109 protein-coding genes, 2 tRNA genes and 2 pseudogenes (1 of these 113 running past the window's edge) are annotated in these 115,343 nt (G+C 49.5%); 51 read left to right on the top strand and 62 right to left on the bottom strand.

All coding sequences use genetic code 11. From position 1 onward, the window contains the following. Nucleotides 1-397: 397 nt before the first annotated feature. From JQX58_RS12910 to JQX58_RS12925, 4 genes are all read right to left on the bottom strand, one after another. On the bottom strand, nt 398-1,060 hold the full coding sequence (locus tag JQX58_RS12910; RefSeq protein ID WP_204147285.1) for an anthranilate synthase component II: 663 nt from the start codon (nt 1,058-1,060) through the stop codon (nt 398-400). Between the two features lie 11 nt (nt 1,061-1,071). Continuing rightward, nucleotides 1,072-2,466 (bottom strand): anthranilate synthase component I family protein, encoded by a 1,395-nt coding sequence (locus JQX58_RS12915; protein WP_204147286.1) that lies wholly within the window; start codon nt 2,464-2,466, stop codon nt 1,072-1,074. Beyond that, nucleotides 2,453-2,692, bottom strand: coding sequence for a Trp family transcriptional regulator (locus JQX58_RS12920; protein WP_204147287.1), 240 nt, complete (start codon nt 2,690-2,692; stop codon nt 2,453-2,455). Before JQX58_RS12920 ends, JQX58_RS12915 begins: the two co-directional genes overlap by 14 nt. Nucleotides 2,693-2,771: 79 nt before the next feature. Then, nucleotides 2,772-3,158, bottom strand: coding sequence for a septal ring lytic transglycosylase RlpA family protein (locus JQX58_RS12925; RefSeq protein WP_204147288.1), 387 nt, complete (start codon nt 3,156-3,158; stop codon nt 2,772-2,774). 164 nt (nt 3,159-3,322) lie between these two features. On the opposite strand from JQX58_RS12925, the gene JQX58_RS12930 reads away from it, so the two are divergent. After that, nucleotides 3,323-3,742: an SRPBCC domain-containing protein gene (locus tag JQX58_RS12930; protein WP_204147289.1), complete on the top strand. Its 420-nt coding sequence runs from the start codon at nt 3,323-3,325 to the stop codon at nt 3,740-3,742. A gap of 46 nt (nt 3,743-3,788) precedes the next feature. On the opposite strand, the gene JQX58_RS12935 is transcribed toward JQX58_RS12930, so the two are convergent. Genes JQX58_RS12935 through dctP form a run of 3 tightly spaced genes read right to left on the bottom strand, consistent with a single transcriptional unit; the run spans nt 3,789 to nt 6,627 of the window. After that, on the bottom strand, nt 3,789-5,066 hold the full coding sequence (locus JQX58_RS12935) for a TRAP transporter large permease (protein ID WP_204147290.1): 1,278 nt from the start codon (nt 5,064-5,066) through the stop codon (nt 3,789-3,791). Then, nucleotides 5,066-5,578 (bottom strand): TRAP transporter small permease subunit, encoded by a 513-nt coding sequence (locus JQX58_RS12940; protein ID WP_204147291.1) that lies wholly within the window; start codon nt 5,576-5,578, stop codon nt 5,066-5,068. Before JQX58_RS12940 ends, JQX58_RS12935 begins: the two co-directional genes overlap by 1 nt. 59 nt (nt 5,579-5,637) lie before the next feature. Next, entirely contained in the window at nt 5,638-6,627 is a 990-nt protein-coding gene (gene dctP, locus JQX58_RS12945) for a TRAP transporter substrate-binding protein DctP (RefSeq protein WP_204147292.1), read from the bottom strand. A 342-nt stretch (nt 6,628-6,969) separates the two neighbouring features. Between dctP and cysP the strand changes: the two genes are divergently transcribed. The 6 genes and pseudogenes from cysP (at nt 6,970) to JQX58_RS12975 (ending at nt 14,350) form a co-directional block, all read left to right on the top strand. Next, entirely contained in the window at nt 6,970-7,983 is a 1,014-nt protein-coding gene (gene cysP, locus JQX58_RS12950; protein WP_204147293.1) for a thiosulfate ABC transporter substrate-binding protein CysP, read from the top strand. Between the two features lie 101 nt (nt 7,984-8,084). Then, nucleotides 8,085-8,942, top strand: coding sequence for a sulfate/thiosulfate ABC transporter permease CysT (gene cysT / locus JQX58_RS12955; protein ID WP_204147294.1), 858 nt, complete (start codon nt 8,085-8,087; stop codon nt 8,940-8,942). 15 nt (nt 8,943-8,957) lie between these two features. Next, a complete protein-coding gene (cysW, locus tag JQX58_RS12960) occupies nt 8,958-9,815 on the top strand; it encodes a sulfate ABC transporter permease subunit CysW (protein ID WP_204147295.1) in 858 nt (285 codons plus the stop codon). Between the two features lie 12 nt (nt 9,816-9,827). Further along, nucleotides 9,828-10,925 (top strand): sulfate/molybdate ABC transporter ATP-binding protein, encoded by a 1,098-nt coding sequence (locus JQX58_RS12965; RefSeq protein WP_204147296.1) that lies wholly within the window; start codon nt 9,828-9,830, stop codon nt 10,923-10,925. Nucleotides 10,926-11,088: 163 nt separating this feature from the next. Further along, nucleotides 11,089-12,119: pseudogene (locus tag JQX58_RS12970) on the top strand (TAXI family TRAP transporter solute-binding subunit). Between the two features lie 104 nt (nt 12,120-12,223). After that, nucleotides 12,224-14,350, top strand: a complete 2,127-nt coding sequence (locus tag JQX58_RS12975) for a TRAP transporter permease (protein WP_204147297.1) — start codon at nt 12,224-12,226, stop codon at nt 14,348-14,350. A gap of 57 nt (nt 14,351-14,407) precedes the next feature. On the opposite strand, the gene JQX58_RS12980 is transcribed toward JQX58_RS12975, so the two are convergent. Next, a complete protein-coding gene (locus JQX58_RS12980; protein ID WP_204147298.1) occupies nt 14,408-15,331 on the bottom strand; it encodes a histone deacetylase family protein in 924 nt (307 codons plus the stop codon). Nucleotides 15,332-15,571: 240 nt separating this feature from the next. On the opposite strand from JQX58_RS12980, the gene JQX58_RS12985 reads away from it, so the two are divergent. Continuing rightward, nucleotides 15,572-17,992 carry a bifunctional acetate--CoA ligase family protein/GNAT family N-acetyltransferase gene (locus JQX58_RS12985; protein WP_204147299.1) on the top strand — a complete coding sequence of 807 codons (2,421 nt, stop codon included), beginning with the start codon at nt 15,572-15,574 and terminating at the stop codon, nt 17,990-17,992. A gap of 67 nt (nt 17,993-18,059) precedes the next feature. On the opposite strand, the gene JQX58_RS12990 is transcribed toward JQX58_RS12985, so the two are convergent. The 12 genes from JQX58_RS12990 to radC all read right to left on the bottom strand — a co-directional run bounded on the left by JQX58_RS12990 (nt 18,060) and on the right by radC (nt 28,348). Next, on the bottom strand, nt 18,060-18,278 hold the full coding sequence (locus JQX58_RS12990) for a hypothetical protein (RefSeq protein WP_204147300.1): 219 nt from the start codon (nt 18,276-18,278) through the stop codon (nt 18,060-18,062). Nucleotides 18,279-18,298: 20 nt separating this feature from the next. After that, nucleotides 18,299-19,453: a Na/Pi symporter gene (locus JQX58_RS12995; protein ID WP_204147301.1), complete on the bottom strand. Its 1,155-nt coding sequence runs from the start codon at nt 19,451-19,453 to the stop codon at nt 18,299-18,301. 136 nt (nt 19,454-19,589) lie between these two features. Then, nucleotides 19,590-20,330, bottom strand: a complete 741-nt coding sequence (locus JQX58_RS13000; protein WP_204147302.1) for an SDR family NAD(P)-dependent oxidoreductase — start codon at nt 20,328-20,330, stop codon at nt 19,590-19,592. Nucleotides 20,331-20,341: 11 nt separating this feature from the next. After that, the gene (locus tag JQX58_RS13005; protein WP_204147303.1) at nt 20,342-20,812 is read right to left on the bottom strand and encodes a MarR family transcriptional regulator; all 471 of its coding nucleotides are present in this window, start codon (nt 20,810-20,812) and stop codon (nt 20,342-20,344) included. Nucleotides 20,813-21,094: 282 nt separating this feature from the next. Next, entirely contained in the window at nt 21,095-22,063 is a 969-nt protein-coding gene (locus tag JQX58_RS13010) for an ABC transporter permease (RefSeq protein WP_204147304.1), read from the bottom strand. Between the two features lie 9 nt (nt 22,064-22,072). Next, nucleotides 22,073-23,170, bottom strand: a complete 1,098-nt coding sequence (locus tag JQX58_RS13015) for an ABC transporter permease (RefSeq protein ID WP_204147305.1) — start codon at nt 23,168-23,170, stop codon at nt 22,073-22,075. Beyond that, nucleotides 23,167-24,720: an ABC transporter ATP-binding protein gene (locus JQX58_RS13020; RefSeq protein ID WP_204147306.1), complete on the bottom strand. Its 1,554-nt coding sequence runs from the start codon at nt 24,718-24,720 to the stop codon at nt 23,167-23,169. Before JQX58_RS13020 ends, JQX58_RS13015 begins: the two co-directional genes overlap by 4 nt. A gap of 87 nt (nt 24,721-24,807) precedes the next feature. Then, complete coding sequence (locus tag JQX58_RS13025) at nt 24,808-25,803, bottom strand: BMP family lipoprotein (protein WP_204147307.1); 996 nt, start codon at nt 25,801-25,803, stop codon at nt 24,808-24,810. A gap of 229 nt (nt 25,804-26,032) precedes the next feature. Next, complete coding sequence (mutM, locus tag JQX58_RS13030; RefSeq protein WP_204147308.1) at nt 26,033-26,851, bottom strand: bifunctional DNA-formamidopyrimidine glycosylase/DNA-(apurinic or apyrimidinic site) lyase; 819 nt, start codon at nt 26,849-26,851, stop codon at nt 26,033-26,035. Nucleotides 26,852-26,939: 88 nt separating this feature from the next. Then, entirely contained in the window at nt 26,940-27,110 is a 171-nt protein-coding gene (gene rpmG / locus JQX58_RS13035; RefSeq protein ID WP_067033005.1) for a 50S ribosomal protein L33, read from the bottom strand. 12 nt (nt 27,111-27,122) lie between these two features. Continuing rightward, a complete protein-coding gene (gene rpmB / locus JQX58_RS13040; RefSeq protein WP_055463997.1) occupies nt 27,123-27,359 on the bottom strand; it encodes a 50S ribosomal protein L28 in 237 nt (78 codons plus the stop codon). A gap of 314 nt (nt 27,360-27,673) precedes the next feature. Continuing rightward, nucleotides 27,674-28,348 carry a RadC family protein gene (gene radC / locus JQX58_RS13045; protein ID WP_204147309.1) on the bottom strand — a complete coding sequence of 225 codons (675 nt, stop codon included), beginning with the start codon at nt 28,346-28,348 and terminating at the stop codon, nt 27,674-27,676. Between the two features lie 109 nt (nt 28,349-28,457). Between radC and coaBC the strand changes: the two genes are divergently transcribed. The 4 genes from coaBC (at nt 28,458) to slmA (ending at nt 32,012) form a co-directional block, all read left to right on the top strand. Further along, nucleotides 28,458-29,675, top strand: coding sequence for a bifunctional phosphopantothenoylcysteine decarboxylase/phosphopantothenate--cysteine ligase CoaBC (gene coaBC / locus JQX58_RS13050; protein WP_204147310.1), 1,218 nt, complete (start codon nt 28,458-28,460; stop codon nt 29,673-29,675). An 8-nt stretch (nt 29,676-29,683) separates the two neighbouring features. Beyond that, entirely contained in the window at nt 29,684-30,142 is a 459-nt protein-coding gene (dut, locus tag JQX58_RS13055) for a dUTP diphosphatase (RefSeq protein ID WP_204147311.1), read from the top strand. A 326-nt stretch (nt 30,143-30,468) separates the two neighbouring features. Continuing rightward, a complete protein-coding gene (gene argB / locus JQX58_RS13060) occupies nt 30,469-31,374 on the top strand; it encodes an acetylglutamate kinase (RefSeq protein ID WP_204147312.1) in 906 nt (301 codons plus the stop codon). Nucleotides 31,375-31,415: 41 nt separating this feature from the next. Beyond that, a complete protein-coding gene (slmA, locus tag JQX58_RS13065) occupies nt 31,416-32,012 on the top strand; it encodes a nucleoid occlusion factor SlmA (RefSeq protein WP_204147313.1) in 597 nt (198 codons plus the stop codon). Between the two features lie 15 nt (nt 32,013-32,027). On the opposite strand, the gene pyrE is transcribed toward slmA, so the two are convergent. Beyond that, nucleotides 32,028-32,675, bottom strand: a complete 648-nt coding sequence (pyrE, locus tag JQX58_RS13070) for an orotate phosphoribosyltransferase (protein WP_204147314.1) — start codon at nt 32,673-32,675, stop codon at nt 32,028-32,030. Between the two features lie 117 nt (nt 32,676-32,792). On the opposite strand from pyrE, the gene JQX58_RS13075 reads away from it, so the two are divergent. Continuing rightward, nucleotides 32,793-33,569, top strand: a complete 777-nt coding sequence (locus JQX58_RS13075; protein WP_204147315.1) for an exodeoxyribonuclease III — start codon at nt 32,793-32,795, stop codon at nt 33,567-33,569. A gap of 50 nt (nt 33,570-33,619) precedes the next feature. Here the strand turns inward: JQX58_RS13075 and JQX58_RS13080 are convergent, their stop codons facing one another. Then, nucleotides 33,620-34,531 (bottom strand): D-hexose-6-phosphate mutarotase, encoded by a 912-nt coding sequence (locus JQX58_RS13080; protein WP_204147316.1) that lies wholly within the window; start codon nt 34,529-34,531, stop codon nt 33,620-33,622. Between the two features lie 251 nt (nt 34,532-34,782). On the opposite strand from JQX58_RS13080, the pseudogene JQX58_RS15375 reads away from it, so the two are divergent. Then, nucleotides 34,783-35,190, top strand: a pseudogene (locus tag JQX58_RS15375) (ATP-dependent zinc protease family protein); the annotation flags it as partial. Nucleotides 35,191-35,262: 72 nt separating this feature from the next. Continuing rightward, on the top strand, nt 35,263-36,165 hold the full coding sequence (gene rimK / locus JQX58_RS13085; RefSeq protein ID WP_338040741.1) for a 30S ribosomal protein S6--L-glutamate ligase: 903 nt from the start codon (nt 35,263-35,265) through the stop codon (nt 36,163-36,165). Between the two features lie 56 nt (nt 36,166-36,221). On the opposite strand, the gene JQX58_RS13090 is transcribed toward rimK, so the two are convergent. The 8 genes from JQX58_RS13090 to JQX58_RS13125 form a co-directional block, all read right to left on the bottom strand. After that, the gene (locus JQX58_RS13090; protein WP_204147317.1) at nt 36,222-37,175 is read right to left on the bottom strand and encodes a sensor domain-containing diguanylate cyclase; all 954 of its coding nucleotides are present in this window, start codon (nt 37,173-37,175) and stop codon (nt 36,222-36,224) included. Between the two features lies 1 nt (nt 37,176). Beyond that, a complete protein-coding gene (locus JQX58_RS13095; RefSeq protein ID WP_204147318.1) occupies nt 37,177-38,187 on the bottom strand; it encodes a response regulator in 1,011 nt (336 codons plus the stop codon). Nucleotides 38,188-38,281: 94 nt separating this feature from the next. Beyond that, complete coding sequence (locus JQX58_RS13100) at nt 38,282-39,457, bottom strand: GAK system CofD-like protein (protein WP_204147319.1); 1,176 nt, start codon at nt 39,455-39,457, stop codon at nt 38,282-38,284. A gap of 37 nt (nt 39,458-39,494) precedes the next feature. Continuing rightward, nucleotides 39,495-41,432: a GGDEF domain-containing protein gene (locus tag JQX58_RS13105; protein ID WP_204147320.1), complete on the bottom strand. Its 1,938-nt coding sequence runs from the start codon at nt 41,430-41,432 to the stop codon at nt 39,495-39,497. Beyond that, the gene (locus tag JQX58_RS13110; protein WP_204147321.1) at nt 41,429-42,904 is read right to left on the bottom strand and encodes a bifunctional metallophosphatase/5'-nucleotidase; all 1,476 of its coding nucleotides are present in this window, start codon (nt 42,902-42,904) and stop codon (nt 41,429-41,431) included. The genes JQX58_RS13105 and JQX58_RS13110 overlap by 4 nt, the downstream gene beginning before the upstream one ends. 46 nt (nt 42,905-42,950) lie before the next feature. Beyond that, entirely contained in the window at nt 42,951-46,076 is a 3,126-nt protein-coding gene (locus tag JQX58_RS13115) for an ATP-binding protein (RefSeq protein WP_204147322.1), read from the bottom strand. Between the two features lie 219 nt (nt 46,077-46,295). Next, nucleotides 46,296-46,371, bottom strand: a tRNA-Phe gene (locus JQX58_RS13120). Nucleotides 46,372-46,440: 69 nt separating this feature from the next. Then, nucleotides 46,441-46,516: transfer RNA gene (locus tag JQX58_RS13125), tRNA-Phe, on the bottom strand. Between the two features lie 120 nt (nt 46,517-46,636). Here JQX58_RS13125 and trmL point away from each other — a divergent pair. Both trmL and JQX58_RS13135 read left to right on the top strand, forming a co-directional pair. Next, nucleotides 46,637-47,116, top strand: a complete 480-nt coding sequence (gene trmL / locus JQX58_RS13130) for a tRNA (uridine(34)/cytosine(34)/5-carboxymethylaminomethyluridine(34)-2'-O)-methyltransferase TrmL (protein WP_204147323.1) — start codon at nt 46,637-46,639, stop codon at nt 47,114-47,116. Between the two features lie 7 nt (nt 47,117-47,123). After that, entirely contained in the window at nt 47,124-48,227 is a 1,104-nt protein-coding gene (locus JQX58_RS13135) for a potassium channel family protein (RefSeq protein ID WP_204147324.1), read from the top strand. A gap of 61 nt (nt 48,228-48,288) precedes the next feature. On the opposite strand, the gene JQX58_RS13140 is transcribed toward JQX58_RS13135, so the two are convergent. The 11 genes from JQX58_RS13140 to JQX58_RS13190 form a co-directional block, all read right to left on the bottom strand. Beyond that, nucleotides 48,289-48,540: a YfhL family 4Fe-4S dicluster ferredoxin gene (locus tag JQX58_RS13140; RefSeq protein ID WP_204147325.1), complete on the bottom strand. Its 252-nt coding sequence runs from the start codon at nt 48,538-48,540 to the stop codon at nt 48,289-48,291. Nucleotides 48,541-48,584: 44 nt separating this feature from the next. After that, nucleotides 48,585-49,088, bottom strand: a complete 504-nt coding sequence (coaD, locus tag JQX58_RS13145; protein ID WP_204147326.1) for a pantetheine-phosphate adenylyltransferase — start codon at nt 49,086-49,088, stop codon at nt 48,585-48,587. A 128-nt stretch (nt 49,089-49,216) separates the two neighbouring features. Further along, the gene (locus JQX58_RS13150) at nt 49,217-49,759 is read right to left on the bottom strand and encodes a YggT family protein (protein ID WP_204147327.1); all 543 of its coding nucleotides are present in this window, start codon (nt 49,757-49,759) and stop codon (nt 49,217-49,219) included. Nucleotides 49,760-49,776: 17 nt separating this feature from the next. Next, the gene (proC, locus tag JQX58_RS13155; RefSeq protein WP_204147328.1) at nt 49,777-50,598 is read right to left on the bottom strand and encodes a pyrroline-5-carboxylate reductase; all 822 of its coding nucleotides are present in this window, start codon (nt 50,596-50,598) and stop codon (nt 49,777-49,779) included. A gap of 40 nt (nt 50,599-50,638) precedes the next feature. Next, nucleotides 50,639-51,331 carry a YggS family pyridoxal phosphate-dependent enzyme gene (locus JQX58_RS13160; RefSeq protein WP_204147329.1) on the bottom strand — a complete coding sequence of 231 codons (693 nt, stop codon included), beginning with the start codon at nt 51,329-51,331 and terminating at the stop codon, nt 50,639-50,641. A 30-nt stretch (nt 51,332-51,361) separates the two neighbouring features. Then, nucleotides 51,362-52,468: a GGDEF domain-containing protein gene (locus tag JQX58_RS13165; protein ID WP_204147330.1), complete on the bottom strand. Its 1,107-nt coding sequence runs from the start codon at nt 52,466-52,468 to the stop codon at nt 51,362-51,364. Between the two features lie 112 nt (nt 52,469-52,580). Then, nucleotides 52,581-53,858 (bottom strand): dihydroorotase, encoded by a 1,278-nt coding sequence (locus tag JQX58_RS13170; RefSeq protein WP_204147331.1) that lies wholly within the window; start codon nt 53,856-53,858, stop codon nt 52,581-52,583. 1 nt (nt 53,859) lies between these two features. Continuing rightward, the gene (locus JQX58_RS13175) at nt 53,860-54,861 is read right to left on the bottom strand and encodes an aspartate carbamoyltransferase catalytic subunit (RefSeq protein WP_204147332.1); all 1,002 of its coding nucleotides are present in this window, start codon (nt 54,859-54,861) and stop codon (nt 53,860-53,862) included. 188 nt (nt 54,862-55,049) lie between these two features. Beyond that, nucleotides 55,050-55,547 carry a bifunctional pyr operon transcriptional regulator/uracil phosphoribosyltransferase PyrR gene (pyrR, locus tag JQX58_RS13180; protein ID WP_204147333.1) on the bottom strand — a complete coding sequence of 166 codons (498 nt, stop codon included), beginning with the start codon at nt 55,545-55,547 and terminating at the stop codon, nt 55,050-55,052. Nucleotides 55,548-55,564: 17 nt separating this feature from the next. Further along, nucleotides 55,565-56,029: a Holliday junction resolvase RuvX gene (gene ruvX, locus JQX58_RS13185; protein ID WP_204147334.1), complete on the bottom strand. Its 465-nt coding sequence runs from the start codon at nt 56,027-56,029 to the stop codon at nt 55,565-55,567. Continuing rightward, entirely contained in the window at nt 56,029-56,595 is a 567-nt protein-coding gene (locus JQX58_RS13190) for a YqgE/AlgH family protein (RefSeq protein ID WP_204147335.1), read from the bottom strand. The genes ruvX and JQX58_RS13190 overlap by 1 nt, the downstream gene beginning before the upstream one ends. 349 nt (nt 56,596-56,944) lie before the next feature. Here JQX58_RS13190 and JQX58_RS13195 point away from each other — a divergent pair, with 349 nt between their 5' ends. From JQX58_RS13195 to JQX58_RS13210, 4 genes are all read left to right on the top strand, one after another. Continuing rightward, nucleotides 56,945-57,787 (top strand): isopenicillin N synthase family dioxygenase, encoded by an 843-nt coding sequence (locus JQX58_RS13195; RefSeq protein WP_204147336.1) that lies wholly within the window; start codon nt 56,945-56,947, stop codon nt 57,785-57,787. Between the two features lie 178 nt (nt 57,788-57,965). After that, nucleotides 57,966-58,976 carry an alcohol dehydrogenase AdhP gene (gene adhP / locus JQX58_RS13200; protein WP_204147337.1) on the top strand — a complete coding sequence of 337 codons (1,011 nt, stop codon included), beginning with the start codon at nt 57,966-57,968 and terminating at the stop codon, nt 58,974-58,976. 51 nt (nt 58,977-59,027) lie between these two features. Continuing rightward, nucleotides 59,028-59,474 carry a GNAT family N-acetyltransferase gene (locus JQX58_RS13205; RefSeq protein ID WP_204147338.1) on the top strand — a complete coding sequence of 149 codons (447 nt, stop codon included), beginning with the start codon at nt 59,028-59,030 and terminating at the stop codon, nt 59,472-59,474. A 98-nt stretch (nt 59,475-59,572) separates the two neighbouring features. Continuing rightward, nucleotides 59,573-60,358, top strand: coding sequence for a transporter substrate-binding domain-containing protein (locus JQX58_RS13210; RefSeq protein WP_204147339.1), 786 nt, complete (start codon nt 59,573-59,575; stop codon nt 60,356-60,358). 19 nt (nt 60,359-60,377) lie between these two features. Here JQX58_RS13210 and JQX58_RS13215 read toward each other — a convergent pair whose 3' ends face one another. Together JQX58_RS13215 and JQX58_RS13220 are read right to left on the bottom strand one after the other, a co-directional pair. Continuing rightward, a complete protein-coding gene (locus JQX58_RS13215) occupies nt 60,378-62,852 on the bottom strand; it encodes a glycogen/starch/alpha-glucan phosphorylase (RefSeq protein WP_204147340.1) in 2,475 nt (824 codons plus the stop codon). A gap of 174 nt (nt 62,853-63,026) precedes the next feature. Next, nucleotides 63,027-63,815, bottom strand: coding sequence for a DODA-type extradiol aromatic ring-opening family dioxygenase (locus JQX58_RS13220; RefSeq protein ID WP_204147341.1), 789 nt, complete (start codon nt 63,813-63,815; stop codon nt 63,027-63,029). Between the two features lie 416 nt (nt 63,816-64,231). Between JQX58_RS13220 and JQX58_RS13225 the strand changes: the two genes are divergently transcribed. Next, nucleotides 64,232-65,734 carry an alanine/glycine:cation symporter family protein gene (locus JQX58_RS13225; RefSeq protein WP_204147342.1) on the top strand — a complete coding sequence of 501 codons (1,503 nt, stop codon included), beginning with the start codon at nt 64,232-64,234 and terminating at the stop codon, nt 65,732-65,734. Between the two features lie 84 nt (nt 65,735-65,818). Here JQX58_RS13225 and JQX58_RS13230 read toward each other — a convergent pair whose 3' ends face one another. Together JQX58_RS13230 and JQX58_RS13235 are read right to left on the bottom strand one after the other, a co-directional pair. Further along, nucleotides 65,819-66,385, bottom strand: coding sequence for an MSMEG_1061 family FMN-dependent PPOX-type flavoprotein (locus JQX58_RS13230; protein ID WP_204147343.1), 567 nt, complete (start codon nt 66,383-66,385; stop codon nt 65,819-65,821). A 92-nt stretch (nt 66,386-66,477) separates the two neighbouring features. Next, nucleotides 66,478-67,449, bottom strand: a complete 972-nt coding sequence (locus JQX58_RS13235; RefSeq protein ID WP_204147344.1) for a helix-turn-helix domain-containing protein — start codon at nt 67,447-67,449, stop codon at nt 66,478-66,480. Between the two features lie 220 nt (nt 67,450-67,669). Between JQX58_RS13235 and JQX58_RS13240 the strand changes: the two genes are divergently transcribed. From JQX58_RS13240 to eat, 3 genes are all read left to right on the top strand, one after another. Then, nucleotides 67,670-69,085 carry an ethanolamine ammonia-lyase subunit EutB gene (locus JQX58_RS13240; RefSeq protein WP_204147345.1) on the top strand — a complete coding sequence of 472 codons (1,416 nt, stop codon included), beginning with the start codon at nt 67,670-67,672 and terminating at the stop codon, nt 69,083-69,085. 1 nt (nt 69,086) lies between these two features. Next, a complete protein-coding gene (eutC, locus tag JQX58_RS13245; protein WP_204147346.1) occupies nt 69,087-69,935 on the top strand; it encodes an ethanolamine ammonia-lyase subunit EutC in 849 nt (282 codons plus the stop codon). A gap of 67 nt (nt 69,936-70,002) precedes the next feature. Beyond that, nucleotides 70,003-71,409, top strand: coding sequence for an ethanolamine permease (eat, locus tag JQX58_RS13250; protein ID WP_204147347.1), 1,407 nt, complete (start codon nt 70,003-70,005; stop codon nt 71,407-71,409). Between the two features lie 37 nt (nt 71,410-71,446). On the opposite strand, the gene JQX58_RS13255 is transcribed toward eat, so the two are convergent. Both JQX58_RS13255 and JQX58_RS13260 read right to left on the bottom strand, forming a co-directional pair. Then, nucleotides 71,447-72,484, bottom strand: a complete 1,038-nt coding sequence (locus tag JQX58_RS13255) for a sterol desaturase family protein (RefSeq protein WP_204147348.1) — start codon at nt 72,482-72,484, stop codon at nt 71,447-71,449. Between the two features lie 32 nt (nt 72,485-72,516). Continuing rightward, complete coding sequence (locus JQX58_RS13260) at nt 72,517-73,887, bottom strand: DUF4856 domain-containing protein (RefSeq protein ID WP_204147349.1); 1,371 nt, start codon at nt 73,885-73,887, stop codon at nt 72,517-72,519. A 249-nt stretch (nt 73,888-74,136) separates the two neighbouring features. Between JQX58_RS13260 and JQX58_RS13265 the strand changes: the two genes are divergently transcribed. From JQX58_RS13265 to JQX58_RS13280, 4 genes are all read left to right on the top strand, one after another. Continuing rightward, nucleotides 74,137-75,126: a tripartite tricarboxylate transporter substrate binding protein gene (locus tag JQX58_RS13265; RefSeq protein ID WP_204147350.1), complete on the top strand. Its 990-nt coding sequence runs from the start codon at nt 74,137-74,139 to the stop codon at nt 75,124-75,126. Between the two features lie 68 nt (nt 75,127-75,194). Then, nucleotides 75,195-75,704 (top strand): tripartite tricarboxylate transporter TctB family protein, encoded by a 510-nt coding sequence (locus JQX58_RS13270; protein WP_204147351.1) that lies wholly within the window; start codon nt 75,195-75,197, stop codon nt 75,702-75,704. Continuing rightward, nucleotides 75,704-77,206, top strand: coding sequence for a tripartite tricarboxylate transporter permease (locus JQX58_RS13275; RefSeq protein ID WP_204147352.1), 1,503 nt, complete (start codon nt 75,704-75,706; stop codon nt 77,204-77,206). The genes JQX58_RS13270 and JQX58_RS13275 overlap by 1 nt, the downstream gene beginning before the upstream one ends. A gap of 428 nt (nt 77,207-77,634) precedes the next feature. Beyond that, nucleotides 77,635-78,639 (top strand): OmpA family protein, encoded by a 1,005-nt coding sequence (locus tag JQX58_RS13280; RefSeq protein ID WP_204147353.1) that lies wholly within the window; start codon nt 77,635-77,637, stop codon nt 78,637-78,639. Nucleotides 78,640-78,707: 68 nt separating this feature from the next. On the opposite strand, the gene JQX58_RS13285 is transcribed toward JQX58_RS13280, so the two are convergent. From JQX58_RS13285 to rpmE, 4 genes are all read right to left on the bottom strand, one after another. Beyond that, complete coding sequence (locus tag JQX58_RS13285; protein ID WP_204147354.1) at nt 78,708-78,893, bottom strand: hypothetical protein; 186 nt, start codon at nt 78,891-78,893, stop codon at nt 78,708-78,710. Between the two features lie 179 nt (nt 78,894-79,072). Then, on the bottom strand, nt 79,073-80,341 hold the full coding sequence (locus JQX58_RS13290) for a malic enzyme-like NAD(P)-binding protein (protein ID WP_204147355.1): 1,269 nt from the start codon (nt 80,339-80,341) through the stop codon (nt 79,073-79,075). Nucleotides 80,342-80,475: 134 nt separating this feature from the next. After that, nucleotides 80,476-81,249, bottom strand: coding sequence for a thermonuclease family protein (locus JQX58_RS13295; protein ID WP_204147356.1), 774 nt, complete (start codon nt 81,247-81,249; stop codon nt 80,476-80,478). A gap of 16 nt (nt 81,250-81,265) precedes the next feature. Next, complete coding sequence (gene rpmE, locus JQX58_RS13300; protein WP_204147357.1) at nt 81,266-81,481, bottom strand: 50S ribosomal protein L31; 216 nt, start codon at nt 81,479-81,481, stop codon at nt 81,266-81,268. A 264-nt stretch (nt 81,482-81,745) separates the two neighbouring features. Between rpmE and JQX58_RS13305 the strand changes: the two genes are divergently transcribed. The 6 genes from JQX58_RS13305 to JQX58_RS13330 all read left to right on the top strand — a co-directional run bounded on the left by JQX58_RS13305 (nt 81,746) and on the right by JQX58_RS13330 (nt 87,685). After that, nucleotides 81,746-83,986: a primosomal protein N' gene (locus JQX58_RS13305; RefSeq protein WP_204147358.1), complete on the top strand. Its 2,241-nt coding sequence runs from the start codon at nt 81,746-81,748 to the stop codon at nt 83,984-83,986. 45 nt (nt 83,987-84,031) lie between these two features. Beyond that, nucleotides 84,032-84,643: an SPOR domain-containing protein gene (locus JQX58_RS13310; RefSeq protein WP_204147359.1), complete on the top strand. Its 612-nt coding sequence runs from the start codon at nt 84,032-84,034 to the stop codon at nt 84,641-84,643. A 104-nt stretch (nt 84,644-84,747) separates the two neighbouring features. Then, entirely contained in the window at nt 84,748-85,299 is a 552-nt protein-coding gene (gene hslV, locus JQX58_RS13315; RefSeq protein WP_204147360.1) for an ATP-dependent protease subunit HslV, read from the top strand. A 21-nt stretch (nt 85,300-85,320) separates the two neighbouring features. Then, nucleotides 85,321-86,643 (top strand): ATP-dependent protease ATPase subunit HslU, encoded by a 1,323-nt coding sequence (hslU, locus tag JQX58_RS13320; protein ID WP_204147361.1) that lies wholly within the window; start codon nt 85,321-85,323, stop codon nt 86,641-86,643. Nucleotides 86,644-86,663: 20 nt separating this feature from the next. Beyond that, entirely contained in the window at nt 86,664-87,050 is a 387-nt protein-coding gene (locus JQX58_RS13325; protein ID WP_204147362.1) for a gamma-butyrobetaine hydroxylase family protein, read from the top strand. Between the two features lie 14 nt (nt 87,051-87,064). Further along, the gene (locus tag JQX58_RS13330) at nt 87,065-87,685 is read left to right on the top strand and encodes a ubiquinone biosynthesis accessory factor UbiJ (protein ID WP_204147363.1); all 621 of its coding nucleotides are present in this window, start codon (nt 87,065-87,067) and stop codon (nt 87,683-87,685) included. A 10-nt stretch (nt 87,686-87,695) separates the two neighbouring features. On the opposite strand, the gene JQX58_RS13335 is transcribed toward JQX58_RS13330, so the two are convergent. From JQX58_RS13335 to ilvA, 3 genes are all read right to left on the bottom strand, one after another. Beyond that, nucleotides 87,696-90,254 (bottom strand): putative bifunctional diguanylate cyclase/phosphodiesterase, encoded by a 2,559-nt coding sequence (locus tag JQX58_RS13335; RefSeq protein WP_204147364.1) that lies wholly within the window; start codon nt 90,252-90,254, stop codon nt 87,696-87,698. A 273-nt stretch (nt 90,255-90,527) separates the two neighbouring features. After that, a complete protein-coding gene (gene argS, locus JQX58_RS13340; RefSeq protein WP_204147365.1) occupies nt 90,528-92,261 on the bottom strand; it encodes an arginine--tRNA ligase in 1,734 nt (577 codons plus the stop codon). Nucleotides 92,262-92,521: 260 nt separating this feature from the next. Then, nucleotides 92,522-94,027, bottom strand: a complete 1,506-nt coding sequence (ilvA, locus tag JQX58_RS13345) for a threonine ammonia-lyase, biosynthetic (protein WP_204147366.1) — start codon at nt 94,025-94,027, stop codon at nt 92,522-92,524. A gap of 254 nt (nt 94,028-94,281) precedes the next feature. Here ilvA and rpiA point away from each other — a divergent pair, with 254 nt between their 5' ends. Beyond that, nucleotides 94,282-94,953 carry a ribose-5-phosphate isomerase RpiA gene (rpiA, locus tag JQX58_RS13350; RefSeq protein WP_204147367.1) on the top strand — a complete coding sequence of 224 codons (672 nt, stop codon included), beginning with the start codon at nt 94,282-94,284 and terminating at the stop codon, nt 94,951-94,953. 112 nt (nt 94,954-95,065) lie between these two features. Here the strand turns inward: rpiA and JQX58_RS13355 are convergent, their stop codons facing one another. Further along, entirely contained in the window at nt 95,066-96,025 is a 960-nt protein-coding gene (locus JQX58_RS13355) for a zinc transporter ZntB (RefSeq protein WP_204147368.1), read from the bottom strand. Between the two features lie 127 nt (nt 96,026-96,152). Between JQX58_RS13355 and JQX58_RS13360 the strand changes: the two genes are divergently transcribed. Further along, the gene (locus tag JQX58_RS13360) at nt 96,153-97,112 is read left to right on the top strand and encodes a class 1 fructose-bisphosphatase (RefSeq protein ID WP_204147369.1); all 960 of its coding nucleotides are present in this window, start codon (nt 96,153-96,155) and stop codon (nt 97,110-97,112) included. Nucleotides 97,113-97,323: 211 nt separating this feature from the next. On the opposite strand, the gene JQX58_RS13365 is transcribed toward JQX58_RS13360, so the two are convergent. Then, nucleotides 97,324-97,641, bottom strand: a complete 318-nt coding sequence (locus tag JQX58_RS13365; RefSeq protein ID WP_204147370.1) for a hypothetical protein — start codon at nt 97,639-97,641, stop codon at nt 97,324-97,326. 266 nt (nt 97,642-97,907) lie between these two features. Between JQX58_RS13365 and fucP the strand changes: the two genes are divergently transcribed. The 3 genes from fucP (at nt 97,908) to JQX58_RS13380 (ending at nt 100,319) form a co-directional block, all read left to right on the top strand. After that, the gene (gene fucP, locus JQX58_RS13370; protein WP_204147371.1) at nt 97,908-99,194 is read left to right on the top strand and encodes an L-fucose:H+ symporter permease; all 1,287 of its coding nucleotides are present in this window, start codon (nt 97,908-97,910) and stop codon (nt 99,192-99,194) included. A 240-nt stretch (nt 99,195-99,434) separates the two neighbouring features. Further along, on the top strand, nt 99,435-99,821 hold the full coding sequence (locus JQX58_RS13375) for a SpoIIAA family protein (protein ID WP_204147372.1): 387 nt from the start codon (nt 99,435-99,437) through the stop codon (nt 99,819-99,821). Between the two features lie 78 nt (nt 99,822-99,899). Continuing rightward, nucleotides 99,900-100,319, top strand: coding sequence for a hypothetical protein (locus tag JQX58_RS13380; protein ID WP_204147373.1), 420 nt, complete (start codon nt 99,900-99,902; stop codon nt 100,317-100,319). Between the two features lie 6 nt (nt 100,320-100,325). Here JQX58_RS13380 and JQX58_RS13385 read toward each other — a convergent pair whose 3' ends face one another. The 3 genes from JQX58_RS13385 to JQX58_RS13395 all read right to left on the bottom strand — a co-directional run bounded on the left by JQX58_RS13385 (nt 100,326) and on the right by JQX58_RS13395 (nt 103,886). After that, nucleotides 100,326-100,577 carry a hypothetical protein gene (locus JQX58_RS13385; RefSeq protein ID WP_204147374.1) on the bottom strand — a complete coding sequence of 84 codons (252 nt, stop codon included), beginning with the start codon at nt 100,575-100,577 and terminating at the stop codon, nt 100,326-100,328. 87 nt (nt 100,578-100,664) lie between these two features. Next, nucleotides 100,665-101,915 carry a DEAD/DEAH box helicase gene (locus tag JQX58_RS13390; RefSeq protein WP_204147375.1) on the bottom strand — a complete coding sequence of 417 codons (1,251 nt, stop codon included), beginning with the start codon at nt 101,913-101,915 and terminating at the stop codon, nt 100,665-100,667. Between the two features lie 48 nt (nt 101,916-101,963). Then, a complete protein-coding gene (locus JQX58_RS13395) occupies nt 101,964-103,886 on the bottom strand; it encodes a RecQ family ATP-dependent DNA helicase (RefSeq protein WP_204147376.1) in 1,923 nt (640 codons plus the stop codon). 140 nt (nt 103,887-104,026) lie between these two features. On the opposite strand from JQX58_RS13395, the gene JQX58_RS13400 reads away from it, so the two are divergent. The 7 genes from JQX58_RS13400 (at nt 104,027) to JQX58_RS13430 (ending at nt 109,266) form a co-directional block, all read left to right on the top strand. Continuing rightward, the gene (locus tag JQX58_RS13400) at nt 104,027-104,428 is read left to right on the top strand and encodes a SpoIIAA family protein (RefSeq protein WP_204147377.1); all 402 of its coding nucleotides are present in this window, start codon (nt 104,027-104,029) and stop codon (nt 104,426-104,428) included. 52 nt (nt 104,429-104,480) lie between these two features. Further along, nucleotides 104,481-105,134 (top strand): TIGR02466 family protein, encoded by a 654-nt coding sequence (locus JQX58_RS13405; protein ID WP_204147378.1) that lies wholly within the window; start codon nt 104,481-104,483, stop codon nt 105,132-105,134. A gap of 23 nt (nt 105,135-105,157) precedes the next feature. Continuing rightward, nucleotides 105,158-105,505, top strand: coding sequence for a DUF4870 family protein (locus JQX58_RS13410; RefSeq protein WP_204147379.1), 348 nt, complete (start codon nt 105,158-105,160; stop codon nt 105,503-105,505). A gap of 175 nt (nt 105,506-105,680) precedes the next feature. Next, nucleotides 105,681-106,700: a diguanylate cyclase gene (locus tag JQX58_RS15540; protein ID WP_204147380.1), complete on the top strand. Its 1,020-nt coding sequence runs from the start codon at nt 105,681-105,683 to the stop codon at nt 106,698-106,700. A gap of 62 nt (nt 106,701-106,762) precedes the next feature. Then, nucleotides 106,763-107,659, top strand: coding sequence for an aldo/keto reductase (locus JQX58_RS13420; protein WP_204147381.1), 897 nt, complete (start codon nt 106,763-106,765; stop codon nt 107,657-107,659). Between the two features lie 40 nt (nt 107,660-107,699). Then, nucleotides 107,700-108,185 (top strand): HPP family protein, encoded by a 486-nt coding sequence (locus JQX58_RS13425; RefSeq protein WP_204147382.1) that lies wholly within the window; start codon nt 107,700-107,702, stop codon nt 108,183-108,185. Between the two features lie 73 nt (nt 108,186-108,258). Beyond that, nucleotides 108,259-109,266 (top strand): LLM class flavin-dependent oxidoreductase, encoded by a 1,008-nt coding sequence (locus tag JQX58_RS13430; protein WP_204147383.1) that lies wholly within the window; start codon nt 108,259-108,261, stop codon nt 109,264-109,266. 30 nt (nt 109,267-109,296) lie between these two features. Here the strand turns inward: JQX58_RS13430 and JQX58_RS13435 are convergent, their stop codons facing one another. Further along, complete coding sequence (locus JQX58_RS13435) at nt 109,297-110,691, bottom strand: sensor histidine kinase (protein WP_204147384.1); 1,395 nt, start codon at nt 110,689-110,691, stop codon at nt 109,297-109,299. Between the two features lie 20 nt (nt 110,692-110,711). Then, entirely contained in the window at nt 110,712-112,268 is a 1,557-nt protein-coding gene (locus JQX58_RS13440) for an HD domain-containing phosphohydrolase (protein WP_204147385.1), read from the bottom strand. Between the two features lie 308 nt (nt 112,269-112,576). On the opposite strand from JQX58_RS13440, the gene JQX58_RS13445 reads away from it, so the two are divergent. The 4 genes from JQX58_RS13445 (at nt 112,577) to JQX58_RS13460 (ending at nt 115,129) form a co-directional block, all read left to right on the top strand. After that, entirely contained in the window at nt 112,577-112,984 is a 408-nt protein-coding gene (locus tag JQX58_RS13445) for a ketosteroid isomerase-related protein (RefSeq protein WP_204147386.1), read from the top strand. Nucleotides 112,985-113,026: 42 nt separating this feature from the next. Next, on the top strand, nt 113,027-113,617 hold the full coding sequence (locus tag JQX58_RS13450; protein WP_204147387.1) for a GNAT family N-acetyltransferase: 591 nt from the start codon (nt 113,027-113,029) through the stop codon (nt 113,615-113,617). Continuing rightward, a complete protein-coding gene (locus JQX58_RS13455) occupies nt 113,614-114,492 on the top strand; it encodes a carbon-nitrogen hydrolase family protein (protein WP_204147388.1) in 879 nt (292 codons plus the stop codon). The genes JQX58_RS13450 and JQX58_RS13455 overlap by 4 nt, the downstream gene beginning before the upstream one ends. Before the next feature lie 91 nt (nt 114,493-114,583). Next, nucleotides 114,584-115,129, top strand: coding sequence for a YaeQ family protein (locus JQX58_RS13460; RefSeq protein ID WP_204147389.1), 546 nt, complete (start codon nt 114,584-114,586; stop codon nt 115,127-115,129). Between the two features lie 2 nt (nt 115,130-115,131). Here JQX58_RS13460 and JQX58_RS13465 read toward each other — a convergent pair whose 3' ends face one another. After that, nucleotides 115,132-115,343 carry the 3' portion of a hypothetical protein gene (locus JQX58_RS13465; protein ID WP_204147390.1) on the bottom strand. It continues 61 nt past the right edge of the window, so 212 of the gene's 273 nt are visible here — the last part of the coding sequence; the start codon falls outside the window, past its right edge; the stop codon is at nt 115,132-115,134.

Raw genomic sequence — 115,343 nt, forward strand, 5'->3', positions numbered from 1 at the left:
ACACAAATTATCTGATTATCTATTTTAAAGAGCGTCTGACTCGTTGTTCGCTTCGTTGTTGTGAAGCGTTGTCCGTGTCAGTGGGTGCGTATAATACGCATCAGAATTTTTGACGCAAGCACTTTTTGAATTAATTTTAAAAAAACGCCATTAAAGCGCCTCAACCCGCCAAACTGATTATTTATTGTTCAAAAACAAGCTTTTGACGTTTATTATTTAACCATCTCTATGAGTTTTCTGGCGTAAGTCACCCTCCCAACAATTTTCAAGCGACTATTCGCGCCTGCGCGTGGAGCAGAAAATTAGTTGGGTGGGTGACGCAACGCCAAGGTATAAGCCTAAAAACGAAAAAGCCCGCTACTGAAATCAGCAGCGGGCTTTTAAAGAGTCGGCTTTACTAAGCTTGTAGTAAGAAGTTACGGATTAAGTCGCGACCACCTTCTGTGGCAAACGACTCTGGGTGGAACTGAATCCCTTGAATAGGGAACTGTTTGTGACGCACACCCATAATCTCGTAATCACCACCCTGATGAATGACGGCGTGGTTATCAAAGTCTTGTACCGCCAAATCACCCACTACGGCAGTCACTTCGAGTACTTCAGGCAAACTTTCTGGCTCTGCCATTAACGAGTGATAGCGCATAATCTCCAATTGATCCGGTACGTCGTAAAACACACCTTCACCAATATGGGTAATCGGGCTGACTTTACCGTGCATTGGCACATGCGCTTTGACTACCTTACCGCCAAACACATGACAGATACCTTGCATACCTAGACAAACCCCCAACAGTGGAATGCTCTGCCCAAGCTCACGGATCACCTCCGCACAGACACCAAAGTACTGCTCATCGTCTGGACTACCTGGCCCTGGTGATATAATGATGCGATCAGGCGCTTCCGCTTTAATATCTTCAAGCGTCACTTGGTCATTACGCTTCACCACTACATCAAACTGACCGATGCCGCCTTTACTTTGCTCCGCCATCAGTACCTCGCCAATATATTGGTACAGGTTGTAGGTGAAGGAGTCATAGTTATCAATAATGTACACTTTCATCGCAATCACCCTTACTGCTTTGGTGCAAACTGATCTAACACGCGTTTGGTGCCAGCAAATTTACGTTGAATCTCTTCGTACTCGCCTTCGGCATTGGAATCGTAGACGTTACCGCCGCAGGTTTGCACATAAGCCTTGTTGCCGTTGACAAACACGGTACGAATCGGGATAGCGAAGTTACAATCACCATTAAAGGAGAACTGCCCCACCGCGCCGCCATATGGGCCGCGACCATCGTTTTCCATATCGTCGATGATTTTCATTGCTTCGATCTTTGGTGCACCCGTTAGCGTGCCGGCTGGGAAGTTACTGGCCAAGGCCGAAAACATATCTTGGTCATCTGCAATAATGCCGACGATTTCACTGGAAATATGCTGAACGTGGCTAAAGCGCTTTATATCCATTAGTGAGCGTACTTTTACCGTACCGAAACGCGCCACACGACCGATGTCGTTGCGGTGCAGATCGACGATCATATTGTGCTCAGCGATTTCTTTAGGATCGTTTAACAAAGCACGAGCGAGCGCCACATCTTCTTTCTCATCAACACCACGTTTTGCAGTTCCTGCTAACGGGAACGTTTCCATCTCGCCTTGGCGTAAGCGGAACAATAACTCTGGGCTGGCGCCAATCAGCTTTTGCTCACCAAATTTGAAGTAGTACATTTGTGGTGATGGGTTCACTTCTCGCATCTGCTCGTAAATAGCGATGGTGTCACCGTCTAGGTCAAACCACTTTTTAAAGCCGACTTCGGTTTGGAAAATCTTACCGTCGACAATATCTTGCTTTACTTTGGCTACCGCCTTGGCGTGATCTTCACGAGTCATCGACTCGCCCGCTGGCGTGACCGTCAACGGGCCATTATCCGGTGTCGGTGCATCTAATAAGGCTTGCACCTGCTCGACACGGTTGTCATCGTAATAGAAGTAAAAGACCTGGCCGGTCATTTTATCGAGGATCAAACCATCTTTATAAAGTCCGAAACGAAATGCATCAAACATATCACTGCGCTGTAACGATAAAGTTGGCTCGAAGTAATTCATCGCATCATAGCCAATGTAGCCAGTCAGCCCGCCCGCGTAACCGCGAGAAATAATGTTTTGCGGCACGATGCTGCGTAGCAGATAGTACGGATTGTCTGACTCGTAAGCCGCCTTACTGCCATCACGCTCTTCTATCCATAACGTATTGCCTTCCGCCCAAAGCAATTTCTCTGGATCAAATCCAATAATAGAGTGACGTGAGATATAACTCTCTTCACCCAGAGACTCCAACATGAAGCAGTTATCAAACTGCTTCTCTACTTTTTTAAACATGCCAAAAAAGTCACAGTCAGAGCTGATGTTCACGTATTTAGGTTTACGTGGTAGCTCGATGCGAGGCGGCACTTTATTACTTGGGCTCATTCTCTTTTAATTCCTTCAATGCGCGAGAACCGCGTGTGACGGTCGCAATTCCCACACCTAGTTGTTTGGCAATTTCGCGTTGTGAAACCCCAGCTTCTAACAGCGCAAAAATCTGCAAGCGACGCTGCATTTCAGCGATTTCATTCGGCGTCAGCAAGGCATTCAGCTTGCTTTCCAGCGCCGCTGGGTCATGGGTTTCTAATAAATAGTGAATCAAACTCTGCACAGAAGCGCACCTTGATGTATCAACGTACTAGTACAGTATAGATTTTGCTGTTTTATTGCAAGCACCACTACGCTCTGCGCTAGTCGTTAATGACTTCAATACGCACATCAATCACGCCTTCACTGGTGTCGGCAATACGCTGAAACGCCGACTTACTTAGATCAATCACACGCCCTTTTACAAAGGGTCCACGATCATTAATGCGCACCACCGTGGTTTTTTGATTGGCAAGGTTGGTTACTCGCACTTTTGCACCAAACGGCAGACGCTTATGTGCTGCAGTCAACGCACGCTGATTAAAACGCTCACCATTAGCAGTCGTACGCCCTTGAAACTTATCCGCATAAAAACTGGCACCACCTTGCTGAGCAAAGTCATTGGCATCCGCTCGGCTAATCGGACCCGATGAGCAAGCACTCAACATGCCCGCCATCAATAAAAATATGAAAGAGATAACACGCGTCATAAAGACATCCTTTTTGCGTAAACCGTAACCCCATCTCAATAAGCTCGCATTGGCTTTACATGCTTTTAACACAATCGTTGCAGTATCCTGCCGGAGCAAAACTCGACACGGCGGGTCTACTTAATTATAAAAACTGTGTGGATGGGAAAGCGAAAGGAAGCATTATGCGCATTACTGTTGAAATCACAATCAAAGCGCCACTTGAAGCGGTATGGGAAGCTTGGACCAAGCCCAGCATCATCCAACAATGGAACGGCGCTTCCCAAGCTTGGTATTGCCCACACGCCGCCATCGACCTTCACGAAGGTGGGCGCTTTGATTATCAGCTTGAGCATCAAGCAGGTGAACACAGCTTTCGCGCCAGCGGCACCTTCACTCGACTCAAGTTACTGCGCCTGATTCACTACAAATTGGACGATGGGCGCCAAGTAGAAATCGATTTTGAAGAGCATGACCAACATATTCGCATACGCCAAACCTTTGATATTGCGCCCCACACATCAATCGAGGCTCAGCGCGCAAAATGGCAGGACATTCTGAGCTATTTCAAAAAGGTTGTAGAAACCAATGCCCTACTCAGCTAGCCAGCAACAAAAAAGCCAGCATGAACTTCATACTGGCTTTTGCCTATTAACGCGCTAACTGATACGGCACATACAAGGCCAAATCAGGCCAGAACCACAATAAGATCGCGGTCAGTATCATAATGATGGCAAACGGCAACGCTCCTTTTGAGACATCTTGCAATGACGCCTTGGCCACTCCCTGAATAATAAACAAGTTCATCCCCACTGGCGGCGTAATCAACGCGGTCTCGATCAGCACTACAAAGAAAATACCAAACCAAATCGGATCAATGCCCATATTCAAAACCGCTGGTAGCAACACAGGTACCATAATCAGCAGCATCGACAGGCTCTCTAAGAAGAAGCCAATCAAGAACAACACCAACCCTACCGCCAAGATAAACAAGCCCGGCGTTGAGATGTTTTGCGTCAGAATCATACTGATGGTTTGCGGCAGCATGTACAGGGTAATCGCGTAAGAGAAAACCTTGGCTCCGGCGACGATCAACATCACCAACACTGTGGTTTTCAACGTATGCTCAACACTTTCTTTAAGCAACGACCAATTCATACGCCCCATAGCAAAAGTGATCAGCAGCGCAATGACAAAGCCAAGGCCAGCACTTTCAGACGGCGTTGCAATCCCCGCATAAATAGAGCCGATAATGCACATCGCCAACAACACTGTTGGCAACGCTTTTAACGACGCCTGCATGCGCTCAGACCACTCTACCTTCGGCATTGCCTGATATTGGCTGGAGAAACGAGAGAACAGCACACCGTAAATAATAAACGCCAGCGCCAAGAACAAACCTGGGCCCACACCTGCCAAGAACAAGGTCTTAATCGAAGACTCCGACACAATGCCGTAAATGATTAACGGAATCGATGGCGGGATCAAAATACCCAAGGTACCGCCTGCCGCCAGCATACCGAATACGAACTTGCGATCGTAGCCACGCTTGATCATCTCAGGAATCGCGATGGTACCAATCGTTGCAGCAGTCGCGACGGATGAGCCAGAAATGGCCGAAAACAGTGTGCACGATAAAATCGTCGCCACGCCCAAACCGCCAGGTAGATGCCCAACCCAAGCCTGCACCCCAGAATAAAGGTCCTTGCCAACACCGCCGCGTAGTAACACATTCGACATCAACAAAAACATGGGTACAGCTAACAGCTCAAAACTATCCATCGCACCGTAAAGACGCTGCGGCACACCCACCATTGGCAGCCCTTGTAGGGCCAACAAAATAATACCCAAGCCACCCAGCGCAAACGCCACAGGTGTGCGCAGAACTAATAACGCCAACAGCGCCACTAAAATAAATAATGCTTCCATTAGTGCGCCGCTCCTGTGTTAGAAGATGCTGCTTCAGGCACTTGGGTCCAAACGCGTACCAATTCTGCGATCCCTTGTAAGGTCAACAACCCAGAGCCCAACCATACGGGCGCATGAGTAAACCATTTGGGCAATGCCAAGTAAGTATCCGTGGTGTGCCCCGCCAGTGTCGATTTAAGCCACAACTCAAAGCCGAAGTAACAAGCCACCGTAGCGAAGACAAACATAAATACGATGGCAAAACTGTCACTCAGCTTACGCCCCAAGGTACCAGGCGTGCGAAAAGCGATTTCAATCACCACCATCTCTTTGTGCTTTAATGCAAACGCCGCCGCCAAATACACCGACCACACCATGATCACGCGGCTCACCTCATCGACCCAAATAGTGGGTGCGTTAAACACATAGCGCATCACGACTTCATAGGTAATAAAGCAGCCGACGGCAAACAAACTCCATGCGCACAGTTTCCCAGTCCATTCAGAAACCGCGTCAATTAAGCGCAACAACATTGTGTTACTCCTACCAAAACAAAAGAAGCTGCCTCTTTGCAAGGCAGCTTCTATCAAGATTACTGGACTGAACGAATAGCAGAGACAGCTTCAGCGCCCGTCTCACCGGTTTCTTTCACAAAACGATCAACAACCGTTTGTGTCGCTTGCTGCCACGCCGCGCGCTGGGCATCTGTCAGCTCAACCACATTCATGTATTGCTTCATTTCTTCAACGGTTTGCGCTTCTTCGGCGTACACACGGTTACGCAGTTGCTGCTCCACCACACGTGCAGCATCCATTACCGCCGCCTGCTCTTGCTCAGATAACCCTTCGTAGACATCATTGTTGATCACGGCCAAAAACTCGATCGCGCTATCAAAGGTCAGCGTCATGTTGTCCATTACTTCAAACAACTTACGTGACTTCACCGCCGAGGCACCCGTCATCCCCACATCTACCGCACCTTGCTGGTACGCCAAAAACTGCTTCGAGCCAGACAATAAGGTCGGCGCGCCATTTAATGCTTCAGCCGTCCAGCCGTGAACCTTGCCGTAGGTACGAATCTTTTTACCTTCGATGTCTGAAGGCTCCACGATCGCATCACCGTTACTTAGGTAAACGTTACGACCGTATGCCTGCCACCACAACACGCGAGCATTGGTTTCTTCTAGGATTTTACTGTCGATGGCCTTACGTAGATCAGAGCCCGGTGCTACCGAGGCACGAATGTGTGCTTCGTCATTGAAAATAAACGGTACCGCAATCACATCTACCGCAGGGACTGAGCCAGCAAAACGGCCAATAAAGGTAGAGCCGGCATCGATGGCACCCGAGCCCACAGCTTCAGGTACTTCTTTGTCTTTAAAAAGCTGCGCCGATGGGAACAGCTGAACACTTAACTCGCCGCCAGTTTTCTCTTTGACTAGCTTGCCGAACTCCAACCAGTTTTGGCTCACCGGATGCGTCTCTGGTAGCTGTGATGTCACACGAATCGTGTCTGCTAAAGCGTGAGCAGAAAGCCCCGCCACGGAAAGCGCTAAAATAGAACTGCTAATTAGTTTTTTCATGGATGCCTCATTAATATAAAACTGCCCGACTTCATTGCTGTGCTGCGAGCGCTACTTCTTGCGAGTATTTTCAATGCGCACCACCGCTCGGTGTCGCAGGCTGGAGGGTTTGTTAACTTAATCACCGATAAATTGCAAAAACCGTACAGGACAGCTTAACAATATCCTTTGTTTGTACACATTAGAGAAATTTGAGTGTAATCAAGACTTTCTTAAAGCAAATCTAATTGTAACGCGCCATATTCCAAAATTGTTGTTTTTTATGGATTGTAATAACCAAATCTTTTAAATAAGCTATCTCTAAACGAATAACTCTTGTCATACTCCAATTACGAGGCAGCTATGAAAACAACATCGAAACTTCTCAAATCCGTCGCCGGTGCACTGCTTTTAGGCTCTGCTGTAAACGCTTCTGCTGCGGATCAAACCATCTTAAATACGTCTTACGATATCGCCCGCGAACTGTTTGCCTCTTACAACCCTGTGTTCCAAAAACACTGGCAAGAAGAAACTGGCCAAACCGTCGAAATCAAGCAGTCACACGCTGGCTCTTCAAAGCAAGCACGTGCCATCTTGCAAGGCCTGCCTGCAGACGTGGTGACCTTTAACCAAGTAACCGACGTACAAATCCTAGCGGATCGTGGCAACATGGTAGCCGAAGACTGGAAAGACAAACTGCCGAACAACAGCTCGCCTTACTACTCAACGACCGCTTTCTTGGTACGTAAAGGCAACCCTAAAAACATCCAAGATTGGGGCGATCTAGTTGAAGACGATGTGGCACTGGTATTCCCAAATCCTAAAACATCCGGTAACGGTCGTTACACCTACTTGGCAGCGCTTGGTTACGCACAAGACCAGTTCGGTAAAGACGCGACGGAACAACAAAATGGCTTCCTAAAAACCTTCCTAGGCAATGTATCTGTATTTGATACCGGTGGTCGTGGTGCGACAACGACATTCGTCGAGCGCGGCATCGGTGATGTACTGATCACTTTCGAATCTGAAGTCAACAACATCCGTGATCAATACGGCGCGGATAACTACGAAGTCGTGGTACCAAAAACCTCAATCTTGGCGGAATTCCCAGTTGCTGTGGTTGAGCGCAATGCTAAGAAAAACGGTACGTTAGACGTCTCAACAGAATACTTAAACTACCTATACAGCGAAGAGTCACAACGCTTATTGGCAGGCTTTAACTACCGTGTTCACAACGAAACAGTGAAAGCGGAAAACGCCGAGCGCTTCCCTGAGGTCAAACTGCTAACGGTAGAAGAAATTGCCGGCGGCTGGCCACAAGCGATGCAAGATATCTTTGCCAACGGCAAGCAGCTAGATCAACTGCAGCGCCGCTAATTCACGTCTTATCGTGGGTGATCGCCGGGTGCTTAGCGCCCGGCGTTTGCGTTTTTATTGCTAAGCAAACTGATCCCTTTCGCTAAAGGAGCGAACCCATCATGTCGACGTCCTTAAACGCGACTCAGCGCAAACCGCGCCATAAACGAGTCTTACCAGGCCTTGGCTTAAGCCTGGGCAGCTCGTTGTTTTTTATAAGTTTAATTTTATTACTGCCGATGACTGGCTTGGTCATGCAAACCGCGCAAATGAGCTGGGCAGACTACTGGTACGTGATTACCGATGAGCGTGTCGTCGCTAGTTATCAAGTCACAGTTTGGGCTGCGCTGCTGGCCTCGATTTTCAATGGCGTGTTTGGCTTACTGCTGGCATGGGTGTTGGTGCGTTATGAATTCCCAGGCAAACGCTTACTGGATGCCCTAGTCGACTTACCTTTTGCCCTACCCACTGCTGTCGCGGGTATCACTCTGGCCACACTGTACGCCGAAAATGGCTGGTATGGCTCCTTGCTAGCGGAGCTTGGTATCAAAGTCGCTTATACGCCACTTGGCATCATTGTCGCCATGTCCTTTACCAGTATTCCGTTTGTTGTGCGTACCGTACAGCCCGTACTAGAAGAACTGTCTCCCGAGGAGGAAGAAGCGGGCATTACCCTTGGCGCATCTGATTGGTCGGTGTTTCGTCGCATCATCATGCCATCGTTATGGCCTGCACTAGTGACCGGCGTGGCGCTTTCGTTTACCCGCAGTTTGGGCGAATTTGGCGCGGTCATTTTCATCGCCGGCAACATGCCGTACGTCAGTGAAATCACTTCATTGATGATCTTCGTACGCCTACAAGAATTTGATTTCCCCGCTGCAAGCGCGATCGCTTCGGTGGTGTTAATCGTTTCCTTGGTGCTGTTGTTTGCCATCAACATCTGGCAAGCGCGTTATTTAAAACGTCTGCACGGACGTTAATCGGAGGATCGATTTATGGCCCCTAAACAAAGCCATCAACAACGCATTGGTGATCGACCTGCGGTGAAATACACCCTGATCACTCTGACATTGGTACTGACCGCTGTACTCCTGGTCGTGCCGTTGGTCAGTATTTTTCAAAAAGCCTTTATCGACGGTTTAGCCGTTTACTGGCAAAGCTTAGCGGACCCAGATACCTTGCATGCCATCTGGTTAACGCTGTTTGTCGCCTTATTAACTGTGCCGATTAACTTGGTCTTTGGTGTGATGCTGGCTTGGTCGGTGACACGCTTTGAGTTTCCCGGTCGTAAGCTATTAATGACCTTAATGGATATTCCATTTGCCGTGTCGCCAGTGGTCGCTGGCCTGCTGTATTTACTGCTCTATGGTAACAATGGCTGGATCGGCGCTTGGCTGTACGAGCATGATCTACAGCTTATGTTTGCTTGGCCTGGGATTGTCATGGTGACGGTATTTGTGACGTGCCCGTTTGTCGCCCGTGAGCTGATTCCACTGATGCAACAACAAGGCCGCGAAGACGAAGAAGCGGCGGTCATCCTCGGCGCATCCGGTTGGCAGCTGTTCCGTCGAGTGACCTTACCCAATATTAAATGGGCGCTGCTGTATGGCGTGATTTTGACCAACGCTCGCGCCGTCGGTGAATTTGGCGCCGTCTCGGTGGTATCAGGCAACATTCGTGGCGAGACCAACACTTTACCGCTGCATGTACAGCTGCTGTATGAGGATTACCAAGCCACAGCCGCTTTCGCCAGTGCTTCGTTACTGGCCGCTATCGCGTTACTGACCCTGATATTTAAAGCATTCGTTGAGTGGCGCCAAGAGCGTGCCCACCGCGCTGAGACCGATCATTAATAGGTGAACATCATGAGTATTCGCTTAGACAATATTTCTAAAACATTCGACAAATTCCAAGCCCTGTCACCTATGTCTTTAAACATCGAAGACGGTGAAATGATCGGCTTACTGGGCCCTTCAGGCTCAGGTAAAACAACCTTACTGCGTATCATTGCAGGTCTTGAAGGGGCTGATTCAGGGCGCATCCAATTCGGCCAACGTGACGTGACCAACCTGCACGTACGTGATCGTAACGTCGGGTTTGTATTTCAAAACTATGCCCTGTTTCGCCATATGACCGTGGCAGACAATGTGGCATTTGGTCTAGAAGTCATGGACGCCAAGCAGCGTCCTAACAAAGCCGAAATACAAAAACGCGTGCAACACTTGCTCGACATGGTACAACTGGGTCACCTTGCCAAACGTTATCCGTCGCAACTGTCGGGCGGTCAAAAGCAACGTATTGCCTTGGCCCGTGCACTGGCTACTAAGCCCGATGTACTACTGCTGGACGAGCCGTTTGGCGCACTGGACGCTAAAGTTCGTAAAGAGTTGCGCCGTTGGTTGCGCAACCTGCACGATGAGATTGGCTTTACCAGCGTGTTTGTCACCCACGACCAAGAAGAAGCCTTGGAGCTGTCGGATCGCGTGGTAGTGATGAGCAATGGCCACATTGAACAAGTGGATGCCCCAGCACAGCTATACGCTCAGCCAAACAGCCGCTTTGTATTTGATTTCTTGGGCAACGTTAACGTTTTTGATGCCGCCGCACAGGGCTCACGTCTAACGCATCAGGACGCTTGGCTTGAAACGCCTCATCAAGATGGCAAAACACAAGCAGGCCAACTCTACATTCGCTCCCACGAATTAGCGTTACACCCAGCGCCAACCACCCAAGCCCATTTGCCGCTGCGTGTCATCGCCGTCAATCCAATCGGCCCTGAAGTACGCGTTGAGCTAGCGCCAGATGGCTGGCAAACCGAGCAAGTCTGGGAAGCCGATCTAAGTCATGCCGACTATGAGCGCCACCCTGTACAGCGTGGTGATCAAGTTTTTGCCGCGCCTACCTCAGGTTATTTCTTCACCGCTGATTCACAAGGTAGTCCAGAGCGCCTGCACTGGTCCTAACACCGCCTCAGATATAACCCACAACGGTGTGGGTTATATCTCTCCTCAATCTACTACCATCTTCTTATGGGTTTTTAGCTACTTTGCCTATACTCTGTTAACTAGAGCGAGGATGCTCACCTAGAGTCCTCTGAATAACAACAAAGATAGATAGGAACTTTTCATGAAGATGACCAAACGTACGCTCGTTAAAGCCATTAGTGCCACCTTAGTATTAAGTGCTGCCGCTGGTACCACGAGCTTGGTTCACGCTGACGATCACAAACGCTCTTATGTGCTCGCAACGGCCTCCACTGGTGGCACGTTTTACCCTGTTGGGGTGGCACTGGCGACACTTACCAAAGTTAAATTAGAACCCACTCAAGGCATTTCCATCTCTGCGATTAACTCCGCAGGCTCAGGGGAAAACATCAAACTGATGCGCGAAGACGAAGCCCAACTGGCCATCTTACAAGGGCTTTATGGTGCGTGGGCGTGGGAAGGTGAAGGACGCCTCGCTAACGATGGTCCGCAAAAAACCTGCGTTCGGTCACCATGTTGTGGCAAAACGTTGAGCAGTTTGTCGTCAATGCCGAGTACGTCGACTCGGGCACCATTTCGGACATGAGCAACTTAGCGGGCGAAAAGTTCTCTATCGGTAAGAAAAACTCAGGCACAGAAGGCTCAGGCCTAACGATCCTCAACAACATGGACGTGCCAGTGGCCGATATCAACATGGCCTACATGGGCTATGCAGCATCTGCCGATGCCATGCAAAACGGCACCGTCGATGGTATGAATATCCCTTCGGGCGTACCGACCAGCGCTATTACTCGTGCTTACGCAGCCTTAGGCGATGACATTACCATTCTTAACTTCACCGATGAGCAGATGAAACAAGCCAATGGTAATTATCAGCTATGGACACGCTTTGAAATTCCGGCCAACACCTACCCTGGCCAAACCGAAGCGATCCAAACTATTGCTCAGCCAAACTTCTTAGCGATTCGTGATGATGTGTCTGAAGAAGACGTGTATCAGCTGACCAAAACCATTTATGAAAACCTACCTTTCCTAAACGGCATCCACAAAGCGACCAAAGCCATGGCGCTGGATAAAGCGATCGCAGGCTTACCTGTGCCATTGCATCCAGGTGCAGTGCGCTACTACCAAGAAGCCGGCATTACTATTCCCGATCACTTGATCGCCGAGTAATGCCCATCAAAGGGTGGCTGATCAGCCACCCTTTATTATATTGCTTAATGTCATTTTCTCGCGCCATGCCCGTGCGCGTCAGTACTGTATAAAAGGTCGTGCTTATGTCAGAGACGCAGGTTAGCCAAGACCAAGAGCTACAACAAAGCCTTAAAAGCTTGGAGCTTGAACAACGGGAGGAAAATAGCCCTGTTGGTCGTATTATTTATTGGGTCGGTGTGGTGTTTGCCTTGGCCCATATTTACTTCAACACCTTAGGCACCTTGCCCGAACTGTGGGTATCAGCGATCCACTTCAGTGGCTTTGCCTTTATCTGTGCCTTAATGGTGCCACTTCGTCACAGCGTTAGCTCATCAGGACAACGCTGGACACTGATCGCCGATATCGCCTTAGGACTGGTTGCCATCGCGTGTGCCGTTTATTTAATCCTATTTGAGGACGCGCTCTACGATCGAGGCGTCACCTTTATCACCAGCGACTGGGTGGTTTCACTCGTTGCCATCGGTATTGCACTGGAACTTGCGCGCCGTACCACGGGCTGGTTTATTCCGAGTTTGATTGTCGTCGCCTTGACCTATGTTTTTTGGTGGGGGCCCTACATCGACGGGATCTTTGGCTTTGCAGGGCTTAGCTTAGAAACCGTATTGTTTCGCTCATTCTTTTCTTCCGAGGGTATGTTTGGCTCCATCGCCCGCATTTCATGGACTTATGTGTTCATGTTTATTCTGTTTGGCGCCTTCCTAGTGAAGTCCGGTGCCGGTGATTTTATTATCGAACTGTCACGCTGCGCCGCCGGGCGCTTTGTTGGTGGCCCAGGCTTTGTCGCGGTCTTAGGCTCTGGCTTAATGGGCTCAGTGTCTGGCTCTTCGGTAGCCAACACCGTTTCTACTGGCGTGATCACCATCCCGATGATGCGTAAAGCGGGGTTCCCGGCGCGTTTCTCGGCTGGTGTCGAAGCCGCGGCCTCGACAGGTGGTCAGTTAATGCCTCCTGTGATGGGGGCTGGCGCTTTCATTATGGCTTCCTACACACAGATCCCTTATGTGGAAATCATCGCCGTCTCGACCCTACCAGCGTTGCTGTACTTCTTATCGGTGGGCTTTTATGTGCGCGTGGAAGCGATGCGTTCTCATGCTGATGCGGTGGAGCTCGAGTCACGTAGCGTTACAGAAGTCCTCAAGGAAGGCTGGCACTTTTTATTGCCGTTAGCCGTTTTGGTCGCGTTACTCATTTACGGTTTCACACCGACGTATGCGGCAGGCATTGCCATTATTTCTGTGGTCGCGGCGTCTTGGTTATCGAAAAATCCAATGAAGCCAAGAGACATCTTAGACGCGCTCGCACAAGGCTCACGCAATATGGCGACCACGGCGATTTTGCTGATTGCGGTCGGGCTAGTGGTCAATGTCGTCGCGATGACAGGGATCGGTAATACGTTTTCCTTGATGATTGCCGAGTGGTCCAACGGCAGTCTGCTGATCATGCTCGCATTGGTCGCTTTAGCCTCGCTTATTTTAGGCATGGGCTTACCAGTAACAGCCGCCTATATTGTGCTTGCGACACTCTCAGCGCCAGCACTGTATGGCCTGATCGCCGAGTCACAATTACTCGACTTGATCATGGCAGGCAATTTACCAGAGCAAGCCAAAACCATTTTTATGCTGATTGATCCGGACAAATACGCCTTACTCTCAGCACCTATGAGCCAAGCTGAGGCACAAGCACTGATCGCCCAAGTACCCCCAGACTTTAAGAGTCAACTACTTGAGCAGGCGTTAAATCCGATGACGCTTAGTGCTGCTCTGTTGTCCGCACATATGATTATCTTTTGGCTATCACAAGACTCAAATGTCACGCCTCCGGTATGTTTGACCGCGTTTGCGGCTGCCGCCATTGCGAAAACACCGCCTATGGCGACGGGCTTCACCGCGTGGAAAATTGCCAAAGGACTGTACATTGTGCCCTTACTCTTGGCCTATACCGACTTCATTGGTGGCGAGCCACAGGATGTAGCACGCATCTTTGTGTTTGCGCTGTTTGGCATTTATGCTTTTGTCGGCTTGATGGAGGGCTATCTAGAAGGACCGCTACCACTGCTGCTAAGGCTGCTTTGTGGCGTGGCCGCTGGCTTAATGCTGTGGCCGCATACTAGTATCCTAATAGATAGTGCTGGATTGGTGCTGTTCTTAGGTCTGTTTATTTACAGCCGCAAACGCCGCCAAGCGCTTTAAACAGTAACACCTGAGCGCCCAGCGCGCTCAAGGTGTTTATTGCTGAGGTCTTTGAGACTATAGCCCTGTCATGACTTTTAAATGGCTAAACACCGCACGGCCTGTGGCATCTGTGTTGTAGCCACCTTCTAATACCGACACCATGCGACCCTCACAATAACGCTCGGCAATGTCCAGCAAGTGTTGTGTCACCCAGACAATATCTTCTTCTTTTAGCCGCAGCTGACCCATCGGATCTTCAGCCAGCGCATCAAAGCCCGCCGAAATCATAATTAATTGTGGTTTAAATGCTTCCAATGCAGGAAACAAATCACGCTTATAGGCTGCGCGAAACTCTTCTCCCTTAGCGCCTTTTTCAAGTGGCATGTGCACAATATTGTCGTGCGATGCGCCTGGATCGGGGTAAGGGAACAATGGGTATTGGTAACTGGAGGCGTACAGCACGCGCGCATCGCTTTCGAAAATGCTCTCTGTGCCATTGCCGTGATGACAGTCAATATCAATGATCGCGATACGCTCCAGTCCATACGCATCCAACGCATGACGCGCGCCCACCGCGATATTATTAAACACACAAAAGCCCATTGCTTTATCGTATTCGGCGTGATGCCCAGGTGGGCGCACGGCACAAAACGCATTGTTGACTTCGTCTTGCAGCACCATGTCGACTGCTTTGACCACTGCACCACTGGCACGTAAGGCGGCTTCTAAAGTATTGGGCATCATCAGTGTTTCATCATCCAACGCCACATGACCTTCCTCTGGCGCTCGAGCAAAAATCGAAGCAACGTACTCTGGGCAATGGGTCGCATTAAGCTGCGCCAGCGTTGCGCTATCGGCTTCTCGCCAGCGTAAAAAGTCCATGAGTTGGCCGGCGATCAGACGATTTTGGATCGCCTCTAAGCGCTGCGGTGATTCGGGATGATCGTCTGCCAGCTTGTGTTCTTCACAGGCAGGGTGAGTAAGATAGGCCGTGGTCATGAGATATCCATCGCAAGTTGTCACCCAAATCAAAGGGCGCTGTTATTGTTATTCAGTCTGTGCCGAAGTCAGGCTACTATAGTAAACAGACTTAGCATCTGCCCTATATCAAGCCATAGCCAATACTGGGCAGCCAATCCGACATTGGTCTAGACTGCTATAACCATAATGCATTCTCTGTCGTTGAGCGAGGGCCGTGCGCCAAGACGTTCGCTACAGATTTTTCAGGGAGAACGTTGCATGCCAAATCACGCCCTTAAGTCCTTACTGATGCCTAACTCAGTATTGGTTTATACCGGTCAAGACAGCCAGAGTCCTCTGCTTCACGCTATTTTACGAGCTCTGTCTTATAGCGGCCGACGCGGCAGTGTATTTCTCTATGGTGCCGTTCCTGATGACAGTCTAGGTGTGTTGCCCTTTACCCAGATACAAGACTTTAGCGAACTGAGCAAAACCCCAGATCTTGCTATCGTCGCGGGCGATGAGCAGCGCTTTTTAAGCGAGCTAATCGCCGAGTGTGGCACGCTAGGCATTCCGGCATTACTGGATTTCACCGGTAGCCGTGAAGACAGCCATACGCTGTTTAAAGCCACGCGCACCCACAATGTGCGTCTACTCGGCCCCAATAGCTTTGGCTTATGTCGCCCCAAATTGGGCTTTTCTGCGTGGCTTGGGCTTACCCAACCCTTACCTGGGCGCTTAGCTCTGATCTCTCAATCCGGCACGGTCGCGAGTGCACTCGTCGACTGGGCCACTTGGCAAGGCATTGGCTTTTCCCAAATCGTGTCCATGGGCAGTCCGGTCGATGTGATGCCATCACAGATTTTGGAGTTTTTATCCAACGACTACGAAAGTCAGTCGGTGTTGATGTATCTGCAAAAAATTGGCTCAACCACACGCTTCTTAAGTAGCTTGCGCGCCACCAGTCGCACCAAACCCGTGGCGGTGGTGGCAGAGCATAATATGGGCGCCGACCCTCGAGTGCTGGATGCAGCACTGAGCCGTACCGGTGCGGTACGCGGACGTCGTCTCAATGACTTGGTCGCCGCCGCTTCTGTGATGACCAATGCCCGCCGAGTTAAAGATGGTTCGCTAATGGTCATCGGCAATGGGGCAGGTCCTGGGGAATTGGCTGCTGAACGCGCCAAAGAACTCAACGTCAGCCTGCTGACACCAGAGGAGGATCTGCGTCATACCCTTGAAGACATTATGGCGGGACGCGGTAGCGTCGGCAGTATTACCACCGCGTGGGCCAGCTGTGAAGCCAACTTGTTTGTCGATTTAGCCGAAGCCGCCCTAAGCGATAAGCACTGTGGTGCCGTATTACTGATGCTAAGCCCGACGGCACTGATCAATATCGCGTCTTTGTACGATCAAGTGTTAGAGCTGCACAAGAAGCAGAAGAAGCTGGTGATGGTCTGTTTGCTGGGCGGCGGCCATATGGTGGCGATGCGCACTCGCATCAATGAAGCAGGCATTCCGACTTTTCGTACGCCTGAAGCGGCGATCGAAGGCTTCCAGTTTTTGGTGCAATTCCAGCGTAACCAGTTACTGGCGAAACAAACCCCAGACAGCCACGCCTTTCGCTTTAATATAGATGTCGCCGCCGCACGAGAGCAGCTAAAAGCGATGATTAAAGCGGGCAACAAATCACCGTCGGCAGATGATCTTAAAGGCGTATTTGAACTGTTTAATTTCCGCCTCACCTCGCGTCGCCAAGCCAACTTCTTGCTGCAAGCGCCGATTCATTTACGCGCCTTCCAAGACCCAGTATTTGGCCCAACCATAGGCTTATCCTTAGAAGGCGCCAATCAATGGCATCACCAAACCGAAGCCGTCGCCTTACCGCCGCTGAATACTATTTTGGCCAAAGACCTTATTCATCGCGCATTTCCCAACGTAGAATCATTTGAACTAGAAGACCTTTTGCGCAGCTTCTCAACTATGATTTGTGAGCTACCAGAGTTTGAATACTTGGAGCTTGCTGATGTGCGAATCCACGAAAGTGGCAGTATCTTTGCCGACGTCAAAGCGACGCTAAAAGGCTGCGGCAAACTCAAGCGCTACGAGCATTTAGCCATCCAACCTTATCCGCGCCAGTGGGTCAAAGAGGTCACCCTACGCGATGGTCAACAGATTACCATTCGCCCTATCTTGCCACGCGATGCCTACATGATGGCTGACTTCGTTAAAAATCTGTCCCACGAAAGCCGCTACTTCCGCTTCATCGCCAACATTTCCGAGCTCACACCGCGCATGATCGCCAGCTTGTCCCATATTGATTATGATCGCGAAATGGCACTCATCGCGGTCGGTGATAAAGATGGCGAGCCAGTAATGATGGGCGCAGCGCGCTTTAGCGATAACTTCGACGCGCAAAGCTGTGAGTTTGCTGTGGTCATCGGCGACGAATACCAAGGACACGGGTTAGCGGCTTTGCTGATGCGTCGCTTATTTTTGGTGGCGTACTCGAAGGGGCTTAAAGAAATGCAAGGCACCGTCTTGTCAGAAAACAAACGTATGATCGAATTCTGCCGCCGTATTGGCTTTAGTATCAAGCGCGACCCTGATGACATCAGCTTAGTCACCGCCTATATACGCCTTACACCTAAATTCATCGACGAGGTCAAACATAAACTCGCGCCACAACCCGTATCTTAAGCCCTTCAAACAACAACGCCGCCCCTTATAAGGAGCGGCGTTAGTGGTATCGGGATAGCAGGCTTTATTACTTACGTAACTCCGCCAACACCATCTGAAAAAACGAACGCACCTGATCCCATTTTACGGGCGTCCAATCTTCCCCTAACTCAATGCTTTCCACTTTTTCGTGCTGCTGGTCCGCCTCACGCAGGGCAAGCTCAGCACGAATGTCATGGATCTGTTGCTCAGTTTCGTTCAGGATTGCCTTAAGCTCATCCTTCGACATACGCTCTAAATTCGACATCGTATTTCCCTTTGCAATGATTAAAACATCAAGCTCGCCGCAATCAGTAACAGCGGCACGACAATAAACACACCTAAGACCCAAGCTGCGGCCACTGCTTTGCGCTCAGAAGCTACCTGCGCCAACCACTCCGCACCTTTGATCGGCAGATTGCGCACCACTGGCACACTGAAAATCAGTAACACCGCAAACACGTTAAACAAACAATGTACTAACGCGATTTCCAGAGCCGACACCGCTAATGCGCCAGAAATAGCCGTCGCCGCCAACAACGCCGTCACCGTGGTGCCGATATTGGCTCCCAGCATAAAAGGGTAAATCTGCTTAAGACTAAACGTACCGGAACCTGCCAATGGCACCATCAAACTGGTGGTTGTGGAAGAAGACTGCACAAAGGTTGTCACTAAGGCACCGGATGCGATCCCAGAGACAGGGCCACGACCAATGGCCGAGTGCATCACTTCTTTTGCCTTGCCAACCATCAAAACCTTCAGCAACTTACCAATGTAGGTAATCGCCACAAAGATAAACACCAAGCCGACGACAATCAGAGCAATGCCTGCGAACGCTCCAGGCAACATGCTCGTCACGCTATCTACTGCACCAACAAACGGTTTGGTGGCAGACTTAATGATGTTGATATCTTTGATCGAATAACTGTCGCCGCCCACCAAAAACGTCGACAACCAAAGCGCAACATGCTCCAAAAAGCCAAACATGATTTCTAGTGGCAAAAAGATCGCAACTGCCATGAGGTTAAAAAAGTCATGCACCGTCGCCGCTGAAAACGCACGGCGAAACTCCTCTTTATCACGCACATGCCCTAGGCTTACAAGAGTGTTGGTGACCGTGGTACCGACGTTGGAGCCCATAATCATAGGTATCGCGATACTCACCGGCAAGCCACCCGCCACCATGCCAACGATCAAAGAGGTCACAGTAGACGATGACTGAATTAATGCCGTAGCCACAATCCCGATCACTAACCCCACATAAGGATTGGACGCAAACTCAAATAACTCCTGTGCGTGACCACCTGTGGCCGCTTTAAAGCCAGAGCCAATCATGCCCACCGCACTGATCAACAGATACACTAACGCAATCACTGCCAGCCACTGAGGCCAACGACTTCCGCTTGAAACCTGGGGCGCATGCAGCGCTTCAGAGTTATTCATGGCAACACCTCCATTAGAAAAATGTCATGCTAAAGAACACAAATGACAGAACCATGACGGCGCGCACGCTAGCAGGCGATAGGCATAAAAAAGGGAAGTCAACTGGCTTCCCTTTTGATACGTGGTATTTAATTCTCTAGGGCAAGTAAGCACCACCACAGACGGGATTATAGGTTCCCGTGATATGACCGCTGTTCTCGCTGGCTAAGTAACGTACCGTATTGGCGACGTCCTCAGGCTGGGCAATTTTCTGTGTCGGAGTGAATTGGCGAATCATTTCTTTAAACTCGTCTGGCGCGTCTTTGGTCGCATCCGTTTCAACTAATCCTGGTGCGACCACATTGGCAGTAATTCCAAATGGGCCTAACTCTTGTGCTAGGTATTTGTTGAAACTATCCAACGCACCTTTAGCGGTACCGTGTGCAATAAAGTTTGGCGCCGGCGCTTCAGATAAAGTACTAGAGATAAAAATCAGGCGGCCAAACTGTTTCGCCTTCATGCTCTTGGCGGCTAATTGTGCGGTCTGATACGCCGCGTGCATTTCATCGTTTAGCTTTTGTGAGAACTCATCCCACGTCTGCTCCATAAAAGGCTTCGGCACAAAATTCATATTGGCGTTTGAGACTAGAGCATCGACCCCACCATGCTCATCAATTTGAGCAAACATGGCGGCTAACTGAGCGTCATCACGCACATCGGCTTTAATGGTAAAGGCTTCGCCGCCCGCCGCTTCAATCTCCCGTGCCAACTGCTCTGCTACCCCCGTACTGTTCACATAGTTAATGAAGACACGATAACCTTCTGCAGCAAGCGCTTTAGCTGATGCGGCGCCGATACCACGTGCGCCCCCAGTGATTAATGCATTACGTTTTGACATACAGACCTCCTCTAATGATTGGATTCACTCTGGCTCTCGTCCGCTAAGGCACGCAAGTTAGTCACCACTTGAGACAAGCTTAATTTGCTCTGTTCAAGGGAAGTACTGGGCACATCGTGTTGTGCATCCTCCAGCACTTGCGTGGCAATGGCAGCGCATTGAGCCACTACCTCTAACGACTTAGGCGTCAGACTAACCAGCTTACTGCGTCGGTCTTCAGGTGCTGCTTGGCGCTCAATCCAGCCACGACGTTCTAAGCCATCGATCGAACGACTGACACTGGATTTTTCCAAATATAACCATTCGCTAAGTTGGCGCTGAGTAATCGGTTGATGTTGCTGCAAAAGCACAATGACTCCCCACTGCTCCGCCGTCATATCAATCCCTGCTTGCTTAAACCGCAACGTCAATAAACGGTTAAACAAGCGGCTGGCTAGACCCGTTAAATGGCCTAATGATTGTTGATGATTATAAGGTTGCACAAAACTCACCTTCGCTTAGGTCGTTTAAGTTGTATATACAACAATATACCTTGATTAAGCGCGAAGCAATAGTTAATGAAAATCGATTTCATTTAAAAAACTGATAATCGCAGCGAGAAGAGAAAAGATGAAAGCGGATAAGAGAAAGCAGGATAGAATGATAGAATGATAGAATGATAGAATGATAGAATGATAGAATGATAGAATGATAGAATGATAGAATGCCAGCACCTACACTGGGCAAGAGTGACTGGCAGAGCGCACGCCCTGCCAGTCGCATGATTACGCACGCTCTTTGACGTACGGCTTACCGATCGCTTTTGGACCCACGGCTTTGCCAATAAAGCCTGCCAACAGCAATACCGTCAGCACATACGGCAAGACCTCGATCGCCTGCACAGGAACCTCGCCAATCACTGGTAAAGATACGCCCTGCAAACGCACCGCGACCGCATCCAAGAAGCCAAACAACAAACACGCCAACAACACCGGCACAGGGCGCCATTTGCCAAAGATCAGCGCCGCCAAGGCCATATAGCCTTTACCTGCGCTCATATCTTTTAAGAAGCCTGCATTGTGGGCGGTGGATAAATACGCGCCCGCGATACCACACAGCACGCCACAAAGAATCACCGCTCGATAGCGCACCCACGCTACCGAGATCCCGGCGGTATCGACCGCGTGCGGGTTTTCACCCACAGCTCGCAGACGTAGACCAAAGCGTGTCTTAAAGACCACCCAATAGGTCAATGGCACCATCAAAAAGGCCACATACACCAAAATATTATGACCGCTTAGAAGCTCAGAATAGATCAGCCCCAACACTGGCACCTCCGCCACTTGATCAGCAAACGGTAAGGTAATCGGTGTGAAGCGCGCTGCACCAGTCAGTGCTGGGGTTTGGCCACCTTGGCTAAACCAGTCCAGACCTAAGGTAACAGTAAGGCCAGCGACAATCGTGTTGATCGCCACACCCGAGACAATATGATCGCCTCGATGTGTAATACAGGCAAAGCCGTGTATCAACGCCAAACTAACCGATGCTGCAATGGCAAACAGCAGACCAATCCACGCCGAGCCAAACACCGCTGCCGCTGCTGCGGCCGCAAACGCACCGCCGAGCAACTTGCCCTCAAGACCAATGTCGACGATCCCCGAACGCTCGGAAAACAAGCCTGCCAAGGCGGCCAAAATCAGTGGGGTGGAAACTCGCAGGGTCGCGTCCAGAATCAATATCAATGTTTCAAACATCATTGGCTCCTATGCCGCGGCTCGGCGTAAAAAGAATGCTTCAATCTTGCCCTTGAACATATTTTCCAATGCTCCCGAGAACAAGATCACCAAACCCTGAATCACCACCACAATCTCTGGGGTAATAGTCGGAATCTCAAACGCCAGCTCGCCACCACCTTGGTACAAAGCACCAAACAGCATGGCTGCCAAAATGATACCGACCGGATGATTACGCCCCATCAGTGCCACGGCAATACCAGCAAAGCCGTAGCCCGCAGTGAAGTTCAGCAACAAGCTATGATTGACGCCCATGATTTCATTCACACCAACCAGCCCCGCTAGAGCGCCAGAAATCAACATCACCCAGATCGTCACCTTAGCGTTATCAATACCCGCGTATTGGGCCGCCGTTGGATTTGTCCCTACGGTACGAAGCTGGTACCCCCAGCGGGTATGCCACACCAGAGCCCAATAAAAGACACAGCACAACAAGGCCAAAATAAACGCAAGATTAAGCGGTGAATCGCCCATATCAATGCCAAGCGGTGCCAGCAAATCATGTAGATACGGTAACCAAGCACTCTCTTCGAAAGTGCGACTGATGGGCGACATCAAGCCTTCTTGCTTAAGCCAGTTCACCATCAAATACACCATCAGCGAGGAGGCAATGAAGTTAAACATGATGGTGGTAATGACGATATGACTGCCGCGACGCGCTTGCAGATACGCAGGGATATACGCCCAGGCCGCGCCAAACAAAGCGCCACCGATAATCGCTAAGGGCGCAATCAACAACAACGGTAATGAACTGTCAAACCACAAACACACCAAGCCGACGCCCAAACCACCGATATAGGCTTGGCCTTCACCACCGATGTTAAAAAGCCCGGCTTTGAACGCTACGGACACCGCTAACCCGGTAAAAATCAGGTTGGTCGCGTAGTACAAGGTATAGCCAATGCCTTCGTCATAGCCAAACGCGCCATAGAGCAAATAGCCCGCCGCTTCGATTGGGTTTTCACCGATCGCTAAAAACACCAACGCCGACGCCAACAAGGCCAGCATAATATTAAACAGTGGGATCAAGCCCACATTCACCCAAACTGGGACTTTTGCCTGACTCATGCTGAGGCTCCTTGCGGTTCTTGCCATGCATTGGCCATCATCAAACCAAGGGTGCGCTCATCGGCCTCCTCAGCACTGACATGCCCCACCACAGCCCCATCAAACATCACTAAAATTCGATCACTCAGTGCCATAATTTCATCAAGTTCCACCGACACCAGCAAAATCGCTTTGCCTGCGTCGCGTAATTTCACAATCTGTTCGTGGATATTTTCAATCGCTCCGATATCAACACCACGGGTCGGCTGACCAATCAGCAGTACTTCAGGGTTTTGCTCCACTTCTCGAGCAATCACAATCTTTTGTTGGTTACCGCCAGAGAAATTGGCCGTCTTTAAATGCGGATTCAGTGGGCGCACATCCCATGCCGCCATACGGGCTTGGCACTCTTCGACCATCGCTTGGCGCTTCATCAAGATTTTGCCGTTGTAAGTATCGGCATCGTGATAGCCTAATACCGCCGCTTCATAGGCTTCAAAGCCTGTCACCAAGCCCATCTTATGGCGATCTTCTGGCACGTGCGCCATATGTAGCGCGCGCATCTGGGCAGCCGTTTTTGGCTGCTCAGCAGTAATCCTCTGTCCGGCAAAGGCAATACTGCCAGAGCTCATCGGCGTAATGCCCGACAACACATTGAGTAGCTCACTTTGACCATTGCCTGATACTCCAGCGATGCCTAGAATTTCGCCCGCTTTAAGCTCTAGAGACACCTTTTTAAGACGCTCTACCCCTTGGCTGTCGCTCACACAAAGCTGCTCTGCTGACAACACGGTTTGTTTAGGCTGGGCGGCCTCTTTATCCACTTTAAGGCGAACTTTTTTACCCACCATCAGCTCGGCTAATTCGTCTTTATCTGTCTCGGCGGTGACACGGTGTGCCACCATTTCGCCTTGGCGCATGACCGAGACATTATTGGTTGAGGCCAAGATCTCACGCAGCTTATGGGTGATCAGTAAAACGGTAACCCCTTGCTCGGTCAGCGAGCTAAGAATACGAAACAGATGATCAGCCTCTTGCGGTGTCAGCACACCGGTCGGCTCATCCAGTATTAGGACTTTGGCGCCACGGTATAACGCTTTAAGAATTTCAACCCGCTGCTGCAAACCGACCGGTAGGTCTTCAACTTTTGCGTCGATGTCGACGTCTAAGCTGTACTCTTGCTCGAGGCGCTTAAGCTCTTTACGTGCGGCATTTAAGCCTTGCTTGAGTAGCGCACCGCCTTCGGCTCCCAAGACGATGTTTTCTAGCACAGTGAAGTTGTCCACCAACATAAAATGCTGGTGCACCATACCAATGCCGGCTTTAATCGCATCTTGGGAATTGTGAATATCGACCGCTTGGCCATCGACTTTGATCACCCCAGCATCGGCTTCATAAAAGCCATAAATAATGCTCATCAGAGTGGATTTGCCAGCACCATTTTCACCGATAATCCCGTGAATGGTGCCCGCAGGGACGCGCAGTGCAATGTCTTTATTGGCTTGCACCGCCCCAAATCGTTTCGAGATCCCTTCTAACTCAATCGCGTAGGACTGTGTGTCTTGATTCATAGCTCGTTCTGCGTCTGAGGTTTACATACAAAAAAAGCAGCGGCCAACTGGATGCTCCTGTCAGCCACTGCTTCTAGAGTGAGATAATTAGTATTGGCAGCTGCTGTCTGACATGTAGTCGTGCACTGAGATCTCACCACTGATGATCTTGGCCTTGATGTCTGCCATAGAAGCTTTCATCTCGTCGCTAATCAGCGCCTGGTTGTGTTCATCCAACGCCCAATCTACACCACCATCGGCTAAGCCCAGTACTTCAATACCTGGCTGCCAAGTGTCGTTTTGCGCTTCTTCAAATACTTTGTACGCAGCCGCATCGACGCGTTTCACCATCGAGGTCAGCATAGTACCTGGCTGCACATGGTTCTGGTTAGAATCCACGCCAATGGCAAGCTTGCCTTCGTCTTTGGCCGCTTGGTAAACACCGATACCGGTACCACCCGCAGCAGCAAACACAACGTCTGCCCCTTGTGAGAACTGGCTTTTCGCCAACTCAGAACCCTTAGTCGGGTCATTAAACGCAGCCCCCGTCGAGCCGGTCATATTTTGAATCACGGTAGCATTAGGCGTGACGTATTTCACACCTTGCTCATAACCACAACCAAACTTACGGATCAGCGGGATATCCATACCGCCGATAAAGCCAACCGTATCCGTTTCAGAGGCCATCGCCGCCAACGCACCGACTAAAAATGAACCTTGGTGCTCTTTAAAGACGATCGACTGCACGTTATCAAGCTCAACCACTGAGTCGATGATGGTGAAATGCACATCAGGAAAATCTTGCGCGACTTTTTGTACCGCTGAGGTCATAGTGAAACCCACCGCCACAATCGGCGAGTAACCACGCTTAGCCAAGCGACGTAGATTTTGCTCTACCTGCGCTTCGTTCTTTGGCTCCGACTCACGAATTTTAATGCCGGTGTCTTCTGTGTACTGGGTAATACCGTTGTACACGCCTTCGTTAAATGACTTATCAAACTTACCGGCTTGGTCGTATACCACGGCAGGTTTGATGTCTGCAGCGTAAGCAGAACTCATGGCCACAGTCAGCGCTGTCGCCGAGGCAAGTAAGGCACCTTTCATTCTATTCCCCTTGATACTGATCAGGCTGCGGGCTTGACCCGGCAGCAAAAACTGGCTAATCGGTCAAAAATAAACTGATTAGTGTTTGAGCGCAATGGCGACGTGCACAATTGCCCCATAATTGACGTTTGTTACGTTTAAATAGAAATACGCTAATGGTTAAAAGTAGACGTTTGTGCAACATTTTGTCGGCACTAACCGACAAAATGTTGACTTAGAAAGGAGAGTGCTATTTTTGACAATGTGCACAGTAGACCGTACTGCGCTGGCCTTGGCGGATTTCGGTAAGCGGTTTGGCACACACGCGACAGGGCTGTTCGGCGCGGCCGTAGACCTTAAGCTCTTGTTTGAAGTAACCTGGCTTGCCTTCACCGCTGATAAAGTCTCGTAGCGTCGTGCCGCCTTGCTCGATGGCTGCCACCAATACTTGTTTGATGCAATCTACCAATAGCGCTAACCGAGCTTGGCTGATATTGCCTGCGGCTCGGGTTGGGCGAATCCCCGCCATAAACAAGGCTTCATTGGCGTAGATATTCCCCACACCCACGACCACTTTGCTGTCCATAATAAATTGCTTAATCGCCTGCTTGCGCCCTTTGGCTTTGGCGTGCAGATAGGCGGCATTAAATGCCTCAGTCAGCGGCTCTGGGCCCAAGTGCGCAATCAGGTCATGAGTTTGCCAGTCGCCTTCTTGCCATAACATCGCCCCGAAACGACGCGGGTCGGTGTAACGCAATACCTTGTCATAGCCTGCAAAATGCAAATCCACATGATCGTGAAACATAGGCGGCGTATCAGGATCGACAAAATACAAACTGCCCGACATACCAAGGTGGATAATGAGCGTACCGGCTTGGGTGTGCACACCGATGTATTTGCCACGACGGGTAACACTTTCGACCTTTTGCCCAGGCAGCTTGCGCACGACCTCATCGGGGATCGGCCAACGTAGCTTGGGCTGGCGAATCTCAATGCGTGCCACGGTTTGCTGCACAATATGCGGCGCAATGCCATTTTTGGTGGTTTCAACTTCGGGTAATTCCGGCATATAGACCTCAAATAATCAGTGGTTAGCATGTTATAGAGACAAAAAAGCCGGCACAAGGCCGGCTTCTTTGTTTACAAAACAAGCGAAATTATTTGATTTTCGCTTCTTTGTACATCACATGCTTACGTACAACTGGATCAAACTTTTTCATCTCCAATTTTTCTGGAGTGTTACGCTTGTTCTTGTCAGTTGTGTAGAAGTGACCAGTACCTGCAGAAGATACCATGCGGATTAGATCGCGAGCGCCTTTAGAAGCCATGATTCAGATTCCTTATACTTTTTCGCCACGGGCACGCATTTCAGTAAGAACTGAATCGATGCCTTTTTTATCGATGATACGCATACCTTTAGAAGATACACGTAGACGAACGTAACGGCTTTCACTTTCTACCCAAAAACGGTGCCAGTGAAGGTTAGGAAGAAAGCGACGCTTAGTGTGACGCTTTGAGTGAGAAACGTTGTTACCTGTAATAGGACGCTTCCCAGTAACTTGACATACGCGAGACATAATTAAATACCTTATGCTATCCGAAGATTATTGGAAGTTTGCACTTCCTCAGGCGGAGCGTGGGTCACTCTGGAACGCTTTAAGCCAAAACTCAAAGAGAACGCGGGGGCCACAAAATCCCGTACCGAGGATATAGCGGCGCGAATTCTCCCACACTCCCCTGTAAACAGCAAACGATTTGTTAAAAAATTGATCAATTATATCCTCACGCGAAGCTTTCCAGCATTCAATTTACTTGCGCCTGTCTCGTCTCGTCCCTCGACACCGACGCGTCTGCGTAAATCAAATATCTGGAAAACTTTTCATCAAGGAATTTAGACTAAACCTCGCTCTGCTAAAGACAAGGGACGACTATCGCCGACAATAAAATGATCTAGTAAGCGTACATCTATAAGATCTAACGCTTTGCGGATGCGTTCGGTGATATTGATATCCGCTTGGCTCGGTTCAGACACGCCCGAGGGATGGTTATGTGCCAAGATCACGGCAGCGGCATTATGGGTTAGCGCAGCTTTAACCACTTCCCGTGGATACACGGCGGCACTGTCGATGGTGCCCATAAAGAGCTCTTGATAGCGGATCAATCGATGTTGTGAATCGAGAAAGAGTACGGCGAAGATTTCCCGTTGCGAGTGTCGCAGTTGGGTGGATAAATAGGTGCGTACCGCTTCAGCGCTGTTAAAAATGGTATCGCGGGTGAGTTGCTCTTGTAGATGGCGTTTGGACATTTCCAACACCGCTTGCAACTGAGTGTATTTGGCATCACCTAAGCCAAAACCTTGGCAAAATTCCTCCCGCGATGCGGATAATAATGCCCGCAAACCACCAAACTCATGCAACACTTGGCGCGCCAACTCGACGGCACTGATGCCCTGCACGCCGGTGCGCAAAAAAATCGCCAACAACTCCGCATCGCTTAAAGCGTGAGCGCCTTGCTGCATTAGTTTCTCGCGTGGACGCTCGGCTTCGGGCCACTGTTTAATACTCATCACCACCTCCTTGTGGTAGGCTTTGCCCTATGATCAACCAAGCTTGAGCGACTTCCTGTCGCAGCCCATTGCTTGGCCCATTTGGCGAACATGTAACCAGAAGCTTATTATGTCCAGTCTTGTAAATAAACAGATTTTGGTGGGGATTACCGGTGGTATCGCTGCTTATAAAACCATTGAACTGATTCGCCTGCTCAGCAAAGCCGGTGCGGACGTACAGGTCGTGTTAACCGACGGCGCCAAAGCCTTCGTTACCGAAATGACACTACAAGCCGTATCAGGCCACCCTGTGCGCAGCAGCTTACTCGATCCGGCCGCAGAGCTGGGCATGGGCCATATCGAGCTAGCGAAATGGGCCGATCTAATCGTGATTGCGCCAGCCTCAGCAGATTTTATGGCGCGCTACGCCCAAGGCATGGCCAATGATTTGCTGACTACTTTATGTCTGGCGACCGACGCGCCCGTGGCATTGGCGCCCGCCATGAACCAAGCCATGTGGCAACATCCAGCGACGCAAGCCAATCTCACCACATTAATAAGTCGTGGCGTGCATATGATTGGCCCAGCGGCGGGCGCGCAAGCCTGTGGCGATGTGGGCCCAGGTCGCATGGAAGAACCTCAGGACATATACGCTGCCATAGACACATTGCTTAGCCCCGTTGCGCAAGACCTAGCTGGGCAACATTGGGTCATCACCGCAGGCCCTACCATGGAGGCGATTGATCCAGTGCGCTACATCAGCAATCACAGCTCCGGCAAAATGGGCTATGCTCTTGCCGCGGCAGCCCAAGCTCGCGGCGCCCGAGTGACGCTCATCAGTGGCCCGACACAGCTAGCAGCGCCTCAAGGCGTACAACGTGTAGACATCAAGAGTGCAGAAGATATGTTAAGCGCCTGCCGCACAGCCATGCTAGAGCAAGCCGATGTCTTTATCGGTGCCGCAGCGGTAGCAGATTTTCGGATGAAAGACGTCGCTTCGCAAAAAATGAAGAAGAGCGGCGACAGTAATGAAATGCAACTAACACTGGTGAAAAACCCTGATGTGATTGCCACTTTAAGCCAAGAGCAAGCCGCCAAATGTATGGTTGGCTTTGCCGCAGAAACCCAAGATGTGATCGCCTATGCGCAAAGCAAATTAGAACGCAAAGGCCTCGACCTGATCATTGCCAACGATGTCTCACGCACCGATATTGGTTTTAACAATGACGAAAACCAAGTCACCGTGCTATCCAAAGACCAGCAATGGACACCGCCAAAAGAATCCAAAGCCGCCCTAGCCGTCGAGCTAGTGGGGCTGATTACCCAATATCAAACCCAACCGTCATGAGTTAACTGATGAAACAACCTATTCAACTTAAAATCCTTAACCCTAAAATTGGCACCGAGCTACCGTTACCAAGCTACGCCACTGAAGGCTCAGCAGGATTAGATCTGCGTGCCTGTCTTGATGAAGCAATCGTGCTAGAGCCAGGTCAGACGACCTTGCTACCAACAGGCCTTGCGATCTACATCGAAGACCCAAGCCTTGCCGCAACGATTTTACCGCGCTCTGGTCTAGGTCATAAGCACGGCATCGTACTGGGTAACTTAGTGGGCCTGATTGACTCGGATTACCAAGGTGAACTGATGGTCTCTTGCTGGAACCGTGGTCAAACCACTTTTACCATCGAGCCTGGCGAGCGTGTTGCACAGCTTGTATTACTGCCTGTCGTACAAGCAGAATTTGATATCGTCGAAGATTTCACAGCCACCGAGCGCGGCATAGGCGGCTTCGGTTCTACTGGCACTAAGTAAACACTTACACTCTTAATAGGTGAGCCCAACTCACCTATTAAGCCTCTCTTTTATAAATATCTCATCCTTGCAGACTTGTGTTAATAAAGAACACATCGATTGGTCAAGTTTGCGTCAATTAATTCATTTTTTAACTAGAGTGAAAGCACAGATCACGTTATTATTTTCCACCATAAGTGGTCGCTTACCCTCACCGCATGGATAGCCCTGTCATCATTTTGCTACACCTGTAGCGTATTCTAGCGGCACCATCAGACGGACCCGATCACCCGCCCCTAACATCTGGATTAGGGCTATCAGTGAACAACAATAGGAGTGTTTCCACCGTGGCTTTTACACGTGAATCTGCTTTAGACGTCGCTCAGGTATTGAGTGAATCGCTACCTTACATCCAGCGCTTTGCTGGCAAGACATTAGTCATCAAATACGGCGGCAACGCCATGACCGATGAAACCCTACAAGCAGGCTTCGCACGTGACATCGTTCTTATGAAAGCCATCGGTATTAACCCTATCGTGGTACACGGTGGTGGCCCACAAATCGGTGATATGTTGGCAAAACTGAACATCGAATCTAAGTTCATCAATGGTATGCGCGTTACTGATACCGCGACCATGGACGTAGTGGAAATGGTTCTCGGCGGCCAGGTCAATAAAGACATCGTCAACATGATCAGCCGCGCTGGTGGTAAAGCGATCGGTCTAACCGGTAAAGACTCCGGCTTTATCAAAGCCAAGAAGCTATTTGTGAAGCAACAAGTAGAAGGTGGCGCGCCAGAGCAAGTCGACATCGGCCATGTGGGCGAAGTCGCAAGCATCGACACTAGCGTCTTGAAAGTTCTGGAAAACAGCGACCTTATTCCTGTGATCGCGCCGATTGGCATCGATGACGAAGGTAATGCTTACAACATCAACGCTGACTTAGTCGCAGGCAAAGTCGCTGAAGCAGTGAATGCTGAGAAGCTGATGCTGTTGACCAACATCTCTGGCGTACAAGACAAAGAAGGTAAAGTACTGACTGGCCTGAGCACCGCGCAAGTCGACAACCTAATTGCCGACGGCACTATCTATGGTGGCATGCTGCCTAAAATCAGCTGTGCCCTATCTGCCGTTAACGCCGGTGTAACCAGCGCGCACATCATTGATGGCCGTGTACCGCACGCCACCTTGCTTGAGATCTTTACCGATACCGGTGTAGGCACGTTAATTACTAACCAAAATAAAGACGCTTAATTCGCGCAGATAATGACGAACCAGCGATAGGCAGTGGTGACATGAGTACAAAGAAAAGCGATCGACGCACGGAAATTTTACAAGCCCTAGCAGGCATGCTGGAAAACAGTCATGGAGCGCGCATCACAACCGCGGCCTTGGCGAAAGAAGTGGGTGTCTCAGAAGCTGCGCTGTATCGACACTTCCCAAGCAAAGCGAAGATGTTTGAAGGGCTGATCGAATTTATCGAAGAGACCCTATTCACTCGTATCCATCGCATTGTGCAGGAAGAAGAGGACGTCAATACACGCCTAGAAATGATTCTCAAGCTGACACTGGGATTCGCTGAAGCCAACCCAGGCATGTGTCGCTTGTTGACTGCGGACGCCCTCGCAGGTGAGACCGAACGCTTGCGTGTGCGCATTGCACAATTGTTTGATCGAATCGAGACGCAACTGCGTCAGGTCATTCGTGAAGCAGAACTCAAGCAGGCGATGCGCTCGACCATGGGCACTACCGCTTGCGCAAACTTTTTGCTGACACTGCTAGAAGGTAAGATTCGTCAATACGTACGCACCGAGTATAAAGCCAAGCCACTGCAAGCTTGGCCTGAGCAATGGCAAACCATTGCCCCAATACTCATGCAAAGCCACGCCTAAGAGCGTGGCACACAATTAAACGCCAAATTGATCGCGGTACGCTTTGACCGCTTCAAGATGCTCAGCGAACTCTGGAGAATCCTGCTCGGCTAAGTAGGTCATGATATCGTTTAAGGATACGATGCTGACCACAGGCATGTTGAAGTCACGCTCAACTTCCTGAATAGCAGACAGCTCACCTTTGCCACGCTCTTGACGGTTCAACGCAATCAATACGCCGGCAGGTTTGGCACCAGCGTTATCAATGATGTCCATCACTTCGCGAATCGCTGTGCCAGCGGTGATGACATCATCGATGATCATGATGTCGCCGACTAAGGGAGCACCCACAAGCGTGCCACCTTCGCCGTGATCTTTTGCTTCTTTGCGATTAAACACGTACGGTGTATCTATAGCGTGCTCATCGTAAAGCGCAACAGCGGTAGTTGTTGCCAATGGAATACCCTTGTAAGCTGGTCCGAAAAGAACATCAAATGACACGCCAGCTTCAACCAAGGCAGCAGCATAAAAGCGACCCAATTTAGCCAACGCTTGGCCTGTACTGAAAAGGCCTGCGTTGAAAAAGTAAGGGCTCACACGACCCGATTTAAGTGTGAACTCGCCAAAACGCAAAACATTTTGCTCAATGGCGAACTCAATAAATTCTCTTTGGTAAGGTTTCATGCCGACTCCAGAAAGATGAAATAACTACAAATAGATTGCCGCTCGCAACAGGATAACCATTTCCTAACGAGCAATGGCGCTAATATAACACACGCCTAGGAATTGTAGGGACCAGAAATGAAGGTCATCAGCCTTAATGTAAACGGTATAAAGCAAGCAGCAGAGCGCGGCTTCTTCGAGTGGATGGTACGTCAGAACCCAGATGTAGTGTGTCTGCAGGATATTCAGGCAGATGAACGCAGCTTAAATGACAGTGTCTTTTTCCCACCCGGATACAACGCATATTTTTTTGATTCGATGGACAACCCTGATGAAGCAGGCGTTGCGATTTATTGTAAAGCCATGCCTAAAGCCATCATGACGGGGATGGGCTTCCCTGAATGCGACTTTGAAGGACGCTATATCCAAGCCGACTTTGATAAAGTCAGCATCGGCTCGTTCCTGACACCGCACGGCTCCAACCATGAAGAAGCGCTACAAGAGCATAAGTATCGCTTCATGGAAGGCTTCAAGAATCACATGATCAAAACGCGTCGTAAGCGTCGTGAATTTATTTTTTGCGGCACCACCAACGTGGCACGCTCACCGATCGATGTCAGTAGCTGGTTTGTGAATCAGCGCAACTCAGGCTTTCTGCCAGAAGAACGCAAATGGATTAATGAAATTTTCAACGATCACGAGTACATCGATGCGTTTCGTCAGGTTAACAAGCAAGACAAGCAATACACTTGGTGGCCAGATTACGAACGTGCTTGGAAACTCGACGAAGGCGGACGTTTGGATTACCAAATCGCCACCCCGGGCCTCAAGCATGTGATCCAAGGCGGCAGTGTCTACAAAGGCCAACGCTTCTCAGATCACGCGCCACTGATCATGGAATACAATCTTGACTGATAAAAAAGCCCAGCATTGCTGGGCTTTTTTATGTGTGGTCGTGTAAACACTCAGTCGAGTGACTCGGCGCGCACGGTGAGGCGCAGCTGATGCATATCACCCGCAGCGATCTGGTATTGATTGGCTAAGGCGTTGGCGGTTTCGACACAGACAAAGTGGCTCTGATCGCCCTCTTCCATATCGGCACGCAATTTAGCCAAGGCTTCGCCAGGATTCCACAGCACAGTTGAGCGTGCCCCTTGTGATTCGATCAGCAAGGTACGACCCAGTTTAGGGTCATGCAGACGCACTTGCTCAGGTGAATTGATATAAACGCGATCTAGCTCTTCACAAGGCGTCACATCGCCCTCTTGGGTGCTCTGTTTGCCTTCATTGAACTTATCGATGTAGGTCACACCGTCTAAACCACTGACACGCGCCGCTTGGTTATCCCCCACACGGAAATACGTGTGCAGTGCCTCGGACACAGGCATGGCTTGATCGGATAGATTGGCTGCTGAGAAATTGATGCTAAAGCCTTCGCCCAAACGAAAGACTTGGCGCAACTCAAACGCATAGGGCCACATTTCTTCTAGCAACGGATGATCTTCAGACGCCAGACGGATAACCAGTTTCACATCGCCATTTTTGAAACGCCCAACTTCGACCAGCTGCCAGCGAAAATAGCGCGCTAAACCATGTGCAGGCAAATCATCATCGTCTTGATTGGCACCAAACCAAGGCCAGCAAACCGGCACACCAAAATGACGGCGGCCAAAACGGGTTTCCACGCCTTCATTGTCAGACTGAAATAACCAATCGGTTTGCTCTGCTGGTACAAAACTTACTAAGTGGCCGCCCCATAAAGCGATACGCGCCGAAAAGCCCGGTTGATCAATGATAATTTCATCACAGTCTCGCAAGCTTGCTGGACGAATTTCGCCACCAAGCTCCTCCAGCTCGCGCATTAGCTGAGCATCCATCAATCACTCCAAATATTACCGTTATTAGACGTCATATTAGCCCTTCAGGCGGGTATTACAATAGTTTGACGTAATGCTGGACATTCAGATTAAAAAATAGCATTTGATCTGCAAAATATTACTTACTAAATCGCTAACTTTGGTCTATAAACAATCTCAGAGCGAACCTTTAATTAGACCGTTTTACTACGCTCTTTTTCTTCTTTTTCTGATGCCAGACAAGCGCTGGATGCTATGAGATTACCCCGATTATGAGTGATTTTTTTGAACACAAAACCGTCATTGGCAATGCTGAATGGTGTGCGTTCCCATCGCTAAACATTCCTGCGATTAAGGCGCGTGTCGATTCCGGCGCCAAGACGTCGTCGTTGCACGCTGTGAATATTCAGACTTTCCAACGTGCCGGACATTTGTGGGCAACGTTTGAGGTACACCCACTGCAAGACAGCCGCAAAGTTGTGGTCCACTGTGAAGCCGAAGTGGTGGATCAGCGCGTGATCAAAAGCTCCAGTGGTGATCGAGAAAAGCGCTACGTGATCCAAGTGCCACTGCAATTAGGTGATCAAGTTTGGCCTGTTGAGCTCACACTAACGGACCGCGACAGCATGGGTTATCGCATGCTACTTGGTCGAGAAGCCATGAATGGCCGACTTTTAGTCGACCCTGAAATCAGCTGTATTTTGGGCGACCGCTTACAGGATAACTTAGCCACGCTGTACCAAGTGCCTGAAATCAAATCAGGCGGTTTAAAAATTGGCGTATTGGCGAGTAATCCAGATCTATACAGCAACCGCCGCATCATTGAGGCAGGTGAAGCACTGGGCCATGAAATGCAGTTTCTGAATGTACGCCATTGCTATATGAAGCTCGACGCTACGACCCCCGAAATTCATTATCGCGGCGGCCGTATTTTGAACGACTTAGACGCTGTGATTCCACGCATTCGTCCTAGCATGACATTTTATGCTTGTACGTTATTGCGCCAGTTTGAGTCGCTCGGCATCTTTTGTTTAAACGACTCGGTATCGATCACTCAGTCGCGGGATAAATTGCGCTCACTGCAGTTGCTGCTCGAGCATGGCTTAGCGATTCCGACCACAGGCTTCGCTAATTCACCGTTAGACACTACGGATTTGATTAACATGGTTGGCGGTGCGCCGCTGATCATCAAGCTGCTAGAAGGCACTCAAGGCAAGGGCGTGGTCTTGGCGGAAACCAAAAAAGCCGCCGAATCGGTGATTAATGCGTTCAAGAGCTTAAACGCCAATATTTTGGTGCAAGAGTTTATCAAAGAAGCCAGCGGCAAAGACCTACGCTGCTTTGTCATTGATGGCAAAGTCGTGGCGTCGATCCAGCGCGTCGCGGCGCCTGGCGAGTTCCGCGCTAATATCCACCAAGGTGGGCGCGCGGAGCTGGTGAAGATTACCGCCGAAGAAAAACGTATTGCCATTAAGGCTGCTAAAGCGATGAATCTTAAAGTCGCCGGCGTGGATTTGATCCGCTCTAATAATGGCCCGCTACTACTTGAGGTCAACTCGTCTCCAGGACTTCAAGGCATTGAAACAGCGACCAACGAAGACATAGCCTCAATGATGATCAAAGCGGTCGAAAAACGCTTACTGAACCGTTCTTAATGCAAAAAGCCCCACCTAGTCACTAGATGGGGCTTTTTGTTGTCTGAACACTGGCGTTACTGCGACACAACCGTCTGGTTACGGCCATTTTCTTTGGCTTGATAAAGCGCTTTATCGGCGCTCTCAATCCAGTTCGCCAAGCTTGAATATTTATCGCTCAATTCGCTACAGCCCATACTGATGGTGATATTGATATCCCCTTTGGCCGTGGTGATGACCGCTGCTTCGATTTGCTGACGGATTTTTTCGGCATAGACCCGCGCTCCTTCGGCGTTGGTATTGAGCAACAAGACACAGAACTCTTCGCCACCATAACGGCCCACAAAGTCCCCTCGGCGCGAGCCTCCAGACAGAATTTTAGCGACCTCTTGCAGCACTTGGTCGCCGATCAAATGACCATAGTTATCGTTTACTTTCTTGAAGAAATCGATATCGGCCATAACCAGCGAATGTGGGCCACTGTTGCCAGAAATATAGGATTCGTAAGTCAGCTTCAATGCTCGATCCAAACTGGCTCGATTATTAAGATCCGTCAGACCATCGGTTTTGCTCATCTGATCAAGCTTACGATTGGCTGCAGATAAAGCGGCTTTATTGACCGCTACATCGGTCACGTCGTACACCACCAAACATAAGTGCGTCACAGTACCGTTGGCGTTATTGATCGGTCGAATCACCAAGTTTTGGAACATCTTCTCAGAGATACTGGTGATGGAACGATAGGATTTGAATGGAAAAATATGCGGGCGCTGTTCCCACGATACATAGATCGGGGTACGCAGCGCCAAGACATTGTCCAGTTTGCTTTGTAGCCACTGCTGGTTCAAGGTTGGGAAGAGATCAAACAAAGATTGCTCTTTGGCACTGGTGGAGCTGATACCAGAGTGATTCTCCATAAAACCGTTCCACAGTTGCACTTGGTACTGATCATTGATGACGACTAAGCCCACATCAATATGCTGCAGCATATCAAACAGCCAGTGCAGTTCGGTCATATCGTTTTGTGACATCTCAGTCTTCCTCCACCAAGTACGACAACAAATTCTGTAAGACGGGTAAAGAGTCTTCGGTAAAGAGCAACATTAAGTCACAGTTGATCTGATAATTATCCACTTCGTAGACGATTTCCACGGCGAGCGTACGCTTCCATTTGGCCCGCTTAACATTGATCAGATCAGACACTTTTATATGCTGTCCAAGCACCACAGGATGACTGTAGCTAAAGTCGATATTGAGCTGATCACCTAGAGCTTTTATAAACGGACCGATCAAGACCGATGAAATGTCCATCTGTAGCTCTACTTCTAAACCACTATCGATGTCTTCGGTCACATTGAGGAGTTTCGCCATGTCTGGGAAGCTCGAATCCGAAAAGATCAGTAGCGCTTCCATTGCAATGCCTGCGCCAACAAAACCTTGCGATACGGCTGAACAACGATCGTTATTCATGGCACCGTAGGTGAGCGCCATCTGTAATTCGCTCACTTCAAGAATGTTCACCTTTGGCACTGGCAACTTCACAAACACGTTCAACATGTCCGCCAGCACACTGGCAGCACGCCCCATGGCCACGTTGGATACTTCTTGTAAGCATTGATTAAGACTGAAGTCTTCGGCGGCGTCTTTTTCTACTACAAGGCCGGAATCGCCATCTTTGCTTAACAGCTGATGTTGTGCGAGCACCTGTGCTAACTGTTCGCCGTCTACTGGCTTCTTAAGGAACTCCACCGCACCAAGGGCTTTCACTCGTGCGATGGCTTGTGCTTGCACGTCGCCCGACACCACGATGACCTGTGGCACATCTGTTAATGATTGCAATGCTTCTAAGGTCTGATAGCCGTCCATGACCGGCATATTAAGATCCAAAAACAGCACATCCACTGTACCTGCTTTGATGAACTCAACTGCCTCTTGGCCATTCGTCGCAAACTCGACCTGAGCATCCCATTCGCTAGGAAGAACTCGCGCCAGCTGCTTGCGGGCAATACCGGAGTCATCACATATTAGAATTTTCTTACTCATTTGGATCTCGTTAAAAAGGAATGGCGGAAATACCATTTAATAATGAAGAAGAAAATAGTAGCGTTTTTGATCAATGAATGACAACACTTAGACGCTAAGCAAAGGATAATAGCGCCTCGGTGACACGCTGCTCATCGTATCGATCTGGCTTTTCTTCACGCAGTGGCGCACGCACCACTTGTACTCCCCACTGCTGTAGCTGAGCTTCGTCTACAGGCCCATAGTCATAACCGTCATCCAACAACACCCAATTAAGTACCGCAGAGGTTTTATTGCGCTCAGGGTGTTGCAGCATCAGTGTTAGCAGATAGCGAATTCGCGCCATCAAAGGCCAGCCCAACTGCTCTGGATCAGTGCCTAAGTTGGGCAAATAGACTTTTGGATTAGGATTCGCCTGCACCGCTTGGGCCACACCATCGACCAGCAAGTTGGCGACGATACTGGTAAAAAAACTACCTGGAGCATAGCAGATTAAATCTGCCTGACCGATCTGCTGGCGTCGATCTTCTGGCAAGGCCACCTTCACCGGCCGGTAACGATCTAAGCCATCATTTAGCCAAATAGCCTCGATCGGCACCGTAAGTTCGGCGTTTTCCTTACCGGTAATTAAGTGCTGCCCCAGCACTTGTTCGCCACTCTCTAAGCGCACGCCCAAGTGATAATCGCCGTTGGCGATGGTGGTTACTTGGCCCAAGGTTTTAACCAAGCGTGAGAACAAAAACGTAATGGGGTCGAGCAAATGCTGATGACTGAGATACCCTCCCGCAATAATCAGATTGCCAATGCTGGCACCGCGCAAGTCGAATTGCACTGGCAATTGCTGCTGCAACAGTGCAAGCGGCGTCTGAATAAGCGTTTTCATCGGCGCCACAATGGGCTGCATCAGCGGATGGCTACCTGCGGCCAAAGCGGCTAACTCATCTGCTAAGGCTTCTGGCGAACCATCGTGACTGAGTCGATAACTAAATAAATCGTAGATATTAGGTTGGCCTAACACGGTTTCATCCGCTAGCGCCATGATGCGACTGCGCAAGTCGCCTACCGCAGGCATATCAAACGCCGAACGCAGTTTCGCTGAACTGCCACCGGAGTCAAACGGCGTCACCATGTGAATAGAGTGATGGGTATAACCTTTCAGACAGCGGGCAATCTTATTCAGCGCCGAGCCGCCACTGAAGAATAAAATAGAGGGCGCCAGTTCCGGCAAACTCTTATAACGGTGTACCCGCACCATATCTGGCACAACCAACCGTCTTGAAACATTAGACATGGTTAGACTTCTACTTTTATCCCTAAGATCTTAGATACTAGGCCGCCTGCTTGTTTAACAACACACAGTTACGCCCACAATGCTTAGCTTTATATAGACTTTTATCGGCTTGATCAAATATGTTCAGCAGCGCTTCACTGCTGTCACAAGAGACACTCACACCACAACTTAAGCTTAAGAACTGATGTGGTGAAGTCGGATGTGGCACTTCTTGTGCGTACACATCTTCAATGATGGTCTGGGCAATATTCACCGCTAATTCCGCTTCCGTCGCGGGCAAAAGCACCACAAACTCTTCGCCACCATAGCGAATGGCTAAGCCATTTGTCGGCGTATTACGCTGGATCACATTAGCCACCATCTGTAACACCTTATCTCCTTGTAGATGCCCCAAGCGGTCGTTATAGCCTTTGAAGTGATCAACATCAAACAGCAACACAGCCATAGGCTGCTGTGCATTAGCGTCATACAAGGTAACTTGGCGATCAAACATTTTTCGATTAAACAACCGAGTCAGCGGATCGATATACGCTTCGCTTTCTACTTCGATTAAAGTCTTCTCGTACTGCTGCGCCGCCTGCACACGCTCGGTTGCGTCGATAAAGCTCACCAGCAAGGACGCCTGACCGTTCCAATAAATCGCATCGAGCGTAATGTCGTACCAACGCTGATGCAGCCGATCAAAATATGCCTCAGGCAGCTGCTTGATCTGCCCCGCCTCAGCAATCCGTAGCTGCTCTATCAAGGTTTGCGGAAAGTCCTCTACCGCAGACAAGTTATGCTCTAAAAAGATCTGCCGCAGTGATTCGCTACAATACAGTAAATGCTCATGATCCATCACCGCGACCTTCATCTGCGAGTGCTTAATAACCGTTTGCAACTGCTGACTGGTCAATGCAATTTGCTGCTGTTGTTGATGAATAGTGGACAAATATTGTTGCAATTGTTTGACCAAAGCGCCCACTTCATTGCGCTCATCAAAATGATCCAAGTCTTGACTAGTAATGTTTTTTTGGCGGCTAACCAACCCGTGAAGCGCCTGTAAGCGTTTAAACAATTGCTTGTGCAAAAATACAATCAATAGCAGTGCAATGATCAACTGCAGCACCAAGATGGCGACTAAAAATTGTGCAAACAAGGTCGCCTGTTCAGACGTACGCCGTGCTTGCTCAACAATATCATCTTGCATATCGTCATAAACACGCTGGCCAAAGTCCACCACATTGCCAAGTAGAATACGGTTTTGCGTATCCAAACCGTGCATTTCTGCGCGATATTGCGCGCGCTGCTCAAGCGCACCCGCCACGCCATCCTCCCCTAAAATTACCAATCGCAAATACACATGCGTTGGCACAGCCTTGGCGGCAAACGGCGCCATAGTTGTTTCGATGGTGGATATGATTTGGCTTTCTGCATAATGTGTGTCTGCGGTGAGCAACTGGCTTAAATTAATCAATAGAATATTAAGCTTGGCCAAATCCTCAGGCTTGTCTTGCGCACCGACGATCGCGCCAGTGGTCAAGCGAATCGCTTGGGCAAGCTTCTCTCCTAGCTGATGTTCCGCTTGATCCAAATGATCCTTAGCAATGGAAATGCGCGCCATACTGGGGACCACAGAAGCGACGATTTGTTTTAAGGCCTGGACTTGCTCTCCTTCACCAAGTGCATCGAGCCCTAGTTTTACCTGATTCGCTTGCCGCGTCACTTGCGCCATTAAAATACGACTGTGCGCAGGGGATTCGCTGCGCGACAGCATGCTCGACAAATTCGCTAAGCGGGTAATCCCCAATTGGGTTTCATTGAGTACTCTTAACGTTGGCAGCTTTTGTTCGGCTTGCGCTTTTACCGCGTTATTTAACGCGCCAAAGTAGTACAAAGATAAGCCACCCGATGCTTCGAGCAATAACACAATCAGCAAAATCACCAAACTGATGCGCACGCGCAAGCTATGAAACCACTTTGTTTTTCGACTCATAAGTTACTCGGTACAAGATGGGACGCTGGTGACACAGGAATAATGCGGCCCTCGATTGCTGGTGTGACGCTTGGCCTATTGGCTAAGTAATCCGACACGATATTCCAAATCAGTCGCTGCTGACTCGCCTCATTAAGATAAGCTTGCGCCTGATCAAATTGATAGTCATCACCGCCACGCAACATATAATCCGAAACAGCTAAGCGATAGACGCGATCGTCCAGCGGATGACCTTTTGCGTCCGTCAGCGTCACAATACGCTGCCCAACTGGCCGACTCGAATCATAATGATAAATTAGCCCTGAGACCTGCAAAAAACGCCCATCTAAAGCAGCCACCTTAGACACGCCATGTTCGAGCATTTGCTTAAGCTGGCTTAACGTAATATCCACCACATGAATCCTACCGCCAAACGGTAGTTCTTTTTGTATATCACGGCGCGTCAGCTGATAGCCAGCAGGGTAAGAGCGATCGCCACGAAAACTGCCGCCACCTAACGCCGCAAAATCAGCATGGCCGTAATCCCGCACCGCATCTAACACCAAATTCGCCCAGCTGGACTCGCCGCTACGTAGCGTCGTTCGATAAGAATCCATGGGCGCAGACAAGGTAGTGATAGGCTGTTCTAACACGACATTTAATTGGCTGGTATAACGGGCAATGACCGCTTCTAACGAACGCAAAGGTGGCTCATCCGCGGTCTTTACAATGCTGCCAGAGACTTGCTGATCACTAAAATCAAGCGCGACCATCTCATCGTCTATGCCGCCAGAGCGAATCACTAACGGCTGCTGAGACACGATTGTATCTGGGCCTTCATAGGTGATGAGCACCACATCAATACCTTTTAGCTTTGCTAGTGGTACTTGTTCAAGGTAATCGGCCTCCGTCACCAATACGGTAAAGTCCGCCCCTTGAGATTTGAGCCCAGCGGCCAATCCATTGAGGTGTTCTGCGCTTTGCTTAACCCTTGCTTGATCAAACAAATAGGTCGAGTTTATCGAATCAGACACCGCTGACAGTATGCCGATCCGATATCGGCCAAGGGGCATCAAAAGGTGTGTTAACACGCCTGCTACGGGTTTATTGGTGCGTTTATCCCTAAGGTTTGAAAGCACCATTGGAAAGGCGGACTGACCACTTAACAAGGTTACCTGATCAATACCGTAGTTAAATTCACGTCGATTTAGCGCCAGCACATCCACAGACATTTCATTAAAAATCGCCACTAAATGCGCGCCGTGATCGTAAACAGATAATGGATTAGGTGACAGGCTATCGCCACCATGCAGTAGCTTCACTGCCTCGTCCTGCTGCTTCAAACGTGCCACGTAATTCGCCATTTTAGCCAACGAGTAACCATTATCTTGTGGGTAAAGCTCTGGCGTATTAGACGTAAACAGCAAGGTTTCAGCACTTACTGGCCATGCTACTAATACCAGCATAAAGCGTAGCCATGTTTTCAACCGCATTGAAACAGCTCCTGTGGCGACATCCGAGACGCTACGGAACGCCATGTTACTGCGCTAACCATTGCTTGAGCACTTCCTCTAAACGTGGTTTGGTCACGGGTTTGGCCACATGATCATTCATCCCTGCGGCATAGCACAGTTCATCATCGCCCTTCATGGCATTAGCGCTCAAAGCGATAATTGGCACCGTCGCAGGTGTGGCCGAATCGGCACCCAACAAGCGCACGTGTTCAGTGGCTTCATAACCATCCATCACCGGCATCTGACAATCCATAAAGATCAGATCGTAACGCTGTTGCTGCACCTGCTCTAAAGCCTCAGCGCCATTTTGAGCGACATCGACATCAACATCGAGCAATGCCAACATGCCTTTGGCAACAATTTGGTTAGTTAAATTATCTTCCACCAGTAACACTTTCGGTTTCGATAAATGGCTTTGCTCAGCTGGCACACCAGCTGACGCGCCTAAGACTGTCGGTTGTGCATAAGCACTCTCTAACGCATTCAATAATGCGCGGCGATGCACAGGTTTGTATAGAGAGGCAACAACGTTATCTAGCTCGATTGTGCTGCCCTGTTCACATAGCAGCACAATCGGTATCGCTAAGTCTCGTAAACGCTGCGCCTGATCTGGCTGCGCTAACAGCGCTTGATCGACTAACAACAGCTGAGCGTTGGCTAGCGACTCTGCGTTCACATTGATTAAATGCTGCCATTGAATGTTTAAGCTCACACAGATGGCTTGCAAATAGGGCACATCGGCATCGTCTTGGCTGATCAAGACAATCTCAGTTAACGCCTCTGCTGCCTTTGGCAACTGTAACGGCGCCTGCTTGGTTAGCGTCACAGGTAAACGAATCCAAAAGGTCGATCCCTGCCCTAACTGGCTCTCTACACCGATCTCACCCCCCATGGCCTCGACCAACTCCTTACTGATCGCCAAGCCTAACCCTGTGCCCCCATAACGTCGCGTGGTGGACGTATCAGCTTGTTTAAAACGTTGGAATAAACGGCTTTGCAGACCTTCAGAAATACCAATACCAGTATCCTGTACCGCTACCAGTAAGTGTGTTTGCCCTGCATCCGCTTCCAAACGAGCGCTTAAAGACACCGCATCTCCAGCTTCACTGAATTTAATGGCATTGCCTAGCAAGTTCAAAATGACTTGGCGCAGACGCAGACGGTCACCCTCAAGCAATACTTCTGGCAACAAGGTTTGCGGAGCAAAGAAACGCACTTCTCGCTCTTGTGCCTTAACTCGCATTAGGCTGGACACATCTTCGAGCAAGTCCTGCACATTAAAATCGTGGTATTCAAGCTCCAGCTCGCCGGCTTCGATTTTGGACAAATCTAAAATATCATTCACCAAATCCAGCAACGCATCACCACTTTGCAGAGCCAAAGCGACGAGGTTCTTCTGCTCTGTGGCTAAGTTTTTCTCCTGCAACAGCGACATACTGCCCAACAAACCATTCAAAGGTGTACGAATCTCATGACTCATATTGGCCAAAAAGCGGCTTTTGGCCAGATTGGCTTCTTGGGCACTTTCCGTGGCTTGGCGCAGCTGCTCACCGTAATCGCGTAAGGCAGCGTTGGCTTCAGACAACTCGCGGGTACGAGCCGTCACCTGACGTTCAATCTGTCCCGCATGACTAAACACCAAACTCAAAACCCAGCCCAATAAACCTGCGACGAATAGCCCTGCCACCAATACGAAATGAGTGCCCCAAGGCTGCTCAATAAAACGCGTCGGGCTGACATGTATTAACTCCCAGTGATGAGCTCCGACAGGGATAATCGTTCTCGCCATGACCGGAAAGGCTTGCGTCTCTAGCTTGGCAAACAGCGCCTCATCGACCAGTGTGGCATTGTCACTTGCTGCAATCACATAAGGGTCTTGGCCAGTGCGACGATCGACCAAGTAGACTTCCGTGGTGCCATCACGATGTCGTCCTAGTACTCGTTCGGACAAATCACTAATGTCAAACAACGCCGTCGCCATAGCGGTCAGCTGCTGGCCTTTGTAAACCGGTAAAAATACTAGGATCGCTAGAGAATCTTGCACCAGACGTATAGCTGGCGTGGGGTACGCAGCATTTAATCGGATCGCCTGATCAATCGTTTGACGGCGCAAGCTCTCGGAATAGACATCGTACCCCAGCGCTTTAAGGTTGGGCTCAGACGGATAAATAATGCCGACTGAAACATAGCGCGAATGCTCACCCGCAGGCACCAACTGCCCGTCGGCATTGCGTTGCATGATTTGGAAAGGACGCCCATACATATCGCTCATCAGTGCTTCATAGGATGGACGCTCATTTTCCAGCACCACATGATTCAGCGACAGTGCCTTGATAGCACGATCACGACGCAGCAAGTTTTCACTGTAATCGTAAAATTCGTAATCATAAATCTGCCCGCTGCCGCGAATATAACCCGCCATACCATAAAGAATATCGACCGAGTTTTTCACGCGTTCACTGAGCAAAGTGGAATCCAGCTCGGCGCTATTATTAAAGGCTTGGCGCTGTTTGTTAAGCTCGAAATAGGCCGTAGAAGAGGAGATCAACGCCGTCGTCAGAGCAACAATGAAAAGTGCCGAAACTACGCGCCACGGATGATCGTAATACACCTTAAAACGCTTACGAAACAACACCACAAACCAAGGAACGGTGACGATCACCCCTACTGAATCACCCAGCCACCAGCTGAGCCAATTTAACCCTGCTTGAGCATCAGGCAAGATATCAAAGTACAGCAGCACACTGGTACCGACACTAGCACTGACCAAACAGCCAAAGGGGCCTGCCAACAATAAGAAATATAAAACGTGACGGATGTTGTGAAATTCGATGGGGAAGCCAATAAAACGGCGTACTAAGGCATAACTGACAAAGGTTTGAATACTGGAGCCTAAGGCGATTAACGCTGGCACTAAAAAGACCAGTTGCTCGGTATTGCCATAGGTGATGCTAATGTTGACCAGCATGGAGCCAATAAATACCCCAAGCACGGCACGGTAACCTGATAGCAAACAAGCGGCAATAGCCACACCAGAAGCGGGCCATATGACGGTCGCGTAGCCTGGCGGTACGGCAAATAATTGACCCAACCAGCCTGCAAAGAAATAGCCTAATGCCGTTACTAAAACTATCTTTGCTGATCGTGTCATTGTGCCGTCACCTTGAGTCCCATCGCCAGCCACTAGCGCCACAGGCAGCTAACCTGCAACCACTACTCGCTCGCCCTAATCCAATTAGATGTATCTACTTAAGCATTAGATAAAAATACACCAAAACGCGGCAACGAAATATATAAAGTTTAAAAAGTGTGCAGAATGAAACAATTAGACACAAAAAAGCCCCGCATTAAGCGAGGCTTCTTGTAGCAATGGTGCCCAGAGGCGGAATCGAACCACCGACACGGGGATTTTCAATCCCCTGCTCTACCGACTGAGCTATCTGGGCAAACTGGCTAACGGTTAAGACACCGTAATTCTTGCTAAAAAGCCAACATAGCGTTGGCTTTTAGAATAATGGTGCCCAGAGGCGGAATCGAACCACCGACACGGGGATTTTCAATCCCCTGCTCTACCGACTGAGCTATCTGGGCAAGTGCGGCGTATTATAAACAAGCGTATCTAGTCGTCAATAGATTTTTTAATTTTTTTCGAGTTAAGTTAGTTAATTAGCCAGCTCTGGTATGATGGCTAGATGTCTAGGAGAAAGTGTCATGCTGCATATTGTTTTGTATCAACCAGAGATTCCACCGAACACAGGTAACGTTATTCGCCTGTGTGCCAACACCGGTTTTCAGCTGCATTTGATTGAGCCTTTAGGCTTTGATCTGGATGAAAAAAAAGTCCGTCGTGCAGGCTTGGATTATCACGAGCTAGCTCGCGTCAAACGCTACCCAAACTGGGATACCTTTGTCAGCGACAATGAAGGCCAGCTTGGAACCATTTATGCTCTGACGACTAAAGGCAGCCGACCGCACAGCGAAGCGCGATTTCAAGCCAACGACGTGCTTGTGTTCGGCCCCGAAACCCGTGGCCTACCACACGAATTTATTACCGCTCTGCCGCTAGAGCAGCGTTTGCGCTTGCCGATGCAGCCAGGCTCCCGTAGTTTAAATCTATCTAATACGGTTGCCGTCATGGTCTATGAATCGTGGCGCCAGCTAGGTTATGAGATGCCTGACATAGAGGGATAACTGTCACATGTTGCTCGGCAAGATGATACACCGTCAAAACAGCACTCGCCGCCGCTACCGTAAGCAGGTGCACCTGCATGCGGTTAAGGACCTGCGCCACCGCTTTATGATGCTGGCCAGCGTCGTGGCAGCACACAGCGTGGCGATGGTGTACTTTGAAGATCTAGATTGGTGGCAGGCCTTTTGGCTCACTATGACCTCGGCCAGCACCACAGGTTATGGTGACCTGTCAGCTGGCACATTTTGGGGCCAACTGACTACCATCGTCTTAATTTACAGCTTAGGGATCACGCTACTGGCACAGATTGCGAGTGACTATGTCGAGATCCGTATTATGCGCAAAGAAATGAAAATCAAAGGGCGTATGGAGTGGAGTTCTATGCAAGACCATCTATTGATCATCAACACCCCCACCACGAACACTGAGCGATATCTCAATCTCTTGGTGCAACAGGTATGCAATACGCCAGGGCTTGATGATGTGCCAATCCAAATCCTGACGCCCAAGTTTCCTGAAGGGCTGCCTGAGACGCTGCGCGCACAAGGGGTCGTGCATCACACTGGCGATGCTACTACGCCAGGCATGCTTAATACGGCTGGTGTCGACAAAGCTAAGTACATCGTAGTGCTGTCACCAGACAGTCTAGCCCCACACAGCGACAGCTTGGTGTTTGATACTTTACATCGTATTAAAGAGATCGGCACCGATGCATTTATCCTGACCGAAGCGATCGACGACGCCAATCGCGAGCGTTTTCGCTGCGCCGGCGCCAATGCCGTGATTCGCCCAATTCGTGCCTACCCAGAAATGCTGGTGCGTTCTTTGATTGCTCCTGGAACAGAGCAAGTATTGGAAGATTTGTTCCGCTATCAAGGAGATCATACGGTGCGCGTGGATGTGTCACTGTATGATGTGCGCTGGGCCGATGTAGTGACCAAACTGATTCAGCAAAACATCGGCACCGCCATTGGCTACCAAGACACCATGGGGCGCATTATTACGCATCCGAGTGCATCGCATCACTTAAGCTTAAATGCTTTGATTCTATTGGTGGGTGAAGAGCAAAAAACACCGACGCCAGAGATGATAAATAAAATCTTTGCCGACTAGGACAGGCGCTTAGCGTGACTTAAAGCCATAAAAAAGCCAAGCATTAAGCTTGGCTTTTTTATTACAATTGTCCGGTCAGTACTAAGTACTTTTCCATCAACTGCTCTTCTGACTCTTTGTAGTTAGGGTCATGAGGGATACAGTCAACTGGACACACTTGCTGACACTGTGGCTCATCGTAGTGACCGATACATTCCGTGCATTTCGTTGGGTCGATGACGTAAATTTCTTCGCCCTGACTGATTGCTTCGTTGGGACACTCTGGCTCACACACATCACAGTTGATGCATTCATCAGTAATGATTAGAGACATGGCTGCTCTCCTAATAAATCCAATGCCAAATGGCACTCATAAAATCAAGAACGCTTCGCGGCTGCCGCTGCTTTATAGTGTTCTGTTAACACCTGCTCCACTTTGGGGTGCACAAACATGCCGAAGTCCCCATTAAGTGACGCAATTTCGCGCACCAAGGTTGATGAGATATAAGAGTGCTTCTCTGATGGCGTCAGAAATAAGCTCTCAACATCCGGTGCAATAACACGGTTCATGTTGGCTAACTGGAATTCGTACTCGAAGTCAGACACAGCACGCAAACCGCGCACCACCACTTGACCATTGACCGAGCGAGTGAACTCCGTTAATAGGTTGTCAAAGCCCACCACTTCCACGTTAGGTAAGTGTGCCAACACTTCTTGGGCCAGCTGAATACGCATATCATGAGCCAAAGCTGGTCGTTTCTTAGGACTTGCCGCTACTGCCACAATAACCTTTGAAAACAGTTTAGCCGCACGCTCCACAAGATCTGTGTGACCGTTTGTGATTGGGTCAAAAGTGCCTGGGTAAACTGCGATTGTACTCATAGCTCTAGTCCAATTGTTGGTATTAGTTTGAAGAACCGGACGATTCTCGGCCTGCCTTACGGCTGCGCATCATATAAGAATATCCGGTTGTTCTCAAATAAGTCGCTCCAGTTGCGCCAAATATTTGCTTAGATCACAAATGGCGCAAGGAATTGCTTCAACACCGTAATCCCTAAGAAGATAAAGATAGGCGATAAATCCAAGCCTCCCAAAGACGGGATAAAGCGATGACAGAAGCGGTACAACGGCTCACAAATCTGCATCACCAACATCGCGCCAGGGTGACCAGAGCCTGGCGCTACCCAGCTTAAAATCACCGAAATCAGCATTGCCCAGAAGTATAGGTCTAGCAGCTGATAGAGCACGCCGCCCAGCGTATAAATGACATACTGTTCAGGACGCAGTGCATAACCAACGATGCTCATCAGAGCAAAAATGATCAACGCCTGCACCACGAGTGCCAAGACAATCGAAGACGTATCAACGCGCCCTATCGAAGGAATCACCTTGCGCAGCGGCTTCAAAAACGGGCTAGTGGCCTTCACCACCGCTTGGCTAATGGGGTTATAAAAATCCGCACGACTCAGTTGTAACACCAAACGCAACAACACAATCGTTAGATACAAGCCACCTAGGGTTTTAACGACTAGCAGCAAAGGGTTATCCATCATGTGTGTCATCTCCTCTATTATTCGCCAGCGAATTCTTTGCCAAGCTGTTTCGAACGCTCAGCACAAGATGTTAGCGCGGCATTGATAATGCCTTCGATCCCTTGCTCTTCTAAGGTCTCAAGAGCGGCTTGTGTAGTGCCATTAGGAGACGTGATGTTACGACGTAATTGCGCAATATCGTCCTCTAGTGTGGTGGCCATAGCAGCGGCCCCCTTCATTGCTTGCGTCGCTAACTTGCGGCTCGTCTGCTCATCCAAACCTTGCGCCTGACCTGCTTCGATCATGACTTCCAAAATACGGAAGAAGTACGCTGGCGCACTGCCTGACAGTGCAGTGACCGTATGCATCTGCTCTTCGTTATCAACCCACGCATGGCTACCAAAGCTATCAAACGCCTCAGACACCCACTGTTGCTGCTCGCTTGTCGTGTGCTGGTTGGCGATTAAGCCGGACATACCTGCACCGACCAAAGCCGGCGTATTAGGCATCGCACGAACCACCGCGACGGGCTTGGCTAACCAGCGCTCAAGTGCCTTAAGCTCGATGCCCGCGGCAACGGAGATAAACAACTGATCGTCACGCACGACCTCAGCAAATTCGCTGACCACTTCGCCTAGAAGATTGGGTTTCACACACAAGAACACCACATCCGCTTGCGCCACAGCGTCTTTGTTATCTTGATACATGGTGATACCAAAACGCTGCTCAAGCGCCTCGTGCTCAGCGACATTGATGGAGCTGCCGACAATCGATTCACCAGCGTAGCCACTCGCTCGAAGTCCGCCAATAATGGCTGAGGCCATATTACCCACTCCGACAAACGCGATTTTTAAACTCATTAATCACCTGCTAAAAATATGTTGTATAAATGTATACGGGTTACGCGGAATAATCACGCGCACCAAATATTGCTGTGCCCACACGCACCATGGTACTGCCCGACGCGATCGCCGCCGCCAGGTCATTAGACATACCGATGGACAGCGTATCGATATCCGTCTGCTGTGCTTGCAGCGCTTTATAGGCCTCAAACAATGGCTCATACACCGCCACTTGTGAGGCGTAGTCGGATTGCGGCGCTGGAATCGCCATCAAGCCACGTAAACGCAAGTTAGGCAGACTGGAGACTAAAGCGACCATCTCTGGCAGCTGCTCAAGACTGATACCAGATTTAGAGTCTTCATCACTGATATTAATCTGAATCAGAACATTCAAAGGTGGCAAGTCCGCCGGACGTTGCTCACTTAGACGTCGTGCGATTTTCTCGCGATCGATGGTGTGCACCCAAGCCATTGTCTCAGCAATTTGACGTGATTTATTCGATTGCAGTGGGCCAATAAAGTGCCACTCAATATCGTCTAAATGAGACAGCTGCTGATGCTTTTCAACCGCTTCTTGCACGTAGTTTTCGCCAAATAGGCGCTGCCCAGCCTCATAAGCGGCCTGCAAATCCGCCACGGGCTTGGTTTTACTCACTGCTAATAAACGTACACTCTCAGGTGCTCGATGAAAGCGTTGTGCCAACGCAGCCACATCTTGCTGCACCTGTTGTAAATTTTCTGAGACCGACACCTAATCACTCCTCACGGATGGTTATGGGCTTTATTCTTGGTACGCTTCATCAAGATTGCGCACAAATTTACCGTAGTACTCAAGACGATAACCAAGTTTTTCTGTGACCGCCCCAGCGGCCGCTTTGGATGCAAAATACAGACGGTTTTGATCAGTATGTTCTGGGTAAAACGCCACACCAATGCTCACACCATTTGCCAGCAGCGAAACTTCATTTGGATCCGTCTCTTGTAACGCCGTCATGATTTTAGTCGCCACCACTTCAGCATCGTCGAGCTGACCAATGCGCATCGCCATCACGAATTCACGTTCACCAAAGCTAGACAGTAAATCATTGTCTCTGAGTGTGGAGCGCAACGTATCTGACAACAACTTTAACTCCGCAGCTTCCAGCTCATCTTTGACCGTCACTGTCGCAAAAGCCAAACGCAAGAAATAACGACGCGCATCACGCAACATCATGCCTAAGCCATTTTGGAACGCATGAGGTTGCAACAAACCGGTCTGCTCATCCGTATGTTCTTGTAGCTTTTCGTCGGCCGCTCGACGCACCACTAAGGCATTGATCCAGTGGGGCAGTGAGGCCAAAAACTGCTGCACACACCAGTTAAGATAGGACTGCTCGGATTCTGACAATGTCTCGAAAAACAAACACATGGTCAGCCAATCGCCATTTTCGTCGGGCACGCTGACCAGCGCACAATGATCCAAGTTATGCTGTGCCAAAAAACCATGCCAATGATGCCAACTGGCGCGACTACTGATTGCGGATTCATGACCAAATTGACGCGACGGGCTAGCCACAAACGTCATTAAAGATTGCGGCACATGCTCTAAGTGACCCATGGCATCCGCCATATCCGCTTGCCAGTCTTGGTGATTTAAGATGCGCCACCGAGTTTGCTCTTGGTCACACCATAAAAAGCACGGGCGCACCGCTTGAGGAAATAGCTTCCAAGCGCTTTGAACCAGTTGCTCTATATACATAAGTGAATGCGTGCTCTGCGCAATGCAATCCAGCAAACGCGCATCGACTTGACGCAGTTGTAACAGAAACTCACACTGACGCTCAGCTTCAGATTGCTCTAATACTGGCGCAACATTGTTATTTGAATTGAGATGATCGCTGCTATCCATACGTTTGGAAACTCAAAAAATTGATACCCTTGTAATAAAACTGCGCCCCTTGTGGGCGCAGTTGAAACGGTTTCAGTTACTCTATCACAAAGTTGTGACGAGTTTCTCCACCCTAGCTGAGTTGGTAGACACGCTGACCCGAGATATAGGTCTGCAATACTCGACCACTCAATTGCTCACCCGCAAATGCAGAGTTCGAGCCTTTTGACTTACGTGTGCTGGCGTCCCATGTCCAACTCATCGTGCTATCAAAGATGATAAAGTCTGCAAAGCTACCCACTGCTAAGGAGCCGGCTTCTAGGCCAAAGCAAGCGGCAGGACCTTGCGTTAGACAGGTTAACAACTGACCTAATTCAAGATCGCCCTCATCCATTAAGCGCAAAGCCAGCGGCAATAATACTTCGACATTCGCCATCCCAGGTTCGGTCGCGGCAAACGGTGCGATCTTAGCCATTTTTTCGTGCGGCTGGTGGTCTGAACAGATCGCATTAACAACACCCGTTTTCAAGCCTTCGATGAGCGTCAAGCGATCATTTTCTGAGCGTAGTGGCGGTAACACATGATATTGGCCATTAAACTCTTTAAGCACTTCATCGGTCAGCAATAGATTATGCAATGCCACATCACAGGTCACATCTAAGCCTGCAGCTTTAGCATTGGCAATCATCTCAACCGACTTGGCGCAAGATAAACGCGCAAAGTGAGCACGCACGCCACTCTTCTCCACCAGCAGCAAATCACGCATCAGGGCAATGGTTTCCGCCGTTTCTGGAATACCAGCCAAACCGTGCATCGTCGACATCACGCCTTCATGGGCGCAGCCGCCCTGAGATAGGCCGGAATCGTCAGGGTGGAACACCACAAGTAAATCATGGGTTGCAGCGTATTCTAGCGCACGCGATAAGACACGTGTGCTGGCCATATCACGACCTTGATTTGATAAAGCCACACAGCCTGCATCGGTCAGCGCCACCATGTTACTCAGCTGCTCACCTTGCAAACCTTGTGTCAGTGCACCGATCGGAAACACATTCGCCATGCCCGCTTCGTCGGCTTTATCTTGGATCAGCGCCGCTACAGCTGGGGTATCAACAATCGGCTTAGTATCTGGCGGACATACGAGCGTCGTCACGCCACCGGTCACTGCCGCACGACCTTCACTAGCGATGGTGCCTTTTTGCGTAAAGCCAGGCTCACGCAACGCCACGGCCGTATCCACTAATCCTGGTAACACCCATTTGCCGGAGGCATCGATGACTTCGGCATCCTCAAACCCCAGCGGAGCTTCGCCTAGCGCAACAATACGGTGATCTTCCACAAATAGATCTACGATAGCATCGAGGTTTTGGCTCGGGTCGATTACACGACCATTCGTTACACGAAGTTTCATATTACGCTTCACCCTCTGCTGCCGCTTGTTGCTCTTGAACTTGTCCACTCATCGCCATCGACATCACCGCCATGCGCACTGCGATGCCGTTGGTCACCTGATCAAGAATCACCGAATGGTCGCCATCCGCAACTTCTGAGGAAATCTCAACGCCACGGTTAATCGGACCAGGATGCATCACGATTGCATCCGGCTTGGCCCAAGACAGCGACTCTTCAGTAAGGCCGTATAAGCGATAGAATTCGCTTTCACTTGGCAACAGAGCGCCTGCCATACGTTCTTTTTGTAGACGTAACATGACCACCACATCGACATCATCAAGACCTGCTTTTAGGTCATGACAAATCACTGCGCCCATGTCCTGAAAGAAATCTGGTACCAGCGTTTTGGGGCCGACCAAACGAACTTCGTCCACACCTAACGTTTGTAAAGCATGCAATTCAGAACGAGCCACACGCGAGTGTAGGATATCCCCCACGATCGCGACTTTAAGCCCTTCAAATTGACCTTTATGGCGGCGAATGGTCAGCATATCCAACATGGCTTGTGTTGGATGCGCATGACGGCCGTCGCCAGCATTAATAATAGCGACGTTAGGAGTGCAATGTTCGGCGATGAAATGCGGCGCACCGCTGTCTTGGTGGCGCACAACAAACATATCACTTTGCATGGCTTGTAGGTTTTGCAAGGTGTCCAGTAGTGACTCACCTTTAGACGTGGCGGACGTGGCAATATTAAGGTTAATGACGTCTGCTGATAGACGTTTCGCTGCTAGCTCAAACGTCGTGCGTGTGCGGGTAGAATTTTCAAAGAATAGATTAACAACGGTTTTGCCCCGTAATAATGGGACTTTCTTAACAGATTGTTCGCCCATTGACAGGAACGACTCTGCGCGGTCGAGAATCTCTGTCAAAATATCTTTACTCAAGCCATCCAAGGTAAGGAAGTGCTTCAGTTGACCTTGTTCGTTTAACTGTAACGCCCGAGGGTCGGATCGCATCATAGTTTGCTTTCCTCAATCACTATGTATGATAGGAAAATGCCCGATGTAGACATGGCTACATCGGGCATCCGTGGGGCTAGGCAGATGTTATGGCATGCAAAGTCGCCAATCTGCTGTCTCAGCGAACCACTGTATCCAAGCTCTAATTGTCGTATGACTTGTTGAAAAAATAAAGCTTCTAGGGAAATTTAGTCGGTCTCAATCAGCGCTACTTGCAATGGCTCTGGGCCCGTCAGCTTAACACGCTGATTATCCGCCAAGGATAACTGCTCGCCGATGATATCAGCACGGATTGGCAATTCACGTTTATTTAAATCAAATAAGATCGCCAAGGTGATGCTTGCGGGACGGCCGAAGTCAAAAATCTCGTTCATCGCTGCGCGAATGGTACGCCCTGACATCAGCACATCATCAACTAAAATCACATGACGCCCTTCGATAGCCGGTAACTGTGTCTGACCCACAGTTGGGTGCAGTCCCGCTTGGGTAAAATCATCACGGTAAAATGTAATATCCAGTGTTGCTAACGGCTCAGTAGTCGGCACCGCAGCAAAAATCTCATTGGCGACCCAGACACCGCCCGAGTGAATCCCGACAACAATCGGGTCTTCAATCTGATGTTGCTGACAATACTGGGTCACCTGCTGCTTCATCGAAGCCAGCGCTTTTTCTAAATCCAACGTCATCTGTGTGGCTTACCCTTCTATGCGTCGGCTTGGGCAGCAAACCATGATTCTAGGATCATTTGCGCCGCCAAACCGTCGACTGAATTCTCTTTAAAATTGCGATTACCACCTTGTGCAATCACCTGGCCTTTTGCCTCATAAGAAGACAGGCGCTCATCCATCATATGGTAAGGACGGTTGTAACGTCCATGCAGACGTTTGGCAAATTTGCGTGCACGCTGACACATCTCATTTTCGCTGCCATCCATATTAAGAGGTAGGCCGACCACAAAAGCATCTGGCTGCCACTCTTCGACCAAGGCTGCGATGGTATCCCAATTTGGAATGCCTTCATTGGCCTTAAGTGGTGCAAGTGGGCGACCAAGCCCGGTCAGGCTTTGGCCGATGGCGACCCCTATACGTGTGGTTCCAAAATCAAACCCCAATACCGTTTGCACAGTATTGGGGTTTGTCGACGTGTCAGAAGTTGACGGTTGCGTCATTAAGCGTGTCCTATATCCGGCGAAAGTGTACTCATATCTAAACCCAAGACTTTAGTCGCTGCGGTTAACTGCATATCACTGGGCGTATTAAATAATACGTCTAAATCCGCCTCACACACCAGCCAATCATTGTTGGCGATCTCCGCTTCAAGCTGGCCTTCGTCCCAGCCAGCACATCCTAGCGTGATACGAAATTGCTCCGGCCCTTCACCGGCGGCAATGTGTTCCAACATTTCTAACGAGGCAGACAGACACACTTCGTCGGTAACATGTAACGTGTTGCCCCATTGCTTATCGGAGGAGTGCAAAATAAAACCGCGCTCCGACTCCACTGGACCGCCCACATAAATAGGCTCTGAGGTTAATTTAGGCGCCTCTATTTTCATACCCAGATGCTCAGCTAAGTCCGCAAAATCAATACTTGATGGGCGGTTGATAATGACGCCCATGGCTCCTGATTCAGCGTGTTCGCAAATATAAACCACGGTATGTTCAAAATTTGGATCGTTTAGGTGTGGCATAGAAATCAAAAAGTGGTTCTTTAACGATTGCACTGTATTCGTCATAAAATCGCCCTCTATTTGAGATCGACGCTAGAGCTCGCGTCAGTCTTCCTCGATCAGTATGTGTACGCTCAAATTAGTTCTTCTATCGAGGACCATATTTGCCAGTATAGGACACGCTTGGCATTTGCCCAGCCAACGGCGCATATTTTCTGAATTTCACTTCAATTTGCAAGAAATGCTGTTAAACTCTTGAAAAATAGACCATTTGGTTAAGTTTCTTTTTGTTTATTGCAAACTTTGCTACGTACCCAAGCGAAGAAACGCGCCAACCTGCTCTGGATAAGAACAAAATTCTACAATTTGGTAGGCATGCGCGATGCCGCCTAAATAACGTAATGGGGACAAATTCATGACCTTACAAGCGGTAGACTATCAAGCGCCGGATGCAGCGCAGGCTTTTGTGCAATCTCTGCGCGACACGGGCTTCGGCGTTCTCAAGAATCACCCGATAGAACAAGCCTTGGTGCAGCAAATCTACCAGCATGGCCAAGCGTTCTTTGCCGGCGAAGATAAGCAAGCCTACCTCTACAATGTCGGCACTCAGGACGGTTTTTTCCCTGCACAAGTCTCCGAAACGGCCAAGGGTCACCAACATAAAGACCTTAAAGAATACTTTCACTATTACCCTTGGGGGCAATGCCCAGACAGTTTGCGCCCGCTATTACAGCAGTACTACGAAGCAGCCAATCAACTCGCCGTAGAGCTACTTGGCTGGATCGAACACTACACGCCCCAAGACATTGCCGCACATTACCGTGAGCCGCTGAGTGCAATGATCGAACACAGTGACCAAACCTTATTGCGCTTGCTGCATTATCCAGCACTAAAAGGTGATGAAGAGTTAGGCGCCATTCGTGCTGGCGCTCATGAAGATATCAATCTGATTACGATTTTGCCTGCCGCCAACGAGCCTGGGCTGCAAGTCAAACTCAAAGATGGTCGCTGGCAAGATGTGCCATGCGATTTTGGCAATCTGATCGTCAATATTGGCGACATGCTACAAGAAGCCTCGGCAGGCTACTTCCCTTCGACATCGCATCGCGTCATTAATCCTGAGGGCACCGACAAAACCAAAGCGCGCATCTCGTTGCCGTTGTTCTTACATCCGCGTCCAGAGGTCGTGTTATCCGAGCGTCATACCGCAGGCTCTTATTTGCACGAACGGCTGGTCGAGTTAGGCGTACTCAAGTAACCCCGATGCGCTAGGGATGGTTTTGCGCATCCAAGTCATACTAGATAAGTAAATTGGACACAGGGACAACTTTTCTGGACTGGCAAGCAAGCTTTTTACCAGCATTCCCCTAAAGTCTTTAGACCAGTTGAGAATATTTCTTAATAACTGGGCTAAAACAATAAAGAGGGAGTTTACTATGAAAGCTGCTGTTGCAAACAAATTTGGCGACATCTTAAAAATCGAAGACGTCGCCAAACCGAGCATCGAGCCCCATCAGATTTTGGTCAAAATTCATGCCTGTGGCGTCTGTCACACCGACCTGCACGCGTGCCATGGTGATTGGCCGGTTAAACCCACATTGCCCTTAATTCCTGGCCACGAAGGTGTTGGCGAAATCGTCGAAGTCGGTAGTGCCGTAACACACTTAAACCTTGGTGATCGTGTCGGCATTCCATGGCTGTATAGCGCCTGTGGCCATTGTGAATATTGCTTAGCAGGCAAAGAGAGTCTGTGTATGTCTCAAGAAAACGCTGGTTACTCAGTGGCTGGCGGTTACGCTGAGTATTGCGCAGCACACGCCGATTACGTGGTGAAAGTGCCAGAAGGTCTTAACTACGTCGATGCGGCGCCTTTATTCTGTGCCGGTGTCACCACCTATAAAGCGTTAAAAGTATCCGAAGCCAAACCTGGTCAATGGGTTGCAATCTTTGGTGTCGGCGGCTTAGGCCACTTAGCCGTGCAATACGCCGTGGCGATGGGCCTACGTGTGGCGGCCGTGGATACAGGTGCTGCTAAACGCGACCTTGCGTTGTCATTGGGCGCCGAATGCTTCTTTGATTTCAAAACCGACAATGTTGTCGAAGACATTCGTGAAACCACGGGTGGCGTTCATGGCAGTGTCTGTACCGCGGTCAGCAAAGCTGGCTTCCGCCAAAGCTATGATGTGGTACGCCGTGGTGGCAAATGTGTGTTGGTAGGTCTACCTCCAGAAGACATGCCGCTACCGATCTTTGACACAGTGCTCAATGGTGTCAGCGTCGTCGGTTCGATCGTCGGTACCCGTAAGGACTTAGAAGAGTGCCTAGAATTTGCTGCGCGCGGCAAAGTCAAAGCCATCATCAAAGAGAAAAAACTCGACGACATTAACGACATTTTTGCCGATATGGAAAAAGGCGAAATTACTGGACGTATCGTCATGTCACTTTAATATAGATCCTTTACAACGAAGTGCACTCTGCACTTCGTTTTAGGAGGATCTATGCCGATCAGGGAAATGACCACCGACGATCTGACGCGTGTCAGTCAAATCTGTTACGACGCTTTTAATCACAGCGTCGCCAATACGGTACTCGCTGAGGGCCGTGATAATTTTTATCACATTACCGCTCCAGATACGCTTGCCAAACTGATCGCTGAGTCCAGCAACACTGCGCTCGTTTACGAACAAGATCAACAGCTACTGGGCATACTATTACTCAAACAAGGCCGCCACTTATCCTTGCTGTTTGTCGACCCCAAGGTTCAAGGCCAAGGCATTGGCAAAGCACTCATCCACGCCATGCTCCCCTACTGCAGCGACACCTCCGTCACAGTGCGAGCTTCTCTGCCTTCGGTGAAGGCTTATCAGCATTACGGCTTTGTCTGCACAGGCGTTGAGAACATCGAGTCAGGGCTGACTTATCAGCCGATGGAACGCCTTATTTAGAGCAAATAAATAGCACACAAACTCCTTATTGTGTGTTATATTGCGCACCAATATGAACATTATATGCACTATCTGAGTGTGATTTAGGTTTCTTAACTGTGGAAAACAGTCATTTTGGAGGCGGTGTGCGCGCTCACCCATTCATTCGAACGACCCTTCTATCATTAACACTTTTGTTAAGTTGCTTTGCTTGGTCGCAAAGCGAAGCGGTGACGCTGTACGCAGTGGATTACCCGCCTTACCTAATTGTGTCTGAAGATGAGCAGAGCCAAGAAGTGTCAGGAATGGATGCCGAGATCATTCGTGCCGCCTTTGCTGCGGTAGATGTGGATGTGCATTACCAAGTGCAGGCTTGGGATTCTATCCTCACGGGCATGGAGCATGGCCAATTGCTTGGCACAGCCTCGTGCATGCGTCGCCCTGAGCGCTTGCCATATATGTTTTACAGCGATGAAATCAGCACCACGAGCCAAGTCTTTATTAGTCGCCGTGAGCTTGAGATTTCACCAGTACAAACCTTAGAGCAGTTACAAACCTACAATATTGTTTCAGTAGCGAATTGGGCGCCACAAAAGCTTATGGAGCAACTGGGTATCCGTCATCAAGTCGCCGCGTCCTTAGACGAGGCACTGTTGAAAATTGAGGATGGCAGCGCGGACTTGTTGTACATTGCCGAATACCCAGCCCTAGCACAAGCCAAAAAGCTGGGCATTCACGACCATATCAAAGCGACGCCACTGGCTTCGCAACCGCTGAACACCCAGCATTTGTGTGTCAGCCGTCAATACCCGCATGCTCGTACCGTGGTCGACCAGTTCAACCTTGGTCTGCGTGAAATCAAACGCAACGGCACTTATCAAGCCATCCGTAACCGCTACCTATAATATCCCCAAGCCATGTGCATTACACATGGCTTGGCGGTAACTGCCAAATCTCGTCGGCGTATTCTTGAATGGTACGATCAGAGGAGAACTTCGCCATCCGCGCCGTATTCAAAATCGCCATTTTGGCCCAGCGTGCAGAGTCTTTATACGCCTCATCCACACGCTCTTGGCACTCTACATAGGCACGATAATCCGCCAACGCTTTAAATTGATCGCCATGCTCTAGTAAGGCGCGACGAATATCATCAAACGCATGCGGATCTTGCGGACTAAAGTAGCCCGAGCATAACCACTCAATGGCATTTCTTAGCTCGTCATCTTGATGGTAGTACTGGTATGGGTCATAGCCCTGCTGATCTAGCGCTTCGACTTCATCCACATTCAAACCAAAGATAAAGATGTTGTCATCGCCAACCTCTTCTTTGATCTCAACATTGGCGCCATCAAGCGTACCGATCGTCAAGGCACCATTGAGCGCAAGCTTCATATTACCGGTACCCGAGGCCTCTTTGCCCGCCGTCGAAATCTGCTCCGACACGTCTGCAGCAGGGATAATACTCGCCGCCAAGGACACGCGATAATTCGGCAAAAACACCACCTTAAGCTTGTCTTTGATACGTACATCTTGGTTGATCGCGGCAGCGACGCAGTTGATGGCATAAATAATGGTCTTGGCCAGTGCATACCCAGGCGCAGCTTTAGCACCAAAAATAAACACCCGCGGTGCAATGTCTAAATCCGGCTCATTCAATAGTCGATGGTAGAGCGTCAAAATGTTCAGCAAACTTAAGTGCTGGCGCTTGTACTCGTGCAAGCGCTTAATCTGCACATCAAAGATCGCACTAGGATTTACGTCTACCCCGCATTCGTTGGCAATCACTTGGGCCAAGCGCTGCTTATTGTCGTGTTTGACCTGCATAAACGCTCGCTGAAAGTCTGGATCCTCGGCGTACTGCTCAATATGACGCAAACGCTCTAGATTTTTTGGCCAATCAGACTCCACGCCATATTTAGCAAACAGATCAGCAAGGCCTGGATTACAGTTCAGCAACCAGCGCCTTGGAGTAATGCCGTTGGTTTTATTGGTAAATTTGTCTGGGTAAAATTCATTAAAAGTGGCAAACAGCGAACGTTTAAGAAGCTGAGAATGCAGCGCGGCGACACCATTCACCTTATGACTGGCGACCACTGCCAAGTGCGCCATACGCACCATTTTGTGCGCGCCCTCTTGGATCAGCGATAGGCTCATTTTAATGTCATCCCGTCCCGGCCAGCGCTCTTCTACCTGCGCCAAAAAGCGCTGATTGATTTCGTAGATGATTTGCAAATGACGCGGCAGCACCTTGTGCATCAAGGCGACACTCCAAGTCTCTAGCGCCTCTGGCAATAAAGTGTGGTTAGTGTAAGCGAAGATTTGATTCACCAAAGACCACGCTTGATCCCAATGCATGCGCTTGTCATCCACCAAAATACGCATCAACTCCACCACCGCAATCGCAGGGTGAGTGTCGTTAAGCTGGATCGCTGCCTGATCAGCCAGCTTCGACCAATCCTGACCATTATTGCGCTCAAAGCGGCGTAAAATATCCGCCAGCGAACAGGCGACAAAAAAGTACTGCTGGATCAGGCGCAGCTCTTTACCGTTTTCATTTTTGTCATTTGGATACAAGACCTTAGAAATGGTTTCGCCAATGGCTTTGGAGCGCACCGCTTCAACATAATCGCCATTGTTAAACTCATCCAGATCAAAGTCTTCGGTCGAACGTGACGACCACAAGCGCAAGAAGTTGACCGTCTTGGTGTCATAGCCAGCCACGGGAATATCATGGGGAATGCCCAGCACACTTTTGGTATCCACCCAGCGCGGATGGTAATTGCCAAAGCTATCGAAAGCCTCTTCCACGCGCCCATAAAACTGCACCGTCTGCGCGTATTCAGGACGCACTAACTCCCAAGGGGTACCGTAGTTGATCCAAGTATCGGGGTGCTCTACTTGCTGGCCGTTTAGAAACTCTTGTTTAAACAAGCCAAATTCATAATAGATGCCATAACCTACTGCTGGCAGATCTAACGTCGCCAATGAATCTAAGAAACACGCGGCCAGTCGACCTAAACCACCGTTGCCCAAGCCCATATCCATTTCTACATCACAGATAGCCTGCCAATCTTGGCCAAGCTCTTCGAGGGCTTGTTTGGCTTCATCATAGACACGCACATTGTGTACGTTATTGATCAACATCCGCCCCATCAGGTATTCCATCGATAGGTAATACACACGGCGCACATTGTCTTGATTATGGCGTTCTTGGGTCGCCACCATATCGTCGATGATGCGATCTCGCACCGCGAGGGATAAACACAGCCACCAATCACGCTTAGTCGCCTGCTCAGAACGCAGCGCTAAGGTATAACGCATGTGGTAAAGAATGTTTTGCTTAAACTCCTGACACGAAGCGATTACCTGATCCGAAAGTTGTTGTGATGCGTCAGCCATGCCTATCGTCCTCTGAAAATGGGGGTCTATCATCAATATAGCGTCTCTATGTTGCAACGCCATGTCGTTGGCTGTCTAGCGTACAATGGGGAGCAATGGTGCGTTGTTTGGACAAAAAAAAGCCAGCCCCAAACGAGGCTGGCAAAAGGGAAGGAACCGATGAAAAAAACTGCGCTACCAAATAAAGTGACGTGCTTCGACTCCAAGCGCAGTAAATGGAATCGAACGCCCTTGGGATTGGGCGATGGCATGACACACAATTAACGGAATCAGATGCTCTTCACGTGGGTGACAAAAACGTCCACCCTCGACTTTGCTCCACTCAGACCAGCGCTGCTGCGCCTGCTCAGGCTTGATGTCGACCGCGGTGACCGTCTCATCAAGCCAGCTTTGGAACGCATGTACATCGTGATTTATTTGTTCGGTTTTCGGCGCAAAAAAGGTACGCATATTGTGGAAACTAAAGCCTGACCCGATCACCAGCGCATCTTCTGGTAAGACCTTGGCTAGCTGCTCTCCAAGCTGCCAGTGCTGACGTGGATCCAGCGAGCTCGCCAAAGAAATCTGCAACACTGGAATATCCGCCTCTGGGTACATCAACATCAGCGGAATAAACATACCATGGTCAAACCCACGGCTGGCATTAGCCTTGATCGCAACGCCAGCAGCATTGAGCTGCTCAGCCATCCGTTGCGCCAGCTCAGGTGCGCCTGGCGCTGGGTATTGCAACTGATACGACTCTTCAGGAAAACCATAATAGTCGTAAATCAGCTCAGGTTTTGCAGCACTGGTGATTTCAAATGACGCGGTTTCCCAGTGAGCACTGAGCACGACAATCACTGATGGCTGCTTAGGTAGCGCCTGAGTTAGATCTTGTAAGGTTGATACCAGCTCTTGGTGTCCGGGATCACCTAACACCGGCATTGGGCCACCACCATGGGAAACAAATGCAACAGAAGACATACACACTCCTTAAACAGGTCAAAGCGCTTGGCTTAATCAATGGCTCACATATTAGACCCAGCAAGGAGCGCAATAAATACACAAAACAAAAACTATTTATTCACAAAAAAGAAATAATTTAATAATTATCCCTCGCTAAAGCTGCCTCAAAAGCATCTGCTTTATCTCAATATAACGTCAAATAGTGCTATTAGAGCATCAACTAGCATCCGAATAAGACAATTAGCTAAATGTTTTTCCCTTCTCTGCTGTGTTAGATTCGGTAGTCTGATTTACACAAGTCGTACGCATTGTGTGATTAAGTTTGCACAATTTAACGCTACAGCGGCTGAAATCTTCTGAGTCATGCCAATGACTCGCCATTTTAGAAAAATAATCCTTCGTTCAACGAGCGGATATCACTGGAGAACTTTTTTATGCAAGCATTCATTGATTTCCTCAATGGAGTCATCTGGAGCCCTGCATTGATTTATCTTTGCTTAGGCGCCGGCCTGTTCTACTCAATTTTGACCCGTTTTGCACAAGTACGACACTTCAAAGAAATGTGGTCCTTGCTGTTTAACTCAACGCCATCTGAAAAAGGTATTTCATCGTTCCAAGCCTTAGCAGTATCTCTTTCAGGTCGTGTCGGTACTGGTAACATCGCAGGGGTTGCTGCGGCGATCGGTTTCGGTGGCCCAGGCGCGGTATTTTGGATGTGGGTGGTGGCGTTCTTAGGCGCAAGTACCGCTTACGCAGAATCCACACTCGGTCAGATCTACAAGGTTAACGACAACGGTCAGTACCGTGGTGGTCCTGCGTATTACTTCGAGAAAGGCCTACGCCTTAAGTGGTTAGGGGTATTGTTTGCTCTAGCTTCAATCATCGCATGTGGTGTGTTCTTACCTGGCATTCAAGCCAACTCAGTGGGCAACGCTGTGGCACAAGTATTTGGCCCAGGCGAGATCATTGCGACATCATTTGGTGAAGTGGGTACCACTAAACTGGTGGCCCTAGCGGTTATCCTAGTGGTATTGGCATTCATCATCTTTGGTGGTATCAAGCGTATTGCCAACTTCACACAGATCATCGTGCCATTTATGGCGATGGGCTACATCGTGATGGCATTGATCGTTGTTTTCCTAAACGTTGATCAAGTACCTGGCATTTTCGCCATGATCATCTCTGATGCGTTTAGCGCTCAGGCAGGCTTTGGTGCCGCGATCGGCTGGGGTGTAAAACGTGGTGTTTACTCTAACGAAGCTGGCCAAGGTACTGGCCCGCACGCTGCCGCTGCTGCAGAAGTTAAACACCCTTCACAGCAAGGTTTGGTGCAAGCGTTCTCGGTCTACGTTGATACTCTATTCGTATGTACCGCAACAGCCTTGATGATCCTGATCACACAGCAGTACAACGTACAAGGCACGCTACCAGATGGTCAATTCATCACACAAAACGTTCCTGCGGATGTGATCATCGCCTCACCTGCATTCACGCAGATGGCTCTGCAAAGCATCTTTGGTGACTTCGGCTCTGCGTTTGTCGGCATTGCGTTGTTCTTCTTCGCCTTCACCACCATCTTGGCTTACTACTACATTGCTGAGACCAACGTCGCCTACTTGCGTCGTGCGTTGAAGCTAAACGTACCGCTAACCCTAGTGAAACTATTGATCATGTTTATGGTGGCTTACGGCACCGTCAACACAGCTGGTTACATCTGGAACCTAGGTGACGTGGGTGTAGGCTTGATGGCTTGGTTAAACATCGTCGGCATCCTAGCGATCTTCTTCATGGCACGCCCAACCATGCGTGCGCTAAAAGATTACGAAGATCAAAAAGCCGCTGGTGTCGAAGAATACACCTTCGACCCGAAAGCCCTTGGCATTAAAGGCGCAGACTTCTGGGAAAAGCGCCTAGAAGAGCAGCAAAAGAATAAATAAGGCGACATTTTCGTCTTATAAAAAGGCCGCTTAGGGAAACCTAAGCGGCCTTTCTTTTACTGGGCAAAAAGTGCTTAACGTACTCTATTCTAATGAATCCAAGCCCAGCTGATCCTGTACGATTTGCCCTAATGACGGCAAAATATCACGTGAGGTAAAGTGCTCACTGTCCCAAATATGACTGACTAGCATGGCTTTAGGGCAATGGAAAAACAGCTCACTGATGGCAATCTTAACCACCAGCTTCGGACGTTTTTTGCCCTCTAAGCAGCGCTCGATCAAATCTTCATCATCGTGCAAACTAGCACGGCCTTTCACACGCAACACTTCGTTAATGCCCGGGATGATAAACAGAATACTGATTTCTGGGTTATGTAAGAGGTTGTGCAAGGTATCCAAACGATTATTACCTGCATGATCGCCAAACACTATGTGCTCGTTGTCCAATACCTGTACAAATCCTGCCGGGCCACCACGCGGCGAGATATCCATCTTACCTTGAGCCGTTTGCGTCGATAGGACGATGAAGGAACTGTGCTGGATAAACGTCTGTGAATGGGGCTCTAATGCGCTAATAGCCTTCTGCGCCACAATCGGATGCGGCGCTTTATACAAAGCTTCTAACTGGTCAAGGGTGGTAATCTGCGCCATAAAATTCTCTCGTAGCGATTCTCTTTTGTAGTTGAGAATCATTAGTTTTACAGCACATTCTAAATATCTGACTTACGCAATACAACCAAGCGTTACGGCGAATACGCATGCACCCTCGCATGTGACGGCAGCTCACCAAATAACATGCGGTAATCTTTGGCAAATTGACTCATATGCCAAAAGCCCCATTCCGCGGCAATATCCGCCACGTTCACGCCCTCTTCGGCGACAATCAACTCACGGCGTACACCATTCAAGCGCGACATTCGCAGATATTGAATCGGACTAATAGAGAGGATGCTTTCAAACGCGTATTGCAGGGTACGACGACTGACATTCGCCACTTCACAGAGATCCGTTACCGTTAACGGCGTATCAGGGTGATCGTGAATAAACGCCCGCGCGGTATCCACCACCTGCTTGCGGTGATGGTAACTTTGCGTTTGTGCTGGGGCAGGCTCTTCGGCTTTGAGCACTTCTAAAAGCGCCATCATCAACAAATCATGGGCTAGGCGCTCTGGCATCGCACTGATCGCCTGACCATTAAGTAGACGCGTGAGTACATAACGTACATCCGTCAACGTTTTCTTTGGCAACGCTAAACGACCATGTTCAGTCAGCTCTGACCAATTCAAATCCACACCGTGGATCTTCGCCATACGCATCAAAGCAGGCAGTTTCACTACCATACCAAACAGTTCATAGTTCTGTGGTGTGGTCAGCTCAAATTCACAACCGCCGGGGCGGCACATAATATGCTGCTCACGCACAGTCAGTCCGTTGATACGACTTTCCTCTTGGCCGTTCAGTGGAATGCCCAGCCAGACAGAATCCGGCCACACCACACACTTTTGCTGCAGCGCTTGGCTGGTCACTTCCTTGAATACTTGCAGATCGCTAAATGGCAGCTCGACAATCGCACCGCGAAAACCACCGCGACTGGTTTGATCGTACTCCTGTTGCCAATTGGTGAGGTTACTGGCGTGTAAATCCGCATCAAAGGCCTCTTTAAAGGATACTTTGATGCTCTTTTTTGGTGCATTTAGTGCTTCTATCCCTGTCATCTTTGTTCTCCGACTATCAAATTTGCGCAAAACGCAAACCTGAAATCTTTATAGTTATTTGATTTATAAGGATTTTTAAATATTGCCAAAATTCGATAACGCCTTTTCATACACATTTAACAAAATGTCATAACTTGCTGAGTGTTCTAGCCAGCAATCTTCATGCCCATAAGGCAGCGTTATCAAACAGGCTTTTAACAGTAGACGGAAAAGTTTCACTATGACAAATGCACAGACTCAATTTCGCTTTCGACATACGGTGGGTGAGCGAACATTTGGCTTTAAAAGCTTGGCCGAGTTGATGGCCAAAGCCACTCCCGCACGATCCGGTGATCGCCTTGCAGGCGTTGCTGCTGAAACAGCGGAAGAGCGTGCCATTGCACAGATGACGCTGGCCGATGTGCCACTGAAATTATTCTTAGAAGAAGTCGTCGTACCGTATGAAGACGATGAAATTACTCGGCTTATCATCGATGAACACGACAAGCTAGCCTTTGCACCAATTTCTCATCTAACGGTGGGTGGTTTTCGTGATTGGCTACTAAGCGATATGGCGACACCTGCCATGTTGGAAAAAGTCCGCGACGGTATCACGCCAGAAATGGCCGCGGCGGTGAGCAAGATTATGCGTAACCAAGACCTGATTTTGGTCGCTAAAAAATGCCATGTGAAAACCGCGTTTCGTAACACCATCGGCCTACCAGGGCACCTTTCAACGCGCTTACAGCCGAACCATCCAACCGATGATCTAACAGGCATCGCGGCCAGTATCTTAGACGGTTTGATGTACGCCAACGGCGATGCAGTCATCGGGATTAACCCGGCTACCGATAACGTGGCACAGGCATGTCGCTTGATGAAAATGATGGATGAGGTGATCCAGCATTATGAAATCCCAACGCAATCCTGTGTATTAACGCACGTTACCAACACTATCGAATGCATCGAACAAGGCGCGCCAGTTGACCTTGTTTTCCAGTCCATTGGCGGAACGCAAGCCACCAATGACAGTTTTGGTTTTAACCTCGCTACCTTGGCCGAAGCTCGCGAGGCAGCGCTTTCCCTAAAACGCGGCACCGTGGGCGATAACGTCATGTACTTTGAAACCGGTCAAGGTAGCGCTCTATCTGCTAACGCTCATCACAATGTCGACCAACAAACCTGTGAAGCGCGTGCCTACGCCGTGGCACGCAAATTCAAACCACTGTTGGTGAATACCGTGGTGGGCTTTATCGGTCCTGAATATTTGTTCGATGGCAAAGAGATCACTCGCGCGGGGCTTGAAGATCACTTCTGTGCCAAGTTACTCGGTCTGCCAATGGGTTGTGACGTTTGTTACACCAACCACGCGCAAGCCGATCAAAACGATATGGACAACTTGATGACGCTGCTCGCAGTAGCAGGTTGTACCTTCATCATGGGCATCCCAGGTTCTGATGACATCATGCTCAACTATCAAACCACCTCATTCCACGATGCTATGTATGTACGCCAAGCGCTGGGCTTAACCCCTGCACCCGAGTTTGATCAATGGTTGAAGCACACAAACATCTTCAATGACGATCAGTTCACTTTGAATCACCAGGTTCCGTCAGCGTTTGAAAAGTCGCTAAAACGTATGCTGGGAGGCCAATAACATGAAACGTGTGTTCCCAACTCACCCAACCAACGATCCAGTAATTGAAAACCCATGGCAGCGTTTGCGCGAATTTACCGATGCCCGTATTGGCCTTGGCCGCGCGGGCGTCAGTGTGCCGACAAAGCATTTACTAGCCTTTCAATTAGCACACGCGCAAGCCATTGATGCCGTGCATACACCGCTCAATATCGACGGTTTGATTGAAAACCTTACAGCCCAAAGCTGGTGTCCGAAAGGCCAGCCCTTGCGATTACATAGCCGTGCAGAACATCGTGACATGTATCTGCAACGCCCAGACTACGGGCGCCTATTAAATAAAGCCTCCGAGCAAACCTTAGAAGACCACGCCTACCTCAACGATGATCCATACGATCTCGCCTTTGTCATTGTCGATGGTCTATCGGCGCTCGCGATTGAAGAAAATACGCTGCCGTTTCTCGGTGAATTAATTCCACAGCTGACCAGTGGCCCTGAGCCATGGTCGATTGCACCACTGTGTTTTGTCGAACAGGGCCGTGTCGCCATTGGCGATCCTATCGGTGAGTTATTGAATGCCAAATGTGTGGTGGTTCTCGTTGGTGAACGCCCAGGGTTAAGCTCCCCAGACAGCATGGGCTTGTACCTGACTTGGGCGCCTAAGTCGGGGAAAACCGATGCCTACCGAAACTGTATTTCCAACATCCGTACAGCAGGATTGAACTACCCCGAAGCCAGCCGCAAAACTCGCTACCTACTCAATGAAGCGCGAACAAAACAGCTGTCAGGGGTGCAACTGAAAGACCGTACTGACGAATCAGCGCTTGAGCATGAAAACGATAACAACAACTTCCTTATCTCAAAAAGCTAGACCTTAAACATTAGAACTCTCAAAAACCATTTAAAAACATAACCGTACAGACACATGAGGAACACACATGGCTGAACAAATGGATCAAGAATACCTGGCAAAACGCCAGCTCAAACGCGGCACCGCAGGCTGGCTTTTGCTAGCAGGGTTAGGTGTTTCCTACGTTATCTCTGGTGACTTCGCCGGCTGGAACTTCGGTATAGCCGAAGCGGGCTGGGGTGGCTTTGCTGTGGCTGCCGTATTGATGGGCATTATGTATTTAACGCTGGTTTTATCTTTGGCAGAAATGTCGGCATCGATCCCTGCTGCCGGTGGCGGTTACAGCTTTGCGCGCCAAGCAATGGGCCCAGTGGGCGGCTACATGACCGGCCTTGCCGTGCTGATCGAATATGCGCTTGCCCCTGCAGCGATTGTGATTTTTATTGGCTCCGCGGTCGAAGAACTATTGGGCTTTAATGGCCCTGTGGTTTATGCCTTATTCTATTTAGTGTTTATTGGCATTCACTTAGCAGGTGTAGGTGAAGCGTTAAAAGTCATGATGGTAATCTCTGGTCTTGCGGTACTTGCGATTCTCGGCACAGGTGTTGCGCTGATTGGTGATTTTGATGCCTCACGTCTGTTTGACATTGCACCAACGTCAGCAGCAGGTGCTTCTGAGTTTATGCCATTTGGTTGGTACGGTGTCTGGGCGGCGTTGCCGTTTGCGATGTGGTTATTCCTTGCGGTAGAAGGTGTGCCGTTGGCTGCAGAAGAAGCAAAGAACCCAGCGAAAGACGTACCTAAAGGCATCATTGGCGCCATGATCTTCCTACTGTTCACAGCGACTCTAGTGGTCTTTTTGCTAGCCGGTGTGACAGGCGCTGAAGCGATTGGTGGCAGTGCCGTGCCGTTGGTGGATGCACTGAATGTAGCAGGCAAGCCAACTCTTGCGACACTGGTGAACGTGCTTGCTCTAGCAGGCTTGGTTGCGTCTTTCTTCTCGATTATTTACGGCTACAGCCGCTTGGTATTTGCGCTGTCTCGTGCAGGCTACTTGCCAAAGAGTCTATCGCTTACCAACGAGCGCAAAGTGCCAGCCCGTGCCTTGATCGTACCGGGTGTGTTTGGTTTCTTGGCTTCTCTGACAGGTGAAGGTGATTTGATGTTGGGCATGGCGGTTGTTGGTGCGACTGTATCTTACGCACTGATGGCATTGAGCCACATTTTACTTCGCGTCAAACAACCTGACCTTGAGCGCCCTTATAAAACACCAGGTGGCGTGATCACTTCGGGGATTGCCCTAGTGCTGTCGATCGTTGCGCTGACAGGTGTTTACGCTTACGACCCACGTGCCTTTATGTACACCTTGGCGTTGTTCGTGATCGGTGCCGCTTACTTCTTCTTGTACAGCAAAAACCGTCTGGTCGCGAAAACACCAGAAGAAGAGTTCAACATGCTGGCACAGGCTGAAGCAGATCTATCCACACAGTCTTAAGTATTGTTAGCGTTTTTTGTCCGACCTTAACTTTGTCTCACGTTGAGACATTCTCCCACTTAGGGACGCCCTTCGCAGTTTTACTGGGTTGGGCGTTTTTTTGGCCAGTAGGTATGAGTTTTTTAAGTATGCACAAAACCCTCGCAAAGCAGTCTTTAAACGGTTGTAGCCACTGACCGAGTAGGCCCATCTCATCAATGTTTTGCCCTGTGCCATAACGGATGACTTGGTCATCGTGGCCTTTATGCCAACTGCCAAATAAACGATCCCAAATGGCTAAGGTCACACCAAAATTACGATCGTAATGCTCGCGCGCCACAGAGTGATGCACTTGATGCTGCGCAGGTGAAATCAGCCACTTTTCAATGCGTGGGCCGTAGCTCAGCGCCACGCCAGAGTGTCTTAGATTGGCGCCTAATACGTTAAAGATAAATGTGGTCACCAATACGCCAAATACTTGCCACAGGCTGACCTGATTGGGAAACGCGACCAGAAAGACGCTTACGACGAGACTTTGGGCAGCCATTGAGCGCAAGAAAAACAGTAGCCCTTCGACTGGATGCGTACGAAATACAGTAAAAGGCGTCAGTACTTTGGCACTGTGATGCACCTGATGAAACGACCATAAGGTCGGGCTTTTATGCATTGCCCAGTGCACCAAGAAGCGTGAAAAGTCATCGACCAAGAAATAACATAGGGTGAACAGCCCAATCACGATTGAGGTAGGCCAATGGAGCCCAAGACTGGTAAAGCCTTGCTCTTGCCAATAAAAATAGAGCCAGCTAATCCATACTGCTTGGGTTAAGGTTTTCGGGATAAGGACGGCCAATAATAGACGATTGGCTAGCCAGAGCTGGTAATCAGTGCGTGCAGATGGATGCCACCAAACCTGCCAAGATAGATAGGGTTTTAGACGCTTTACGCCCTTTGAGCCATAACGCCAAAACATCATCAGCGCTGCAAACAGGAGCGCTGATAATAAATAAAACACTGAGACGCGTTTCGTCGCGTCCAGTAGAGACGAACCAGCAGATACCAGTTCGCCTCCTAACCATAAGACAAAATTCTCAAGCATCGCTGCTTATCCAAATTTGTCGGTGCCACATATCAATCGTTTTCAGCACTTTGGCCAGCGGCATTGATTTGCTTAAGCACATCGCTCATACCGCCAGTCATGTCTTTTTGCTTGGCCTTCAGGTCAAAGCTCTGCGCCAATAGGTTTTGTACCTTGATCATGTTTAGCTTGTACTCTTGCATAGAGCCAGCATTTGCTTGCACGAAACCACCTTGGCCGTCTTGAGCAACCACTTGCGCGCCACCGAATAGCACTGGGCTAAAGCCAATTAAACGATCTAGCCCTGCTTGCGCATTACCCAAATCACGACCCGCTGCCTCTAACGCCATGGCAAAGCCTTTTAGCTCGCCCCAGTGCTTAACATAGTCACGGAAAGCTTTTGACACATCACCGTGAGCTTCTTCGATCACAGCAATTTTCTCAAGGTCAGCGTAGACGCTACCCGCGTATTTGAAGGCAGCTTCGGCAATCACCTGCTGCCAAGCTGTAGCGATGGTCGCTGCGTAGCCTTTCAGCTCAGTACGCTGCGCATCGCTTAGACGCTCGCCATCGGCGTCAGCAATCAGCTGGCGGCCATCAACGAAGGCTTGCATGATGGTGTGAAAGTAATCCGTGCCGGCACTCGCATCGACGCTGGCAGCGTAGTAGGCATGAGCAAACGCCATTTCGGATTTCAGATCCACGACACCGTCACCGTTAGCATCGGCTTTGGCAAAGTAGTCTGGGTTCTGTTTAGTGATCTGTACCACTTCTTCAGGTGTCAGCTCAAGACCGTGCGCTGGTGCACCGAAGTAACCAAACGCTTCATCCCACACATGCTCTTTGCCTGTGTAAGGTACACCATCTTTGTAAGCTTCATTGTTCGGGTGCTGATCTGCTTCGAGCTTTTCTTCTAGATAGTGGTTCACCGCTTTGTTGTAAAACACCGCGCCCATTGCAAACTTAGACACCAACTGTACGTAGTCGTAGCCGTTGACAGGATCGTAACCATTTTTAGTGTTACCCGCTTGTTCCACTAGCTGTTGCAGTAGCTCTTGCCCAGTTGGGTTACCTGGCCAACCGGTGATGATGCCATCGTAAGCGCTTGATAATAGGTCTTTGCCTTTTGATAGCTCATCAATCGAAGATTGCTTAATCGCAAAGCCGTCTTTGCTCGCAGGATCAATAATCGCAAGACCGCTGGCTTGGCTAGAAAGGTATTGTTCCATCTTCGCTTGATCACCTTGACCCACGACTTTCTTCAGTGAGTTGTGCAGCGCATGACGAGCGATCTGGCCAGAGTAAGCCACGGATGACTCAGCGTCGCCGTCATAACCTTTTAGCGTCACATCAAATTCATAGGTTGGTGCTGCCATGGCGCTGGTTGAGCAGGCAATCAGAGCGGCTAGAACGGTTTTTTTCATTATCGGTTCCTTATATTTTAAGCGTAAAAGTAGTTGACATAATCAACAAGTTTAGAATCTTCTAATATAAAGAAAGTTAACAAGGGTGATAATTATTATCAATATATACCAAAGAAATTGTTGTCATATGGTTAGAACATGAGCCAAGCACTGGATATATAAAAAAACGAACTTATAATTGTGTCTCTTTTTTATACTTAGACCGTCGTACACGGTGGCCTTTTTAACATAGCGGTTTGGAGCGCGATCATGAAAAAAATAATCTTAAGTGCTTTTGCAGGGTTAGCTCTCTCTTCAGCAGCCATGGCAGATTACCCAACGAAAGACATCCAAGGCATCATTCAATGGGGCGCTGGCGGCTCAACGGACACTGTAATGCGTTCAGTATCCCCTCACGCAGAGGAAGTATTGGGCACTGATATCATCCTCACCAACCGTACCGGTGGTGTCGGCGCGATCGCTACTAAGTATGTCAACGCTAAACAAGCCGACGGCTATACCTTGTTGATGGGCGCTGAAAACCCACAAATGTACAAAGTCTTAGGTCTTGCGGACATTGATTACAGCGACATGATCCCTGTGAACGTTTTAGCGCGCGGTATCCCGTTGCTCGTGGCACAAAACGATGCGCCGTTTGACACCATGCAAGAAATGATCGACTACATCAAAGCCAACCCAGGTGCGGTAAAAGTCGGCTCGACTGGTAAAGGTGGCTTGGCGTCGATCGTCATGGCAATGATCCAGTCAGAAGTTGATCTTGATGTGACAACGGTCCCTTACAATGGTGATGGCCCTGCTCTGACCGCCCTACAAGGTGGCGCTATTGATGTGATGCCTGCGGTATTAGGCGCAGCCGTCCAGCATGTTAAAGCCGGTCGTATGAAAGCCATCGCTTTGGTCGACAAAGAAAGCAACCCTGTAGTACCTGACACCGCGCCAATCGTAGATGCATTGCCAGGTCTTTCTACTTACCTACCGTACGGCCCATTCTTCGGTGTCTTCGTGAAACAGGGCACACCTGATGACGTGGTCGCTAAGCTAAGTGAAGCGTTCTCTGTGGGTGCGGAGTCAGAAGACTTCCAAAATCTGATGCAAAGTCGTGGTTACGGTGTGATGAACCTAAGCGGCGATGCGGCGGTAGACTTCCTAGAAAACTACCGTTCTGTATCTTCTTGGTTGGTCCATGACGCAGGCTTTGCTAAGCATTCGCCAGAAGAATTCGATATTCCTCGCCCTTAATTTAATTCGTGTTATTGCAATCCATACGTCAGGCAAACGCCTGACGTATTTCTCTTATCGGAGCCCCTATGTCTAGCCTCCCCCATCGCTACCCAGGCGAAAGGCTGTTTAGTTTCTGTTTAATCGTCTTCAGTATTTTTATTTTTTGGCGTGCCTATCTCATCTCTGGCTTCAGTGAATTGAGTTCACCAGGCGCCGTGCCCATGGGTGCCAGCGCCGTCATGGTGTTAGCCGCTTGTATTGCTTTTGCACAAAGCCTGAAAACGCCAGCGGTAGAAGGCGCACGCTTCTTTTATCACTGCTTCCCCGTGGTAGTGGGCGTGATGATGGCCTTTATTGTGCTGTATGCGGTGTTACTGGAACAGCTGGGCTTTTTGGTCACTTCCGCGCTCTTTCTATTTATCACCCTAAAAGCGCTATACGGCCGCTCCAGCCTTTGGACATTAGGCTTAACCCTAGGCGCGTTGCTGGTGATTTACGTAATTTTCCGCTTAATTTTTCAGATTATTTTGCCTGAGGGCATCATTCCTGAGCGTGAGATTTTGGCCAACCTAAGTCGCTTATTTGGGGGCGCCTAATGGATTCGTTGAGTTATTTTGCCCTATCTTGGATGTCGCCTGAGCTGCTTGCTCTGACCGCATTGGGGACTTTTTTAGGCATTTACGTTGGCGCTATTCCTGGTCTTTCAGTGACCATGGCGGTGTCGATTTTGATTTCGTTCACCTTTTCGTGGGACGTTAATCACGCGCTTTGTTTAATGGTCGGCATTTTTATGGGCGGCGTCTACGGCGGTTCACGAACTGCTATCTTGCTTAACATTCCTGGCGCGCCATCGGCCATTGCCACCGCATTAGATGGTTATCCGCTAGCAAAGCAGGGACTTGCCGGAGAAGCCATTGGCTTGTCTACCGTAATGTCAGTGATTGGTGGTTTTGTCGGTATTTTAGTACTGGCATTGGCCGCACCAACGATTAGTGAATTTGCCATTACCTTCCAGCCACGTGACTATTTAATGCTAGCGATTTTAGGCATTACCTTGGTGGGTTCGCTATCCACTGGCAGCCTAGCCAAAGGTATGTTTGCAGGCGCCTTAGGGGTGCTGGTCGGTACCGTCGGCTTAGACCCGCTGACAGCGGAAGAACGCTTCACTTTTGGCGTAATCGAGCTCTGGGATGGCATCAATGTGATCGCCGCTATGATTGGTTTATTCGGCGTTTCCGAGGCGCTACATCAGCTGCATCACCTTGATAAAACCATCATCAAGCAAAAAATCAATCGCATCATTCCGCCGTGGGCCGATGTGCGTAGGTACTTACCGTTAAGCATTCAATCGTCCTTTATCGGCGTCATCATTGGTGCTCTACCCGGTACAGGTGGCGATATCGCGGCCTTGATGGCTTACGACCAAGCTAAGCGTTCGACTAAGAATCCTAAAGTCCCCTTTGGCAAAGGCGCTAAAGAAGGTCTGATCGCGCCAGAGGCTGCTAACAACGCGGCGGTGGGCGGTGCCTACATTCCGATGCTAACGCTAGGGATTCCTGGGGATGCCGTGACAGCGGTATTTATCGGTGCGCTGTTTATTCACGGCTTGAACCCAGGGCCTTTGCTACTGGTAGAACAACCACATATGTTTTGGTTCACGGTCGGTAACCTAACCCTAGCCAACATCTTTGTGTTGATCTTTGGCCTGACTGGCATTCGTATTTTCTCTAAGATTGTAGAATGCCCCAAGGCGGTGATGATTCCATTAATCTTACTGCTGTCGATTGTCGGTGCTTATGCCATCAACAACTCCGTGGTAGATGTTTGGTGGATGCTGGCCTTTGGTGTCTTGGGTTACTTCATGCGCTTATACAATTACCCAGTAGGTCCTGTGATTTTAGGGCTTATTCTAAGTAAGCTGATGGATGAAAACTGGCGTCGTGCCATTCTGTCTGAGCGTGGTGATATGGGCAGTTTCTTTGCCAACTTATTCACCAGCCCACTGTCTTGCGTGTTGTTAGCGGCCATCCTATTTGCCTTCTTTTCACAGACTCCGATCTGGCAACGTTGGCTTAAGCCTAAGTTGTTGTCTCGCTAATATCTTTCTAATGCTACCGAATCCAACCCTCGTGGGTTCGGTAGCGCATAATGTTATAGCCTACCGCATATTATTTTATGTAAATAAGCGTTGCCTTATGTAACCTGTATCCTATATTTAAGAAGATGACAGGTGCTCGGCTGCGCTCCATAACATGCACTTTTTGTCCTAAAGCTTGGAATAAAGCCGTCCACAAAATTTTATGTGCAAAAGTAATGTAATTGATTGGTGTTTTTGCAGGGTCTTTTCACTCCCTTGCGACCTACCAATGTGTAAAGACGGGGCTATATGTAAGTTTTTTGTCAAAACTCAGCAAAACCACTACGCAATCCAACTTTTATGCACCTTTAGACTGGATAGATTCTTTCGAAAACTTGGTTAGAATGAAGTCATCAGTTGAAGTGACATTCCCATTAAGGAGAGAGACAATGTCGAATATGTTCAAAAAAACAGCCGTACTAAGCAGCATCCTAGCAGCCACTGCGACAGCATCAATTGCTCATGCAGATCAGCCACAGCCAGGATTTACTCTAACACCTAGTATTGGTTACTCAGCACCAGCGGGTGAGCGTGATTTGGAAGATGATCGTGCTCTAGGTCTAAGCTTCGGTTACCAGTTCGACAACCCATTCGCAGTAGAGTTCACTTACCTGAACCTAGACAGTGAACTTGAAAGCACAGGCTCTGATGTAGACGTTGATCAGTACCGCATCGACGGTCTGTACCACTTCGTCAATAACACAGCGATGACTCCTTATGTAGCGGCTGGTCTAGGTACAACAGAATACAGCAACGGCATTGAAGGTGACGGCAACACTCAGCTAAACGCTGGTGGTGGTGTTAAATTCGCGATGAACGACAACCTAGCACTACGTGCTGACTACCGCTTGATCGATGATCTTGAAGGTTCACGTCTAGACCAAGTAGCTACTCTTGGCCTACAAGTAACATTCGGTGGCCCAGAAAAAGCAGAGCCAGCGCCAGTGGTTGAAGAAGAGCCAGTGGTTGAGCCAGAGCCAGTAGTTGAGCCAGAACCAGCTCCAGAGCCAGTACCTGTGAAAACTGTTCTTCCTTACCAAATCCACTTCGGTTTTGATTCGGCAACAATTTCTCAACAGTACTACTCTGAGATCCAAGAGATTGCTAATTACCTAAATGAGAACCCAACTCAGGTTGCTCAAATCCAAGGTTACGCAGACGGTATTGGTGAGCCATCTTACAACAAAGAGCTTTCTGAAGAGCGTGCTGAAGCCGTTGCAGCGCTTCTAACAAAAGAGTTCGGCATCGACGCTAGCCGCATCGATACTATCGGTTACGGTGAGCAGTACCCAGTAGAGCCAAACACTTCTCCAGAAAACCGTGCTGAAAACCGTCGTGCTACAACTGTTGCCTTCACTTCTCGTGAAGCGATGGAAAACGACACAATGAACTAATACGTATACCTTATACGTAGCAAAAAAAACCAGAGCTTAGGCTCTGGTTTTTTTATGTCTATTAACTACTAACAATTGCCTTTCTTAGCTTGGCCTGGCGGACAAAAATCGCCGCCACCGTCATGATGCTTACCATCGCGGTGCCCATCACGACTTGCTTCAACATCCACACCAGCAACTTCACCCGCAACACGATGCACTGAACAGCCCGTTAACGTTAGCGCCATCAGCGCTACTGCCATCATTGTTTTCATACCCACTCCTCCAGTAAATCAGTAAAGACTAATCAATACTAAGCATAGCTGTCTTGCCCTTTTACAGCCTACTGAAAAAGCTTTGCATTTCCACAACAACCAAGAATCTTTGTCAGCAATTCGCATAAAAAAAGGCGATGCTTAATTAAGCATCGCCTTTTAATTAGCCTATTGGCTGATTACGCTTCGAAGCGGTTTAGATTCGCAAGCGGGTAGAAGTCAGGGTAAGGCAGTGAAGCCACACCCGAATCTACAGCAGCTTGTGCCACAGCAGACGATACATTGGTTAGCAGGCGAGCGTCCATTGGTTTAGGTAAGATGTACTCTTTGCCAAATTCGAACTCTACATTGCCATACGCTGCCACGACATCAGATGGTACAGGCTCTTTCGCAAGATCTTTCAGGGCGTGTACCGCTGCTACCTTCATTTCTTCGTTAATCGCTGTCGCACGCACGTCTAGCGCACCACGGAAGATGAAAGGGAAACCTAGTACGTTGTTCACTTGGTTCGGGTAATCCGAACGACCTGTTGCCATGATCAAGTCATCTCGAGCCGCCAAAGCGACTTCTGGATTGATTTCTGGATCAGGGTTTGAACACGCAAACACCACCGGGTTAGCAGCCATTTTCTTCAACTGTTCAACCGATAGTAGGTCTGGACCAGACACACCGATGAACACATCAGCACCATCAATTGCGTCATCTAACGTGCGCGCAGAGGTTTCGGTAGCAAATGTCGCTTTAAACTCGTTCAGGTCATCACGGCCTGAATGAATCACACCTTTACGGTCTAGTACGTAAATATTTTCACGTTTAGCGCCACAAGCGATGATTAGGTTCATACAAGCGGTTGCGGCTGCACCCGCACCTAGACATACGATTTTCGCGTCTTCGATGGCTTTACCTTGAAGCTCTAGCGCATTCAAAAGACCTGCAGCTGTTACGATTGCCGTACCGTGCTGGTCATCGTGGAATACAGGAATAGAGCAACGCTCGATCAGCTGACGTTCGATTTCGAAACATTCAGGCGCTTTGATATCTTCAAGGTTGATGCCGCCGTAAGTGTTAGCGATACGAGCGACTGTGTCGATAAAGGCTTGTGGGTTTTCTGATTCCACTTCAACATCTACCGAGTTAATTCCCGCAAAACGCTTGAATAGGACACCTTTACCTTCCATAACTGGCTTAGACGCCAATGGACCAATGTTACCAAGACCCAATACCGCAGAGCCGTCTGAAATAACTGCCACCAAGTTACCTTTACCAGTGTAGCGGTAAACGTTTTCAGGGTCTTTGGCGATCTCACGGCACGGCTCTGCCACACCTGGGCTGTACGCCATAGAAAGGTCACGTGAAGTCGCAGTAGGTTTACTGATGGTGACGTTTAATTTGCCTGGTACTGGTTTCTCATGGTACTCAAGCGCAGCTTGCATTAAATCTTCTGCCATTTTCTTATTCCGTCTATTAGTAAGTGTTGTTCGTTAGCTTATGCAGCAATTGGCCCTTATTGTTGAGGTGCGTCATCACGATTACCGCGTGCGCCCTTCTTTTGGTGCCTTATATAGTTATAAATGTGTCGTTTTTACGACGACTTAATTCTACGTAAGTCTTGCGGATGTTTCACTGTTAATACGAAAGTTTTATAGCGATCGTCTGCAGAGCGCTTACGCTGGTACTGCCAGCCGCGCGCCTCGATGACTTTGCCCTGTAGATAAAAGAGCTCTTTTTCAGTCCAATAGAAGGCTGCGTAGGTGGGAATTCTAAGTACCAAATCTTGATCGGTTTCCAACCACCAGCCACCGCGGTTATGGGTGACGGACGTAATTTTGGATTGCACGATTGCGAAACCAGCTTGTGGCTGCCACGCGATCGGCTGTTGCCATATGCCTAACTGAGCTTGGCGGGCCTTTTGCTCTGACTCTGCTAGACAGTCCTGATACTTAACATTGGGCGGCACAGCAATACGATATCCCAAGCCATCCGATAGTAACTGACTTGATATCGAGGCTCGATCTTTCGTAAATAAATAATACAGTTTGCGACCATAGTGGTCTTCTGTTTCTTGGGCGGGTTGCCAGTAAAGCTGATTTCCATCAGGCTTTAGCATCTGCACTAGGCGCTCTCTGGCGGCCACGGCGAAGGCTTCATGCTGACCATGTTGATGATCTAACTCTGGCGTATTGATACCGACGAGACGCACTTTGCGGCCATCAGTGAGATGTACCGTATCGCCATCAACAACCCGTTTAACCTTAGCAAGCTTGAGCTCACCTTCAGCCAAGCATTGTGCTTGTGAGGCAAACGATAGGCATAAAAAAAGCGCCAAGAGAGCTTGGCGCTTTTTCAGAATAAGCATACGTGCCATCCACCAATTACTTAGTAGAACGACGAGCTCCGAAACGCTTGTTGAAGCGATCAACACGACCACCTGTATCAACCATTTTCTGTTGACCAGTGTAGAAAGGGTGGCAGTTGCTGCATACGTCGATGTGCAGGTCGTTGCCTAGTGTTGAGTTTAGAGAAATTGTGTTACCACAAGTACAAGTTGCAGTCACAGCAGTGTAATTTGGGTGGATATCTTTTTGCATCGTTATTTACCTTAAGGTTGGTGTGCCGCCACTTAGTCGGAATTTGTGCTAAGCACCGCACGATTCGTTGTACATCTAGTGTACAGTGGTACCAAGAGTCGCGTATTTTAGGGCCCATAGCGCCGTTCGGCAAGCCTTTTTGCGATATTTTCCGCACCTCAATCGCAGTGAAAAACTCAGCATTTCCTGTCAGACTCACGTACACTTAAGCTAATCACAGTTAGCAAAATGTTTTTTATCGGTAAATCAAGGTATTAGTCAGATATGGACGAAACACTCCTGACCCAAGACGCGTTTGTTAAAGTGGCCCTTAATGTGCCGCTGCGTAGCACGTTTGACTATAAAATCCCCAAAGCCTTGGCTTATCGACATGCTATTCGTCCTGGTATGCGCGTTAAAGTGCCGTTTGGCAAAGGCGATCGTCATGCTATCGGCTTAGTCATCGCCACCAGTGCCAGCAGCGATTATCCTGAAGCACAAGTGAAACCGATCACCGCGTTGCTAGATGACAGCCCGATTATCAGCCAAGAGCTGTTTGACCTATGCCATTGGGCCGCGCGCTATTACCATCACCCGATCGGCGAAGTATTTTTCCACGCGCTCCCCGTCAGTTTGCGCAAAGGCGAACGCCCAGAATTTCGTACCGAAACCTGGTGGTTTGTCACCGAGCAAGGCCTGCACACAGAGCTTGAAAGCCTTAATCGCGCTAAGCTGCAAAAAGCCTTTTTAGAAGCGGCCCAGCAACACGCCGATCACGGCTTAAGCCCACATCTTATGAGCGTGCTGGAGCTTAATAACAACACCGCCAAAAGCTTAGAAAAAAAAGGCTTACTGCGCAGCGAACAGCGCAGTTTCAAACACGCACCAGAAACACACGCACACCAGCGCCAAGTACCACCGACGCTCAACGAAGAGCAAACCGTTGCCACCAAAACCTTGCTTGCTCACAGCGACGAATTTCATGTGGCATTGTTAGACGGTATTACGGGCAGTGGCAAAACCGAAGTGTTTTTGCGCGTCATCGATGCGCTACTGAAAGCGGATAAACAAATATTAGTGATGGTGCCAGAGATCGGCCTCACACCGCAGACCTTGCGTCGTTTTGAAAGCCGTTTTAATACCGATATCGTCTTGATGCACTCCAATATGACGGACCGCGAACGCCTCGACGCTTGGCTGATGGTCGAGCAAGGCGATGCCAAAATCATCATCGGCACGCGCTCGTCGGTATTTATCCCTACGGCTAAGCTGGGCTTGATCATTATTGATGAAGAGCACGACGCCTCCTACAAACAACATGAAGGCTTTCGCTATCATGCCCGCGACTTGGCGATCAAACGCGCCCAAGGGCTTAATATTCCGGTGCTGTTAGCCTCAGCGACGCCGTCTTATGAAAGCTTGGCTAACGCCCTGCAAAAACGCTATCACTGGCTTAAGCTGCGCCAGCGCGCTGGCGACGCCCAAGTGCCAGAGATGGAACGCGTCGACTTGCGCGGCCAAGTTCTTAAACAAGGCTTTAGCGAATACACCTTAGAGCGCATGCGCCAGACGCTTGAGCGCAAAGAACAAGTATTGGTGTTTTTAAATCGCCGTGGCTATGCGCCGACCTTGATGTGCCATCAATGTGGCTGGATCGCTGACTGTGACCATTGTGACGCCAATCTCACGGTACACAAGCGCGCCAACAAACTGCATTGCCATCACTGTGATAGCCACAAAGCGCTGTTACATCAATGCCCAGAATGCGGTAGTGACGAACTGTTTACCGTCGGCGAAGGCACCGAGCAGATTGAAGGCGTGCTCAATCAGTACTTTAAGCAAACACCTATTTTGCGCATCGACCGTGACAGCACCCAGCGTAAATCAGCACTGACGCAAATCACTCAGAAGATCCACGAGCACGATCAAGCCATCTTAGTGGGCACGCAAATGCTCGCCAAAGGTCATCACTTCCCCAATGTTACCTTGGTGGTCATTATGGATGCAGACGTTGGTTTGTTCTCATCAGATTTTCGCGGCATGGAACGCACCGCACAGCTGATCACTCAAGTCGCAGGTCGTGCTGGTCGTGCATCCAAACGTGGTCATGTGCTACTGCAAACTTATCATCCAGAGCACAACGCCATCGAATGTCTGTGCAGCCAAGGCTACGAAGCGTTTGCCATGGATGGGTTAAGAGAGCGCCAACAACTCGCGCTCCCGCCGTTTCAGCATCAAGCCGTCATACGTGCCGAATCCCAGCACGAACAACAAGCCATGGGGTTATTAATGCAACTGCGCAACGACCTCAGCGTGCACCTGTCTGATGATCTGCAAATGGTCGGCCCTTACGCTGCCATCATCGTGCGCAAAGCCGGCCAACATCGCGCTTTGTTGAGTCTTAAAAGCCCACAGCGAGGCAATTTGCACGCTAGTATTGCGCTGGCGGCCCAATGGCTCGAACAAAACACCAAAAATCAACGAATTCGCTTCGCGATCGACGTCGATCCGCTGGAAACTTTTTAACTCTCTGCGCATAATGTGCGCACCGATACTATAGCGATACGTGACATGTTAAATTTAATGCTGTTAGCCGCCAAAAATACCCGCCCTAGAAAAGGCGCCACCCGTAAAGCACCACCGCCACCGCCAAAGCGCTCGGTACCCTGGTGGATGTGGCTTGCCGTCCCGGTATTAGTCATCGGCTTCATCTTTATCCTCATCCAGTTATCTGATATCGACTCGAAGCAGCCGACCAAAGTCGTCGCGCCCAAGCCTGCACCTGTGGTACCGGCTGAGCCCAAAGCCGCCGCTAAACCAGCGCCGAAAGCCCCAGAAAAGCAAGGCGATAAGTTCGAGTTCTACCAACTGCTGCAAGACAGCGAAGTTGATACCAGTCATGTGGACGCGTACGAGTACCAACCACGGGAAGAAGAAGACTTTAACTACATGATCCAAGCGGCGTCCTTCCGCTCCAGTAGCGATGCTGACCGTCTGCGCGCTAAGCTGATCTTGTCAGGTCTAGATGCGTCGATTAAAGCCAGCAGCAGCGAAGATCGTGGCACTTGGTACCGCGTCATTGTTGGTCCGTTTGAAACTCGCTCAGCAGAAAGCCGCGCGCAAGACAAACTGGCCGAAATGGGCATGAACTCTTACACCTACAAAGTCAAAAAAGCCGAATAACAAGAAAACGTCAGAAAATGCAAAGCGCCTAATGATTCGGCTTAGGCGCTTGAAATCCCCGCCCTTACCCCCATTTTGATAAGTAATCGAATGTGGAGTAAATCATGACTACGATTCTAACCGTACGCAAAGACAATCAAGTCGTCGTTGGTGGCGATGGACAAGTATCCCTTGGCAACACTGTAATGAAGGGCAATGCCCGCAAAGTACGCCGCCTCTATCACGGCGAAGTCATCGCAGGGTTTGCTGGCGGTACGGCAGATGCCTTCACCCTATTCGAACGCTTTGAAGGTCAGCTTGAAAAGCACCAAGGTCATCTGGTGCGCGCGGCCGTCGACTTAGCCAAAGACTGGCGTTCTGATAAAGCCCTACGCAAACTAGAAGCCATGCTGATCGTGGCCAATAAAGACAGCACCCTAATCATCACGGGTAACGGTGATGTGGTTGAACCACAACACGGCGCCCTTGCTATCGGCTCTGGCGGTAACTACGCCGAAGCTTCTGCGCGCGCCTTGATCGACAACACCGATCTCACCGCCCAAGAAATTGTTGAGAAGAGCCTAAACATCGCGGCCGACATCTGTGTCTTCACCAACCATAATCTGACCATCGAAACCATTAACATCGATGCTAAGCTTGAAGACAATTCTCAGTAACTTATTTAAGAGACCCTATTTATGAGCAACATGACCCCAAGAGAAACGGTCAATGCCCTAGACCAACATATTATCGGGCAACAAAGTGCTAAACGTGCGGTCGCGATCGCCTTGCGTAACCGCTGGCGCCGTATGCAACTGGACGAAACCATGCGTCCAGAAGTTACGCCCAAGAACATCCTTATGATCGGTCCTACCGGTGTCGGTAAAACTGAGATTGCTCGTCGTCTAGCCAAGCTTGCGAACGCACCTTTCATCAAAATCGAAGCAACTAAATTTACTGAAGTAGGTTATGTTGGCCGTGATGTTGACTCGATCATTCGTGATCTAGTGGAATCCGCGATTGCCATGCTGCGCCAGCAAGAAACAGAGCGCATGAAAGATAAAGCCGAAGACGCGGCCGAAGACCGTATCTTGGATGCGCTATTACCACCAGCGCGTGGTTTTGAAGAAGACTCAGCGTCCAACTCGACGCGCCAAGCATTTCGTAAGAAGCTACGCGAAGGCCAACTCGACGACAAAGAAATCGACATCGAAGTGTCTGACGCGCCATCCGGCGTCGAGATCATGACACCGCCTGGCATGGAAGAAATGACCAGCCAGCTGCAGAGTCTATTCTCTAATATGGGCGGTGAGCGCAAGAAAAAGCGCAAACTAAAAGTGAAAGACGCCCTACGCCAGATCCGCGAAGAAGAAGCGGCTAAACTGGTCAACGAAGAAGAGCTGAAAGCCCGTGCAGTAGAAGCTGTGGAACAACACGGTATCGTTTTCCTTGATGAGATCGATAAAGTGGCGAAAAGCTCTGATCGCTCAAGCGGCGAAGTCTCACGCGAAGGTGTTCAGCGTGACCTACTGCCTTTGATCGAAGGCAACACTGTCAGCACTAAATACGGCATGGTCAAAACCGACCACATCCTATTTATCGCATCGGGTGCGTTCCACTTGTCTAAACCATCGGATTTGATCCCTGAGTTGCAAGGTCGTTTGCCGATTCGCGTTGAGCTAGATGCGCTGACGGTTGAAGACTTCAAGCGCATTTTGACCGAGCCAAGTGCTTCACTGACGAAGCAATACGTTGCGCTCGCCAAAACCGAGAACATTCACCTAAACTTTACCGAAGAAGGCATTACTCGTATCGCCGAAATCGCTTGCCAAGTGAATGAGCGTACGGAAAATATCGGCGCACGTCGTCTGCACACTGTGCTGGAGCGTCTGCTCGAAGAAGTGTCTTACTCTGCGAGCGACATGCCAGATGGACAGCAAGTGGATATCACGGCAGGCTACGTCGACCAACAACTAGGTGAAGTCGCTGAAAACGAAGACTTAAGCCAGTACATCCTATAATTAAGAGAAGAGAACGAGCCATGGCGACGCCAGTACCAACAAAAATTCACTACCATAAGCAATCCCGTGAACTGGAGCTGGTGTTTGACGATGGCTCGAACTTCCGCCTCAGCGCGGAATATCTACGTGTCCATTCGCCGTCGGCAGAAGTGCGTGGTCACGGCGCGCAGATTCCGATCTTGCAACACGGTAAGCGTGACGTGATGATTTTAAACATCGAGCCTGCTGGCAACTATGCGTTAAAAATCACCTTCGACGACGGCCATGACTCAGGCATCTACTCATGGGAGTATTTGTACAACCTTGGCAAGAACCAAGGTGAGCTGTGGCAGATGTACCTTGACCGCCTTAAATCTGAAGGTCGTACGCGCGATGCGTCAGCGATTCAGATTCACCAAGTTCACTAAATTGGATTGCTACTATGTCATTTAGCTTGGCCGCCATCGGCTCGATCGAACACGCTGTAAACTATGCACTGAAGCAAGACCCGCCTTCGCAACGCCACTTGGCTAAGCTTGCGGGCCAGCAAATCTTCCTCGAAGTCGAAGACTTTAACCTGATTCTACAGATTCATATTTTAGAAGAAGGCGTCATGCTCGACCGTCCTGAGAGCATGGACGAGGTAGAACTGGATGCCAAGCTAGATACCCATGTTAAAGGCCCTTCCAGCGCTTATCGCAAGTTACTCGAAGGCGATGGTTTCTTTGATGGCGACCTGCGCATTCGCGGTAATGCTCAAGCCCTGATGACACTGCACAAAGTCATGCAGCAGTTTGAGTTTGATTGGGAAGGTATTTTAGCGGATAAAATCGGCGATCTACCGGCTGCCACATTTGCCCGCTTAGTGCGTACCCAATGGTCGCTAAGCAAAGAAGTCGCGACCAACGCCCGCGTGCACTTGATCAACTACTTACAGTCCAATAGCGAACTACTGCCAAGCAAAATCGAATTCGACCACTTCGTGGACGAAACCGAACGCCTCGGCATGCAGCTAGAGCGCTTTGACGCCAAGCTAAAACAAGCCGAACGCAAGCGCGGCTAAAACAACACGCTTAATGTACGGCGACAGCCAAGCGCACACTGTGCTCCTTTGACCACGCTTTAAATTCATTGTTAGGCATTGGGCGAGCATAGTAGTAGCCTTGAATCGCATCACAACCATGCTGCGCTAAGTATTGTGCTTGCGCAGCGGTTTCTACGCCCTCAGCAATCACTTTCATATTCAAGCCCTTGGCCATTGCGATGGTCGCATCGACGATGCATTCATCCGATTCATTGTTGCCAATACCATCGGTAAACGAGCGATCGATTTTTAAGAACTGCGCGTCAAGTTCCTTTAAGTAACTTAATGAGCAATAGCCCGTACCAAAGTCATCAATCGAAATGGCTATCTGGAACTGCTTCAGCAGTGCCAAGTTGCGTAGCAACTGCGTCGAGCGCACCATCAGGGTGGTTTCGGTAAACTCTACCGCAATCATATGATTGGGCACGTCATGATGTTTGAGAAGTTCAATCAGATCTCGCGCCACATCAGTATTAGACAGCTGAGCTGCCGAGAGATTAATGGACAACTTACCCACATCAATCCCTTGATCCATCCATTCACGTAACTGCCCCACTGCTTCGCGAATAATCCACTGCCCAAGTGCAACGATCTGGCCGCTGTCTTCGGCGATCGGGATAAAGGTGGCTGGCGAAATCCACTCGCCTTGGCGCTGCCAACGTAACAAGGCTTCGACGCCAACGATGGCCTGTGTCGTGGCGTCTATCTGCGGCTGATAATACAAACTTAACTGCTCGGTTTGCTCTAAGGCCTGGCTCAGATAACGCTGCAGACGCACGCGGTGCTGCATGGTTTCGTCCATCGATTCATCAAAGAAACGATAGGTGTTTTTACCCGACTGCTTGGCACGATACATGGCCAAATCCGCTTGGCGCAGTAATGACGAAGCATCGCTTTGGGCAATATCGGCCAAGGTCACACCGATACTACAACTGACCGAAAACGTGGTGTCCAAATAATGAAACGGCTTCACCAATGCATTGACGATGCTTTGCGCGATCATGTGAATTTGTGCCTCTTCCATGGCAGGATAAATATACAACGCAAACTCATCGCCCCCCAAACGAGACAGCAAGGCATTGTCTGGCAATGTTTGCTGTAAGGTTTTTGCGGTGCGCTTCAGCAATACATCACCCGCATCATGGCCTAAGGTATCGTTGATTTCCTTGAAGCGGTCCAAATCAATAAACATCAGCGCAATCTTGCCGACTTCAAACGTGCTGGCGCACTGCTCTAGACTGGTTTCAAAGAAGCGGCGATTTTTCAGCTGAGTCAGCTCATCATGCTGCGCCAAATACAGCGCTTGCTCTTGCGCCGCCTTGCGCGCGGTGATGTCTTCATGAACGGCGATGTAATATTCCACATTGCCACGCTTATCCAGCAACGGTGTGATGGTTTGATCCACCGAGATTAAATGGCCATCGCGGTGACGATTGATCAACTCATCGCGCCAGCTGTTGCCTTGCGCAATCGTACGCCACAGGTGCATATAAAACGATTTACTGTGAGTGCCAGAATTTAAAATACTGGGGGTTTTGCCACGCACTTGTTTTAGCGTATAGCCTGTCAGCCGCGTAAAGGCTTCGTTGACCCATTCAATGCGCCCTTTCGGGTCGGTGATAAAAATAGCATTGGCGGTACTACGCACCGCCATACTTAATAAATGATTACTACCTAAGACTTGTTCGCGCTTGTATTTATGTACCGAGTACATAATCAGCATGATCAAGATCAGCACCCCAAGTGCAGCGAAGACCGCCTCCATAATATTGGCATCTTGACGCCAATCCGCCAGGGCATGCTCATTGTACGAGCGCAAAGTGATGGCCAATGGAAAAAAAGAAGTCGCGCGGTAGCTGTCTACGTAAGCACGCCCGGTCTCGTCCTCGGCGCGTATCTCACCCCACGCGCGCTGCTGCACACGCGCCTGTATCTTGTTGGATAACTGTGGCGCACCTTCCCCAAGGATTTTCTCACCCGAATACAAATACAAAGACACTTGGCGCTGACCTGACGCCACCGATTGAAACAAACTTTGATAGTAATTCAGATTGATGGAGCCGATCACGTAACCCGCGACTTCGTCGCCCAGATAATAAGGCGTACATAACGGCCAGTAGTGCAACCCATCAAGCTGCACATCGTCGCCCCAAAAGCGCCCTTGCTGCACCGGCAGAAATACCATATCGCCCAAGTTATCACGCTGGCACTCGGACACCGCAGCAGCTGGCACTATGTGGATGTTGCGCAGCTGCGGTAATCCGCGCAGCAAACGTTGGCGCAAAGTCTCGGTCGACTGTGGAGAGCGTTGCATTAGATTCATCGCCAAGCTTTGCATGGCGCCAGAGACCGCCTGCAGTGAGCGCACCACCGAATCTTCTAGCACGTAAGTTAAGGCTGAGTTGGTCGATGCTTGCTCTTGCATGGCGCGTGCCTGTCCGCGCTGCAAAATTTGCTGCAAACTGAACGCCATCACAAACAGCAACGCCAGCACACAGGCCAATACCACAGGCTGCTGCTTGATGAATTTTTGAAGCACTTTAAGCATTTTTGTTAACACAGATCAGTTCACGCTCGGCCGAAGTTTGCATAATAAGCGTAGCTTATCGTTTATAACCGTCTGAGGTTTTGATTTATGTCGTCAATCTGCCGTTTGTTTAAGTAATTGTGACCCGCAAAGATCATCAGCGAGGCGGCGACGCACAATGGCTTCGGAGCCATTATGATCAGCGACTGACTTAACCATCCCTCCCAAGAGACATAAAAAAAGCCCGAGCATGCGTCCATGCTCGGGCTTTAAAGCATCTAATGCTTGGCGCTATTACATGCGCTCTAGGGTTTCGATACCCAATAGCTCCAAGCCTTGTTTCAGCGTAGACGCTGTATTCAAGGCCAATTGTAGACGGCTGAATTTCACTTCGTCTTCGGCATTCAAGATTGGACACGCTTCGTAGAAGCTCATGAAGATACCAGCTAATTCATACAAGTAAGCACACAAGAAGTGCGGCATACCATCATGAATTACCTGCTGGATCGCTTCTTCAAACTGGCACAGTTTCACGGCCAACGCGCGCTCTTGATCTTCGACCACATGGATCGGCGCTTGGAAGTTCGCCACGTCCATTTCTGAGCGACGTACAATGCTGGCCACACGCGAGTAGGCATACAACAAGTAAGGTGCAGTATTGCCTTCAAAGCTCAGCATGTTATCCCAGTTGAACACGTAATCAGAAGTACGGTTCTTAGACAAATCCGCGTACTTAACCGACGCCACACCCACCACACGGCCGATGTTGCGCTGCTCTTCTTCTGGCATATCAGGGTTCTTTGACGCCACCAATTGGAAGGCACGCTCTTGCGCTTCTTCCAATAGTGCCGACAGCTTCGCCACACCACCTGAACGTGTCTTAAATGGCTTACCATCACTGCCCATCACGGTGCCAAATGGCATGTGCTCAAGGCTCGTCTCTGGTTTTACAAAGCCTGCTTTGCGCGACAAGGTAAAGATCTGCTGGAAGTGCAACGATTGGCGGGCATCGACAAAGTACAACACACGATCAGCATTTAACTGGCTTTGACGGTAACGCAGCGCCGCTAAGTCTGTGGTCGCATACAAGAAACCACCACCGGTTTTTTGTACGATGATCGGCGTGATGTCACCGTCTTTGTTGGCAAACTCTTCTAAGAAGACACACTTCGCGCCTTGGTCATCTTTGATCAAGCCTTGTGCGTCTAGATCTGCGATCACTTTTGGTAGGTCTTCGTTGTAAGCACTCTCTGGTTTCACGTCTTTACGTGCCAGTGATACGCCTAACATATGGTAGGTTTCTTCACAGTGCTGCAACGAGACTTCGATGAACTCGTTCCAAAGCTTCAAGCATTCTTCATCGCCCGACTGCAACGACACCACAAGCTCACGTGCACGCACTGAAAACGCTTCGTCTTCGTCGAAGCAGATTTTCGCTTCACGATAAAACGTCTCAAGGTCCGACAACGCCATGCTGACTTGCGCATCTTGAGCACGCAAACGCTCCATATACGCTAGCAACATGCCAAACTGCGTGCCCCAGTCACCCACGTGGTTTTGACGCACGACATTGTGCCCCAAGAACTCCATGGTACGCACCACAGCATCACCGATCACGGTTGAACGTAAGTGACCGACGTGCATTTCTTTGGCAAGGTTTGGCCCTGAGTAATCCACGACTACGGTTTGTGGCTCAGCGACAACTGTCACATCCAAACGATCGCTATCACGCAGATCCGCTAGCGTCGCGCCCAACCAGTCATTTTTCAAAAAGATGTTGATAAAACCTGGGCCTGCGATTTCGACTTTATCGGCCACATCAGACAGATCCAATTGCTCTAGCACTTTGGCAGCAAATTCACGCGGATTAGTACCGATCTTTTTCGCCGCGCCCATGATGCCATTGGCTTGGTAATCACCAAATTGAACTTTAGCCGACTGACGTACCAGCGCTGGCGCGTCTTGTGCTGCACCCGCAGCGACCATAGCAGAATGAATACGTTGATTTAAAAGCGTTTGAATATTCACAAAAAACCCATTTTAAAATACAGAACCCTCTGGTGAAGCAGTCGTTGACCCACGATTTTAAGGAGGAAAGCAGACTACCGATCACAGCACCGCCCGGGCGGGCATCCATGCCCGCGACGGGCGTATCGCCCATCCATGGGCTTAATGCTTGTGATCAGTAGTTGCTTTCTAAATACCCTAACTTAAGCGACTGACATGTCTTCACCAGAGGGTTGAAGTGTCATTAGAAGTTGGCGCTATGATAACCGATTTTCGTGCAATTAGCGAAAGAACAGCTTGCATGCAGGGTTATCGTTTTCGTCTTGGTACGGGTAGTCTAGCTCGTCTAAATAACGGGTCACATCGGTCTCTTCGCCGACCGCTTGTAAGCCCACCAAAACTCGACCGTAAGCATCGCCATGATTACGGTAATGGAACATGGAAATGTTCCAGTGTCCGCCCAAGGTGTTTAAGAATTTCAACAACGCGCCTGGGCGCTCAGGGAATTCAAAGCTGTATAACAGCTCGCCTTTATCACTGCGCAAGTGACCGCCAATCATATGACGCACATGCACCTTGGCGGTTTCGTCGTCGGTTAAATCGACGATCTCGTAATCACGCAAGTCATGCAGTAGCTCTTCACGGCTATGCGGACTACCACCGAGCGCCACACCGACAAAGATCACCGCTTCTTGGTCATCGCCATAGCGGTAGTTAAATTCAGTAATTGAGCGGCCCACCAACGCTTGGCAGAAGCTCTTAAAGCTACCTGGCGCCTCTGGGATTTTCACCGCTAAGATAGCTTCACGTTTTTCACCCAACTCAGCACGTTCAGAGACGTGACGTAGACGGTCGAAGTTAACGTTGGCACCGGAGTTAATCGCAACCAGACGCTGGCCTTTCGCGCCTTCGCGTTCGATGTATTTCTTAAGGCCCGCTAAGGCACAAGCGCCCGCAGGTTCGGTGATCGAGCGAGTATCGTCATAGATGTCTTTGATCGCCGCACACATCTCATCGGTGCTGACGGTAATCACTTCATCGACGTTGTCTTTAGCGATCGCAAAAGTATTTTGGCCGATTTCTGCCACTGCGACGCCTTCAGCAAAAATCCCCACTTGCGCTAGGCGCGTCGGTTTGCCGGTATCCAATGCTACTTTAAGGCAAGCCGCATCCGTTGGCTCCACACCAATCACCTTGATGTCTGGACGCAGGTATTTGATGTAGGCCGATACGCCAGCGATCAAGCCGCCGCCACCAACCGGAATAAACACCGCATCGATGTCGCCTTCGATCTGACGCATGATTTCCATACCAATCGTGCCTTGTCCGGCGATGGTATCAATGTCATCAAACGGGTGAATGTACACTTGACCCGTTTGCGCCATGATTTCTTGGGATTTGGCAAACGCGGCATCAAACGCATCCCCCGCCAACACCACTTCTGCGCCACGGGCACGCACAGCATTCACCTTCACATCAGGCGTGGTTTCTGGCATCACAATCGTCGCCTTGATGCCGAGTTTCTTCGCTGCCAGCGCCACACCTTGAGCATGGTTACCTGCAGACGCGGCAATCACACCTCTAGCGCGCTCTTCTTGTGAAAGCTGAATAATCTTGTTATATGCGCCACGAATCTTAAACGAGAACACTGGCTGTAAGTCTTCTCGCTTCAAAATAATGTCGTTGCCCGTGCGCAATGACAACTGCGTAGCACGAGAAACGGGCGTTTCTACTGCGACATCGTAAACCGGTGCCTGTAGAATTTTTTTGATGATCGTGTGAGGCATATACTTTCCTGCTTTTTTCTATGCAAAGAAACACCAAGCTGTGGTGTGTTGAGATAGGATACTGCTTAAAAACGAACTCGAAATATACTCTTTCCAGCCCTTATGAGCAAAGCCCTAGGCGTGATTTGACGGCTTTTTGCGTGAACACGGCAACTTCGTCCTAGAGGGGTAACAATGGCCAAATTTACTGTCTATAATGAAGCCACCCACACGGGTCACCATTACTCATAACTACAGTCATAGGTTTGCTCAGCATGACGCAAGATGAATTAAAACAAGCAGTGGCGATTGCCGCCGTCAAATACATTCTGCCCCTTCTTGAAGAAACGACCATTGTCGGTGTCGGTACCGGCTCTACCGCCAATATGTTTATTGATGAATTGGCCAAGCAACAACATCTTTTTGACGGCACGGTCGCCAGCTCAGAAGCGTCTGCCGAGCGTCTTAAAGGCCATGGCATTCCGGTCTATGACTTAAACTCTGTTGCCTCAATTCGTGTCTATGTCGACGGCGCCGATGAGTCCAATGACAATCTACACCTAATCAAAGGCGGCGGTGCGGCGTTAACACGTGAGAAGATCGTTGCAGCGGTAGCAGAAGAATTCGTTTGTATTGCCGATGAGTCTAAGCTGGTAAAAGTACTGGGCGATTTCCCACTACCAGTAGAAGTCATCCCAATGGCGCGCAGCTACGTGGCACGTGAGTTGGTAAAACTTGGCGGTGATCCAGTTTACCGTGAAGGCGTGGTCACGGATAACGGCAACCACATCCTAGATGTGTACAACATGCAGATCGTTGATCCAGTGAAACTGGAAACGCAGATCAACGCAATCGTTGGTGTGGTCACAAACGGCTTGTTCGCCTCGCGCCCAGCCAACGTTTTATTGCTTGGTACTCAGTCTGGTGTAACCACGCTGAAGCCTTAAGCAATCAGCCTGACTCAACGAGTCACCCATCATTATTTTTCGCTCCACGAGCAAGCTCTGGAGATCGCTACAAATAAGACGGGTGACTCGTTAGTCAACTACGGCTAAATCTTTAAAACCAGCGACTCTTGCGCATAACCACGTATTGGCCAATACCCATCAGTACTAATACGCCGACGAAGATCCAAAACGCACTACCGTTCTCGACTCCTGGCAAACCACCCACGTTGATCCCAAACAAGCCTGTTAAAAAGCCCAATGGCATAAAGATACCGGACAAGATCGATAGCACGTACATGCGCGCGTTCATTTTCTCTGCTTGGTGGTTAGCAAACTCTTCTTGCATCAACAAGCAACGCTCACGCAGTGATTCCAGCGCTTCCACATAACGGGTGATATCGTTGGCGGCTTCTTGAATTTGCGCCAGCTGATCTTTGGTCGCCCACGCTTGCACTTCACTCGGCAGGCGCGAAATGGCTTCTTTTTGCGGCACCAAGAAACGTCGCAGACGCACGGTCTGCAAACGACGCTCAACCAAAATGGCACGCTGCTCTGGCTGGACTTGCTCGCTCATTTCTTCTTCCAGCTCGCCCAATGTATCTTCTAAGCTGTCGATCACGCCTGCCATACGTGCGGTCAGTGTTTGCGTAAGCGTCGCGACCAGATCGGCGATATTTTCAGCCCCTTCGCCTTCTTCGAGCTGGCGCACTTGATCGACCACCGATAACAGGCGGCGACGGCGACAAGATACAATAAAGTGAGGGGTGATCCATAAGCGTAATGCCACCATGTCAGAAGGGTCTGAGTCAGGGTTTAGATTCACGCCACGCAACGTGACCAACACCCCTTGCCCCATTTTGACGGTACGCGGGCGCGTTTCATCAGCAAACAGCGCATCGACCACCGCTTCCGGCACACTGTCGATTGCGTCTAACCAGTCACGACCGTCTTCATGGGAGCAATCTAAATGCACCCAGTGAGCGCCCTCATTAGGGACTTCTGTCGGCAACGTGGTAAGACGTTCTGCGCCACCATTTCCATCTAATTTCAGATAATGCAGTAAGTAATCCATCAAGGTTTCCTTATGGCCACGTCAAGGGCTCAAAATATATTCGCTTTTTCATCGCTGTTGGCTGACGCGACAGGCGCGGGGTGGCATAATTTCGCCCATACGAATAATTAGTAAAGGACCTTATGCTATGCAAAGCCTGTCTCAGTTTTTAGCGTCTGATTCTTCTTCCGCATCATTGCAGGAAGTTTTGTTAGTCACAACACAAACTTGCATTGAAATTTCCAGCGCGCTGAAGAAAGGCTCACTGGCCGGCATTCTAGGAATGGCTGGCAACGAAAACGTTCAAGGAGAAGAGCAGAAAAAGCTCGATGTGATCTCCAACAACATGCTTAAGAGTTCATTATTGGCCTCGCCAGCGGTACGCGCCATCGCCTCGGAAGAAGAAGACGATATCGTGCCAGCCAATACCGACGGCGAATACTTGATTGCCTTTGACCCGCTAGATGGTTCCTCTAACATCGACATCAACTCCATGGTCGGCACGATCTTTTCGATCTACCGCCAAACCGGTGATGAGCCAGCCACTGAGCAAGACTTCCTAAAGCCTGGTAAAGAGCAAGTGGCGGCAGGCTATGTCCTTTACGGCCCATCGACTATGTTGGTATTTACGACAGGCAATGGCGTAGCCATGTTTACCTTAGATGTGGATCAAGGTGAGTTCATCCTAACCCGTGATAATGTGCGCGTTGCTGAAGAAACCCAAGAGTTCGCCATCAACATGTCGAATCAGCGTTTCTGGGCTGAGCCAATGCAAAGCTACGTGACTGACCTCGTTGCGGGTAAAGACGGCCCACGTGGTAAAAACTTCAACATGCGCTGGGTTGCGGCAATGGTCGGTGATGTACACCGTATCTTGTGTCGCGGTGGCATCTTCATCTACCCATGGGACAGCAAAGACCCGGCTAAAGCCGGTAAGCTGCGCCTGATGTACGAAGCCAACCCAATGGGTATGCTACTCGAACAAGCGGGCGGTAAAGCCTTTACCCATACTCAACGCATCCTAGACATTGAGCCAGAAGGCATCCACCAACGTGTGGCCGTGGTGTTAGGTGCGGCAAATGAAGTGGATAAGTGCTTAAGTTATTAACACTCCCCTCTGTGTATTTGCCTATTAAGCAAAATAATGGATTTCAAAGCCTTTAGAGGCATGGATGCCGATACAGAGCTTACATGGATGTACTAGTAGCGTGCTTTGAACACCATTTTTGCTGAATACTTTACCGCAGAAATTTTGCTATAAAAAAACCAACCTAAACGGTTGGTTTTTTTATGTGTATAAATTAAGCGCTTATCAACAATTAATCAGGCGTCATCCCCGAGATAAACACCTGCACTTCTTGATGCTTATGGCCCCAAATATGTTCTTTGACGTTATTTAAGAAGGTTTGCGCTTCTTGTAGTTTCACGATGCCTTCGACCAACTCGACCCCGATGCCTTCGTGGGTAAAGAAGAAGCGCCAGATATGGCCATCTATTTTGACCGCCCCTTCACCATTATTATATTCCACTTGCTCAAAGTCATAGTCCGACGGTACAAAGCAAGCCAACTCGCGGCCGCTGCTACCGTAATTCATATCCGGAACATACCCTTGGCGATCGACTAATCCGAATTTCATACTGCACTCCTATGGTTGTTTCTTACAGCATAGACGGCACCTGATCACTTTGCTCTGATTTTAGTCAGTCAAGCTCCCGCTAGCTTGAGACAGCATGAGGTTAAGCCTAGACAAAACACCTTATATTGCACATTTATTGCAAGTTAATCGCGCCTTGTTAATCATTCATCATCAATCGCCGCCTAAGGTTCTGCCCTGATGCGTTAAAACGGCTTAATAAGAGCCCATTACAATCCGTAATAAAAACAATACACAGGCAGAATCTTATGCAATCCAACGAACGACAGCCTTTCGTTTATGCCAACATGCGTTTGGCATTTATCCTCTTGATCACATGTTTCGCTGCATGGGGTGTGGCGGCCAATATGACCGATCCTTTGGTAAAAGTCTTCAGTAAGATTTTTACCATGAGCAATTTCCAATCCGCACTGGTGCAATTTGCCTACTACGGCGCTTATTTCTGCTTGGCGCTGCCAGCTGCCTTTATTAACGTCCGTTACTCATACAAAACCGGTGTTTTGACAGGTCTAGGCCTGGCCTTCTTAGGCGCACTGGCGTTTTACCCAGCCAGCATCTCGATGACCTACGGCTTCTTCTTAGCGGCGCTATTCATTATGGCAGCGGGTATGTCGATCTTGGAAACCTCGGCCAACCCCTTTGTGATGGCTATGGGGCCACGCGAGAACGCCACTCGCCGTTTAAACCTAGCGCAAGCGTTTAACCCAGTGGGCACTAATATCGGTGTTTTCTTGGCCGGTGCCTTGATTCTGCCAAACCTCAACACAGCGAGCGCTGAAGAGCGTGCCGCGATGACACAGGACGCACTCAACGCCGTACGCGCTGCAGAGCTGCAAGCAGTGATGACACCCTATGTCGGCATGGCTTTGGTATTGCTGGTGATCTGGCTGCTGATTGCCTTCATTAAAGTGCCACGCACCGAAAACGCGGGCACCAGTGCCGAACAAGAAACCCACGATGGCTTCACGCATACGCTGAAACGTCTTATGAAGCTGCCACAGTACCGCTGGGGTGTCGTCGCACAATTCTTTAACGTTGCCGCACAAACCTGTGTTTGGACTTTTACTATTCAATACGTGCAAGAAGCAATTGGCGGTAGCGAAGCCAGTGCCGCAGACTACCTGCAATACAGCTTGATCGTATTCTTGATTTCACGCTTCGTCATGACGTGGTTGATCAGCATCTTCCGTCCGACCGTACTGCTAAGCCTATTGGGCTTTGCGGGTGTCGCACTGTCTTTATACGCAGCACAAGCGGCGGATATGAGTGGTGTGTGGGCAATTGTGGCACTGTCTGCGTGTCTATCTTTGATGTTCCCAACCATTTACGGCATCGCGCTTAATGGTTTAGGTAAGGACACTAAATTTGGCTCAGCGGGTCTAGTAATGGCCATCTTAGGTGGTGCGATTATGCCAATGGTACAAGGCGCCGCGATCGATGCTTACGGTGCGACCGTGTCGTATGTTGTGCCTGCAGCGTGTTTCCTAATCGTCGCAGCCTACGGCGTATTTGGTGTGCGTCATATTAAAGACTAAGTTGCATTCTCTCTTAGCACTGTAAAACGCCTCCTTGTGAGGCGTTTTTTGTACGCACACGTCTCACTTCTTGATCTTTCCCATACTTGAGAATCACATTTATTCTTATTTGCTGCTCGCTATGACCAAAGTCCTGCAAGCGCCAATTTTTGCTGACAATTGATACGCAGCTAATCAACTTTCCTGAAGCGGTTTTTGGGTTACATTGAACCTATCGAATCAAACAGCGCGGAGGGCCAGATGATGACACACCAAACCAGTACTATTTCACTCAATGCACAGCGTCACCAAGACACACTAATCTTAAATATGAAGCCATCTGGCCAGCCAACCGATGCCGACTTTGAAAAGTTGTCTTCTATGCTGGAAGCGGCCGTCTACTCGATCCAATCTTCACGCATTGCGCTGCTGGTCGACCTAAGCGACTTACAAAGCATGAGTGCTAAAAGCGCTTGGCACGAGCTGGTACACGGCTTAAAAATTGGCTCGGAATTTGATCGCATTGCGGTGTTCGGCAAACGCCGCTGGCAAAACTTGATGATTAGCACCATGAGCTGGCTGATCTCACCAAACCTAAAAGTCTTCAAACGCAAAGAAGAAGCGACTAATTGGGTGATGGCGTCGTAATTTGATCAAATTACCATTGGTCTAACCGCGTAAATTCGTTACTCTCTTGCTACTAAGACATTGTGTAAGGAAGAGAGTATGAATTCCCCTGTTGTGCAGCAAGAAGCCTCTGGCTGTGGTATCGCCGCAGTCGCTAATATCTTGGGCAAGACATATCCGGAAATGAAAACCATCGCCAACGATCTTGGCATCTACGCTGACGACCCAGCGCTCTACTCTGACACTCAATACGTTCGCACTCTATTACGCCAAGCAGGCGTCAGCACATCCGACAGCGAACAGCCCTTCACCCTATGGGATGACCTACCAGATACTGCCTTACTGGCGATCAAATACAACGAAGAAGGTGAGCAGCCTTGCTGGCACTGGGTAGTATTTAAACGCGTCGACGGCGACGCCGTGGTACTCGACTCCGCCGCCTATCTAGACTCCAACGTCCGCACCGACTTCTTTGAAATGGAACCCAAGTGGTTTATTGAAGTGGCCTCTGCTGCTTAATGGGGCTTAGCCCAGTTTCACCGTGGCAGCGATGCCAGGCTCTGGGCTCCACTTACGCATTTCAGCAAACACTTGTGGATGATCGTCGAGGTATTTTTGCGCTTCGGCGATGTCGACAAAGGTAATTTTGGCTTTGTCAGTCATGATGCGATCGCTGATATCCAGCAGCTCGGCTTGGTTAAAGTACCCAATGCCATCCACGACAGTGACTTGAAATTCGACGCCTGCGAAGGCTTTAGTTTGGATATCTAGGTCCATGATGCATCTCTTTATAGTAAGTGTGATCGGTTAAGCCACATAGTAGGTGGCCTTGATCGTCATAACAATCAAAACCTCACCCATGGGTTAACGACGACGCGGCTTGCCAGTTTTGGACTTGCCACTTCCGCCTTGGCCTAACGCTTTAGCACGCAGTGCTTTTTTTGAAGGTTTGCGCTTCGAGCTAGTGCTCTCTTCTTGCGCCATTAAGTTTGGCTCGAAGCCTTCCAGCCATTGCGGCACAAAGTGTTCGCCAGTGAGCTTTTCAATGTCTTCCAGTAGGTACTTCTCTTTTGGCGCGACCAGAGAAATAGCTAAGCCTGCTTTACCCGCACGGCCAGTACGACCGATACGGTGAATATAATCTTCGGCGTTGTACGGCAGCTCATAGTTGATCACGTATTGCAGCTGCTCGATGTCGAGCCCGCGAGCGGCCACATCGGTCGCGACTAAGGCGCGCACTTGGCCGGTTTTAAATTCTTCTAGGCCACGATCTCGTGCCCCTTGCGATTTGTCCCCATGCACGGCTGCGGCTTTGATGCCATCTTTGCCCAGCTCTTTAGTAAGCTCATCGACTGCTTGTTTGGTGCGCGTGAAGATCAGCACCTGTTGCCAATTTTTAGAGCCGATTAAATACGCCACTAGGCCTGCTTTGCGTTTGCTGTCGACTTCGTAGATACGTTGCTCTACCTGCGCGGCCGCCGCGTTACGCTCGGCGACTTCGATCAGCTTTGGCTGGTTTAACAGAGTTTTGCTTAAGGCAAACACGTCATCATTAAAGGTCGCTGAGAAGAACAAGGTTTGGCGCGTGTCAGGCAGGCGTTTAAGGATGCGCTCGATATCGATGATAAAGCCCATATCAAGCATGCGATCGGCTTCGTCTAATACCAATGTCTCGACACTACTCAGATCAATCAGCTGCTTTATCGCCAACTCCAGCAAGCGCCCGGGCGTTGCCACCAAGACATCGCAGCCAGCATTCAGGGCCTCGATCTGCGGATTAATGCTGGCGCCACCGTACGCCACCACAGCATTAAGACCTAAGCCTTGGCTGTATTTCACAAAGCTTTGGTGCACTTGCTGCGCAAGCTCTCGCGTCGGAGTCAGTACTAACACACGAATACTTTTTGGCGCTGGCCCACGCTCTAGATGACGTTGAATCAACGGCAGTGCAAACGCCGCGGTTTTACCGGTCCCCGTCTGCGCGCCCGCCATCACATCATGACCCGCGAGTACGTCAGGAATCGCCGCTTGCTGAATCGGCGTTGGCGTTTCATAGGCAAGCGTATCAAGAATAGACAGCACATCCGCGTGCAAACCTAGGGTGGAAAAACTCATACAAAAGCACCGTGTTAACAAACATTAAGACGGCGCTAGTGTAGCATCTCAGAGATTTTCTGCTTGCTTTAATAAGGTGCTGTAAGCCACCTCTTCGTACTTAGCAAAGCTTGGCTGCTGACGCGCCTTGAGCTTGGTAAACACAGGCTGTGTCAAACCTGCCATAAAGCGGGCTAACAGCACTGGCGTCACTTGGTTCTGCGGCAGTTTCTGCAACAACCAAAGTTTGGCAGCTTGCATGTCTGAAGCGAGACTATCTATCACTTGATAGTCTTCATTTTTCACCAGCGATAGCACATTGCCACGACAGACAGAGCAATGCCCGCAGTGCTCCGGTGCGTTCGCATCGCCAAAGTAGCGCGCCAAGTTATGATTCAAACAACGGTTCAGTTCAAAGAAGCGAATCATGGTGGCGATGCGCTCAATTTCAGAGGTTTCCTTTTGCGCCACATAGTTTTGCAGCGCCTCTGCCAACGTCGGTGTTAGCAACTCTGTGCGCACGCCGTACACTTCGGTCAGCCCTTTGGTTTCTAAGGTAATCAAGTCACGATCCGCAAGCTGCTCTAGTAAACTCAAGACTTGGCCACGCTCTACACCTTGTTGCTGCAAACGCTCAAAGTCTGGCACGCCCCAGATCTTCTTAAATACTGTGTGCTGCGCAACTTGCTCAAACACGGCTTGCTGCTCGCCAGGCAACGCTGCGCGAATTTGCTCAAGGCTTTGATTCCATTTGAGTTTTACATCACTGTAGTAGCTATAGCGCGGCATAATCGCACCTGCGAGCTCCATTTGTACTAACAGAGTTTTCAGCGGCAGCGCTCGGATATTCGTGGTCTGGGATAAGCCGTAGGCTTGGGTTTCCCATTCACCGTTGACCGTATTACTAAAGATTTCTTGCAGTAACGCTTGGATGGCATGGGGCTCTGGCGTGTCGCCATAAACGAAGTTTTCTAAGACATGAAGCCCATCGAGACTCGCTAACATGACACAACGACTCGGCTGGCCATCACGCCCGGCACGGCCGATTTCTTGGCTGTAGTTTTCGATCGATTTGGGTAAATCGTAATGTACGACAAAGCGAATATCAGACTTGTCGATGCCCATGCCAAAAGCAATGGTGGCAACGATGATACGCGTTTGCCCAGCCATAAAATCGTTTTGAATCGCAGCCCGTACTTCGTTACCCAACCCCGCATGGTACGACACCGCTGAGTATCCGGACTGCTGTAAGCTTGCGGCCAACTCATCGGCGGTTTTTTGTTGCGTGACATAGACAATGCCCGCGCCGTCCGTTTCATTGAGCACTTGGCGCAACAACGCTTGTTTGTCTTGGCCTTGGGCCGAGATCAAGTCGATGTCCAAGTTTTGACGATAAAAGCCAGTCTGCACGATGTGCTCTGGGGCGATGTTGAACTTAAGCGCCATGTCTTTTTGCACGCGACGTGTCGCGGTCGCCGTCAGCAACAGTACCAATGGGATGTTGAGCTCTTGCTGGTATTGCGGCAGCTTTAAATAGTCTGGGCGGAAGTTATGGCCCCACTCAGAGATACAGTGCGCTTCGTCCACCACCAGCATGGAAATCGGCACCCCCTGGATAAAGCGACGAAAGCGTTCGTTTTTAAAACGCTCCACCGAGATCATCAAGATTTTGATCTGCCCGTCGCGCACCTGCTGCATGACGGCTTGGCTTTCTTCTTTGGTTTGCGTCGAATCGAGACTCGCACTAGGAATGCCCTTGCTTTGCAAAAACGCCAGCTGGTCATGCATCAAGGCAATCAAGGGTGAAATCACCAAAGTCAGGTGCGGCAGCTGCGTCGCGGTGAGTTGGTAGCACAAGGATTTACCTGAGCCGGTGGGAAATACTGACAAGGCAGAATGCCCTGCCAACAGTTGTTCGATCGTTTGTTGCTGTCCTTCGCGAAACTGATCGAAGCCAAAATATTGTGTTAGCAATCCTGCTAATGTATGCATAAATCATGGCCTTTATTAAATAACAATGGAAGCCCGTCGTAGGCGCTACCATTTTGGCGGATTTGATGATCCAATAACACCCTCAAGGACGTATAGTATCTTTCTTCTACTTACCTATTTAGGCTACGGATAGCACCCCAATGAAAACGGAACTAAGCCACCCAGTGATTGATTCAGGTATTGAGCTTAACGTGGAACGTCACCAACAGACGTTGTTATTGCGTTTTAAACCATCAGGTAAATTAACACCTGCAGATTACTTAAGCATCGAACCACGCCTAGTCGCTGCGCTGTATTCCATCAACACCCCCAAAGTGCGCGCTTTGGTTGACCTGAGCGATTTAGGCCAAATCGATGTGCGCAGTGCATGGGAAGATATTATCTGGATGCACAAACACAGCAGTGAATTTGAACGTATTGCGCTCTATAACCCACGTCCGTGGCATCATTTGATTGCTCGCGTCGGCAACTGGTTTATGCAGGGCGAAATCAAAACCTTTGACCAGTTTCAAGATGCGCTGCAGTGGAGCCATGCTCATTAAGCGCTGATCTCTGTTACACTTTGCGTTTCTAATCAATCCTTGTGAATGCCTTATGGAAACGCCAACCATCGAAACCTTCAATACTTGGACCACGCCACTATTTGTCACTCAGCTGGCTGACCATGAATTTCTAAAAGACGCTTTGCTGGCACACATTTATCAGCGCCAGCAAGATCAAAATAATGCCATCGACAGTGCCGTGGCAGTACAAGCCAAACATAACCTTTCTGAGAGCCGTCTGGATTTCTTAGAGGACGACGTACCAGAAGTGATGGAGCTACGCCGTAGCGTTGAAGAGCTGGTCGCGGACATCGCCCTGCAGGTGAATCATGCACACTGGCCCGAAGAGTGTGACGTGTACGCCCATGTGATTGAGTCTTGGTACCACATTACCCAAAACGGCGGCTACCACGATGCGCACTCGCATCCGAACTGCTCATGGTGCGGTATCTATTATTTAGAACCAGGCGAAGCCAATCTTGAGCAACGCAATGGCGTCAATCGCTTTTATGATCCACGAGTTAATGCCGAGCACTATGCAGACCCTGGCACGGCGTATTTAGGCGGTCAAGGCTTCTGGGACTTTTCACCGACCGAAGGCCAAGTCGTCATCTTTCCATCCTACCTTAAGCACTCGGCGTTGCCCTATTTTGGCCAGCAAGATCGTGTTGTCGTGGCCTTCAATTGTGTGATTGACTTGGAATAACAAGGTTCATAACAGGAGTTATCATGTCGTTAGACCCGCAACAACCTTTAACGCCCTACGATGAGCAAGCCAAAAGCAATGTGTTGATCGGTTATCTACTGATGATCGTTGGTTTGTTTACCGGTATTTTTTGGCTCGTGGGGGCCATCTGGGTGATGGCCAAAGCAAGCGAAGCTCGCGGCAGTGTCTTTGAAGGACACTATCAAAACATCAAATCGATTTTTTGGTGGGGCATCGGCATGACCATCATAGGTGTCTTACTTGCGGTATTTTTGATCGGCTACCTATTGGTTTTAGGTGTCTGGATTTGGTCAATCGTAAAGCTGATTAAAGGCTTCGTACTACTGCTCGACAATCAACCCTATCAATAAAAGCTGTGACGGAAGTCAGTCAATAAGACTTTCGTCATAACTCTCCCCTAAGCGATGCGTTAAACTATCACTCTTACACAATGTTTAAACATTACCCACCCCATGCTTAGGGTATCGTTACGCAAGCTTGAACCTCAATGAGAATTACTTCTATCCTGATAAGGACCATGGCGCTGTGAACGAAACGTCCGTCAACATCGTGAACCAAAACTTTCGTAAAACCATCCCGCTGATGGTCGGCAACAATATTCCTGTTACCCCTCCTTATTACACGCTTTGGTACAGCTATGTTACCAATGCGATTCCAGCCCTGACGCAACGCATGGATGAGATCCTAACGGGCCAACAACGCTGTGATCGCTATCTATGTGACAGTCTGCTCGATGAATTCATGGTCGGCAATGCCAAGACTCAGCTGGCTGATATTCAAAACAGCATCCACCAGGTGGTCAACTCGATCGGTGATTCGACCGAACATGCGATGAACAGCGCTGATCATCTCAATGAGTCGCTCTCTGAAGACATGGCCGTCATGGCCCAAGAAGCTCGCCAAGGCAACCACCCAACGGCCCATAAAATGGTGCGCTTGGCGCAAAATTTCATGAGCAAAACCGAAGACTATCGCGCTCAATTAGCCCAACAAAACGCTGAGATTCAAGCCCTTAAAAAGCGTATCGCTGAAACTGAGCGCCAAGTGTTTACCGATGGTCTTACCAGCATTTTTAATCGCAAGAAATTTAATGAAGACCTCAGTGTTTACATGGCGACCAGCGCCACCACCTGTGTCGTCTTAGTCGATATCGACCACTTCAAGCCCTTCAATGATCAATACGGGCATTTAGTCGGCGACAAGGTGATTCAAACGGTGGCTCAAGCCCTGAAGAAGACCTGCGAAACCTCACAAAAAGATGCCCAAGCCTATCGCTTTGGCGGTGAAGAATTTGCCGTGCTACTGCCGAATACCAATATCGAGGTGGCAACACGCTTTGCGGACAACATTCGCGACCGCGTCAGCCGCTTAAATCTCACCAATAAAAAAACCGGTGAAAAGCTTCGCCCTATTACCACTTCGCTAGGGGTGGCCCAATGCCAACCTGGCGAAACCATCGAATCTTTATTAGAGCGCGCTGACCAACGCCTTTACGATGCCAAAAGGTCAGGTCGAAATTGTGTTCGGCCAGCCCTTGCCAGCTAGGTGTCGCCACCGCTAGAGTAGTTCTACATTTTTATTGAAGCGACGGCTTTAAGGAGCACTCTATGACGCATCCATATCATCCTCTTGGCTTCACGGGTTCACGCCTTGCCCAAGGTTATTGGCGCTTGGCCGAATGGGGCATGACTGATCAAGAGTTGGTGCGTTTTATCGAACAGTCGATTGAAGCAGGCATCACCACAGTGGATCACGCTGATATTTACGGTGACTACCAATGTGAAAGCCTATTCGGCAAAGCCTTAGCGCTCAAACCTTCGCTGCGTGACCAACTACAAATCATCACTAAGTGTGGCATTACCCTACCTAGCCAACACCGACCTGAGATCAACTGCCATCGCTACGACCACAGTACTCAGCACATCATTGATAGTGTCGATGCGTCACTTAAGAGCCTTAATGTCGACAGCTTAGACATGCTACTGCTGCACCGCCCGAGTCCGCTGATGGACGCTGACCATGTGTTTGAAGCGTTTGAGCACTTATATACCGTGGGGAAAGTACAGCACTTTGGCGCATCTAACTTTACCCCCCAGCAATTTGATCTGCTGCAGTCGCGCTTAGATATGCCACTGATGGTCAACCAAGTGGAGCTATCGCCACTGCAGTTAAAGCACTTTGAAGACGGCACTTTAGAGCACGCTCAACAACATGCGATCACACCAATGGCTTGGTCACCCTTTGCCGGTGGTGACCTGTTTCGCCTTGAAGGGATCAACCCAACGCTGCACAAAGCACTGACCGATCTGGCTGAAGCGCATGGGGCAAGCTTAGATCAAATCGCCATCGCTTGGTTATTACGTCATCCTTCTGGCATCGTGCCGGTGCTAGGTTCTGGACGTATTGAACGCGTGCAATCCGCTTGTGCCGCACAAAATATCCATTTAAATGATGATGAATGGTTCAAAGTCTGGATTGCCTCAACGGGCCATCCAGTGCCTTAATTGTTTCGTTTAGATCAACTGGCTTAAAAGGAGCCTCTCAATGTCATCGCGTCCATTTGTTCCACAAAAATTACAGCAAGCCCTCATTGCTGGCATCGGTGCCGCACTGTGTATCAGTTTAATCGCCATGGGCGGTACCATGACACCGGATTATTTAGGCGTGATGGCACCGTTTGGCGCGACTATGGTGATTTTGTTTGCTCTGCCACAAAGTCCATTAGCGCAACCTAAAAACATTATTGGCGGTCATTTACTGACCGCTGCATTAGGCCTTGTCATGGCGCATTACGCTGATATCACGCCCTACACCTTAGGTCTTGCCGTTGGGCTTGGCGTTGCCATCATGATGCTCACTGGCACACTGCATCCACCCGCTGGCGCTAACCCTTTGCTGATCATGCTTACCCAAGCCCCTTGGTACTTTTTTATCACGCCTGTATTAACTGGCTGTCTATTTATTGTTGCGTTTGGCTGGTTTTACCATCGTTTTGTATCAAAGTCTGAATACCCTAAAAAACAAGGATGATACGCGCCATGGGATTGCGAACCCCTATGATGGTCCCCATGCTAGGAGCATTAGGTAACCGTTGGAGGACTCTATGTCGATCCCATTTTCAATTTTAGACCTTGCTCCCGTCGGCGAAGGCTACAGTGTCGCCCAAGCTATTCAACATAGCCAAGCACTCGCTCAATGTGCCGAGCAACATGGCTATCAGCGTATATGGCTCGCAGAACACCACGGCATGCGCGGTGTATCCAGCGCGGCCACCGCGGTGATGTTGGCGGGTATTGGTAACGCAACACATAAAATTCGTATTGGCTCCGGCGGCGTCATGCTGCCTAATCATGCGCCATTAGTCATTGCTGAACAATTTGGCACACTGGCCGAAATGTTCCCCGGACGTGTTGATTTGGGCTTAGGCCGTGCCCCGGGCACCGACATGGCGACCGCTCGCGCGTTGCGACGTAACATGGGCGGCCAAGTGGACACCTACCCTGAGGATGTAGAAGAGCTACAAGGGTATTTAGCGTCAGAAAATAAAGTGAAGCCCATTTTGGCTGTGCCAGGACAAGGCACACAAATCCCTTTATGGTTATTAGGCTCAAGCTTGTACTCCGCGCAACTGGCCGCTCATATGGGTTTGCCGTTTTCGTTTGCGTCGCACTTTGCCCCAGACATGTTGCTGGAAGCGATCAATATTTATCGCGCCAATTTCCGCCCTTCTGAGCAGCTAGACAAACCTTATGTCTCTGCTGGGGTCATGGCATCGGTCGCTGAGTCTCAGGCCGAAGCTGAGTATCGCTTCACCTCCGCACAGCGCCAGTTTGCCAACTTGCGCCGTAATGCTAATCGCCCGTTTCCTGAGCCAGTGGAAGATTTATCCAGCGCCATTGCCCCAGCGGAAATGCCAATGATCAACCAAACCTTGCGCTATGCCATGGTGGGCACGCCTGAGCGTGTGGAGCAAAAGCTACAGCAATTTGTGGAACAAACCGGCGTCGACGAGATGATCTTCTCCTTCCCTATCCACGACCCGCAAGCACGACTTAAGGCCGTCGAACTGACCGCCAGCTTAGACTTAATGCAAGCCCAAGATTGGTGCTAACTCATTAGCGCCAATCTCATTGCTTGAAAGTTATTGAGCTTGCGCCATTGCTGCATCAGGGTGCTGCAATGGCAACCGGATTTGAAAGTGCACGCCTTGGTGACCATCGTTGAGCACTTTGATCTCACCTTTTAGCTTTTGCGTGACTAGGTTATAGGTGATCGACATTCCCAGACCTGAGCCGCCTTTCGTGCGGCCAGTGGTGAAGAAAGGTTCAAATACTCGCTTGGCCACCTCGGCGGTCATACCTTTGCCATTATCATGATAATCCAGCACGATCTCATCGCTCTCTTGCGTTGCGACCAATGAAATTTCATTGTCATAGCTGGCACTCTCAAAGCCATGAATACAGCTATTGTTGACTAAGTTAGTAATGATCTGATCGATAGCGCCAGAATAAGTAATCAGCCTTAGATGCTGTGGTACATCACAGGTCACAGTAACTTTTTTGGGTTTATAAATTGGCTTCAAACTGCTTACTAGTGCGTCTAACGAGCGGCTTAGATTCACCTCTTCCATTACATTTGACGCCTGATCCACAGCGGTTTTCTTGAAGTCAGACACGAGTTTAGCCGCTCGCTCCATATTGCTTTGAGCAATATCGTGGGCCGAATCAAATTCATGCAGAAAGCGAATAAAGCTGTTTTCATCCAAACGCCCGTGGGCGTAATCATCGCGCAGTGTGGTTACTTCACCTTTGATATGGCTCAATGAGGTAATCGCTACCCCCAAAGGCGTATTCACTTCGTGAGCGACGCCTGAGACTAAGCCACCTAATGCCGCCATTTTCTCTGACTCCACTAGATGATCTTGGGTACTTTTGAGCTCATCTAAAGCTTGGTTTAATTCCTTGGTACGCTCTTTGACTTTTAATTCGAGCTTGGCATTCGCATCACACAATGCAGCTTCGAATTGGGCGCGTTGGTAAGCGGATAATGCGCGACCATAAAGGTCACACAGTGCCCCTGAAAACGAGGCTTCATCATCACTCCAGTTACGTCCACGAGTGGTTGATTCCGAGCTGATGACACCGATCATTTTGCCACGGTGACGAATCGGTGTATCCAAGCGTGAGCCAATACCACGAGGCTTAATATAAGGCTCTAAAAACTCTTGGATGACCGTGCAGTAGTAAGCATCATTGGCGCGAATCGTGCGCGCCTCATCTAGCGCTTGAAAATACTTGGGGAACTCTCGACGGGTTAAAACGCGCTGCTCTTCTTCAATATTGTTATAGACATCAATCAATACATGGCATTCGATCGATTCACTGTCCTCAGACATAAGCCATAATCCGGCGCGATCAACATTTAAGCCCTCGACCAAAGAGTCGAGGATCAAACGAGCTGATCGCTCCAGATCACCCTCATCAATATATTGCGACTGAGATACGCTAAGCAGAATACTCTCTAGCACGGCATTCATACGTTCTTCTCCGACGCCAATTAATCTGGATAAATACTACGCAGTGCCATGATCTTATCGAAATGCTCAATTGCCAAATCACAGATATCGGGATCAAAGTGTCGGCCGCGTTCTTCTTTCAATAGCCCGAGAATTTTCTCTTCGCTCCATGGCTCTTTGTAGGCGCGTCGAGCGGCCAACGCATCGATTACATCGGCGATCGCCATGATGCGCCCTTCTACCGGAATCTCTTGTCCTTTAAGCCCCGATGGATAGCCCGAACCATCCCATTTCTCGTGGTGGAACAACGCGATACGAGCGCCAACTTGTGGCAAAGCACGCTTCGAGTGGGTTAATAGGTCATAACCAATTTGCGCGTGAGTTTGCATGGTCGACCATTCGTCCGCATCTAATTTCGCAGGCTTATGCAGAATATGTTCAGGAATCGCGATCTTACCAATGTCATGCATGGGGGTCGCATGCTTAATCAATTGCACGAAATCTTCTTCAAGCCCATAACGCTGCGCTAAAAACTCCGATATCAGCGATACGCGGCGCACATGGGAGCCAGTTTCTTTACTGCGCTGCTCGATCGCCTCGCCCAAGACAAACATCAATTCTTGCTGGGTACGTTCGATGTCTTCACGGCGTGTGAGACTTTCAAAAATAATCGATACTTTGGTAAGCATCACGCTTAAAAGGCGCTGAGTTAAAGGCGTCATGCTACGGTTTAACGACACGCATGCAACACACTCACTGGTGCCAGATAGCGCGGTATAACTTAAAAACTGGTCATCGGTTTTGATATCCGCTTTTTGCTCTAAGGCTTGGTTTACTTGGACTCTCAGATCCTCAGGCAAAATATCCCGCTCAAAAGACGTCTCGATCTGGTAACGCGTACCATCCGATGCCAACAGAATCTGCTCGCGCTCGTGCAGCGCATTGGTTTGCTGATAGTGCAGGTAAAACGCTACGTTGTCTTGATTAAGTAGAGCCTTGGCCTCTTTGACAACTTGGGCACAAAAAGCTTCACTGCTATTGGCTTGCAAGACACGTGTGGTGGCCGCAACCACATCTTCTAAACCTTTGTGACCTTGCTCGACCTGTTTAATGTCACGGTACGAACGAATCGCCGCATAAATAGTGGTTTTTAAACGAGTGGAATTAAGCTCGGTTTTGTTTTTGTAGTCGTTGATATCGTAATCACGGATCACGTTTTCTTCGGGTGCTTGGCCTGGTTGTCCGGTGCGCAGCACCAAACGTGTGGTAGTATTTTTATTGCTCTCACGAATCCATTTCACCAGGTCCAAACCAGCATGATCATCCTCCATCACCACGTCTACCAAGGCGATGGCAATATCAGGATGCGCTTGGAAAAGCTTGCGCGCCTCTTCTGCTGAATGAGCTTTTAAAAATTCTAATGGGCGATCGTCCACTTGAATACGCTTAAGCACCATTTCAGAAACGGCAATGACATCGTCTTCATCGTCAATCAAAGCCACTTTCCAAGGCATAAGTGCATCCTCAAGCTTGCTATCAATGGCTTGTGACGAAACTTTCGGTTGAGAAGCTTGTTTAGAGAAAAGTGGGTTTTGCATAGTAGCCTTCCATATCTGTGTCGATGCACGTTGCACCTCTTAATATTAAGATAGGCCTTTTATTAGGTTTTGTTCAATTTACAAACAGCATTTTATCGTAGCAAAAGGTAGCCAAGTGTAGCTTTATGCATTCCCAAATCTCCCTTTGAAGCGCTTGGAAATCCCACACAGTACCCCCATTATTCGAGTTTCTAGTTACGACAAACAGATGCTTGAAATGGCCATGCCTCACACTCAAGTATTTAATCTCGTATCCTAGGCGATTATCATTCGGACTTTATATTTTTTACATTATGGGAGCCTTTGCCATGAGCCAAGCGACTGTTGCGTTACTGCAAAAATACTACGAAGCCTTCAACGCTCAAGACATGGATACCTTCTTGTCTCTTTTGACCGATGATGTCGTGCATGACATCAACCAAGGTGACCGTGAAGTCGGTAAAGATACTTTTGCTGCATTCATGGAGCGCATGAACAAGAATTACAAAGAAACCATCGTTGATATTGTCGTCATGTCAAACGAAGCCGGCGATCGTGCCGCGGTAGAATTCACCGTACTAGGCGAATACCTAGCGACAGACGAAGGTCTGCCGGAAGCCAACGGCCAAACTTACAAACTACCAGCAGGCGCTTTCTTTGATATCCGTGATGGCAAAGTGGCACGCGTAACCAACTACTACAATCTAGAAGACTGGATCGCTCAAGTTTCAGCGTAACGTCTTATCTCGTTCAAACATCACCGATAGACAGGAACGCCAATGCTGACTTTTCAACGACTTTCTGGCCCAGCACTCAATCAATACATTGATGAGCTGGCACAGCTACGTATGCAGGTATTTCGTGACTTCCCTTACCTTTATGATGGGGATTTGGCCTACGAAGCGCGCTATTTAAAAACCTACATCGAAGCCCCAGACAGCGTCATCGTATTGGCGTTCGATGGTGATAAAGTGGTTGGTGCATCGACTGGCTTACCGCTACGCCACGAAACTGATGAGGTGCAACAACCCTTTATCAATGCTGGCTACAACATCGACGAGATCTTTTACTGCGGTGAATCAGTGTTACTCAGCGAGTACCGCGGTCAAGGTGCTGGCGTGGCGTTTTTTGACTACCGAGAAGCCCATGCGCGCACCCTCTCAGGTATGCAATATGCCTGCTTTTGTGGCGTACAACGCCCCGCAGATCATCCGGCACGCCCGGTAGACTTCGTGCCACTTGATCAGTTTTGGCAAAACCGCGGTTATGCCGAACACCCTGAGCTGACGACCCACTTTAGCTGGAAAGATGTGGGCGACCAAGACGAATCTCTAAAACCCATGACCTTTTGGATGAAGCCTTTATCATGAGCGCCTTTACCGTAGCGACCGCACAATACGACATTAGCTTTTTTGAACAATGGGAAGCGTTCGTCGATAAACTCGATAGCTGGGTAGCAAGCGCGGCACAACAAGGTGCAAAGCTGCTGGTATTCCCCGAATACGGCAGCATGGAACTCGCTTCTCTGTTTGGCCAAGAGGTCTACAGCGACCTGCAAAAACAACTGCACGCCATGCAAACGCTGCTACCTAAATGGCACGCGCTGCACGAGCAACTGGCCAAACGTCACGACGTCTTGATTTTAGCGAGCTCTTTCCCGACCGCTCAAGCCGATGGCACTTTTGTAAACCGTGCCAACTTATTTGGCCCTGAAGGTTTATTAGGCTTTCAAGACAAGCTCATCATGACGCGTTTTGAAGATGAGCAATGGTTTATCACAGCAGGGCAACAGATCAATGTCATTGATACGCCGCTGGGGCGTATTGGCATCCACATTTGTTATGACTCTGAGTTCCCAATGATTGCCAATCAGCAAGTCGCAGCAGGCGCTGATTTACTCTTGGTGCCTAGCTGTACCGACACGCAAGCAGGGTTCTACCGCGTCCGTATTGGCTGCCAAGCTCGTGCTTTAGAAAACCAATGTTACGTTGTGCAGGCACCTACCGTCGGTCAAGCCCCTTGGTCAGAGGCTGTCGATATCAATACTGGCCGCGCCAGTGTTTACACGCCAGTGGATTATGGCTTTCCTGATAATGGCATCCTTGCCGAAGGTGAAGACGGTTACGTCGGTTGGGTTTATGCTGAGGTCGATCTCACCGAAATCGCCCGCATTCGTGAGCAAGGCCAAGTCTTTAATTACCGCGACTGGCCCAAACAGTTTGAGCGCCAAGCGCCAAAGTCATAACGTTTACTTCTCACAGTCCTAAAATTTGTACGCCCGTCGTTCGCTTTGGGCGTACAATACCTGCTCTTTTTACGTTTAGCAGAATTCAACAATGGCTCTTAAAGCAACGATTTACAAAGCATCGGTCCAAGTGTCTGATATGGACCGCCATCATTACCAAAGTTACGACCTAACACTAGCACTGCACCCCTCAGAAACAGAAGAACGCATGATGGCACGCTTAGCCGCCTTCGCCTTATTAGCGGATGAAAAAGAAGGGGATGAACAGTTAGCATTTTCTAAAGGCCTGAGTACCGAAGATGAACCGGATCTGTGGCAAAAAAACTTTTCCGATGAAGTGCTGTTGTGGGTCGAGCTTGGACAACCAGATGAAAAGCGTTTACGTAAAGCGTGCGGCCGCGCTCAGCAAGTGGTAATAGTAAATTACAACGATAAGTCAGATATCTGGTGGGATCAGAGCAAGGGCAAATTGAGCCGCTTTGACAACCTGCGCGTGTTGCAGTTTGCCGAAGCCGAGATTCAAGCACTAGAAGCTCTGTGTGCTCGCACCATGCAACTAAACGTGACCATTCAAGATGGCGAAATGTGGGTCTCGAGCGAACTGGGCGAATGCGCCCTGCACCCAACTTGGCGCTAACGTTATAGGTTAAACTTCTTGGCTGCGTATTCTGATGCAGCCTTGACCGCTTCCACTTGCGCGGCTTTAAGCAACGTCTTACGGATGCCAACTGCGGCGTCTGTTTGCGTGGTCATTCCCAAAGCAAAACTAGTGATCAGCCCTTTCGTACTCGAAATACTGTCTAAGATTTGCTGTTTCATGTTTTCGCGATCGCTTTGTGCGCGCATCTCAT

Source organism: Marinomonas ostreistagni, from assembly GCF_016888445.1.
GTDB lineage: Bacteria > Pseudomonadota > Gammaproteobacteria > Pseudomonadales > Marinomonadaceae > Marinomonas > Marinomonas ostreistagni.

Bases quoted from the DNA above. Each gene is read 5' to 3' on its own strand.
- JQX58_RS12910 (WP_204147285.1), bottom strand. From the start codon at position 1,060: ATGAAAGTGTACATTATTGATAACTATGACTCCTTCACCTACAACCTG.
- JQX58_RS12915 (WP_204147286.1), bottom strand. From the start codon at position 2,466: ATGAGCCCAAGTAATAAAGTGCCGCCTCGCATCGAGCTACCACGTAAA.
- JQX58_RS12925 (WP_204147288.1), bottom strand. From the start codon at position 3,158: ATGACGCGTGTTATCTCTTTCATATTTTTATTGATGGCGGGCATGTTG.
- JQX58_RS12930 (WP_204147289.1), top strand. From the start codon at position 3,323: ATGCGCATTACTGTTGAAATCACAATCAAAGCGCCACTTGAAGCGGTA.
- JQX58_RS12935 (WP_204147290.1), bottom strand. From the start codon at position 5,066: ATGGAAGCATTATTTATTTTAGTGGCGCTGTTGGCGTTATTAGTTCTG.
- JQX58_RS12940 (WP_204147291.1), bottom strand. From the start codon at position 5,578: ATGTTGTTGCGCTTAATTGACGCGGTTTCTGAATGGACTGGGAAACTG.
- dctP (WP_204147292.1), bottom strand. From the start codon at position 6,627: ATGAAAAAACTAATTAGCAGTTCTATTTTAGCGCTTTCCGTGGCGGGG.
- cysP (WP_204147293.1), top strand. From the start codon at position 6,970: ATGAAAACAACATCGAAACTTCTCAAATCCGTCGCCGGTGCACTGCTT.
- cysT (WP_204147294.1), top strand. From the start codon at position 8,085: ATGTCGACGTCCTTAAACGCGACTCAGCGCAAACCGCGCCATAAACGA.
- cysW (WP_204147295.1), top strand. From the start codon at position 8,958: ATGGCCCCTAAACAAAGCCATCAACAACGCATTGGTGATCGACCTGCG.
- JQX58_RS12965 (WP_204147296.1), top strand. From the start codon at position 9,828: ATGAGTATTCGCTTAGACAATATTTCTAAAACATTCGACAAATTCCAA.
- JQX58_RS12975 (WP_204147297.1), top strand. From the start codon at position 12,224: ATGTCAGAGACGCAGGTTAGCCAAGACCAAGAGCTACAACAAAGCCTT.
- JQX58_RS12980 (WP_204147298.1), bottom strand. From the start codon at position 15,331: ATGACCACGGCCTATCTTACTCACCCTGCCTGTGAAGAACACAAGCTG.
- JQX58_RS12985 (WP_204147299.1), top strand. From the start codon at position 15,572: ATGCCAAATCACGCCCTTAAGTCCTTACTGATGCCTAACTCAGTATTG.
- JQX58_RS12990 (WP_204147300.1), bottom strand. From the start codon at position 18,278: ATGTCGAATTTAGAGCGTATGTCGAAGGATGAGCTTAAGGCAATCCTG.
- JQX58_RS12995 (WP_204147301.1), bottom strand. From the start codon at position 19,453: ATGAATAACTCTGAAGCGCTGCATGCGCCCCAGGTTTCAAGCGGAAGT.
- JQX58_RS13000 (WP_204147302.1), bottom strand. From the start codon at position 20,330: ATGTCAAAACGTAATGCATTAATCACTGGGGGCGCACGTGGTATCGGC.
- JQX58_RS13010 (WP_204147304.1), bottom strand. From the start codon at position 22,063: ATGTTTGAAACATTGATATTGATTCTGGACGCGACCCTGCGAGTTTCC.
- JQX58_RS13015 (WP_204147305.1), bottom strand. From the start codon at position 23,170: ATGAGTCAGGCAAAAGTCCCAGTTTGGGTGAATGTGGGCTTGATCCCA.
- JQX58_RS13020 (WP_204147306.1), bottom strand. From the start codon at position 24,720: ATGAATCAAGACACACAGTCCTACGCGATTGAGTTAGAAGGGATCTCG.
- JQX58_RS13025 (WP_204147307.1), bottom strand. From the start codon at position 25,803: ATGAAAGGTGCCTTACTTGCCTCGGCGACAGCGCTGACTGTGGCCATG.
- mutM (WP_204147308.1), bottom strand. From the start codon at position 26,851: ATGCCGGAATTACCCGAAGTTGAAACCACCAAAAATGGCATTGCGCCG.
- rpmG (WP_067033005.1), bottom strand. From the start codon at position 27,110: ATGGCTTCTAAAGGCGCTCGCGATCTAATCCGCATGGTATCTTCTGCA.
- rpmB (WP_055463997.1), bottom strand. From the start codon at position 27,359: ATGTCTCGCGTATGTCAAGTTACTGGGAAGCGTCCTATTACAGGTAAC.
- radC (WP_204147309.1), bottom strand. From the start codon at position 28,348: ATGAGTATTAAACAGTGGCCCGAAGCCGAGCGTCCACGCGAGAAACTA.
- coaBC (WP_204147310.1), top strand. From the start codon at position 28,458: ATGTCCAGTCTTGTAAATAAACAGATTTTGGTGGGGATTACCGGTGGT.
- dut (WP_204147311.1), top strand. From the start codon at position 29,684: ATGAAACAACCTATTCAACTTAAAATCCTTAACCCTAAAATTGGCACC.
- slmA (WP_204147313.1), top strand. From the start codon at position 31,416: ATGAGTACAAAGAAAAGCGATCGACGCACGGAAATTTTACAAGCCCTA.
- pyrE (WP_204147314.1), bottom strand. From the start codon at position 32,675: ATGAAACCTTACCAAAGAGAATTTATTGAGTTCGCCATTGAGCAAAAT.
- JQX58_RS13075 (WP_204147315.1), top strand. From the start codon at position 32,793: ATGAAGGTCATCAGCCTTAATGTAAACGGTATAAAGCAAGCAGCAGAG.
- JQX58_RS13080 (WP_204147316.1), bottom strand. From the start codon at position 34,531: ATGGATGCTCAGCTAATGCGCGAGCTGGAGGAGCTTGGTGGCGAAATT.
- JQX58_RS13090 (WP_204147317.1), bottom strand. From the start codon at position 37,175: ATGTCACAAAACGATATGACCGAACTGCACTGGCTGTTTGATATGCTG.
- JQX58_RS13095 (WP_204147318.1), bottom strand. From the start codon at position 38,187: ATGAGTAAGAAAATTCTAATATGTGATGACTCCGGTATTGCCCGCAAG.
- JQX58_RS13100 (WP_204147319.1), bottom strand. From the start codon at position 39,457: ATGTCTAATGTTTCAAGACGGTTGGTTGTGCCAGATATGGTGCGGGTA.
- JQX58_RS13105 (WP_204147320.1), bottom strand. From the start codon at position 41,432: ATGAGTCGAAAAACAAAGTGGTTTCATAGCTTGCGCGTGCGCATCAGT.
- JQX58_RS13110 (WP_204147321.1), bottom strand. From the start codon at position 42,904: ATGCGGTTGAAAACATGGCTACGCTTTATGCTGGTATTAGTAGCATGG.
- JQX58_RS13115 (WP_204147322.1), bottom strand. From the start codon at position 46,076: ATGACACGATCAGCAAAGATAGTTTTAGTAACGGCATTAGGCTATTTC.
- trmL (WP_204147323.1), top strand. From the start codon at position 46,637: ATGCTGCATATTGTTTTGTATCAACCAGAGATTCCACCGAACACAGGT.
- JQX58_RS13135 (WP_204147324.1), top strand. From the start codon at position 47,124: ATGTTGCTCGGCAAGATGATACACCGTCAAAACAGCACTCGCCGCCGC.
- JQX58_RS13140 (WP_204147325.1), bottom strand. From the start codon at position 48,540: ATGTCTCTAATCATTACTGATGAATGCATCAACTGTGATGTGTGTGAG.
- coaD (WP_204147326.1), bottom strand. From the start codon at position 49,088: ATGAGTACAATCGCAGTTTACCCAGGCACTTTTGACCCAATCACAAAC.
- JQX58_RS13150 (WP_204147327.1), bottom strand. From the start codon at position 49,759: ATGATGGATAACCCTTTGCTGCTAGTCGTTAAAACCCTAGGTGGCTTG.
- proC (WP_204147328.1), bottom strand. From the start codon at position 50,598: ATGAGTTTAAAAATCGCGTTTGTCGGAGTGGGTAATATGGCCTCAGCC.
- JQX58_RS13165 (WP_204147330.1), bottom strand. From the start codon at position 52,468: ATGGATAGCAGCGATCATCTCAATTCAAATAACAATGTTGCGCCAGTA.
- JQX58_RS13170 (WP_204147331.1), bottom strand. From the start codon at position 53,858: ATGAAACTTCGTGTAACGAATGGTCGTGTAATCGACCCGAGCCAAAAC.
- JQX58_RS13175 (WP_204147332.1), bottom strand. From the start codon at position 54,861: ATGATGCGATCCGACCCTCGGGCGTTACAGTTAAACGAACAAGGTCAA.
- pyrR (WP_204147333.1), bottom strand. From the start codon at position 55,547: ATGACGTTGGATTTAGAAAAAGCGCTGGCTTCGATGAAGCAGCAGGTG.
- ruvX (WP_204147334.1), bottom strand. From the start codon at position 56,029: ATGACGCAACCGTCAACTTCTGACACGTCGACAAACCCCAATACTGTG.
- JQX58_RS13190 (WP_204147335.1), bottom strand. From the start codon at position 56,595: ATGACGAATACAGTGCAATCGTTAAAGAACCACTTTTTGATTTCTATG.
- JQX58_RS13195 (WP_204147336.1), top strand. From the start codon at position 56,945: ATGACCTTACAAGCGGTAGACTATCAAGCGCCGGATGCAGCGCAGGCT.
- adhP (WP_204147337.1), top strand. From the start codon at position 57,966: ATGAAAGCTGCTGTTGCAAACAAATTTGGCGACATCTTAAAAATCGAA.
- JQX58_RS13205 (WP_204147338.1), top strand. From the start codon at position 59,028: ATGCCGATCAGGGAAATGACCACCGACGATCTGACGCGTGTCAGTCAA.
- JQX58_RS13215 (WP_204147340.1), bottom strand. From the start codon at position 62,852: ATGGCTGACGCATCACAACAACTTTCGGATCAGGTAATCGCTTCGTGT.
- JQX58_RS13220 (WP_204147341.1), bottom strand. From the start codon at position 63,815: ATGTCTTCTGTTGCATTTGTTTCCCATGGTGGTGGCCCAATGCCGGTG.
- JQX58_RS13225 (WP_204147342.1), top strand. From the start codon at position 64,232: ATGCAAGCATTCATTGATTTCCTCAATGGAGTCATCTGGAGCCCTGCA.
- JQX58_RS13230 (WP_204147343.1), bottom strand. From the start codon at position 66,385: ATGGCGCAGATTACCACCCTTGACCAGTTAGAAGCTTTGTATAAAGCG.
- JQX58_RS13235 (WP_204147344.1), bottom strand. From the start codon at position 67,449: ATGACAGGGATAGAAGCACTAAATGCACCAAAAAAGAGCATCAAAGTA.
- JQX58_RS13240 (WP_204147345.1), top strand. From the start codon at position 67,670: ATGACAAATGCACAGACTCAATTTCGCTTTCGACATACGGTGGGTGAG.
- eutC (WP_204147346.1), top strand. From the start codon at position 69,087: ATGAAACGTGTGTTCCCAACTCACCCAACCAACGATCCAGTAATTGAA.
- eat (WP_204147347.1), top strand. From the start codon at position 70,003: ATGGCTGAACAAATGGATCAAGAATACCTGGCAAAACGCCAGCTCAAA.
- JQX58_RS13255 (WP_204147348.1), bottom strand. From the start codon at position 72,484: ATGCTTGAGAATTTTGTCTTATGGTTAGGAGGCGAACTGGTATCTGCT.
- JQX58_RS13260 (WP_204147349.1), bottom strand. From the start codon at position 73,887: ATGAAAAAAACCGTTCTAGCCGCTCTGATTGCCTGCTCAACCAGCGCC.
- JQX58_RS13265 (WP_204147350.1), top strand. From the start codon at position 74,137: ATGAAAAAAATAATCTTAAGTGCTTTTGCAGGGTTAGCTCTCTCTTCA.
- JQX58_RS13270 (WP_204147351.1), top strand. From the start codon at position 75,195: ATGTCTAGCCTCCCCCATCGCTACCCAGGCGAAAGGCTGTTTAGTTTC.
- JQX58_RS13275 (WP_204147352.1), top strand. From the start codon at position 75,704: ATGGATTCGTTGAGTTATTTTGCCCTATCTTGGATGTCGCCTGAGCTG.
- JQX58_RS13280 (WP_204147353.1), top strand. From the start codon at position 77,635: ATGTCGAATATGTTCAAAAAAACAGCCGTACTAAGCAGCATCCTAGCA.
- JQX58_RS13285 (WP_204147354.1), bottom strand. From the start codon at position 78,893: ATGAAAACAATGATGGCAGTAGCGCTGATGGCGCTAACGTTAACGGGC.
- JQX58_RS13290 (WP_204147355.1), bottom strand. From the start codon at position 80,341: ATGGCAGAAGATTTAATGCAAGCTGCGCTTGAGTACCATGAGAAACCA.
- JQX58_RS13295 (WP_204147356.1), bottom strand. From the start codon at position 81,249: ATGCTTATTCTGAAAAAGCGCCAAGCTCTCTTGGCGCTTTTTTTATGC.
- rpmE (WP_204147357.1), bottom strand. From the start codon at position 81,481: ATGCAAAAAGATATCCACCCAAATTACACTGCTGTGACTGCAACTTGT.
- JQX58_RS13305 (WP_204147358.1), top strand. From the start codon at position 81,746: ATGGACGAAACACTCCTGACCCAAGACGCGTTTGTTAAAGTGGCCCTT.
- JQX58_RS13310 (WP_204147359.1), top strand. From the start codon at position 84,032: ATGTTAAATTTAATGCTGTTAGCCGCCAAAAATACCCGCCCTAGAAAA.
- hslV (WP_204147360.1), top strand. From the start codon at position 84,748: ATGACTACGATTCTAACCGTACGCAAAGACAATCAAGTCGTCGTTGGT.
- hslU (WP_204147361.1), top strand. From the start codon at position 85,321: ATGAGCAACATGACCCCAAGAGAAACGGTCAATGCCCTAGACCAACAT.
- JQX58_RS13325 (WP_204147362.1), top strand. From the start codon at position 86,664: ATGGCGACGCCAGTACCAACAAAAATTCACTACCATAAGCAATCCCGT.
- JQX58_RS13330 (WP_204147363.1), top strand. From the start codon at position 87,065: ATGTCATTTAGCTTGGCCGCCATCGGCTCGATCGAACACGCTGTAAAC.
- JQX58_RS13335 (WP_204147364.1), bottom strand. From the start codon at position 90,254: ATGCTTAAAGTGCTTCAAAAATTCATCAAGCAGCAGCCTGTGGTATTG.
- ilvA (WP_204147366.1), bottom strand. From the start codon at position 94,027: ATGCCTCACACGATCATCAAAAAAATTCTACAGGCACCGGTTTACGAT.
- rpiA (WP_204147367.1), top strand. From the start codon at position 94,282: ATGACGCAAGATGAATTAAAACAAGCAGTGGCGATTGCCGCCGTCAAA.
- JQX58_RS13355 (WP_204147368.1), bottom strand. From the start codon at position 96,025: ATGGATTACTTACTGCATTATCTGAAATTAGATGGAAATGGTGGCGCA.
- JQX58_RS13360 (WP_204147369.1), top strand. From the start codon at position 96,153: ATGCAAAGCCTGTCTCAGTTTTTAGCGTCTGATTCTTCTTCCGCATCA.
- JQX58_RS13365 (WP_204147370.1), bottom strand. From the start codon at position 97,641: ATGAAATTCGGATTAGTCGATCGCCAAGGGTATGTTCCGGATATGAAT.
- fucP (WP_204147371.1), top strand. From the start codon at position 97,908: ATGCAATCCAACGAACGACAGCCTTTCGTTTATGCCAACATGCGTTTG.
- JQX58_RS13375 (WP_204147372.1), top strand. From the start codon at position 99,435: ATGATGACACACCAAACCAGTACTATTTCACTCAATGCACAGCGTCAC.
- JQX58_RS13380 (WP_204147373.1), top strand. From the start codon at position 99,900: ATGAATTCCCCTGTTGTGCAGCAAGAAGCCTCTGGCTGTGGTATCGCC.
- JQX58_RS13385 (WP_204147374.1), bottom strand. From the start codon at position 100,577: ATGGACCTAGATATCCAAACTAAAGCCTTCGCAGGCGTCGAATTTCAA.
- JQX58_RS13390 (WP_204147375.1), bottom strand. From the start codon at position 101,915: ATGAGTTTTTCCACCCTAGGTTTGCACGCGGATGTGCTGTCTATTCTT.
- JQX58_RS13395 (WP_204147376.1), bottom strand. From the start codon at position 103,886: ATGCATACATTAGCAGGATTGCTAACACAATATTTTGGCTTCGATCAG.
- JQX58_RS13400 (WP_204147377.1), top strand. From the start codon at position 104,027: ATGAAAACGGAACTAAGCCACCCAGTGATTGATTCAGGTATTGAGCTT.
- JQX58_RS13405 (WP_204147378.1), top strand. From the start codon at position 104,481: ATGGAAACGCCAACCATCGAAACCTTCAATACTTGGACCACGCCACTA.
- JQX58_RS13410 (WP_204147379.1), top strand. From the start codon at position 105,158: ATGTCGTTAGACCCGCAACAACCTTTAACGCCCTACGATGAGCAAGCC.
- JQX58_RS13420 (WP_204147381.1), top strand. From the start codon at position 106,763: ATGACGCATCCATATCATCCTCTTGGCTTCACGGGTTCACGCCTTGCC.
- JQX58_RS13425 (WP_204147382.1), top strand. From the start codon at position 107,700: ATGTCATCGCGTCCATTTGTTCCACAAAAATTACAGCAAGCCCTCATT.
- JQX58_RS13430 (WP_204147383.1), top strand. From the start codon at position 108,259: ATGTCGATCCCATTTTCAATTTTAGACCTTGCTCCCGTCGGCGAAGGC.
- JQX58_RS13435 (WP_204147384.1), bottom strand. From the start codon at position 110,691: ATGAATGCCGTGCTAGAGAGTATTCTGCTTAGCGTATCTCAGTCGCAA.
- JQX58_RS13440 (WP_204147385.1), bottom strand. From the start codon at position 112,268: ATGCAAAACCCACTTTTCTCTAAACAAGCTTCTCAACCGAAAGTTTCG.
- JQX58_RS13445 (WP_204147386.1), top strand. From the start codon at position 112,577: ATGAGCCAAGCGACTGTTGCGTTACTGCAAAAATACTACGAAGCCTTC.
- JQX58_RS13450 (WP_204147387.1), top strand. From the start codon at position 113,027: ATGCTGACTTTTCAACGACTTTCTGGCCCAGCACTCAATCAATACATT.
- JQX58_RS13455 (WP_204147388.1), top strand. From the start codon at position 113,614: ATGAGCGCCTTTACCGTAGCGACCGCACAATACGACATTAGCTTTTTT.
- JQX58_RS13460 (WP_204147389.1), top strand. From the start codon at position 114,584: ATGGCTCTTAAAGCAACGATTTACAAAGCATCGGTCCAAGTGTCTGAT.